This is a genomic window from Mucilaginibacter terrigena, from assembly GCF_004168255.1.
GTDB lineage: Bacteria > Bacteroidota > Bacteroidia > Sphingobacteriales > Sphingobacteriaceae > Mucilaginibacter > Mucilaginibacter terrigena.
In genome coordinates this window covers 514,223-629,565 of the sequence record NZ_SEWG01000003.1, presented here as the reverse complement: position 1 = coordinate 629,565, position 115,343 = coordinate 514,223, and the positions used below count along the sequence as shown (strand labels likewise).

The 115,343-nt window shown below is 43.7% G+C and carries 87 protein-coding genes, 1 tRNA gene and 1 pseudogene (2 of these 89 running past the window's edge); 17 read left to right on the top strand and 72 right to left on the bottom strand.

Features of this window, described 5'->3' with window-relative positions:
• Positions 1 to 3,394, top strand: the 3' portion of a protein-coding gene (locus tag EWM62_RS09990) for an Eco57I restriction-modification methylase domain-containing protein (RefSeq protein ID WP_129876499.1). 215 nt of this gene lie to the left of the window's left edge; 3,394 of the gene's 3,609 nt are visible here — the last part of the coding sequence; its start codon lies off the left edge, out of view; its stop codon occupies positions 3,392 to 3,394.
• Between the two features lie 61 nt (positions 3,395 to 3,455).
• Here EWM62_RS09990 and EWM62_RS09985 read toward each other — a convergent pair whose 3' ends face one another.
• The 23 genes from EWM62_RS09985 to EWM62_RS09880 form a co-directional block, all read right to left on the bottom strand.
• Positions 3,456 to 4,226: a hypothetical protein gene (locus EWM62_RS09985; RefSeq protein ID WP_129876498.1), complete on the bottom strand. Its 771-nt coding sequence runs from the start codon at positions 4,224 to 4,226 to the stop codon at positions 3,456 to 3,458.
• Between the two features lie 33 nt (positions 4,227 to 4,259).
• On the bottom strand, positions 4,260 to 5,084 hold the full coding sequence (locus EWM62_RS09980) for a DUF4138 domain-containing protein (RefSeq protein ID WP_129876497.1): 825 nt from the start codon (positions 5,082 to 5,084) through the stop codon (positions 4,260 to 4,262).
• Positions 5,085 to 5,095: 11 nt separating this feature from the next.
• On the bottom strand, positions 5,096 to 6,364 hold the full coding sequence (gene traM / locus EWM62_RS09975) for a conjugative transposon protein TraM (protein ID WP_129876496.1): 1,269 nt from the start codon (positions 6,362 to 6,364) through the stop codon (positions 5,096 to 5,098).
• A 2-nt stretch (positions 6,365 to 6,366) separates the two neighbouring features.
• Positions 6,367 to 6,696, bottom strand: coding sequence for a hypothetical protein (locus tag EWM62_RS09970; RefSeq protein WP_129876495.1), 330 nt, complete (start codon positions 6,694 to 6,696; stop codon positions 6,367 to 6,369).
• Positions 6,697 to 6,701: 5 nt separating this feature from the next.
• Positions 6,702 to 7,316: a conjugative transposon protein TraK gene (traK, locus tag EWM62_RS09965; RefSeq protein ID WP_129876494.1), complete on the bottom strand. Its 615-nt coding sequence runs from the start codon at positions 7,314 to 7,316 to the stop codon at positions 6,702 to 6,704.
• A 24-nt stretch (positions 7,317 to 7,340) separates the two neighbouring features.
• Positions 7,341 to 8,552, bottom strand: a complete 1,212-nt coding sequence (gene traJ / locus EWM62_RS09960; protein ID WP_129876493.1) for a conjugative transposon protein TraJ — start codon at positions 8,550 to 8,552, stop codon at positions 7,341 to 7,343.
• A gap of 10 nt (positions 8,553 to 8,562) precedes the next feature.
• Positions 8,563 to 9,210 carry a TerB family tellurite resistance protein gene (locus EWM62_RS09955; protein ID WP_129876492.1) on the bottom strand — a complete coding sequence of 216 codons (648 nt, stop codon included), beginning with the start codon at positions 9,208 to 9,210 and terminating at the stop codon, positions 8,563 to 8,565.
• Between the two features lie 9 nt (positions 9,211 to 9,219).
• Positions 9,220 to 9,912 (bottom strand): hypothetical protein, encoded by a 693-nt coding sequence (locus EWM62_RS09950; RefSeq protein WP_129876491.1) that lies wholly within the window; start codon positions 9,910 to 9,912, stop codon positions 9,220 to 9,222.
• Positions 9,899 to 10,582: a conjugal transfer protein TraI gene (locus EWM62_RS09945; RefSeq protein WP_129876490.1), complete on the bottom strand. Its 684-nt coding sequence runs from the start codon at positions 10,580 to 10,582 to the stop codon at positions 9,899 to 9,901. The genes EWM62_RS09950 and EWM62_RS09945 overlap by 14 nt, the downstream gene beginning before the upstream one ends.
• Positions 10,583 to 10,637: 55 nt before the next feature.
• Positions 10,638 to 11,009 (bottom strand): hypothetical protein, encoded by a 372-nt coding sequence (locus EWM62_RS09940; RefSeq protein WP_129876489.1) that lies wholly within the window; start codon positions 11,007 to 11,009, stop codon positions 10,638 to 10,640.
• Between the two features lie 16 nt (positions 11,010 to 11,025).
• On the bottom strand, positions 11,026 to 13,515 hold the full coding sequence (locus tag EWM62_RS09935; protein ID WP_129876488.1) for a TraG family conjugative transposon ATPase: 2,490 nt from the start codon (positions 13,513 to 13,515) through the stop codon (positions 11,026 to 11,028).
• A gap of 2 nt (positions 13,516 to 13,517) precedes the next feature.
• The gene (locus EWM62_RS09930) at positions 13,518 to 13,832 is read right to left on the bottom strand and encodes a DUF4133 domain-containing protein (RefSeq protein WP_129876487.1); all 315 of its coding nucleotides are present in this window, start codon (positions 13,830 to 13,832) and stop codon (positions 13,518 to 13,520) included.
• A 12-nt stretch (positions 13,833 to 13,844) separates the two neighbouring features.
• Positions 13,845 to 14,126, bottom strand: a complete 282-nt coding sequence (locus tag EWM62_RS09925) for a DUF4134 domain-containing protein (protein WP_129876554.1) — start codon at positions 14,124 to 14,126, stop codon at positions 13,845 to 13,847.
• Between the two features lie 89 nt (positions 14,127 to 14,215).
• Positions 14,216 to 14,746: a hypothetical protein gene (locus EWM62_RS09920; RefSeq protein ID WP_129876486.1), complete on the bottom strand. Its 531-nt coding sequence runs from the start codon at positions 14,744 to 14,746 to the stop codon at positions 14,216 to 14,218.
• A gap of 151 nt (positions 14,747 to 14,897) precedes the next feature.
• Positions 14,898 to 15,767 (bottom strand): RteC domain-containing protein, encoded by an 870-nt coding sequence (locus EWM62_RS09915; protein ID WP_129876485.1) that lies wholly within the window; start codon positions 15,765 to 15,767, stop codon positions 14,898 to 14,900.
• A 127-nt stretch (positions 15,768 to 15,894) separates the two neighbouring features.
• Positions 15,895 to 16,128: a helix-turn-helix domain-containing protein gene (locus EWM62_RS09910; RefSeq protein ID WP_129876484.1), complete on the bottom strand. Its 234-nt coding sequence runs from the start codon at positions 16,126 to 16,128 to the stop codon at positions 15,895 to 15,897.
• 96 nt (positions 16,129 to 16,224) lie between these two features.
• Positions 16,225 to 18,162 carry a conjugal transfer protein MobC gene (mobC, locus tag EWM62_RS09905; protein ID WP_129876483.1) on the bottom strand — a complete coding sequence of 646 codons (1,938 nt, stop codon included), beginning with the start codon at positions 18,160 to 18,162 and terminating at the stop codon, positions 16,225 to 16,227.
• A gap of 11 nt (positions 18,163 to 18,173) precedes the next feature.
• Positions 18,174 to 19,430: a relaxase/mobilization nuclease domain-containing protein gene (locus tag EWM62_RS09900; RefSeq protein ID WP_162499821.1), complete on the bottom strand. Its 1,257-nt coding sequence runs from the start codon at positions 19,428 to 19,430 to the stop codon at positions 18,174 to 18,176.
• The gene (locus EWM62_RS19320; RefSeq protein WP_162499820.1) at positions 19,385 to 19,810 is read right to left on the bottom strand and encodes a MobC family plasmid mobilization relaxosome protein; all 426 of its coding nucleotides are present in this window, start codon (positions 19,808 to 19,810) and stop codon (positions 19,385 to 19,387) included. The genes EWM62_RS09900 and EWM62_RS19320 overlap by 46 nt, the downstream gene beginning before the upstream one ends.
• 175 nt (positions 19,811 to 19,985) lie before the next feature.
• Positions 19,986 to 20,246 carry a hypothetical protein gene (locus EWM62_RS09895; protein ID WP_129876481.1) on the bottom strand — a complete coding sequence of 87 codons (261 nt, stop codon included), beginning with the start codon at positions 20,244 to 20,246 and terminating at the stop codon, positions 19,986 to 19,988.
• A 69-nt stretch (positions 20,247 to 20,315) separates the two neighbouring features.
• On the bottom strand, positions 20,316 to 20,921 hold the full coding sequence (locus EWM62_RS09890; protein ID WP_129876480.1) for a ParA family protein: 606 nt from the start codon (positions 20,919 to 20,921) through the stop codon (positions 20,316 to 20,318).
• A gap of 193 nt (positions 20,922 to 21,114) precedes the next feature.
• Positions 21,115 to 21,438, bottom strand: a complete 324-nt coding sequence (locus tag EWM62_RS09885; protein ID WP_129876479.1) for a hypothetical protein — start codon at positions 21,436 to 21,438, stop codon at positions 21,115 to 21,117.
• 15 nt (positions 21,439 to 21,453) lie between these two features.
• On the bottom strand, positions 21,454 to 21,771 hold the full coding sequence (locus EWM62_RS09880; RefSeq protein WP_129876478.1) for a helix-turn-helix domain-containing protein: 318 nt from the start codon (positions 21,769 to 21,771) through the stop codon (positions 21,454 to 21,456).
• A 172-nt stretch (positions 21,772 to 21,943) separates the two neighbouring features.
• Here EWM62_RS09880 and EWM62_RS09875 point away from each other — a divergent pair, with 172 nt between their 5' ends.
• Entirely contained in the window at positions 21,944 to 23,638 is a 1,695-nt protein-coding gene (locus EWM62_RS09875) for an AIPR family protein (RefSeq protein WP_129876477.1), read from the top strand.
• A 274-nt stretch (positions 23,639 to 23,912) separates the two neighbouring features.
• On the opposite strand, the pseudogene map reads toward EWM62_RS09875, so the two are convergent.
• The 9 genes and pseudogenes from map to EWM62_RS09830 form a co-directional block, all read right to left on the bottom strand.
• Positions 23,913 to 24,678: pseudogene (map, locus tag EWM62_RS09870) on the bottom strand (type I methionyl aminopeptidase).
• A 110-nt stretch (positions 24,679 to 24,788) separates the two neighbouring features.
• Positions 24,789 to 25,868, bottom strand: a complete 1,080-nt coding sequence (locus EWM62_RS09865; RefSeq protein WP_129876476.1) for a glycoside hydrolase family 43 protein — start codon at positions 25,866 to 25,868, stop codon at positions 24,789 to 24,791.
• Between the two features lie 6 nt (positions 25,869 to 25,874).
• Positions 25,875 to 27,014 (bottom strand): glycoside hydrolase family 43 protein, encoded by a 1,140-nt coding sequence (locus tag EWM62_RS09860; protein WP_238989322.1) that lies wholly within the window; start codon positions 27,012 to 27,014, stop codon positions 25,875 to 25,877.
• A 9-nt stretch (positions 27,015 to 27,023) separates the two neighbouring features.
• Complete coding sequence (gene nagB, locus EWM62_RS09855) at positions 27,024 to 28,946, bottom strand: glucosamine-6-phosphate deaminase (RefSeq protein WP_129876475.1); 1,923 nt, start codon at positions 28,944 to 28,946, stop codon at positions 27,024 to 27,026.
• Between the two features lie 5 nt (positions 28,947 to 28,951).
• Entirely contained in the window at positions 28,952 to 29,800 is an 849-nt protein-coding gene (locus tag EWM62_RS09850) for an N-acetylglucosamine kinase (protein WP_129876474.1), read from the bottom strand.
• A gap of 11 nt (positions 29,801 to 29,811) precedes the next feature.
• On the bottom strand, positions 29,812 to 31,104 hold the full coding sequence (locus tag EWM62_RS09845) for a sugar MFS transporter (protein ID WP_129876473.1): 1,293 nt from the start codon (positions 31,102 to 31,104) through the stop codon (positions 29,812 to 29,814).
• Between the two features lie 15 nt (positions 31,105 to 31,119).
• Positions 31,120 to 33,060: a hypothetical protein gene (locus tag EWM62_RS09840; RefSeq protein ID WP_129876472.1), complete on the bottom strand. Its 1,941-nt coding sequence runs from the start codon at positions 33,058 to 33,060 to the stop codon at positions 31,120 to 31,122.
• Positions 33,061 to 33,092: 32 nt separating this feature from the next.
• Positions 33,093 to 33,908 (bottom strand): N-acetylmuramic acid 6-phosphate etherase, encoded by an 816-nt coding sequence (locus EWM62_RS09835; protein WP_129876471.1) that lies wholly within the window; start codon positions 33,906 to 33,908, stop codon positions 33,093 to 33,095.
• Positions 33,909 to 33,932: 24 nt separating this feature from the next.
• Positions 33,933 to 36,191 (bottom strand): alpha-N-acetylglucosaminidase, encoded by a 2,259-nt coding sequence (locus EWM62_RS09830; protein WP_238989321.1) that lies wholly within the window; start codon positions 36,189 to 36,191, stop codon positions 33,933 to 33,935.
• 203 nt (positions 36,192 to 36,394) lie between these two features.
• Here EWM62_RS09830 and EWM62_RS09825 point away from each other — a divergent pair, with 203 nt between their 5' ends.
• Complete coding sequence (locus EWM62_RS09825) at positions 36,395 to 37,144, top strand: DeoR/GlpR family DNA-binding transcription regulator (protein ID WP_129876470.1); 750 nt, start codon at positions 36,395 to 36,397, stop codon at positions 37,142 to 37,144.
• A gap of 18 nt (positions 37,145 to 37,162) precedes the next feature.
• Here the strand turns inward: EWM62_RS09825 and EWM62_RS09820 are convergent, their stop codons facing one another.
• From EWM62_RS09820 to hisD, 8 genes are all read right to left on the bottom strand, one after another.
• Positions 37,163 to 39,451, bottom strand: coding sequence for a beta-N-acetylhexosaminidase (locus tag EWM62_RS09820; RefSeq protein ID WP_238989320.1), 2,289 nt, complete (start codon positions 39,449 to 39,451; stop codon positions 37,163 to 37,165).
• A 56-nt stretch (positions 39,452 to 39,507) separates the two neighbouring features.
• Complete coding sequence (locus tag EWM62_RS09815; protein WP_129876468.1) at positions 39,508 to 40,524, bottom strand: glycoside hydrolase family 43 protein; 1,017 nt, start codon at positions 40,522 to 40,524, stop codon at positions 39,508 to 39,510.
• 34 nt (positions 40,525 to 40,558) lie between these two features.
• Positions 40,559 to 42,841, bottom strand: coding sequence for an alpha-N-acetylglucosaminidase (locus EWM62_RS09810; RefSeq protein WP_238989319.1), 2,283 nt, complete (start codon positions 42,839 to 42,841; stop codon positions 40,559 to 40,561).
• Between the two features lie 95 nt (positions 42,842 to 42,936).
• Entirely contained in the window at positions 42,937 to 44,115 is a 1,179-nt protein-coding gene (locus EWM62_RS09805; protein ID WP_162499819.1) for a DUF1735 domain-containing protein, read from the bottom strand.
• Between the two features lie 20 nt (positions 44,116 to 44,135).
• A complete protein-coding gene (locus EWM62_RS09800; protein WP_129876466.1) occupies positions 44,136 to 45,932 on the bottom strand; it encodes a RagB/SusD family nutrient uptake outer membrane protein in 1,797 nt (598 codons plus the stop codon).
• Between the two features lie 30 nt (positions 45,933 to 45,962).
• Positions 45,963 to 49,100 carry a SusC/RagA family TonB-linked outer membrane protein gene (locus EWM62_RS09795; RefSeq protein ID WP_238989318.1) on the bottom strand — a complete coding sequence of 1,046 codons (3,138 nt, stop codon included), beginning with the start codon at positions 49,098 to 49,100 and terminating at the stop codon, positions 45,963 to 45,965.
• A gap of 291 nt (positions 49,101 to 49,391) precedes the next feature.
• Complete coding sequence (locus tag EWM62_RS09790) at positions 49,392 to 50,774, bottom strand: GntP family permease (protein ID WP_129876465.1); 1,383 nt, start codon at positions 50,772 to 50,774, stop codon at positions 49,392 to 49,394.
• 140 nt (positions 50,775 to 50,914) lie between these two features.
• Positions 50,915 to 52,201, bottom strand: coding sequence for a histidinol dehydrogenase (gene hisD / locus EWM62_RS09785; protein WP_129876464.1), 1,287 nt, complete (start codon positions 52,199 to 52,201; stop codon positions 50,915 to 50,917).
• 347 nt (positions 52,202 to 52,548) lie between these two features.
• On the opposite strand from hisD, the gene EWM62_RS09780 reads away from it, so the two are divergent.
• From EWM62_RS09780 to EWM62_RS09755, 6 genes are all read left to right on the top strand, one after another.
• A complete protein-coding gene (locus EWM62_RS09780) occupies positions 52,549 to 52,920 on the top strand; it encodes a ribosomal maturation YjgA family protein (protein WP_129876463.1) in 372 nt (123 codons plus the stop codon).
• The gene (locus EWM62_RS09775; protein ID WP_129876462.1) at positions 52,905 to 53,678 is read left to right on the top strand and encodes an oxygenase MpaB family protein; all 774 of its coding nucleotides are present in this window, start codon (positions 52,905 to 52,907) and stop codon (positions 53,676 to 53,678) included. Before EWM62_RS09780 ends, EWM62_RS09775 begins: the two co-directional genes overlap by 16 nt.
• Before the next feature lie 122 nt (positions 53,679 to 53,800).
• Entirely contained in the window at positions 53,801 to 57,103 is a 3,303-nt protein-coding gene (locus tag EWM62_RS09770) for a type 2 lanthipeptide synthetase LanM family protein (RefSeq protein ID WP_129876461.1), read from the top strand.
• Between the two features lie 32 nt (positions 57,104 to 57,135).
• A complete protein-coding gene (locus EWM62_RS09765) occupies positions 57,136 to 57,456 on the top strand; it encodes a Nif11 family protein (protein WP_129876460.1) in 321 nt (106 codons plus the stop codon).
• Positions 57,438 to 58,490 carry a hypothetical protein gene (locus EWM62_RS09760; RefSeq protein WP_129876459.1) on the top strand — a complete coding sequence of 351 codons (1,053 nt, stop codon included), beginning with the start codon at positions 57,438 to 57,440 and terminating at the stop codon, positions 58,488 to 58,490. The genes EWM62_RS09765 and EWM62_RS09760 overlap by 19 nt, the downstream gene beginning before the upstream one ends.
• Positions 58,481 to 59,833, top strand: a complete 1,353-nt coding sequence (locus EWM62_RS09755; RefSeq protein ID WP_129876458.1) for a hypothetical protein — start codon at positions 58,481 to 58,483, stop codon at positions 59,831 to 59,833. Before EWM62_RS09760 ends, EWM62_RS09755 begins: the two co-directional genes overlap by 10 nt.
• A 17-nt stretch (positions 59,834 to 59,850) precedes the next feature.
• Here EWM62_RS09755 and EWM62_RS09750 read toward each other — a convergent pair whose 3' ends face one another.
• Positions 59,851 to 62,562, bottom strand: a complete 2,712-nt coding sequence (locus EWM62_RS09750) for a glycoside hydrolase family 78 protein (protein ID WP_203235017.1) — start codon at positions 62,560 to 62,562, stop codon at positions 59,851 to 59,853.
• A gap of 25 nt (positions 62,563 to 62,587) precedes the next feature.
• Positions 62,588 to 64,336, bottom strand: coding sequence for a hypothetical protein (locus EWM62_RS09745; protein ID WP_203235016.1), 1,749 nt, complete (start codon positions 64,334 to 64,336; stop codon positions 62,588 to 62,590).
• A 322-nt stretch (positions 64,337 to 64,658) separates the two neighbouring features.
• Between EWM62_RS09745 and EWM62_RS09740 the strand changes: the two genes are divergently transcribed.
• Positions 64,659 to 66,188: a family 43 glycosylhydrolase gene (locus EWM62_RS09740; protein WP_129876457.1), complete on the top strand. Its 1,530-nt coding sequence runs from the start codon at positions 64,659 to 64,661 to the stop codon at positions 66,186 to 66,188.
• A gap of 20 nt (positions 66,189 to 66,208) precedes the next feature.
• Here EWM62_RS09740 and EWM62_RS09735 read toward each other — a convergent pair whose 3' ends face one another.
• The 15 genes from EWM62_RS09735 to EWM62_RS09665 form a co-directional block, all read right to left on the bottom strand.
• On the bottom strand, positions 66,209 to 67,567 hold the full coding sequence (locus EWM62_RS09735) for an FGGY-family carbohydrate kinase (RefSeq protein ID WP_129876456.1): 1,359 nt from the start codon (positions 67,565 to 67,567) through the stop codon (positions 66,209 to 66,211).
• 7 nt (positions 67,568 to 67,574) lie between these two features.
• A complete protein-coding gene (locus EWM62_RS09730) occupies positions 67,575 to 68,849 on the bottom strand; it encodes a TIM barrel protein (RefSeq protein WP_129876455.1) in 1,275 nt (424 codons plus the stop codon).
• A 68-nt stretch (positions 68,850 to 68,917) separates the two neighbouring features.
• A complete protein-coding gene (locus tag EWM62_RS09725; protein WP_129876454.1) occupies positions 68,918 to 71,038 on the bottom strand; it encodes a bifunctional aldolase/short-chain dehydrogenase in 2,121 nt (706 codons plus the stop codon).
• 24 nt (positions 71,039 to 71,062) lie between these two features.
• The gene (gene rhaT / locus EWM62_RS09720) at positions 71,063 to 72,142 is read right to left on the bottom strand and encodes an L-rhamnose/proton symporter RhaT (protein WP_129876453.1); all 1,080 of its coding nucleotides are present in this window, start codon (positions 72,140 to 72,142) and stop codon (positions 71,063 to 71,065) included.
• A gap of 97 nt (positions 72,143 to 72,239) precedes the next feature.
• Positions 72,240 to 73,265 (bottom strand): GntR family transcriptional regulator, encoded by a 1,026-nt coding sequence (locus tag EWM62_RS09715; RefSeq protein ID WP_129876452.1) that lies wholly within the window; start codon positions 73,263 to 73,265, stop codon positions 72,240 to 72,242.
• A 129-nt stretch (positions 73,266 to 73,394) separates the two neighbouring features.
• Positions 73,395 to 75,161: an alpha-L-rhamnosidase-related protein gene (locus tag EWM62_RS09710; RefSeq protein WP_238989317.1), complete on the bottom strand. Its 1,767-nt coding sequence runs from the start codon at positions 75,159 to 75,161 to the stop codon at positions 73,395 to 73,397.
• Between the two features lie 287 nt (positions 75,162 to 75,448).
• Positions 75,449 to 76,042: a hypothetical protein gene (locus EWM62_RS09705; RefSeq protein WP_129876451.1), complete on the bottom strand. Its 594-nt coding sequence runs from the start codon at positions 76,040 to 76,042 to the stop codon at positions 75,449 to 75,451.
• Positions 76,042 to 76,908 (bottom strand): hypothetical protein, encoded by an 867-nt coding sequence (locus tag EWM62_RS09700; protein WP_129876450.1) that lies wholly within the window; start codon positions 76,906 to 76,908, stop codon positions 76,042 to 76,044. Before EWM62_RS09700 ends, EWM62_RS09705 begins: the two co-directional genes overlap by 1 nt.
• A 217-nt stretch (positions 76,909 to 77,125) precedes the next feature.
• Positions 77,126 to 77,683, bottom strand: a complete 558-nt coding sequence (locus tag EWM62_RS09695; protein WP_129876449.1) for a hypothetical protein — start codon at positions 77,681 to 77,683, stop codon at positions 77,126 to 77,128.
• A gap of 260 nt (positions 77,684 to 77,943) precedes the next feature.
• Complete coding sequence (locus EWM62_RS09690) at positions 77,944 to 82,059, bottom strand: hybrid sensor histidine kinase/response regulator transcription factor (protein ID WP_162499818.1); 4,116 nt, start codon at positions 82,057 to 82,059, stop codon at positions 77,944 to 77,946.
• A gap of 242 nt (positions 82,060 to 82,301) precedes the next feature.
• Complete coding sequence (locus tag EWM62_RS09685) at positions 82,302 to 83,993, bottom strand: DUF5060 domain-containing protein (protein ID WP_129876447.1); 1,692 nt, start codon at positions 83,991 to 83,993, stop codon at positions 82,302 to 82,304.
• A gap of 17 nt (positions 83,994 to 84,010) precedes the next feature.
• Positions 84,011 to 85,069 carry a glycoside hydrolase family 26 protein gene (locus tag EWM62_RS09680; protein ID WP_129876446.1) on the bottom strand — a complete coding sequence of 353 codons (1,059 nt, stop codon included), beginning with the start codon at positions 85,067 to 85,069 and terminating at the stop codon, positions 84,011 to 84,013.
• Positions 85,070 to 85,184: 115 nt separating this feature from the next.
• Positions 85,185 to 86,108, bottom strand: coding sequence for a hypothetical protein (locus tag EWM62_RS09675; RefSeq protein ID WP_129876445.1), 924 nt, complete (start codon positions 86,106 to 86,108; stop codon positions 85,185 to 85,187).
• Positions 86,109 to 86,126: 18 nt separating this feature from the next.
• Positions 86,127 to 87,632, bottom strand: coding sequence for a RagB/SusD family nutrient uptake outer membrane protein (locus tag EWM62_RS09670; RefSeq protein ID WP_129876444.1), 1,506 nt, complete (start codon positions 87,630 to 87,632; stop codon positions 86,127 to 86,129).
• Between the two features lie 22 nt (positions 87,633 to 87,654).
• The gene (locus EWM62_RS09665) at positions 87,655 to 90,678 is read right to left on the bottom strand and encodes a SusC/RagA family TonB-linked outer membrane protein (RefSeq protein ID WP_129876443.1); all 3,024 of its coding nucleotides are present in this window, start codon (positions 90,676 to 90,678) and stop codon (positions 87,655 to 87,657) included.
• 276 nt (positions 90,679 to 90,954) lie between these two features.
• On the opposite strand from EWM62_RS09665, the gene EWM62_RS09660 reads away from it, so the two are divergent.
• Positions 90,955 to 91,491, top strand: a complete 537-nt coding sequence (locus tag EWM62_RS09660; protein WP_129876442.1) for an OmpA family protein — start codon at positions 90,955 to 90,957, stop codon at positions 91,489 to 91,491.
• Positions 91,492 to 91,559: 68 nt separating this feature from the next.
• Here the strand turns inward: EWM62_RS09660 and EWM62_RS09655 are convergent, their stop codons facing one another.
• Positions 91,560 to 92,870: a hypothetical protein gene (locus tag EWM62_RS09655; protein WP_129876441.1), complete on the bottom strand. Its 1,311-nt coding sequence runs from the start codon at positions 92,868 to 92,870 to the stop codon at positions 91,560 to 91,562.
• Between the two features lie 85 nt (positions 92,871 to 92,955).
• The gene (locus tag EWM62_RS09650; RefSeq protein ID WP_129876440.1) at positions 92,956 to 93,558 is read right to left on the bottom strand and encodes a trimeric intracellular cation channel family protein; all 603 of its coding nucleotides are present in this window, start codon (positions 93,556 to 93,558) and stop codon (positions 92,956 to 92,958) included.
• A 107-nt stretch (positions 93,559 to 93,665) separates the two neighbouring features.
• Here EWM62_RS09650 and EWM62_RS09645 point away from each other — a divergent pair, with 107 nt between their 5' ends.
• Positions 93,666 to 94,910: a cystathionine gamma-synthase family protein gene (locus EWM62_RS09645; protein ID WP_129876439.1), complete on the top strand. Its 1,245-nt coding sequence runs from the start codon at positions 93,666 to 93,668 to the stop codon at positions 94,908 to 94,910.
• Between the two features lie 27 nt (positions 94,911 to 94,937).
• Here the strand turns inward: EWM62_RS09645 and EWM62_RS09640 are convergent, their stop codons facing one another.
• The 11 genes from EWM62_RS09640 to kduI form a co-directional block, all read right to left on the bottom strand.
• Positions 94,938 to 95,117, bottom strand: a complete 180-nt coding sequence (locus EWM62_RS09640) for a hypothetical protein (protein WP_129876438.1) — start codon at positions 95,115 to 95,117, stop codon at positions 94,938 to 94,940.
• A 52-nt stretch (positions 95,118 to 95,169) separates the two neighbouring features.
• Entirely contained in the window at positions 95,170 to 98,991 is a 3,822-nt protein-coding gene (locus EWM62_RS09635) for a hybrid sensor histidine kinase/response regulator (protein WP_129876437.1), read from the bottom strand.
• Positions 98,992 to 99,204: 213 nt separating this feature from the next.
• Complete coding sequence (locus EWM62_RS09630) at positions 99,205 to 100,374, bottom strand: chondroitinase-B domain-containing protein (protein ID WP_162499817.1); 1,170 nt, start codon at positions 100,372 to 100,374, stop codon at positions 99,205 to 99,207.
• A 5-nt stretch (positions 100,375 to 100,379) separates the two neighbouring features.
• Positions 100,380 to 102,845, bottom strand: coding sequence for a glycoside hydrolase family 2 protein (locus tag EWM62_RS09625; RefSeq protein WP_203235015.1), 2,466 nt, complete (start codon positions 102,843 to 102,845; stop codon positions 100,380 to 100,382).
• A 137-nt stretch (positions 102,846 to 102,982) separates the two neighbouring features.
• A complete protein-coding gene (locus tag EWM62_RS09620) occupies positions 102,983 to 103,780 on the bottom strand; it encodes a DUF4350 domain-containing protein (protein ID WP_238989316.1) in 798 nt (265 codons plus the stop codon).
• Positions 103,781 to 103,924: 144 nt separating this feature from the next.
• Positions 103,925 to 104,962 carry a LacI family DNA-binding transcriptional regulator gene (locus tag EWM62_RS09615; protein WP_129876435.1) on the bottom strand — a complete coding sequence of 346 codons (1,038 nt, stop codon included), beginning with the start codon at positions 104,960 to 104,962 and terminating at the stop codon, positions 103,925 to 103,927.
• 87 nt (positions 104,963 to 105,049) lie between these two features.
• On the bottom strand, positions 105,050 to 106,342 hold the full coding sequence (locus EWM62_RS09610; protein WP_129876434.1) for an MFS transporter: 1,293 nt from the start codon (positions 106,340 to 106,342) through the stop codon (positions 105,050 to 105,052).
• A gap of 12 nt (positions 106,343 to 106,354) precedes the next feature.
• Complete coding sequence (locus tag EWM62_RS09605) at positions 106,355 to 107,002, bottom strand: bifunctional 4-hydroxy-2-oxoglutarate aldolase/2-dehydro-3-deoxy-phosphogluconate aldolase (RefSeq protein ID WP_129876433.1); 648 nt, start codon at positions 107,000 to 107,002, stop codon at positions 106,355 to 106,357.
• Positions 106,995 to 108,032 carry a sugar kinase gene (locus EWM62_RS09600; protein ID WP_129876432.1) on the bottom strand — a complete coding sequence of 346 codons (1,038 nt, stop codon included), beginning with the start codon at positions 108,030 to 108,032 and terminating at the stop codon, positions 106,995 to 106,997. The genes EWM62_RS09605 and EWM62_RS09600 overlap by 8 nt, the downstream gene beginning before the upstream one ends.
• Positions 108,032 to 108,847, bottom strand: a complete 816-nt coding sequence (locus tag EWM62_RS09595; RefSeq protein WP_129876431.1) for an SDR family oxidoreductase — start codon at positions 108,845 to 108,847, stop codon at positions 108,032 to 108,034. The genes EWM62_RS09600 and EWM62_RS09595 overlap by 1 nt, the downstream gene beginning before the upstream one ends.
• Before the next feature lie 12 nt (positions 108,848 to 108,859).
• Complete coding sequence (gene kduI / locus EWM62_RS09590; protein WP_129876430.1) at positions 108,860 to 109,696, bottom strand: 5-dehydro-4-deoxy-D-glucuronate isomerase; 837 nt, start codon at positions 109,694 to 109,696, stop codon at positions 108,860 to 108,862.
• A gap of 335 nt (positions 109,697 to 110,031) precedes the next feature.
• Here kduI and EWM62_RS09585 point away from each other — a divergent pair, with 335 nt between their 5' ends.
• The 5 genes from EWM62_RS09585 to EWM62_RS09565 are packed head-to-tail and all read left to right on the top strand — an operon-like array spanning position 110,032 to position 114,522.
• Positions 110,032 to 110,598: a YhcH/YjgK/YiaL family protein gene (locus tag EWM62_RS09585; RefSeq protein ID WP_162499816.1), complete on the top strand. Its 567-nt coding sequence runs from the start codon at positions 110,032 to 110,034 to the stop codon at positions 110,596 to 110,598.
• A gap of 20 nt (positions 110,599 to 110,618) precedes the next feature.
• Positions 110,619 to 111,845 (top strand): glycoside hydrolase family 88 protein, encoded by a 1,227-nt coding sequence (locus tag EWM62_RS09580; protein WP_129876428.1) that lies wholly within the window; start codon positions 110,619 to 110,621, stop codon positions 111,843 to 111,845.
• A 4-nt stretch (positions 111,846 to 111,849) separates the two neighbouring features.
• Positions 111,850 to 112,212, top strand: a complete 363-nt coding sequence (locus tag EWM62_RS09575; RefSeq protein WP_129876427.1) for a cupin domain-containing protein — start codon at positions 111,850 to 111,852, stop codon at positions 112,210 to 112,212.
• A gap of 23 nt (positions 112,213 to 112,235) precedes the next feature.
• The gene (uxuA, locus tag EWM62_RS09570) at positions 112,236 to 113,423 is read left to right on the top strand and encodes a mannonate dehydratase (RefSeq protein ID WP_129876426.1); all 1,188 of its coding nucleotides are present in this window, start codon (positions 112,236 to 112,238) and stop codon (positions 113,421 to 113,423) included.
• Between the two features lie 7 nt (positions 113,424 to 113,430).
• The gene (locus tag EWM62_RS09565; protein WP_129876425.1) at positions 113,431 to 114,522 is read left to right on the top strand and encodes an alginate lyase family protein; all 1,092 of its coding nucleotides are present in this window, start codon (positions 113,431 to 113,433) and stop codon (positions 114,520 to 114,522) included.
• A 59-nt stretch (positions 114,523 to 114,581) separates the two neighbouring features.
• On the opposite strand, the gene EWM62_RS09560 is transcribed toward EWM62_RS09565, so the two are convergent.
• Positions 114,582 to 114,652 (bottom strand) — tRNA-Gln (locus EWM62_RS09560).
• 153 nt (positions 114,653 to 114,805) lie between these two features.
• Positions 114,806 to 115,343, bottom strand: partial view of a carbohydrate binding family 9 domain-containing protein gene (locus EWM62_RS09555; RefSeq protein ID WP_129876424.1) — the end only. 1,634 nt of this gene lie beyond the right edge of the window; only the last 538 of its 2,172 coding nucleotides appear in the window; its start codon lies beyond the right edge, outside the window; its stop codon occupies positions 114,806 to 114,808.

The following is a 115,343-nucleotide window of genomic DNA, read 5'->3' as shown; positions in this document are numbered from 1 at the left end:
TACATTGGCCCAAGGCATTATTTTGGAACGCAATCGTGTTGGGTTGCGCAATTTGCTCCGTAAATACTGGAAGGACATTGATGCCGCTTTTATAACATACCATAATGCCGATAAAGGGAACTGGCGGTTTACATACGTTTCAGAATTGACTGGCTATGATGCTGATGGAGAATTTGTAAAAATAAAAACAGAGCCAAAAAGATACACCTATGTTTTAGGTGAAGGGGAAAGCACTCGCACTGCTGCAGAAAGTTTTACAACAGTTGCGAACAAAGGGAGCAAAGCTACTTTAGAGGATGTAAAAGCGGCTTTTTCTGTCGAAAAACTTTCAAAAGCTTTTTTTGACGAATACAAAAAACACTATGATATTTTTTGCGACTTTATGGTATCAAAACCAAACATTCGGCAATCCATATTTAAAGGTAATGATAAAGGCATTCGCGATTTTAGTAAAAAGCTTTTGGGCCGTATTGTATTTCTTTATTTCATTCAGAAAAAAGGTTGGTTAGGCGTTCCTTCAAAAAGCGAATGGGGTAAGGGTGATTTTGATTTCTTAACCAACCTGTTTAACAAAACTAAAAACCCAGATCTTTTTTACGCTGAATTATTATCTAAACTTTTTTTTGATACACTCAACGTCAAACGTAAAGACGACCTGGTCGAATTGGTAAGAGGTGAGCCCTGCCGAATTCCATACTTAAATGGTGGTTTGTTTGAAGAAGACGACAAAAATCATCGCAGTTTGATTTTTCCAGCTAATCTTTTTAAAAATCTTTTTGATTTTTTTAATCAATACAACTTTACCATTTACGAAGACGACCCAAACGACCACACGGTAGCCGTTGATCCCGAAATGTTGGGACACATTTTTGAAAACTTACTGGAAGACAACAAAGACAAAGGTGCATACTACACACCTAAAGAAATTGTGCATTATATGTGCCAGGAGAGTTTGATTGATTACCTTGCCACTTGGTTTGAAAACAATGGCTATGAAGTAGTTAACTATATTGGTTTTGACAGGCCTAACCAACCCAAGTTATTTTCTGCAAACGAAGGCAGGAAAGGGCAAATGATTTTAGAAACTGATACTAAGGGAGCAGCTAAACAGATTGATCGACTATTAATTGAAAAATTACTGAAAAAGAAATTGGATGATGAGGATAAAAAACTTGTTCTTAAACATTCTGCCGAATTTCATACCGCTTTAGATAATGTAAAAATTTGTGATCCGGCAATTGGTTCGGGTGCTTTCCCTATGGGTTTACTACACGAAATATTTACCGCTAAACAAACGCTGCACACTTTTGAACACGGAAACACCAAAACTTTTGATGCTTCGGCTGTAAAACTTAACATTATACAAAACAGCATTTACGGTGTGGACATTGAAAAAGGTGCGGTTGACATTGCCCGATTGCGTTTTTGGTTGAGTTTGATTGTGGACGAAGAACAACCGAAAGCATTACCAAATCTCGATTATAAAATTGTAGTGGGCAATAGCTTAGTAAGCAAGTTAGGCAATGATATTATTAATATTGACTGGACACTGAACGAGACTTCAAACGGTCTATTTGGTGCAGACCTAGCAAAACAAAAAGGAGACTTGCTTATAAAAATTAGCAAAGAGCAAAAAGACTTTTTTAGCCCTGATAGCGATAAGAAAAAATTAGCACCGAATATCCGCAAATTGAAAGTTGATTTGCTCATTAATCAACTTCAGTTAATGGTAAATACAACTAATCAAGAAACGGAACCAAAATCAACGAGCTATAAAGACAAAAACAAATATTTGAAGGCTACTCAATTATATTATTCCACTTTAGGATGGAAAGACAGTATTAAAGAGCTTTCTAAATTAAAGGAGAAGCCAGAGATTCCTTTGAATTACTTTGATTGGAAATTAGATTTTCCTGAAATAATGAATAAACAAATTATTGAAGAAACAGGATTTGACATTCTTATTATGAATCCACCATATATTGGGGAAAAAGGTAATAAGGAAAAATTTCACGATGTTAAAGAAACTAGTCTACTAGATTTTTATCAAAAAAAGATGGACTACTTTTATTTCTTCTTTCATCAGGCATTGAACATTACAAAAAGTAGTGGTTTTATCTCAGGCATAACTACCAATTATTATGTGACTGCCACGGGAGCTACTAAACTCAGAAATGATATATTTAATAGAGCTTCTGTTGCTAAACTTGTAAACTTTGGTGAATCTAAGGTTTTTCCTAGTGCACTTGGTCAACACAACTTGATAACATTTTTAACTAAACCAAAGAAAAATACGTCAACAAATGTTATTACGGTCAATAAAACAGGTTTGATTGATTCAACGAATTTCGATAGAATTTTCAGTGGTATTGATACAGAAACAAATTATCTAAATATTAATGAGGATAAACTATTTGACGGAGAAGAAAAATATATCAGAATAGTTACTTCTGGCAATGTTAAAGGGGACAAAGTAATCAACTCCATTTTAGATAAAATGAAATCAAAAGGAGTTGAATTAGGATCTATATGTGAAGTAAATCAGGGATTAAGGACGGGAGCTGATAAAGTATCACCAAAACATATCTCTGAATACGGTGTAAGCAAAAACTATGATGCTGGAGACGGTATATTTATTTTAACTGAAAAGGAAATAAAAAACCTAGAATTAAATAGTTTTGAAAAAGGCAGAGTTAAAAAACTTTATAAAAATTCCGATATCAAGAAATATTTTGTTGATTCTTCAACAGATTTAAGACTAATAGACATTTTTTGGCCAAATGATAGAGAATTGCAACTATCTAAAATACCAAATCTTCATAACCACTTAAAAAAATTCAAATCAATTTTAGAAGGAAGAAAAGAAAATGCAAATGGTTTAGATAAGGCAATTGCGAAAGGAAAATATTATTTTGGTTCAGTTAGAAGAAAACTTGATTTCAGCTTGCCAAAAATAGTCTCTCCTCAACGGTCGAAATTAAATACTTTTGGCTTTACAGATATAGAATGGTTTGCAAGTGCAGATGTCTATTATATTACTGATTCAACAGGTAATCAAAATCTGAAATATATTTTAGGTCTTTTAAACTCTAAATTATATTTTTTATGGTTAAGTCATAGAGGTAAAGTGAAAGGGTCAATGCTTGAATTATATCAAAAACCACTCACTGAAATACCTATTTATATTAGTGGGAAGGGTATTCAGAACAAAGTCGTGGATTTGGTTGATAAAATAATAGGGCTAAAACAAGAAAACAAGAACTCAATTTTATACGAAAAACAAATAGATAATATTGTGTATAAATTATATGATTTGTCTTATGACGAAGTAAAAGTAATAGACCCTGAATTTGGTTTGACAAAAAAAGAATATGAAGCGATAAAGTTGGTGTAATGTCAGGCCTAAATTATCCTGGTTGTATAAAACAAGAGCAGGCATTGGCCTGCTCTCTGTTTTATATTCTAACTTTAGCTTTACGCGACTGCTTTTTTGCAGGAGCATCCTCCTTTTGCTGCTCACGTTGTTTTAAGTTTCTAACCGGCTTTTGATCCGTATGTAACAACTCTTCTCGTTTGATCTTCTTCATCTGATGATCGTAAAGATCAACGGTTTTGAACTGCGGGTTTGCGGCGATGAAATATTTTTTGTCACCCTCTTCGCCACCAACTGTTACCTGTTGGGCATTTCCCTTTTTCAAGGAATACATCAATTCTTCTTTAGCTTTTGGGTCGTCCAGTTCCTTAATACCTTTTCCGGCAATCACTTTATCAAGATCAAATCCGTAATTCTCATGGTAATGTTTAATCTTTTTATTGCCGTTATCGGTAAGATTTTTATCATCCAGCGTTAACCATGCCTGGTATTTTTGCCCTTCAAGATTATAAAGCTGTTTGTTAACGGCGCGGCCCTCCATTAAGTTAAAGGCTTCTTTTGCAGTGATGCCACTCCCTTTATTTATATAAAAAGTTTGGTCTATGTTCTTTGCAGGGTCGTCCTTGTGTTTGATGGTTGCATCGTACTTGTTGAAAAAATACATTTCCTGGTTATCCCCGGCTTTGAAGTGTAGGGTATAATCAATTGTTTTCTGGTTAAACTCGTGCTGCATTACTAAATTAAATTCAGGCGATTTTGCAGCTATTTGTTTGTCCAGGTCAGCATTAAGCTTATCGCCAAACCCCAGGTTAAGCAAGCTCTTTTTTAGAAATTCAGAATTTTGAGTATTCATAACGTAATGATTAAATGATGAAAAAAATGTTAATTAAATTTTGGCAGCTAAAGTGTTGGCCGGTTGCTGCGTTGCCGGTATAATGATTTTCAAATCGTCCAGATCCTTTTGTTTGATTTGAAGATATAAGTGTCTATTACCGTTACGTTCATAGATCTCGATGTTCAATGCCTGGTCTTCTGTTAAGGAAAATCTGCGAAAGGCAAATACTTTAGCTAATTCCTTGTTTTTAAGGATTGCTACACGACTTTTGAAAGTTGAATAAACAGGGATGATTTCCTGCTCATGCGTAGCCATACGTGAAACGGTTTTTAAATCCCTGATATAAAATCGGATAAAGTCAACTTCATAGGGTAGCCCTGAATGGTTACTAATATCAACCCTAAAGAATATTCGGTTGTCAGCAATGGAAAGTTTACTTATCCACGTTTTGACACCACCTGTTTTTTTTCGGTCTATAACATCTTTGCGTTTGCCGGCAGCAAGTTCATTGCTAATTGAAACATAGTTTATTTGCGGCGATCTTATAACGGATATGCTTGAAACAGTTTGCCCGATTTCAATCCGTCGGCCAGCCCTACCATAAGAATATCTTACGGGGATACGGTATATTTGATTGGTTGCCTGATCCTGGGCTGTAATTTGGGAAGGTTTTAGCGTTGCTTTATCAGCTTGCAACGTTATTACTCCACTTCCCTTATTGGAAGCGTTAACACCTTCAGGAACTTTTCCAACTATATTTACGGAGGATGGAAAAATGAGGGCTGTAAATTTATCACGGCTTATATATGCCGTGTCCTGCGCAAAAGAGACTGTCCCTACTGCTGCGAAGAATAAAATGCTGATTAATTTTTTCATAATATTGAGTGTTAATTGTCACGGTCGTTACTATCCTTTAGAAGGACTTCATAACCGGCCTTTACCTTAACTTTGATCTGTTTTACCTTGCGATTAAAAAGCCCTTTGGCTGCCTCCACACCTGCACTTGCGGCTTGTGCACCAACGGATTGATCCATCGACATGATTTGCATCGACTGTACTGCGTCGCCCATACCGTTCTTTGCTGCATCCCTACCTATTGAACCAGGTACATATAATCCTTGCATTCCGTCCAGATCATACACTGTAAGCGCTACAGGAAGTATATTATTCAAATACCGAATACTGGAAATTTTAATATCAAGGCGTTCATTATTTAAGGCGCAGGTTCCATAAACAAAACTGCCTTTGGGAATCTGTTTACCATTGACATAGATACCGTCTAAGAGCCTTAATTTAATTACTGCCCCGCTAACCAGCGTTTGATCCTCATGAACTACGGCCTGAATAGTATTTCCGGCCATTTCTGTTTCATTAGAGCGACGGCGGCTTTTTGATTTATCACCCTCATAAGATGCATAACTGACCTGCATTTTGTCGCCAGTATTATAATCATCCTCGTCAACGGCTGACCTTACAGCATACACACGACCATGATTTTTCATCGATTGATTACGTGACCGGGTATTAGCACTACCGGGATTTTGCAGATCATTTATCTGTTGCAACATTTGAGTAAGCTGTTTCATTTCAGGATCTGTACCACCATTTCCATTCATGGATCTCATCATCATTTCAAGCCTTTTAACATCCGCATTAGATTGGGTTGCTGAAACTGCGCCGCCATAATTTGCGGGTTCCGGCTGATTGATCTGTTGGTTGATGGCGGCAAGTTTTGCCTGAATCTTAGCTTCGTTGACTTCCGCTGAAGTCGGACCGCCAGTAAGATTAGCTGTTGATTGCTGTGTGACAGCATCTGTATGACCATCTTTTGATGCATCAAGCCCCATAGATTGAATGAAACTATCACTGACACCGCTATTGGCTGAATTGGCGGAATCGGTTTTTACAGTCTGATAAATACCCATCTTGTCCTGGGCTTTTTGGTCATTGAACTGGGCTTGCGGAAGAGTGGTGTTTAAACCTTGTGCATATGAGGTAGCAAAAGCCGAGTTACTTTGCTTACCGCCACCTAAAGCCCAAAATGCCATGGTTAAAAAAGGAAGAATAAGCAAAGGCATTACTACTAAGAATTTGCGCTCCTTTAAAAATTCAGGAGTGTGTTGCGGCAATTGGCCGCCGGTTGATTTCGCATCCATGATTACTTTGTTTTAGTTAATGAATCTGTTAATTGAAGTACACTGATAGTAGGTTTAGGCAACTCTGATGGCATACCAATGTGTGCAGAGGTGTAATTTTGCGATAGCCTGGGTATCGGATAAAAAGAAGAGAAAGAGCCAGCTATTAGAAAAATGGAGGCTATCAATCCAATCGAAATCAGCAGTCGTTTTTTCCCTTGTGTTGAATAACGATTGAATTTTTGGTTTAGCCATTTTGAACAGCCAACTTGAACTTTAATGATAGCATTGGCTAATAAACCCGCAACTTTGTTGCTAAGGATGTGTGATGTATTATTCTGAGAAATATTCATAGCCTTTATTGTTGAATGGTGGTGTCGCGATTAGCCAATGTTTCCCAGTGAAGGATTAAAAATCCATGCGGGTTATTATCTGATCTGGCTACGTTCCGTAAGTAACCTTGGGTAACCAAACTTCTGTTTGCTGTGGAGGTGGACCGAATAAGTTTTTGCGTTGCAAAGCATTTGAAATGGTAGGGATATTGATCAATATCTAATTGAATGCTATCAACCGTTACCTGTTGACTGATATTACCGGAAATCAAATTGTTGTAATAACTTTTTTCTTTAAGGTCGTTGTATTGGTTTTTTGCACTTTCATCAGCCAGGTATAGTGCCTTACCAATATTTGCATCAATCACCTTTTCATCAGGGTCAAGCGTAAAGAAATAGTGATGAAACATTTTAATATGATCTTTAGCTTCAACAGGGATATTATCTTTCCGGTCTGCAGCAAATGCTTCCAACGCTTTTCCATTTGCCAGTATATAAACATGATTTGAGGCAAGGTTCGCGGCCTGATAGCTTTTATACAAAGCAAAGCAGGAAATAACCGTGCAGGCTGCTATCAGGAAGTAACTAAAAAGCTTGATATGCTTAAAAGCGGTGTCGATATTTTTTAGATGAGTGAACATAATTTTTGAATTAGTGGTTAATAATTAAGCTTGTTGAGGATCAATTTTTGATGCTCTTGAATTATTTGGATTACTGCCCTTATCCTGGAAATACGGTTTTGAAACTGCACCTTCGGAGATGCTTTGACTGGTGTTAGATCGCTGATTACCAAAGGTGTCGCCGGATATGCCGCCGGAAGTTGCACCTACAACAGATTGACTGGTACTGCTTACCATGCTGTTAACCTTTTGAAGTAGTCCATTACCGCCACCCGCATTAACAATGTAATTGGCTACACTTGGTACGGTGAAGTAGCCTATAATGCCAATGATCAAAAAGATGAGATAAGCAGTGTCGGTAGAACTGAAGAATGTATCACCGGCACTTTGAACTTGATTGATATCCAGTTTCAACATATTCTCCTGCACCTTGCCGATGATGGCACCGAAAATATTGGCAACTGGTAACCATAGAAATACATTGATATACTTAGCCAGCCATACGGTTAAGGTATGCTGGAAGCCATCGAAAACCGCTAAGCCAAAAACAATAGGCCCCAGGATAGCGAGTATGACCAGATAGAAAGTCCTGATGGTGTTTATACAAAGTGCGGCTGCTTCAAAAAGCACCTGTAACACTTCACTCATCCATTGCTTAACCGAATTTCGAAAATTGTAAGATGCCTTAGACATTGCAAATTTCATATCATTGCCTACACTGGCAAGTACCCCTTCACCGCTTCCATCTTTATCTTCGGGATGTGTATATTTATACCATTTTTCCCGGTCACCATCACCATCAGCACCGACATACATCTGCCAAGTGTCGGTCTTTTGAACTGCGGTTTCTTTTGCTTTCAAAAGTGCCGCGATTGCGGCATCAGAGTTTTGAACCATGCCGCCTGTTGCACTTACAGTTGGTGACATGATGCCATTAATAATTGCTATCACCGTAGGGAATAATAAAATAGCTATTCCTAATGCGAAAGGACGCATTAGCGGGTAAAAATCAATCGGTTCAGCACTGGCTATTTGCCGCCATACCCTGCTGCCGATGTACCACAATGCGCCAAACCCGGCTATTGCCCGACCAACTCCGATTAACTGACTACACATAGGCAGCATATCGTTATATACATCATTAAGGGTGCCTTGCAAGCCTTGAATATCATTAGCCAATCCTTGCGCTTTGGAAAAAAAAGGAAAAGCTATCCCCGTTACCGCAAAAATTGCGGTGTAAAAAATCTTCTTTTTCATAAAAATGAGATTATTTGTTTATGCCGTAGAGCTGCTTTAATGTTCGCGAATTACCAATATCCTTGCTCCGCTGAATATTTAACAATACACCTTGTCTGTTGAAATATCGTAGAAACTGAAGCTTATCACAACTGCTTAAATAGATCCGATTAATAGCTTTGATCCTTTCTTCATCAGACATTCGCAGTTTTCCTGCGGTAAGTACATTTGTTAATTCGTCGAGATTTTGAAGGCTTTGATTAACCAGTTGCGAGTAAACACTTCCCATATAGTTGAGTTCACTTGCGCTAAACGCACCGCTTTGTTTGAACCGATTATAAGCGTTCTTATATTCACTTATCAAACTGGCTTGTTGGGTGATAATTTCAGGTACCCTGCCATAATTCCTGACCGCAGGTGTAACTGAAAGAAGGCCGTTCAAGTAGATGCTATGTAGATTAAAATTACCTTTTGACAATTGGGAGATGCTGCTATAACCTTGCTGGTAGATTTGATAACCAGTTTTCATATCCCTTAAAATGCCTTTCAATTGTGTAAGTTTTTCAATATTCAATAACAGTTGCTGCATTTCCTGGGCTTGCGCATAACCATTTTTTGCTGTTATGGTGAATATTGAAATCACCAGGCATATTATGATGTTTGTGAGGTGCTTTTTCATAATGTTCGTTTATTGAATACCGTATATCTTTTTTTCCATTATTACGCTATTGGCCTCTTTGTCTCGCTGAACCGCATACACTTTAATCTGATTTGAAAATGATGAAGCAAAACGATAGTTACTTTGCATAGCGGTATGGATAATGCCAATACGTTTTAACCTATCCTCATCACTCATTTTTAGCTTATTATTTGTCACAACGTTCTGCAATTCTGTGATTTGTTGATCGCAGTCGCTAAAAAGCGCCGCTTTTACCTGGCCTATGTATTTTTTTTCATTAGTGGTCAGGTTGCTTGTCTTATCCAAGTTGCTCATACGCTTTAGAATATCCGATTGCCAACCAATGATGTCACTTACCTTTTTATTGTCTTTAACGACAGGATTCACAAACAGCATTTTATCATAATAGGTGTTATGCAGGCCATATTCAGAATTTAACCAGCCTGTAATTGATCCCAAACCGTTTCGGGCAATATTGTTACCTGCTTTGTAATAGGAGGCGTAGACTTGCAATGCGGCAATTTGCTGTAACAAATACTTTTTCTGAGTACTTTTCTGCTTAAACCATTCAGCAAAGGTTTGGGCATCAGCGTTTGTTCCTATGGCCGAGGCTGTTACTGTCATTATAGTAAATGCCAGCAACCTCTTACTTTTGCGGCTGATTTTATCTGCCTGTGATTTTATTTTTTTAATTGATTCCATAAAGCTTTTTGATGGACCGGCTATCATTTAAATCCTTGCTCCGTTGCAAACTCAATTGAATGCCTTGATTATTAAATTGGTGGAGATCGTTGTAATTTTCATCAAGATGATTGCTGGCAGTATTAATCAATTCCAAACGTTGTTCATCCGTCATTTGGGTTTTAGCGGGGCTTACAACCATCATGATCTCATCCAGATTTTTAACACTGGCGTCTAATATCCCTGTATAAACCTTTTGCATATAATCCAATTCCTGCGGATTGAAATGGCTATCCTGCCTAAACAAGTTCCATGCTCTTTTATACTCTCTAACTAAAGCGGCTTGTTTTAGGGTGATATCCTTTATTCGCTGATACTTAGTAATAACTGATTTGATCTTCCCCAATTCGGCATAGTAATCGCTATAAAGTGATCTTTGTTGTTCCGTCCATCCCGAAATCTCAGTTAGCTTAGTTTTGGACAACTGGTTTTCAATTACCTTTTGTGCATTCTGAAGCCATATCGTTTTGTTTTGCATACGCTGAACTTTTAGGTCAATGGCTTTTATGATTTTTGTAACAGTTAGCTTAATAACCTCCCCAATCACAAACTGCGCATTTGCAGGTTTTGCATTTGTCAAAAGCGCCGTTGTTACAGAAAGTATTATTAATGTTTGCTTAAATTTTTTCATAGGGCCTCCCGTTCTGGTCAAATGGCCAGTTAATTAATTCAAGAATTTACTGCTGTTATTTTACTTTTTGGTATTCAGTGTCACCGAGTTTCAGAACCTGCTTTTCCGGCAATACGGAGATTTGTTTACCTAATTCTGTTTCTTGCAACAATTGCTTTTCAGCGTCATATGAGGAAACCCACTTTTTTGACTTAAATTCCTTCGGAAATGTTTTACCATCCCTTATTTTATTAAAGCCTGTTCGTCTTTCAATGTTAAAGGTTTGAGAATTTGCTTCACTTGTTACAATTAATGTATCAGCTGTGAAACTATAGTCGTTTTTAAATTGGGTAACGTATGTACCTGTAATATCAGTTTTCTTCGTGGCAGTACTGCAACTATATAGCGAGATAATAGTTAAAGCGATTAAAATGGTTGATACTTTCATAATTTATGATTTTAAGTTATGCTGCTTGTTCTAATTCTTCCCTGACTATTGCGGCTATGCCTAATTGCATACTGCCATACTTTTTAGCATAGGCATGAACTTTGGCTTTTTCCGCAGATTCTGTAGTATAAGTCCAATATTCCTCACGGCTTACTTCAGTTCGATAAACTTTAGATAGTTGGCCGTTAAGGCTGATGAAGACTTCTTTGTATTTCAAACTTTGGTCATTATTCCGGTTCATACTCATTATTAGGGCAGTTTCCTTATCTGTAATCCCTAATAATTGCTGAATTTTTGGAAAGTCATTTTGATACTTACGCTGGTCAAGTAATATTTTACAATCACTATTATTGATAATAGCCTGCTTGACAACAGGAGAGCTGATTATATCTTCTATATCCTGGGTAACCACCAACGCTTCACCAAAATATTTACGGACTGTTTTAAATAAGTACTTAATATATTCTGCCATTCCTTCCCGAGCAATCGCCTTCCAGGCTTCTTCAATCAGGATCATTTTGCGGGTATCTTTATTTAGTTTGCGCATTTTGGATACGAAGGTCTCCATAATGATTAAAGTAACTACCGGAAATAGAATAGGATGATCTTTGATATTATCTAATTCAAAGACAATAAAGCGCTTTTGCAACAAGTCAAGATTTTCTTTTGCATTCAGCAGATAGGAATATTCACCGCCTTTGTAGTATGGTTTCAATACAAACAGCATGTTATCTATATCAAAACGTATATCTTTTACTTTTGATTGCTTCATGGTTTCATAAAATTCAACAGATAAAAATTCATAGAAGCTATCAAAGCATGGAAATATCTCGGGTTGAACTTTTAACTTCTCATAATAATGGTACAAAGCGTCCGAAATAGCGACGTATTCAGACCTCTGCACTCCCTCATCCTCCTTTTTCCACAAGGCAAGAATCATGGCTTTAATGCTTTCTCGCTTTTCTGTGTCCAGGTTATCGCCTTCAGGAACATAAAATGGATTAAAGCTGATCGGTTTGTCTTCCGTGTATGTAAAGTAATAACCTCCTACAAATTCACATAAGCCCTGGTAACTATGTCCTACATCTACAATAACTACATGGGAACCCTGTTCAAAATAACTGCGCAGCATGTGGTTTGTAAAGAAAGATTTACCACTACCTGACGGACCTAAGATAAATTTGTTCCTGTTGGTGGTAATACCCTTAGTCATAGGGTCATCACTGATATCAACGTGTACCGGCTTGCCTGATAATCGGTCGCCAAGGCGAATACCACAAGGGCTTATACTTGATTGATAGTTTGTTTCTAAATTCAAAAAGCAGGTAGCTTGTTCAACGAACGTATCAAAGGTGTCGTTCATTGGGAAACTGGCTTCATTACCGGGCAAACCGGCCCACCATATTTGCGCTGCTCCGTCAGTTTCCTGTTTGGGCTGCGCATCCATCTGGGCCAGGGATGAACTAACCTTGTTTTTGAGATCCTTTAAATTATCACGGTTGTCAGTCCATGCCAAAATATTGAAATGCGCTTTTACAGGCAACCGTTGTTGGCTGATCGCTTCATTTAAAAAATCATGTGTTGCATCACGGCCAATTGCATTTTCACGTGAATAAGCCGAAAGAGATTGAAGCCTTAATTTCTTTGCTTCCAATTTCTTGATTGTTTGCTGACTGTCCCCGATAAAAATGTATTGATTATACAAGTGATTACATTTAAGCAAAGTGCCAATAGGTGTCGCGAATCCAGTGCTAAATTTTGTCTTATCAGTGCTATATTTATCATAAGTGATACGTGGCCCGCACAGCGCCGGAAGGTCTTCAACATCGCTAAGGGTATAAATCTGGCAGTTACTGTCACCAATTCTTATCTCGTCAGCTATATGGATGTCTTTTACAACAGGGGCCTGATCCTTATTCAGTAGAAAACAATATTGCTCTAATATTCCTGGATTTTGAAGAGTGCCGGTTAATTCACCATCAGATAATCTTTTCAAAGAAATCAAACCACTATCCTCCAGTACACGAACAAATTGCCCCGCGCTATCTAAAAAGTCCCGGAATAATTCATCGCAAGTCGTTTGTATGGGTACAACTCTTTTTCGCATTAATAGGCTGGTCGCACTTGAGTACTGTTTAAATTTGTCCGGCTTTTTAGTTAAATAAATATGGCAGTGATGATGAAGGTAAGCCCGTTCATTAAAATAACGTTCACTGGAATGTGATAGGAAAGTTTTAACACTTGCACCGTTATCCTTGGCAAATACCGCTTCATACTGTTCATTAATAAACCAATCCTGCTTATGAAAAACAGTGTTTTTAGGGAGCAATCTTAAAGCCTTAATTAAAACTTCGTGAAATGCCATATATTCATCGTTAGATAAGGTGAATATTTCAGGCAGGTTTACCTTGAAGCCAATAGTTAAATCACCTTGCACGGAAACCATACATTGATTTTCTACCTTGTATACAGGAAAAACCTGCTCTGCTTTGCTATGTGATGCCATGTCTATTTCTTTAATTTTAAAAAGATTTTTCGAGTCGTAAACTTTAAATAATCAGGTAAGTACCTTTTGGCTGCTTTTTTCATTAAACCATGCTCGCCGTATTTATGGCTCATTTTAAAAACCTGGTAAAATAGAGCGCTGCCTAATATGGATATTAATAGAATGCAAATCATTACAGGCACTCCCACGATATACATAACAGCAAAACCAATTAGTAACAAAACCAATCCTCCGGCCAGGTAGCCGATATACTGTGCTTTTAATCCCTTAAATTCAATCGGCTTATTAATTCCTTTGTTGATTTGATATAAGGCCATGATTGCTGTCGCTTAAACTCCAAAAAATGATTTTAATACAGTTGAGACTACAACTAAAAAAATACAGCTGCCGAACCAGCTTGATGCGACTTTTCCTGTATCGTGGTCGCCATCGTTCCACTTTTTGTAAACTTTTATGGCACCAACAAGACCGACAATAGCACCGATCGCGTACATTAAGCTTGTACCGGTTGAAAAATAACTTTTTACCTGACTTGTGGCTGCGGATATACCGGAATTTCCATCCTGTGCATACAGGCTTACGGAAATTAAGATCAACGCAATGATGGCCATAAGGCGCCTGAAAAGGCTAACCGCCCTCGAACGGCAGTTCGTTTTTTGAGATTTCATATTATTTGTATTTGAATTAAATGGATAATTGCCTAAGCCCAGGTGTTTTGAAAATCTGATAAGGCAACAGTGAATTTTAATTTTTCTTTAGAATTTTCAACCACGCGGCTTAGCGCAGCCGGGAGATCTATTTGCTCCTCAAACCTTTTATAAGAGTTGACCAAAATCCCAACCAGTGTTATAAACTCCTGCTTATTATCAACGTCTTTAAATGCTTGAATCAGGTTACCAACTTCCGATACTAATTCTGATTCAGGATCATTCTGACTGTCGGAAGTTTGATTCGAATCAGTAATGGCATCGTTTGGATCATCTGGCAAAACATCAGTAAACGGCAGGCTCTGTGTTTCGCCAATAGATACGCCATTATCCGGTTTGGCCTGACCTATAATAGAAATTGCTGAGGGGCGAATTGCCGAAAAAATATCAGCGTTTCGTGTCTTGTGGTTAAATAAAACACTTATCTCTTTTTGGTAATACCTGAGAACAACGTACAGGTAGTATGAAACAGTGATGATAACAACGGCTGCGAGATAGTGCTGCCAGGAAATAGAAGACAACATATTGCTTTGCTTTAAGCCTCACCGCACCATGCAGTGATTGTGAAAGCAAAGGTTGGGGTAGTAAAAAATATTTTTTCACCACTTATACCTAAGTTAGGTATTTTTTATTTCCATTTGACTTATAAATAACTGAAAATTAATAGGTTAAAATTTAACCAAATTTTAACTTTTGTTGAGATGTGGCTTCTTCATCGAGCTTTTCTTCAATTCTTTTCAGCATGGCAAGTTTAAGTTTGTCCAAAAATGCTGTTCGTTCCTTTTTACGCTTGACTATATCAAGGTATTTGTGATAGTAGGAACCAAGATTAACATGAAATACAGTCTGAAAAAAGCCGACAACTGATTTGATCTCAGTATTTCCGTTATTAAAAACGCCCAATGCAACTAAAGCATAAATAAGTTCAACAAGATCTGTCTTGTTGAAAGTCCATGTAAGCGGTAATTCAAGCCCCATTTCCGGCGGTGTGTCGTCATGTTCCATTGCCTTTTGAAGTTCAAGGTTCAGGAAGTCCTGATATTTTTCGTTAGCAATAATCTTGGACAACTTGTAATCGTGACTTGTAGAATACTGTTCATCTTCTTCAAATTCCTCCAGATCAACATGCACATCAAATCCTCCGCGAGTAAAATAGAATTCGTCCATTTGTGTAGACCCTGAGCGGTAATATTGATAAAAGGTTTGATTGTGGTCAAAAAATCGTTTTATGTCCGCTAATTCGAAATTGATAAAATCCTTTATTATTCCTTCTCCGCCTGGGGGCGCTTGCATAATAAACTTGTAAACGTTTATAAAGTAAATGTATTTGCTATAAAATTGAGGTTTAAGAACCTTGAAAAAATAGATTTCCTCCTCCTGGCTCTCGAATGAATAGCTTGATATGTAATTCTTTAATTTATCCATCGCTTTTTTACATAGCTGAATAGAAGTTTTGTACTGATCTGCTAAAGATTCCCCATTTATAGAAACTTCGTTTAATTGGTTTTCTAAGGCGTTATAGAAACGCTCTGTATAAGTTCTCATGATAAGGTTAGATAGGTTTAGATTTACAAAATATTTATAGCGTAAGTCTTAAAAAAATCATCATGTACAGCAAATCTTAACTACGCTACTGTAATTAATGAAAATCAGACAATATGTTTAGTTTCAATTAGGTTTTTGCAGGCAATTCTGTATTCAGCATATCCACAAGGCTTGTATTTAAACCTTCGGCTATTTCCTGTAGGTAAATATATGAGGGGTTAATATTACCTGTTTCCAGACGTTGAATTGATTGCTGGTCTTTTCCGATGGAATGAGCAAGTTGCACCTGCGTAATCCCTTTATCCTTACGAACAATGCGGATCTTTTCGCCAAGGTCTTTTAATAATACTTCCTTATTCATCGGAAGTATAAAAGAAAAGTAAAGCAATTGAAATTAGTACAACGGATGCGTTGTATTATTCTTACAAATAAATATAAAGCAAAAATATTTCTTTATTCAACATAGTTTACTTAATACGCTATCAACCAATAATTTAATATCGCTCTTAATTTGATGGTATGACATCAAAATCTCCGCCTGGTCAACCGAACGGACGTTTGGTATAGGATGATAACCGGTTTCTTCTTGCCTGATTCCCTCGTGATCGTTTTGTATCAAGTTGTGAAAAGTCTTTAAATCGATCTTATTGTCAGGATTATCAGCAACCATACCTACAAATTCACCCGAGGATAATCCTGATATTTTTGATACGGGTATCGCAAAATCAAGTTGAGTTGATTTGCTAATCGAAGTGTCTTGACTATTTATTGAAACACTTTCCTTTTGTTGATTGATCTTACCAAACCGTTCTGATAGTTGCTTAGCGGTATCTCCTGTTACCTGGCCGAAAATAATGTTGCCGACAATATTTAAAATTACTTCTGCCTGTTCCCGGCCATAGTCTTTTTTAAGCTGGCTGTAATCTTGTACAGCTAAAGTAACTGCAACTTTATTAGATCTGGCAGTCGCAATAAGGTTATCAATACCATTAAAATAAATGGTGGGAAATTCGTCAAAAATCATACTGCATTTCTGTTGATTTTTCCTGTTAACAAGTTTATTTATCCGGTTAATATAAAGCGATAAAACCGCACCATAAACCTGAGATTTCTGGGGATTATTGGCGAGGCATACTATTTTTGGTTCATCTGGGTTATTAATGTCAAGTGAAAAATCGTTTCCACTTAGTACATAATACAATTGTGGAGATGACAACCGCGCCAAACTAATTTTGGCACTTGCAATTTGTCCTTCTAATTGTTCGTAAGCTTCATTTTGCCAGGCAGAAACAAAAGGATTGATCAAAACTTCTATTTCGGGTTCCTGTAGCAATACTTCAAAAAGGTCTTTGTACTCTACCTGCGCTAATTCTATAACATGGGGCAACGTGCAATAACGCCCGTTTTCATATTTCTTTAAAAACCACATGAGCGCTGTGATAAAGTTGATTGGCGATTCAACAAAGAAATCACCCTGTTTTTTAATCCACTCGCGGTTTAGGCCCAGCATGATGGTACGACTTGAATCCATTGCATCAGTAATATCCATCATGGTGTGCGGCTCTAAAGGATTAGCCCTATGGATAATATTTTCAAGATTGATGATGTATTGAGTTGGCTTTACTTTGTATAAATGTCCGTACTTCAGTAGAGAATTATAGACGATCTTGGTCAGATCATCATATTTGAAATCATAGACCAGCATGGTAAAGCCTTTTTGAATATGCTGAGTGATAATGTGACGGATTACGAAATAGGATTTTCCCGAACCCGGACTGCCACCAATTAACGTACCTCTGAACGGGTTAATGATATTGATCCAGCTTTTGCGGCTTTTCCCTTTGAGATTATAAATTGCCGGTAAATTGATGGAGTATTCATTTTCCAAAAGCCGCTCTTCCTGTGGGAAAGATTCATTTTCTTTATTAAAAATATCCTTACCTAAGTTAAGTTTGAGCATTCTGAAAAGCAGGCTTAACCCAGAAAGTAATAGCATATAACCAATGACAGTTAAACCAATATATAAAACCGCTATCGTTGTTGCAGGAAAATGTATCGTAAGAAACAGCGTACTGATAAAGTACAATAACACGCCAGTAAAACAATAAATGAATATCCTGCTTGCCTTTATGGATTCATCCTTTTTCCCTTTACTTCCCACGAGTGAAATCATTAAAAGAATGAGTGCCGCCAATTTCGCATACAGCACTTTGGTGAATACTATCATCTTTGATAGTGGCAATAAAATATGGTTTACAAAAGGCTTGGTCAAACCTAAAATCTGAAAAGCCGGATAACAGCTTAAATAAAAATGTACTATCAAAATAGCAATACTTAAAAGCCTGGTAAAGTCAATTATCTTTCTTAGGGCTTGTTCGTTTTCACCTGTTTGCATATTGGTATATTTTAAAGTGAGTGGCCTTTTCTTTTCTTCTTACGTTTATTTTGTTGCAGTCTGCCGATAGCGGCCATATCCTGTTGTTCTTCTTTGAATAATATGTTTAGTAATGAATTACCGTTGTTACCAGTCGCGTTTGAGGCTGAAATATTGTCAGTGAATTGTTGTGGCTGGTTATCGATATTGTCTTTTTTGAATAGTGGTTGACCTTGATTTATTTCATCATTTTTAAACCAATTAATCAATGATGCAGCACTGTAGGGCTTACCTAAATCGCTACCGTTAAACACCGCTTTCGACCCGTGGTCTACAAAAGTAATCCCGTATAAACGACCTTCTTCGTTCTGCCTAAAAATAACTTGAATGCCGTCTTCTTTTAATTGCTTTTGAAACGCAGTCTTAGAAATCGGGCTCGATAATGCCTTGTCAATTTTCGATTTAACCTGTTCTTTCAAAGGTTTGCGTAACACCTCATTCAATCGAAATCGGTCTTCGAGTGCCTTCAAAGTTGGCTTTCCGTAAATGCTGCTGGCCTTAATCGGCACCCCAAGTTTGTTTCCTTTTGCATCAAGTGCCCAATAAACCAACCCGTTTTTTTCGTACATTCTTGAATCCTTAGACCCACGATCAGCGGAGATATTGTATTGATTTAGTACTGCATTCAGTTCAGGTATACTTGTAAACTTGTACGCTTTTACTACCTCATTCACAACGTTTGTAATTGATCTTTTAATTTCAGACTTTCCATAATTAACCTGTTGCAATGGCTTGTTAATTACGGTTTGCTGTTTACCCTGATCTTCTGCCTTAACTAAGTTGTAGGTTAATTCAACCTGTTTTCTCGCGGTTTCTGAAGCCCTGTTTGCGAGTAAATGAAAGCTAATACGCTTGCCGTCCGGCTCAATATTAGTAGTCACAATATGCAGGTGTGGGTGTCCGGCATCATGATGCTGGTAAACCAAATAGGGTTGTTTACCAAAACCTAAACCATCCATGTAGTCATCGGCGATTTGCTGTAGTGCATCCTTCTCCAGGTTTTCATTCACTGCAAAATTCAAGGAAACATGCAGCGTATTTACTTGGGTGCGCTCATTGCGATTCGTTAAGTCTGTCAACCGTTGCAGCTTATCATTGAACATTAAATTGGCCGGATCTTTCAGGTAGCCTTGGGCGGAAATAAGCTCCGCTTTACCCAGCTTTACTTTATGTTCATTGTAATTTATTGCCCCGCTGATGCTTCTCCCGGTTTTAATTTTTGCGACCATAATTCTGAAAAACTTTGCATACGTTCCTTGATCTGCCCGATTGCCGGATCGACCTTGCTGCCAATAATGGAAAGCAGATTTAACCATAAGCGGTTATCCGCATTTCCGTGTGCGCTGTTAATTTGGCGAACCGCCTGATTAAGATTATTACCTATAGCATTCAGCTCTTTCCGGAGTAATGCCAGTTCTTCAAGCATTTCATCCATTGACTTATCCCGGTAATTTACCGTGATTGGTTTTTCAAGTAAGACACACCTGATATACTCGCTCAATTTTAAAAATCTTGTTTTTTTAAAGCGGGTATCAATTACCTTAAATTCGTTTGGCTTAAACCGCGTAGTTACTTTGCGCTCCCTGTTTTCTTCTTCATTATTTTCCATTCCTGTAATCTTTAAAAATCCGACCCTGAAGGATTTTTCCCATGCCCCCGACTGACCTCGGAAGGTAGGGCAAGATCCGTTTGTCCGACAAACGTTTATCTTGCTGATTGCTGTTAAGAGGCAATCTCCTCCTGTAAGATATCTTCAATTTGCCTGTATTCCTTCAAAATCACTATCATGTGGACTGCTTCAATTTGGCATCCAAAAAGAATTTTAAAGCATCAATACTGATATCCTTTAATGAAGTATCATGCTCCACTCCGTAGGATTTCATGCGCTTTAAAAGTGACTTTGGAATCCATACATTTAGCTGCGCTTCATTCTCTTTTGGTGCTATAGTTTGCCTGATAGGATGTACTTCCTGTATCGGCATTTTAGGCGCGTTCTTTTTAAGCTTGTCTGCTAACCCACCCAATTTATTTTTATAATCTGTCATTGTAAACCTTTCTTAAGTAATTCATGGCATAAGTGATTTTAGCGAATACATAAATATGTATTTATGTAATTATGCACTGATGCGGTTAACAATCTCTTCCGCTAAGGATGTGATTTCCTCTTTTGCTTTTACATCGCTTCCTTGCAGCACGCCGGCAGTAATTGAAGATCGTGCAATACTCACCCGGTCATGTACCATCGTTTTTAAAACGGGGGTTTCCATACTCTCCAAAAGGCCGCTTACTTCTTTGGTAATACCAGATCGTGGCTTTATCATGTTCATTACTATACCGGCCTGTATGCTCGCTTTCTTTGCTTGCGCGTCTTTAACTAATGCGATGGTTGAACGGATAGCCATTACATCAAAAAAGCCCGCTTTGGTAGGTATCAATATAAAGTCCGAAAGGCTAAATAGTTCCGGTAGCTTATTTGACAAATAAGGCGGGGTATCTACGATAATCAGGTCGTAGTCTAAATTTTTGATCTCTTGTAATCGGTCGTTGCCTACTACCGCCAGCCCAGGCAAGTCCTCCTTGATTTGAAGCAAGCTGCCTTGTAAATCCGTATCAACCAAAGCAACGTTAAGTTGATCCTGAAAACATACTGCTAAATTCATAGCCAGTGTACTTTTTCCAACGCCCCCTTTTTGGTGGGCTACTGTGATGATCTTTCCCATGTTATGTAATTCTAAATTGTTATAAATACATAATGCTGTAATTGCATAATGCTGTAAATCTTTAAATACATAGTTCTTTAATTATAGAGGTCTATAAATACATAATGCTGTAACCCTGTATTTCAACAATTACAGGCTTCTTTACCTACATAATTCTATAAATACATATTGCTGTAAATACAGAAATCTATAATTATGTATCAGGGAAGGCTATGCGTTTTGCTTCCTGCCTTTCGAATAATTTGGTTTGTTGGATGGTATTGAAAATCCAATCTTTTGCTAAAACCTTCCAGTTTTTTTGCGGCTTGCCAGAAACGGTTTTCCACTCCATACTTTCATGATGACGAAAAAAATTTTGGGCATCTAGTATGGTCATGCTTTGCTGATAGAAATAAATTGCAACATGGCCTATATTAGGTGGTATTTGGTAACCCATTCCCTGAATGGTAGAATCCGCCAAATTGTCATTATAATCTGCGATCAATTTTTGTTGCTGAATAACCCGCCGTTTAGCCATGCGCTTTTCTATCTTTTAAAATTTAACTACTGTAGCTGTTTCCATCAGTCCCTCTATCTTGTCAGCATCGTAATAAGTAACCTTGCCTAATTTGGTAAATGGTATCTTTCCATTGTCGCGCAAAGCCTGTAGTTTGCCGTGGGATATATTAAGCATCTTTCGAACCTCCATGGCTTTTAGCCATTTTTTGGTTTTTCCGCTTACCTGGTCTTTGAGTATAGATTTTATGTCTGACAGTAAAAGGTCCTTAAATTCTAACAGGTCACCAACTGTGATTAGTTGGTCACGAAATACCTTTCCATGCTTATCGAAATGTGAAATAGCCTTTTCCATAATCAATATTTTATCCGACAAAATTGAAAAAGAAGATTTTAAGTTTTTCACCACTCGTACATAACTTAGGTGTTTTTTTTGCGTGCCTTTTGTTTTTCACATATCGTTTTTGCGCCCGCCAATATTGTAAGACTTTAATATTTATCACTATATTGATCCACTATTAAATTTTATGATTGATATAAATTATCCAAACCTCCTTCAACATATTGAATATTTCTTAGTGCCTGGAAAACGTTCGGAAAGTGCCTCTTTTCTTATGTGGTATCTTGAAAATTATTATAGGCTGGATAAGCAAGAAGCAATTGATTGTGTTTGCGATCAAAATGGAGATAAGGGGATTGATGGTATTTATGTCAATGAAGCTTATGGGACTATTGATATTTTTCAATCCAAAATATCGCAAAGCGCCAATAGAACTATTGGCGATGTAGCGTTAAAAGAGTTCTATGGTTCGTTATCCCAACTACGAACGAAGGACTCAATTGAAAATTTAATAAATACTGGTGGTGATGCGCAAGTGGTTGGTTTGATTAAACGATTAAACTTACTTCAAAAAGTAGAAGCATATAAATTACGAGGAATTTTCTTGTCCAATATAGATATTGATAAAAATGGTGAAGCATTTTTGACAGAATGCCAAGAAATAGAATTTGAAGGCCGTTCATCGTTGGAAAGTACTTTTATATCTTCGAGTAGGAAGATTCCTGACGGCACGTCTATGGATTTTGATATTCAAGAAATAGATATCTCAAAATACTATGCAGATGCGAACACGATTACTTATATAATTCCTCTAAAATCTACAGAATTAGTACAAATGCCAGGCATTTCAGATCAATCTATCTTTGATTATAATGTTAGGGGACCTTTAGGGAATACTAATGTAAATAAAGGAATCGTATCAAGTATTCGAAATCCAGCCCTTCATAAAAAATTCCCATTATTTCATAATGGTATTACAATAGTTTCAAATAAAGTAACTACTTCAGATACAAAATTAAAGATTGAAACCTTTTTTGTTGTAAATGGATGTCAAAGCCTTACAGCCTTATTTAACAATAGGCAATATCTCTCCGATGATCTTAGAATTCTGACTAAAATAATTCAGGTTCCTGTGGACTCAGAACTGTCTGCTCAAATTACCGAATATTCTAATAGTCAAAATGGCGTTAAAGCCCGAGATTTTAAATCGTATAATCCTATTCAGATTAGGTTACAAAACGAATTTAGTCATAATTATGGAAACGAATATTACTACGAAATAAAAAGAGGGGAGCTAACCCCCAGTAGCATAAAAGTAATATCAAATGAAGAAGCTGGTATTTTACTTATGTCCTTTGACTTAAAGGAACCATGGGGAACACACAGAAAGTATCAAGTGTTTGAAGATTTGTATGTTGATATTTTCGCTCGTCCAGAAGTAAATTCTGACCGGATACTTATGTTAAAATTGATTGACGATTCTATTATTGGAAAAATTGGAAACATTAATAATCAATTAATTGCAAAGTATAGTTTAACAAGATTTGCTATAGTATACTTTATAAGAATTATACTGGAAAATGATGAAGTTGGTAAAGATGCTATCCTTCACCCTCAAACTTACGTTAGAGAGAAATTAGAGCGTACTGATTTTATCGCATGCATAAATAGAATAATTGATGACATTGTAGTTGATTTAAACATGGAAGTTGATGAGTTATCCGAAGATTTTGATTATAAGTCTCGCCTAAGAGATGAAAATTGGGTAAATAATTTAAGCAAGAATATTGTTGGCGCTTATCTAAAATTGGTTAAGTCAGGACGTTTGGGCTCGTTTAGTAAAGAATGGAGCGAGAAAACATTAAATCGCAACAACATTTGAGTATAAATTGTATATTTGTAAATATTAATATTAGTTCTTTAAACTACATCAAATAAGTACAAGTAAGTACAAAGTAATCGGTAACCTTTTAGGTCACCTATTGCTTTTAGGTCGATGTAACTCATTAATATTCAGAGGCATTAAGCCTTCAAAATATAATCCCAGCGGGATCACCTCCGGGGACAAGTCAGATAAAAATGACTTGTCCCTTTTTTATTCTTCAATACTCATTTTCTGTAGAAATTGAACCTGCAATATAAATGCGTTCAGCGTATTAATCCCAAATACCGTTTTGGGCTGTAAATACCACTGGCTGGCCGCTGGTCACCATAATGGTGTGCTCGTGCTGGGCGACAAAACCACCTTTATTGCCGCGTAGGGTCCAGCCATCGGCTTGTGTATCAGCAATTGTTGACCGTGTTGAAATAAATGTTTCTATCGCTACCACAGAATTTTTCTTAAAACGAGTTGTGTTATACCTGTCGCAGTAGTTAGCTATTTCATGGGGTTCTTCGTGCAAACTGCGCCCAATCCCATGCCCGGTAAGGTTTTTTATTACTGTGTAGCCGGCTTTTTTAGCTTCAGTTTCTATCAACCTGCCTATCTCCGATATCCTGACACCACCTTTAATGTTGCTGATCGCTTTTTCTTAGTATCTCTTTGGATGCGTCTACCAACCTGCCATGGCCGTTTATATCTTCGCCCAATACAAACGAGCCACCATTATCAGCCCAATAGCCATTTAACTCCGCCGATACATCAATATTTACCAGGTCACCCTCTTTTAGGATTTTATTCGCTGACGGCATACCGTGCGCCGCTTCTTCATTAACACTAATACAAGTGTATCCGGGAAAGCCATACGTTAACATAGGCGCAGAACGTGCGCCCCTCTGTGCCAGCAATTCGCCGCTATACTCATCAAGTTGCTTTGTTGAAATGCCGGGTTTGGCAAATTCACGCATCTTTTTAAGTGTAAATGCAACAGCATTGCTTGCCTGCTGCATTCCATTTCTTTCACTTTCGGTAGATATGGACATTTTTCAGATATTATATACGGCAATATTAGCAATTATAATCAACACACGTTTTCTTCGAAAACTTGTTCTTAATTGTTAATGCTTTGATAATATCAAATAGGTATAAATCTCTATTTTTCTCCCGAGGGCAGCTTTATTTTTTTTCCCGGCGGCACCGGTACGCCAAAATCGGGATTGCCGTTTGGCTGCCACGAAAATGGCTGCACCCTTATCTCCCTATCCCAGCCCGGTTCAGTCGATTTTTTGGTATGATAGACGATCCACCATTCGCGATTATCGGGCGATGTAGTAAAGCTGGCATGGCCTACTCCATAAACCTGGTCAGTACCCTGAAAAACCGGTCCGGTCTTAATCCAATTTTTGGCGTCGAGCGGCGTTTTTGTAGAATCTTTAAGTTGCAGCTGCCCTAAGCGGTACTCTGGCGTCCACGATTCCCTTGTAGAGTAAATGATAAACGTATGGCTGTTGTGTTTTAAAAACTCGGGGCCTTCATTAATATCCAACGGCCCGCCTGTTTCCCATTCTTGCTCGGGGCGCGAAATGCACATGCGTTCCGAACTTATGGTCCATGGGTTTTTCATTTCGGCCATATACAATTGCTGCTTGGTATCGTCGGTTACTTTATTATTTTTCCATCCCGACCAAACCGCATACAGGCGTTTGTTAATAGTGGTAACCGTAAGGTCAATCGCCCAAATGGTGTGCGACGGACTTTGCAGGTCGGCACCGGTGTTTAACATCCCTTTATCCACGTATTGCCCCTGCGGGTCATCAGTAACCGACTCCAGCACGCCACTTCGCTGGTGAATGTAAGGGGGGCCTTTAACACCCGCGGTATAATAGATGTACCATTTATTGCCTATGCGGTGCAACTCGGGTGCCCAAACGCAATTGGCATTCCATGCTTTTTTGGGTGCTGTCCAAACCACTATGGGCTTGCCCGTTTCCGATAGCTTTTTTGAACTACTAACGGTAATAACCGGGCGGTGATTTACTATAGCCGAAAGGCACAGGTAATAATTGCCCTTATCTTTAATCAACCAGGGGTCAGCACCGTTAATTAGGGTGTTTGAAAATGTCCGCATGGTATCAATAGCCGGCTTTTCTGTTTTTGAAGCATGGATAAATCCGCCTTTAAACAAGATAAAAAACACGGCTAAAAAGGTAACTGCTGCTATTTTTAATTTCATAATTGGTTAATGTACTAATGGATATGGCTGATTGGTTGTTGTAGGTCCTGCTAACTGCAAAACGCCCTGATTATTTATCGTCATCCTGTCAATAAACACCACGCGTTCATCGCCAGATGCTTTTGTACGGCCATGATATACGCAATACATGCTTTGCCCGTCGGCACTGTAAATTATACTGTTATGCCCGGTGCCGGTTACCTCCCCGCCCTTTGGTGTATTTTTTTGCAGGACAGGGTTGTTAGTTGCTTTTTGATACGGGCCAAGCGGGCTTTTTGAAGTGGCATACCCTACTGCATAATTTTCGCCGCCATAAAAATTGGCCGAGTACATGATGTAGTATATGCCATTATGCTTAAAAGTTGTAGAGCCTTCCGTCCACCGGCGGTTTACCTCGCCGCTAAGTACCGACCGGCTCTCCCATTCAGATTGACTGTCGCTTAGTTTTACCGGCGGGCGCAATACTACAACCGGGTTGCCTATCACACCACTAAAATCAGGTTTGATCTCAACACCATACACCCAGCTTTCCTCAATCTCTTTATACATCCCCTTTTTTATTACCAAATCGGCAATTTCGCTTTTTACGGGATGCTTATAGCAACAGCGGGAATAGTATAAATAGATCTTACCATTGGTATTAAAGAACACGTTGGCATCGATAATCGGGTAGCCGGGGTCAAAAAGCGGCTTATCACCCAAATCCTTAAAGGGCCCCTTAGGCGAGCCGGAAACAGCGACACCAATTTTAAAATTCTCGGCATCATTCCGTGTATTTTGCCGCCATTGCGCGCTATAAAACATGTAGTATTTGCCTTTGTAACTATAAGCCTCGGGCGCCCAAAATGCACTGATCCCCCAGCTATCCCTAGTGTTGCCCCAGTATACCTGCCCTTCGTTCTTCCAGTTAACCAAGTCGGCCGATGAATACGTGACAAATCCATCTTTTGCACCACCCGTGCCATACATGTAATAACTCTTGCTTACCGTATCATACAACACAAACGGGTCGCCAAGGGCAACTTTCAGGGGGTTTTTATACACTTTAGCCGCAGGCAAAGCAACTTTACTCTTACTGTTGTTTGAGCAGCCCCAAAACATTACAAGAGCATACAGCATAAACAGCCTGAATGTTAATTTCGCCATAAAATTTAATTAAAATGTAAATTTCACAAAAGCTTCTATAGCTTCATACTCGGCAAGGCCCAATTTATTGTATGCCCTTGCTGTTTCCCTGGTCCTGTCTTCGGCCCTCACCCAAAATTCACGAGAGTCGTCGCCCGGGAAAACCGGCTTGTCCTTTTGCGATTGATGTTTAAATATAGCATTCCGTTTTCGTTCAACCTCGGCCGGCGAAAGCGGCACGGCCATTTCTATTTCGTGGATCTCAAACTCGTGCCAGGCACCGCGATACAACCAGATCCAGCAATCGTTTATCCAGGCTTCGTTCTCGTTTCTTAACTGCTTTAACGCGTTATACAGAATATCAAAGCAAACCTTGTGGGTACCGTGCGGGTCGGCAAAATCGCCGGCGGCAAAAATTTGGTGCGGCTTTATTTTTTTAAGCAGCGCTTTTGTTTGTTCAATATCCCGGTCATAATTTACCGACGGCTGCGTTTTGGTGGTTTCATAAAACGGAAGGTCCATAAAATGGATATGGTCATTATGAAGGCCAACAAACCGTGCACCGGCAATAGCCTCACCTTTGCGTATTAATCCCTTTATTGTTTTTATAACATCTATATCGGCCTGGTTGGGCTGTTTGGCATTCAGGAAGCCAACAATATCATGATATAACAACTCCAGCTGACCTGAACCAAGCTGTTGATAGTTGCTAAAGTCCATCAAAAACTCAACAAAGCGCATGGCATCATGGTCCCACACCGCGGTGTTGCCGGATGTTTGGTAGGCCACATGCACATCGTGACCCTGGTCGGCCAGGCGGATGAAAGTACCGCCCATTGATATAACATCATCATCGGGGTGCGGCGAAAATATTAACGACCGTTTTATCGCAGGTTCGGCACGTTCGGGCCGCTGGCTATCATCTACACCGGGCTTACCGCCGGGCCACCCGGTTATGGTATGCTGGATCTTGTTAAATATATTAATGTTGATATCATAAACAGGCCCCCTGCCGGTAGCCAACTGGGCCATGCCATTGTTATTATAATCTTCTTCGGTAAGTTTTAGTATGGGCTTGTTAACTTTATTGGATAGCCATATTACCGCTTTCTTAATTTGTTGGTCGTCCCATAAACAATCCTTAACTAGCCAGGGGGTATCAAACCGGGTTAGTTTGGATGCTGCATCTGTATCAATAATAAACTGCACCTTATCTGACAGTTGTAAATAAGTGGCAGGCACGTTTGCCGAGATCCCCTCTTCAACTGCTTTTTTAATGATGGATGCTTTCTTCTGCCCCCAGGCCATCAAAATAATTTCTTTGGCTTTAAAAACCGTGCCTATACCCATGGTTATGGCCTTTACCGGCACGTTCTCTTTTCCGCCGAAATCAGGCGAAGCATCGCTGCGTGTAAGGTCGGCCAGTGTTACCAACCGTGTGCCCGAGTTTGGGGCCGAACCCGGCTCGTTAAAGCCGATATGCCCTGTGCGGCCGATACCCAGGAGTTGTATATCCAGTCCGCCATATTCACTTACTTTCTTCTCGTAGGCAAGGCAATACGCCGGGATGTCATCTTCATTAAGTGTACCATCGGGGATATGGATATTGTTGTGGTCGATATCAACATGATCAAAAAGGTGCTGGTTCATGTAGGCCACATAACTTTGCGCAGCATCGGGTAGCATGGGGTAGTATTCGTCCAGGTTAAAGGTGATAACCTGTTTAAAGCTTAATCCGTCCTGTTGATATAACCTTACCAGTTCGCTGTAAACTGCCATTGGCGTTGCCCCTGTTGCAAGGCCAAGCACCGTATTGCGGCCCTCTAAGTTGTTATCTGATATTACTTTGGCTATACGGTGCGCTACTTGTATGGATGCAGCTAACTGGCCTGGATAAATAGCTACGGGTAATTTTTCGAACCTGGTTTCTTCTAATAAATTTAAGATGGCCATTTGTATTACTGATATTGATAAAAAAGATCGAGGTGGAAATTTACAAGGTCATTAATGGGCGACCGTACGATAAGGCCAAGCTGCATGCCATAGCCGGCTGCCACAGAGGCAAGGATCCATTTGTAGTAATACGCTATCGACCCTACACAGTTAAATTTATACTGCTTATAATCGGGATACTTGCTCACCAGGTTGCTGAACAGGTTGTTAAATGAATCGCTAACCAATCCGTGGGCATAGGGATGCTTGATATTATCATACAAAAACCTGCTGTATGCCGCGCAAAACCGGTTAGCCATGGGTTTGCTGTAAATATTATCTATCAGTTCATCGGCAGTTATATGATATGTTCTTTCGAAAATCTGCCTGATATCACCGGGCATCGCGCCGCGTATATAATCGCTTATGATCCTTTTTCCCATAGCCCCGCCGCTGCCTTCATCGCCAAGGATAAAACCCAGCGAATCGATGTTATGCGTAATATTTTTCCCATCGTAAATACAGGTATTTGTGCCCGTCCCGAGTATGGCGGCAAAGCCAGGCTTATTGCCCAGGAGCGCCCTTGCGGCGGCCAGCATATCATCTTCTATATGGCAACGGGCATTGGTAAAAATACTAAGCAGGGCATCTTGTATGATATGGATCTTATCGGCAGCACAGCCTGCGCCATAAAAATAAATCTCGGTTATTTTTTTTGATACCCGGGGCGGCAATGCTTTTTTTAATGACCGGGCAATGTAAGCGCTATCTACAAAATAAGGGTTATATCCTTCCGTTTCGAAGAAAAAACTTTGATGTGCATCAGCAATACACCAGCTCGATTTTGTGGATCCGCCGTCGGCTATTAATATCATCTTTTGATTATTTAAGATCGTTTTGTTGCAACGCGGATCTTATGCCCCCATGTTGCGTACAGCCATGATGCGGCATAACATGGTATAACTATTAAGTAGGCAAGCTTTGCATTATAATTATCAGCAAGGTAGCCGTATGCCAGCGGGATAACCGCGCCGCCGGCTATTGCCATTACCAGTAACGACGACCCGGTTTTTGTGAAACGGCCCAGGCCATCAATAGCCAATGGCCATATCGACGGCCAGATAAGCGAGTTAGACACCCCCAGCATAGCTATAAAAAACACCGATGTATAACCATGGGTGTACAGCGCAATACTGATAAACACAAGCCCAAGTACAGAGGAGATTTTCAGCGCTTTTTCTTGGGTTATATATTTAGGGATACAAATAATACCTACAATATAACCGGCCAGCATCCCCACTAATGTAAGCGACGTAAAAAATTTTGCGTTTGATAGCGCGATGCCCTGTAATGCGGCATAGTTGATAATTGTGTTGCCCGCAATTACCTCAACCCCTACGTATAAAAACAGGGTAATTACACCAAGCAGCAAATGCGGAAATTGCATGATGCTGGTTTTGTTAACGTTGGCGCTGGCTACGTTTTCATCCTCCTCCTCTGTGTCAATTTCGGGCAGGGACGATTTGTAAACCAATATGGCCAATACAATTAAAACCAGTACTATAATTATATAAGGTTTAATTACAAGGTGCACCAGGTTGTTTAGTTCGGCCGTTTTTTGAGCCGGATTAAGGCCCCCTATTTTTTTTTTCAGCGAATCAGCATCATTTAAAATTACCGAACCTAATATGATAGGGGCTATAGCACCGGCTACGCCATTACAAATGCCCATAATACTGATACGGCGGGCTGCACTTTCGCGCGGGCCCAAAACGGTAAGATATGGGTTAGATGCGGTTTGCAAAATAGCCATACCGGTACCCTGTACAAACAAACCCACCAGAAAGGTGCTGTATGTTCTGCTAAGGGCAGCAGGTATAAACAACAACGACCCTACGGCCATAGTGAATAACCCTATGGACATGCCGTTTTTAAACCCGCTGCGCTTTAAGATCCAGCCGGAGGGTACCGACATTACAAAGTAGGATATGTAAAACGCGAACGCTACCAGGTAGGCCTGGAAATTATTCAGTTCGCAGGCTATTTGCAGGTACGGGATGAGTACCGAACTTAACCAGGTTATAAAACCGAAAATAAAAAACAGGGCGCCAATTATTACAAGCGGCTTTGTATTGTTCTTGTTTACCTGCACTTTTTCGGGACTTAACGCACTTAACATTTTGTAAACTTTAAATTATCGGTTTTTAATTTTTATTATCCCGGCCATCACGGTATCAAAAATATCCACGGGGAAAAGCGACGGCTGCGCGTTCCAGAAGAAGGAATCATAGCCTTCGTACGTTTGTGCATTAATATGCCTGCCGATAGGTAAATAACTTGGCACATCGTTACAATAGCCTGCAACACTTACGTACTTATCGGGCCATACCGCACGTATAGCGGGGCCATACTCGGTAACTACCTCGCGCGATAGGCCAACAAGCTTCCAATTGCCAATGGTTATGGTTTGCACATATACCGGCATTATTTGGGGAACGCTGTTATGCTGGTAATAGCCAAGCATTAAGTTTGCCCAGCGTACATCCTTTTCGGCATACACGTTACCCGGTTCTTTTACAGCTTGCGTTCTAAGTTCAGTAACTTTTTCCTTGCTCCAGGGATGTGTAGGTATATTCAGGGTATCCATAGTATAGCTGATGTCACCCTTTATCTGGGGCATATCGCCATTGAGTACTTTCAGCACATCGTTACCCAGGTCGGTACCTGTTTTTTGGTGACTGTCATCCCGCGGGTTTATATCACCTGCACAGCCCTGTACAAAAAGCGCTGTTTTCGAGCCGGTTTTTTCTTCCAGCATATTTCTGGATACGCCGGGGTAGTTGGCGCTTACGGTAACCCCTTCGGCACCATCGTTTTTAAATACCGGGTGGCAACCTGTAAGAAATAGTAAATTACTTACCTGGTGCCGGTTGTTTTCAAACTTTAATACATCCAGTGTGCCGTCATAAGGTGTTTCACCATCAGCCGAGCTGCGGTTATGCCCTATATTGGTACTGCCCCTGCCAAAATAGATAGTTGAAGCCTCCATGTGATCTAAAGCGCCTTCTATGGCCTTAACTATTCCGCGCTTTAAGATATTATTAAAATAGATGCTATCGGGAACCTGCCCGTGGTCGCCAAAAGTGGGGAACCATTGTGTAACCGGTGCAAAATGTGTATGCGAGCCATTGATAATAATTGCCGACTGCGGGATCATTCGTTTTTTATAGATGATGTCTTTTATATCCTTACCTAAGGAGTAATCGAACCCAGTAAGATCTAACGTAACTATAATAACCGTTTTATTTTTGCTTTTGATAGCCAGCGCCCTTGCCGAAAGAGTATTATCCGTACTATGGTTAGCCATAAAAAGCTGTTCCTTATCATTAAGGGCGTACAGCCTTTTATTAAAAACCAGCAACTGCTTTATTTTAATATCGTAAGTAGTTGCGTTATACGTACCTATTTTTAACCATCCCTTACCACTGCCGGGTTTAACTGAGTAAAGTGTATCATTTGCATCTACACCATAAATTTTGCTGCCATCATTTACCAGGCTCACAATGTTATTGGCTTTACCAATTGTTTTCCACTTGATACCGGCCCTGCCTATATTTCCCTGTAATAACTCGTTAGCAATGTTAGCAGCGTATAACTTTCCGTTTAAAACGGTGAGGGTATTGGCATTATCTGCTATCCCTATTTTTTTCCAGCCGGTTTTTTTGGTGAGATCTAACGCAACTACATTGTTATTTTGAAGTGCGTATAGTTTGGTATTGGTCCCCGTAATTGCTGTTATTCCCTTTGCCGTACCGGCTTTTTTCCATTTAGCGGTTTGCTGTGTGCCATTGGCAACAAGCAGTTCATGCGCGGCGTTAACGGCGTATAGTTTTTTACCAGCGGCGGCAACCAGGTTTATTTCGTTAAGATCCTGCTTCAGCTTCCACTCAATGCTAAACCTGCCATCCCTTGGTGCACCGTAGCCTGCCAGCGGCACCGAAAAAACGGTTGAATCCGGGTCGATGCTAACTTTTGCAGCGCCTACAAGGAACGTTTCCTGTGCCTTAACGGCAGGCATCCCCAAAAACACTAAAAGCAAAAAAAGATATATAGTAGTAAAGTAATTTTGTTTCATTACAGGGCTTTAAAAATGCCTAATACTAACGTTTATTTTATCGACAACAGGTTGTTTAACGAGTTTTTTACACTGCCCGCGGCCATTAAAAGCTTTTTAGCTTCATCATAATCCGTCATACCCGATTTTTCCATCAGCATCTTAACACTCCTGTCGATAATTTTATTGTTTATCAGTTTAACGTTTACCATGCTGTTATCTTCTACCCGCCCTAACTGGATCATGGTAGTGGTACTGATCATGTCGCAAAGCATCTTTTGGGCGGTACCACATTTCATACGCGTACTGCCGGTAATAAATTCGGGGCCTGTAACTACTTCAACCGGCAGATCGGCATGCTTGGCAATTACCGAACCGGGGTTGCTAACTATACAGCCGGTAGTGATGCCATTTTCACGGCAGCCTTTTAAAGCGCCAAGCACAAACGGTGTAGAACCGCTTGCCGATATGCCAATAACGATATCCTTATTGCTGATAGATGCTTCCTGTAATTTGACCCAGCCTTCAGCGGCATCATCTTCTTTTTCCTCAAGTGCTTCAATTAAATGTTCGGCCCCTCCTGCAAGTATCACATTCACAAGTCCCTTTTCAACACCATAGGTAGTAGGCAGTTCTATCGCATCCAATACAGACAATCTGCCGCCGCTACCTGCACCCAGGTAAAACATCCGCCCCCCTGTTTTAAGTTTCGCCACTATCGAAGTTATTAACGCGTTTACTTGTGGCAAAGCTTTTTCAATAGCCAGGGCCACCGTTTTGTCTTCCTTGTTGATGCTTGCTGTTATCTCATCTATTCTTAATGTCTCCAGGTGCCTGTACTTTGATGGCTGTTCGGTTATACGTATCATTTTGTTGTGGTATATATTAATATTTTATTTCTGAGATATCAGCTTAGGGTTATTCTTGTACTGCTTAGCAATTAATGCCGCATACTTTTTGTGCATAGCTATTGAAAGCGCTACAGGGTCGCCTTGTGGTTTGTCAGCATATTCTTCGTTGCTGTTTACCCATTGCCACTCCCATGCTTTAACTTTTGTATTAAAGGCATGCTGATTGAATTTTTTGCCGGTATTAAGTGATGAATTGGCATCGTTTATAAAAAATTCCCAGCGCTTTTTATAAAAGCCTTTGAACAGGCCCGCCCATTGCTTGGTGCCGTAATCGTGCAATACTGCATCTTTACCACCCCACAGTGTTATAAGGTCCCGGGCATTCATTTCATACAATTTCTTTTCCTGCGGGGTTGTTCCCCAGGCTTTGGCATCGTTGAGCCATTTGCCCAGCAGAAAATCTTTGCGCGTTGCCATCAGGGCATCCATATCATCTATCAATTGCATAAACGCCGCGGTATGTTTTTTAAACGCGGCCTTATCATGCCTTTTAAAATCAGCGGCAAACTGCTGCTGTAATACGGTTGCGTAATTGGCCATTACCTGCCTGCCTATCGATACCAGGTCGTATTGATAGCAATCGTTGTTCTTTAAGGTCGCGGCGGGGGTTATCAGCTCATTCCAGGCATTTATCAATTTTGCCGGGTTATAATCTATCTCGGTTGAAGCCCAATCTGTACTTTTATTAAACGTTGGTCGACCGCTTATTATGGATTCGTAGCTCCCTTCCTGGCTGTAAACTGTTTTATGTAGTATCTGCCATGCCTTTTCGGTGTGCACGTCTTTTTTGCCATAACGGCTGTACGCATAGTTGTTAAGCCATTGGGGCACGTTAACGGGTTGATCGTTCCACGCATGGTGCAGCATCAGTGAATACATTACCGGGTTTTGCTCGATACCTTCCGGGGTTAAGCCAATGCCCGATAATTTACCCCGGTTATTATCATGGACCATCTCTGCGGGTTCTTTGGCTATGTAATCCATATTGCCAAACATTACATTTTTGCCCCCGAAATTGTGCAGCATGCACCAGATCCATTTTTTGCCATAAAAGGCATCTGTTTTGGTCCATATCGGTTGCTGGTCGGCAAACAGGTCAAGTATGATCAGTTTATCGTCGGGTACATCGTTCAGGTAATTTTTAACACGTTCGGGTTTCCAAAAATCTCTCTTATCCCAAAACGTCCATCCCTGTAATATCCAAGTGGCTTTAGGGTCAACCTTGGCCATGGCTTTATATACAGCGGTACCAATGTTACGCACGTATGCGCTGTCTTCGTGCGGCAAAAACATTTCGTTAAATGTATCCGCGCCGTAGAGGTGGTCGGTGTTGCCAAAGGCTTTGTCCTGCTCCTTCATATACCTGTCACCAATTTCCTGGAACAGCGGGTCGTTTGGATCCAGAACATACGCATCAGCAAAACGGCCTTCCCAGCTTACTTTATCAACCTTGGCATTCGGGAACTTTTCTTTAAAGGTTGGGGGCACATGCCCGCTAAAAGCCGCCAATATTGGTTTCATGCCCAGTTCGCGTTCACGGGCTAATATTTTCTTTTCCAGTTCTTCATGGCTTTTCATCCAGCTTTGAGGCAATGGCCCGTTCAGTCCGTCGATATTCCCGGCCCAAAACCACATAAAGTAAGCCGGCCCAGTAAAAAACGCATCCATATCCTTATCGCCGAAGCCCATGCTGCGGTAAACCCTGTCCCATAATGCTTCCTGCCCCGTAAAAGACAGCGGCATGTTAACGCCGTTCATGGCCATAAAATCAATTTCCCATTGCCAGCGGTCCCAGTCCCACCAGGTGGCGGTGTAGGTGAACGTACAAACATTAAAATAGTAGCGATACTCGTGCGGGGTTACCTTATGTACCTTTTGCGGAACCGTGGGGAAAGGCGAAGGAATAGCCAAATTGGTACCGTTCCAACTGATATCACAATGCGCAAGGTTTTTTAGCCAGTAATTAAGCGCGCTTGCTACGGATATACCGTTGTTACCCCTTAATATAATTTTATCCCCTTTGCTCTCAAGTTCAAAAACATCCTTGTCGTTTTCTTTGGCGGCGTATTCTACTACAAAATGATCGGCATAGGCCGGTAAAACACGTTTAATTAAATTATAGCTGGCCTCTTTATTCAGATCATCTGAACCGGATTGACTGGCTGCCTGCACTGTTTTACTGCCCAGGAACAGCAGCATTCCCAAAACGCATTTTAAAAAAGTATTAATGGTATATTTCATAAAGGGTTACTAATAATTGATTCCAGGTTTAGCACTTGCGCTTAAAAAAGCTTTAATTTGATTTAGGTACAAAATACGTTTTGCGTTTTATTGCGTTTTATAATGTAAATATATACGCAAAAATGTTCAATTGCAAGTTTTTCTAAAAATTTTATTCATTTACGTACTTTTGCTATTATCATTTAACTTAAAACCTTAGATCAATGCTAAAAGAAGAACGCATCAAAATCATCATGCGGGAGATCAATTTACATAATAAAGTTCTCTCTACCGACCTGGCTACTATATTAAATGTGTCTGATGATACCGTTAGGCGTGATTTGAAAGAGCTGGTTGATAGTGGTGAAATACTAAAAGTACATGGCGGGGCAATCAGTAAATCATTCGTCCCCCCTTTCTTTAGCACCGATAATGTTTATGCGCAGGAACACAAAAAAGCCATTGCCGCAAAAACCCTCAAGCTATTGAAAAATGAAATGGTGGTTATTACCGAGGGCGGTACCACCATTATTGAATTCGCAAAGATGATCCCCGAGAATCTGCACATGACATTTTTCACCATCAGCCCTCAGGTTGCCATCACATTATCAGAACATAGTAACATCGATGTGATCACCATTGGCGGTAAACTGAACAAAAACGCAAACCTGCATATAGGCGCCAGCGTGATAAATGAGTTGGCCGATCTGAAAGTGGATATGTGCCTGCTTGGCGCCAACGCGTTTTCGGTGAACGATGGGCTTACTGACATTGATTGGGAGGTTGTGCAGGTGAAAAAAGCGCTTATCCGATGTGCTAAAAAGGTTGCAGTATTAAGCATTTCGGAAAAGCTAAATACCAGCCAACGCATTAAAATATGCGATTTTAACCAGGTTAATTACCTTATTACAGAACTGTCGCCCGAAAACCCTTCGTTAGCTGCATACAGGAAAGATGATCTTAAACTGATATAATGGCTAAGGATTTGCACATTATTTACCGGTAAATACGAGGTCTTTCAGACTTTCATAAGCCCCGTTTGTACCCGCCATCCTTACCCTGTTCCCTGCGTCGGACGGGATATATTTTATCTGGATCTTGTGCATTCCTTTTTTAAGGTTGTAAGAAACCGTTTTTTCCTGGTATTGATAGCTTTGCAGATCAAAAGGATTGTAGATATTGCTGTTTCTAACTCCCTGCTCATCATCAATCCTTACGCTGCAACCAACCGATGGCATAGCAAAAGTGTAAACGCCATCACTCGTAATGTTAATATAGCCTTTATAGATCAGCGCGTGATCCGTTTCGCTGTCAAATTTTTGCAGGTCAGGTTCTGTTGCGATACCTTTTTGCGTTACTTTGTTTGAATCGGCATAATCTACTGAGGCAAGCTTACCCGAAATGTAAAAATATTTGATACCCGGCTTCAGCGAAGATATGTTTATCTGAGCGGGTTCTGACGCTGCTTTATTAACCAAGGTTGTTGTGGTAACTATGCTCCTTTTCCCCGAGGGTGCTATCACCATTGTTTTAAGCTGCCGCATTTCTCCTTCGGGGACAACAATATGCAGCGGTTTAGCATAAATATGGTCGGTTTCCCGTACATCCTGGCCATCGGTGTTATAATAGATCTGCGCATTTTCAACAGGCGCTTTTAAGGTCAGTGTAAAATCGGCACCCCATAGCGTAGTATCTTTTTGCCCAATAGGGGTTGGCACTCTGTAAACCGTACCGGCTTTATCAAGCAACAGCAGGTGTTGGGGTAACCTGTTCTCAGCAAAATCCTCGTAATCTTTACGGTCCACCGGTGTCCAGCTAATTTCGACCAGGGCAAATAAACGTGGGTAAAGCATATACTCCACCTTGGCAGGCGTTTCCATATGCTCTGTCCACAAGGGGGCTTCTACTCCTATTATATGTTTTTGTTCAGCGGGTGTAAGCGCAGCCGGGGTCGGGTTAAATGCATACACGCGCGGTAAAGGATTGTAGCCTACACCGATAGCAATAGGTTCCAGTTCGCGCGGGCCCTGTATAAAATCAAAGTACAGGTGCGATTCGGAAGCCATCACCACATCATGCCCCTGCTTTGCCGCGCTTATCCCTCCTTTTATCCCTCTCCAGCTCATTACGGTTGCTTTTGGGGCCAGCCCTCCCTCCAGGATCTCGTCCCAGCCAATAATATCCCGGCCTTTTGAGTTTACAAATTTTTCTATCCTGCGGATAAAATAACTCTGCAACTCGTGCTCATCTTTTAAATGGTTATCCTTTATACGCTTCTGGCAATATTTGCATTTCTCCCACTTGTACTTAGGGCTTTCGTCGCCGCCAATATGGATGTATTTACCGGGGAAAAGTCCCATCACCTCGGTAAGTACATCTTCCAGAAAATCAAAGGTGTAATCCTTACCCGCGCAATACACATCATCATATATTCCCCAATTTTCGGCTACCTTAAACGGGCCGGGGTTGTCGCCGCAGGCAAGCTCCGGGTAGGCGGCAAGCGCGGCTAAAGAGTGACCGGGCAATTCAATTTCGGGGATGATGGTAACGTGCCGCTCAGTTGCATATTTCACAATATCGCGCACCTGGGCCTGGGTATAAAACCCGCCATAGGGTGTGCCATCCAAACCCGACATATCATTATTATAATTGCTTACCGGGCTTTGCGCCCTGTAAGCCCCTACAGAAGTAAGCCTGGGATATTTTTTTATCTCGATGCGCCAGCCGTGGTCTTCGGTGAGGTGCCAGTGATAGGTATTCATTTTATACTTCGCCATCATGTCAATCTGTTTTTTGATAAAATCGACGGGGAAAATATGATAGCCAACATCCTGCATTATACCGCGATAAGCATAGCGGGGTTCATCGTTAATTACAGCGCACGGAATACCTTGCTGACTGGTATCAATTATCTGCATGAGGGATTGCAGACCATAAAACAGCCCGGCACCCTTACCAGAAATGGTAATTACCGATGCAGTTACGGTCAGCGTATAACCTTCAGGGTTTTTACCGGCATACCCGGCAGATGAAAAACTAATTACATTAACTCCTGCTTTGCGAGATCCATTCACGACAGGAATATCCAGTTTATAACTTTGCAGCAAAAAATGATGCAATAGCTGTGCTTCGGTATGGCCTTCATTATCATCGTAAATAATTGCGGCTGTTTTGTTAAGATCAAAAACGCCTTTATTAATTACTACCGATGCCGGGGCCGGTATAATACCAAGGTTTTTATTAGCCACCTGCTGCGCATACAACGAAAGGGAAGTTAACATCAATAAAAAAACAAGACACTTTATCTTCATAAGTTTTTCACAAAAATACGCAGGCATTACTTATCTGTATAGGTAAGCTGCTTAAACGTTGCCGGGTCAATTTCAAATTTATCGGCCCCGGCGCCATTGGCTGTAAATTTACCACTTACTATGGCTGTTTTACGAGGGATAACCACTGTAGCCGAATTATGAACATGCAATACATAATTAAAATTGCCATTCGCATCTGTAAAAAGATCGCCGTGGCCCGGGCCATTATATTTGAGGTTAGCTTTGCTGATAATAGGATTACCGGTGTACTTCACCCAGGGGCCAAGTGGGCTGCTGCTTACCGCGTATCCAACCGCATAATCAACGCTCCTAAAATCGTTTGCCGAATAAAACAGGTAATAGAGCCCGTTACGCTTGATAACCGTTGGCCCCTCGGTAACAGATGCACCTGCGGTTTTTTCCCAGGGCTGGCTATTGGTAACAGCAGTTATACATTCGGTTAATGTGTTAGCTTTTATACCTGTATAGTCTTCATTTAATTCGGCTACGTATATGCGGTTGCCATTTTGCAGCCTTACGTGGTATAAATATGCTTTGCCGTCGGTATCAAAAAACACAAAAGGATCTATTTGCTTTGCGGTTGCCGGCAGCGCCTGTTTAACTGTTTGAACAAATGGCCCTACCGGGCTATCGCTTTGCGCAATGGCTATATTTTCGTTGGCTGTATAAGCCATATAAAATTTATTATTAGCATAAAAAACCTGCGGCGCCCAAAAACCGGCAGTACCATAACTATCACCGTTTATTAATGCATAACCATTTTTTGTCCCAGGTGGTATGGTCCAATTTTTCATGTCTTTTGAGGTATAAACCAAAAAACCTATATCGGCATTTACATCATTAGTGCCATATAAGTAATAAGTACCGCCATGATAAAAAACGGTTGGGTCGGCCTGGTACATTTGCTTTTTTACAACAGCAACAGTATCCTGCCCTTTTACCTTTGGGGGCGTTGCGCTTTTTTTTGCGCAGGAACCTACGAGAAAAATGACCAGCAGGCCAAAAAGATATTGCTTTAACATATAGTTATATTTTTAAAAACACGGGTACTTCTCCTTAGTTAACTTTATTTTTCCTGATTTTTTTAAGTGACTTTGATGTGCTTTTAGCGCGTGCGGCGTAGGCTGTTTTTATCATCATACCATATTTTACATACATCTCTCCGGCGGTTTTTACAGAATCGCCTACGGCTGTACTTGAGTAGTCTTCATGGCTATTCACCCAGCTCCACTCCCAGTTTTTTATATTTTCTTCAAATTGCTTTTGGTCTATTTTTTTATGCAGGGAGGTTTGTTTATCCACGTAGCTGAAAAACTGTATCCAGCGGTGTTTATAATAGCCTTTTAACATCCCGGCCCATTGCTTGTACGCATAATCGTGGATGCCGCAATCCTTATCGCCCCAAAGCGATACCAGGTCGCGGGCATTTTTTTCAAATAGTTGCTTTTCGTCCTGGTCGTCGCCATAGCTTTTGGCATCATTTAACCACTTACCTAATAAAAAGTCTTTCCGGGTGGCCAATAGCTTGTCCATATCATCTATCAGCGTTAAAAACAGTGCGGTTTGCTTTTTATAAGATGCCATATCACCCCGCCTGTACGATGCCGCGAACTGCTGCTGAACATGGTTGGCATAATTTGCCATTACTTGCCGGCTTATATCTACCAGGTCGTACTGAAAGCCATCATTGTTTTTAAGCTGGCTGCTTGCTGCCAGTAATTTCTCCCAGGCGGGCAGTAAGTTTGCGGGTTTGTAGTGTAGTTCTGTATGCGTCCATTTCGCCTCCTTTTCAAATGTTGGTCTACCTGTAATAATAGACGCGGTTCCCCACCAGGGCTGGCCGCTGTAAACCGTATTTTTTAATACTGACCAGGCGCTTTCGGCATCAGCATTATTTTGCCCATACCGGCGATGTGCATATTCCTTTACCCAGTTATCGAGGTCAATGGGTTTATCTTCCCAGATGTTATCGAGCATTAATGCATAAATGGCCGGGTTTTGGTCAATAGCCTCCATCGTTAGCCCGATCCCCTGCATTCTCCCTGATCCTGGATCGTGGAGGGCAAGGTTAGGGTCATTAGCTATGTGAGCCATATCGCCATACAGGCTATTGGTCCCGCCAAAATTATGCAGCATACACCAGATCCATTGTTTACCGTAAAAAGCCTCGTTCTCTTTCCATTGAGGGATAATTTCGCCCCATAGATCTAACACGATGAGTTTATCGGCAGGCACGGAATTTAACAGGCCTTTCATTTGGGTGGGTTTCCAAAAATCGGGGCTATAACTAAACATCCAGCCCTGCATTACCCAGGTAGCGGCCGTATCGTTTGATGCCATTGACTGGTAGATCTTTTTCCCTACCTGGTCTAAAAATGTAGAATCGTTAGAGGGCGGCATCATTTCATTAAAAGTATCGGCCGAGTAAAAATGGTTTGTACCATAAATACGGTTCTGCTCTTCCATAAACTTTTTCCCGATTACCGTGAACGTGGGATCGTTGGGATCAAGCATACTCGAAAAAGCTACACTCGGAAAATCATCGCCCCAGGTTGTTTTAAACAATTTGGCATTGGGGTAATGATCTTTAAAACTACGGGGCACGTGGCCCGTAAATGCAGGCAAAATAGGGGTCATACCCAGTTCCCTTTCGCGCGCCAGAATCTGTTTTTGCAGCGCTTCGTGCTTTTTCATAAAGCTTTGGGATAGCGGGCCACCCCAGCCATCAAGGTTGCCCATCCAAAACCAGTTAAAATAGGCCGGGCCGGTAAAAAACCCTTCGAGTTCTCTATCGGTGAAGCCCAGCCCTTTATATACATTGTACCATACCGAGTTTTGACCTGTTAGCGCCAGCGGCATATTTATACCGTTCATGGCCATCCAGTCTATAGCGCGTTGCCAGCGGTCCCAGTCCCACCAGGACGCTGTATAATTAAATGTGCAGTAGTTGAAGTTGTACCGGTATTTATAGGGAGTTGCTTTCCGTATTATGTTGGGAACAAGGGGCAATACATCCGGGATATCGTGCACTTCGGCGGTGTTCCATCCTATATCGTAATGCGCGTAGTTTTTTAAATAGTAGTTGAGCGCACTGGCTACCGAAGTTTCGTTATTACCCCGTAGTACGATCTTTTGACCGGCGCTTTCCAATTCGAACACATCCTTTGCACCGTCTTTTGGGATAAATGCAACCTCAAAACGCGCTGCATGTTTTGGAGTGATACGATTGATGAGGGCGTAGCAAGCATTTTTATTAAGTGTATCAGCAGCAAAAGCTGTTACTAAAGCACATGACAACATAAGGCTTAAAAAGCCGGCTTTAATTTTAAATCTCCACATAATAAAAATGATTAAGGTTGCACTTTAAGTGCTGATTGGTAAAAGAGGATAAGAACCACGGCCCTTATCCTCTTTTATGTAATATTAATTGCGGGTTATTTTAACGCCCAGAAACCTTTGGGGTCAAACTCATATCGCCATACATCGCCATTGGCATCAAGGCCCAACAGGGCATCACCAAAAGGAATCACCCTGGTGTACATATCCCAGCCGCTTCCTACCTTACGTGTACCAGAAACTTCACCGTTTTCGGTTACCTGGCTTTCCCACAACTCGCCGTTAGCTTTAACGCCTAACAGCGTGTTTTTATACGGAATGATCTGTGTGTACTCGCCCCAATTGCCATCTACACCAAACACACCACCGCAAAAACATCCGGCGAAAGGCCATCTTGTAAGCGCTTTAGATTCGCGGTTACGGTTATAAATATTGTTTTTATAGCCTATGATCAGGTCATTATTATCCCAGCCCGAACCAACCTGGTTACCGCCCTGGAACTGCCCCGTCTGGCTCCACAAGTATTGCCACATATTACCGGCATCGTTCCTTATTACCCACCTGTCGTCAAACGGGATAAATATCTGCACATCGCCCCAGCCAATGCCTATGGTAGATGGCGTGTCAAAGGTACCATCGGCCTTTACCGGAAAGCGGTACATATTATTATCGGCCTGCCTTGCAATTAATGCAAGATTGGCACCCGAACCATAAGGAAAGGCTTTAATAGAACCGTTATCAAGCTTTAAAACATGCTGGCGGGGCACATCGCCAGGCGCATAACTTGGCGTCACTAAAAAATAAGTGGTTTTTAGCTGGCTGTTAAGGCGCAGGTTAGCGCTGTTTGTGGTGATGGATACCGGCAACAGGTACGATTCAAATACGTTAAGCACGTCCTTAGTTTTAACCTTAACTTTAAGTGACCCTGTGCTAAGGCCTCCGGATGGAATTACCCCTTGCTTATCCAGTTCGTAACTCCCCTCGGGCATAATTTTATAGGTTGTACCGTTGGCCATGTTAAAAGTATCAACCAGTGCCGCCGATACATCAAAATTTACCGTGATATCGCCATTAGGTTTGCCCGGGCCGCCATACGAGGCGCTGAACAAAATTGCCTGCGCGGTATCGCTCATTAATAAACCTTTGGTAACCGTGGCGTTGTGGGCCTGGGGCATGTACAGATCTTTATACTGATCGCCACCCGGGTATTTATATTCCTGCTTGCAAGCACCTAACATTAGTGTTATTGATGCTATTGCTGTTAAAATTCTTTTCATAATATTATGTTGGTTTAACATTACCATCCTTTGTTTTGAACTAAATTGGGGTTCTTACTTAATTCGCCCTGCGGAATTGGGAACCAGTAATGTTTAGGCGCTACAAACACCCTTTTTTCAATTACTGTCCTTTTATAAAAAGCATCATCAGTAAAAGAAGTCCCGGCGGCTACATCCATACCATGAATTTCTTTATTATCGGTAACCTCGGCAATTTTCCACCGCCTGGCATCAAAAAAGCGGTGTGTTTCAAACGCAAGTTCGATGCGCCTTTCGTGCCTGATCTTCTCGCGCATCTGGTCTTTTGATAAACCGGGGGTTAGCGGCGGCAAGCCCGAGCGGTCGCGTATCAGGTTCACGTATTTATATACATCACCAATCGGCCCCTGGTCTTCGTTCAAAGCTTCGGCGTAGTTTAGGTATTGCTCGCCTAACCTAAAAAATGTCCATGATTTGGTTACAAATTTTCCTTCGGTGATAACCACGGTCGAGTCAGAGAACTTCTTCATCAGGTACCCGCAAATGGCATGGTCGCGCCCACCGTTGCGCCTGCTATCGCGCCCCGAGTCGTAAAACTCTATCCTTCTGCCCGCCCACTCCGAACCATTGTATTTGATGCTCGCGTAAAAACGCGGTTCGCGGTTTACATACATGTTTCGTGTTCCTGCTTCAAAATATCCCTTGGGGTCGGCAGCGGCCGAGTAGCCACTTTCAACATATCCTGATGCCGGGTTAACGATAGGCGAACCGTCTGCATTATACCCGGTTATAGGGGTGGTTCCGTTTTTCATCTCGTAAGCATCAACCATTTCCTGCGTTGGCGAGTAACCAGACCAACCGCCCATCCCGTTAGGGAAAGTACACCTGTCCATATCTTCCATAGCACCAACCCAGTTCCTGGCAAATAGTATCTCCTTATTCCAGCGCTGTATAAATAAGCCCTGGTAGTTTTTAACAGGGTCGTTATCGGGCGACCGGTATAAGCCATGCCCCGCCCCTTCAGCCTGGTCAATACAGGCTTTTGCAGCTTTCCATGCTTTTTCCCAAAGTGTTGGGTCGGGCTGGGTTGGGAATAATGACACACCATCTTTATCCACAACACTTGAAAAGGCAGGGTCGCCGTTCCATAATGGACTGGCAGCATACAAAAGAATACGCGCTTTTAGCGCAAGCGCTGCAGATTTAGTTACTTTTCCGTAATTCCTGTCCTCGGTAATGGCGGCATCTAAAAAAGGCACCGCTTTATCACATTCATTTACTACAAAGTCAATACACTCCTTTAGGGGGGCGCGTTTAAATTTCGAGAAGTCGGCTTCGGCCGGTATTACTTCTGTTATCAACGGTACGGGGCCGTGCGTACGAATGATGGAGAAATAAAAGAACGCCCTCAGGAAGGTAGCTTCTGCTGTCCACTTTTTCTTCTCATTATCGTCAATCGGCACTTTATCAACGTTTGCCAAAAATATATTGGCTTTGCGGATACCGTCATAGTTGGAGTTCCAGATGTTTGTCGGCACCCCCTCGTCTGATGCGTTCCAGGCACCCGAGTTCATCAGGTTTGTATATTTTTCGGGCCACGGTACTTTCATCTCGTCGGTTGATGAAACAAACGGGTTGCGGCCCCATGGGTCAACAAAGTTTATCTCTTCGGGTAAAAAATAATATACGTTTGATAGCCATGCCTCGGCATACTGGCGTTTGGAGAATACGTCTTCTACCGTAAGATCCTCGTTCGGTGTTTTGTTAAGAAAGTCTTTCTTACAGGCATTACTTAGTAACGCCAGGAAGAATACACCAACCAAAATTTTCCTTTTCATCTTTTTATATCTTAAAATTTCTTTATTCAATTAAAATGTGATCTGTAAGCCAAAATTCAACCCTAAACTTATAGGGTAGCCTGGCGCGGTACCACTGTTGGCTTCGGGGTCAACAATTTTCACGTTATCCCAGGTGTAAAGGTTTGTACCGTTTACAAAAGCCCTTATCGTATTTAGCTTTATCCGCTGCACCAGTTTTTTTGGAAATGTGTATCCAATTTCGGCATTACGCAACCTTAGGTAACTGGCATCGCGCAGCCATAAGGTCGAGTTTAAAAAGTTGTTAGGGCTATTGGCAACACCCACTGCAGGATATTTGCCGTTAGGGTTACCTGGTGTCCACCGGTTGTTGTAGTATTCTTTTAACACCGCGCCAACACCCTGCCCGTCGGTAAATGGCCATATGCTTTGGCCGTCTAATATCATGCTTGTACGTGCTGCACCTGTGAAGTATACGCTAACATCAAACCCTTTATAAGCTACAGTTCCGCCAAAGCCGTACATAATTTCGGGCAGCCTGGAGTAACCTATCGAGGTTACATCATTAGCGTCTATTTTCCCATCGCCATTAATGTCCTGGTATTTAATATCGCCTGGCCTTACATTTACCTGGAAGGTTTGCACCGGGCTGTTATCAATTTCTTCCTGGTTTTGGAATATGCCCAGCGCTACAAGCCCGCGCTGCTGATCGAGCGGCTGATTTTTTAACGAAAGGTTTGAGTACTGCGGAAATGGCTCATCATTTTCAATAACTTTGTTATGCGAGTAAGTAAAATTGCTTCTGATAGAGTAGAAAAGGCCATTTGAAGCGGTCTTTTTAACCTCAAGCAATGCATCAATTCCTCTGTTTTCAACTATTCCTATGTTGCCGTATGGTTTTGATGCGGGCAAAATCCCTGTGTACTGGGGGATAGTTTGCCTTACCAGTAATATATCACTTCGCCTTTCGGTGAAGAAATCTGCCTGCAGGGTTATCAGGTCTCTGAATAACGACAAGTCTACTCCAATATTGGTTTTTAAAGAGCGTTCCCATGTTACGTCGGCGTTTCCAGAGCGGTCTTCGGCAATACCATTACCCGGGGTAGCTATGGGGTTTAAACCAAAAGCCGCGGAAGGTGCTGTTGTAAGCACACGTGTAAGAAACAAAAACCGGTCGCCTATCTGGTCATTACCAACCAGGCCATATGAGCCGCGGAATTTTAACTGATTGATAAAATCAATGTGCCAAAATTTCTCGTTAGAGATGATCCAGCCTGCAGAAATAGAGGGGAAGAAACCAAATTGCTTACCTTTAGGAAAGTTTTCGGAACCGTTATATCCAAAGTTAAATTCGGCTAAATACCTGTTATCATAGTTATATGTTGTACGACCGGCTATACCCAAACGCCTGAAAGGCAAAGAAGCAACAGGGTCGCCCGCTGTAAGGTCAACATAGTCACGGGTATTGCCAAGTATTAAACCTGATAAGTTGTGTTTTCCTATAACCTTATTATAATTGACAGATATCTCGGTGTATAAGGCACGCTGGGCACTGCTGGCCAAATTATAACCCAGGGGTTGCTCTTCCCTAAATATCGCATATTTATCTTCGCCGGTTACATCATCCTTACCTAAATATTGCTTTGATGCATAAATTTTCCCCCTGGTTGTTATATTAGTTGTATACCTGTCATACCCAAACCGGCCGTTTAGCGACAAGCCTTTTGTAACCAACGAACTAAGGTCCCACTTAACATTTAAGTTAGTTTGCAGTGTGCTGTAATCCTGCGACTGGTACCCTGTTTGTGTAGCTTGCCCATAAGGGTTTGTGCCGATATAAACGCCCACACCACCGGGGCTGCCATCGGGGTTGGTTACCGGGTATGCAATTGGCGCGGTTAACCGCAGGGCATCAAATATACTGCCCGAAGAAGAGCCCGGATAATTACGGTACTGTACGTTGCCGCCAACACCCAATTCAAGTGTTAATGATTTTGACAGGTCGATATCAACATTCGACCGGAAGTTGTACCTTTTTAAATCAGCATTGGTGTTAAACGCCTGCAGGTTATCCACTTTGTAAATACCGTCCTGCGTTACATAACCAACATTTACAAAGTATCGTACATTGCTGGTACCGCCCGTTACGTTTAAGTTATTAATTTTTTGTTTGGATGTTTTTTTCAGGATAACATCTTCCCAATTAACATTCGGATAAAAATATGGGTCGGACTTAGTCCTGAATTTTTCAAGTTGTTCGTCAGTCCATCTTGGAGTACCGCCTGTATTTAAAAGCCCCTCATTCTCTAAAGATGCGTATTCGTACCCGTCGATATATTGAGGGATGCGCTGGAATGTTTGGGTGGCAAATTCTGTACGGAAATTGATCTTTGGTTTTCCAAGTTCACCACGTTTGGTAGTAATTAATATAACGCCATTTGCACCGCGGGCACCAAAAACAGCCGTCGCGGAAGCGTCTTTTAATACCGTAAAGCTTTCTATCTCCTGTGAATTATAAAAGTCGAATGTAGGGCGTTCAACACCATCCACCAGTATTAACGGTGTGCGCCCACTGCCTGCAAATGTGGCAATACCGCGGATATAGATCTGCGACCCATCGTTCCCCGGTTCACCGCTGGATTGCCTGCTTAATACACCCGGTAGCTTGCCGCTTATGGCATTACTTAATGATGCGCTGGGGTATCTTTCGATCTCTTTTACCGAGATAGACGATTGTGACCCCGTTACCGATATTTTTTTCTGCGTACCATAGCCAACCACTACTACCTCGTTCAGCTTGTTTTCTGCATCGGGCAAAAGCTGTACGTTTAAAACCTTGGTTGAGCCGATCAAAATTTCCTGCGGTTTATACCCTAAAAACGATACGACCACAATTTCGGTCTCATCTTTTATCTCGATAATGAACTTACCATCAATATCTGCCGATACAGCCCTGTTTGTTCCCTTAACACGTACTGTAGCGCCGGGTAACGCTTCGCCCTTTTCATCTACCACCCTACCGTTTAAAACCCACGATGGTATATCATCAGGCTTATTTATTAAAAAACCCTGCCCGTTTTTAAATTCGTTAGGCGATTTGGCACCCCGGGGCGAAAGGGGCGACGCCCATGCCTGGCCCGCGATTAGTAAAAGCGATAAGGCAACCATGCGATGTAAAAGTTTATTCATTTGATTAATAATAAAATGTCTAAAAAAAGTTTAAAAATATTGGCCTTGTATCACACAACTATAAGTTGCTCAACAGTATAAGTAAAATGGTAAAAAAAATTAAATGCGGTTTAATGCGTTTTGTTCAGTAAATATAAACGCAAATAAAATCATTTCCAAATATTTGTTTATAATTTGTAATATTTATTTTTACAGCTAAATAATAGTTAATTTAAATAACGGTAAAAAAAAACTTGCGTATAGTCAAGAAAATAAAAACAGCAATTTAACGCAAAATTAAGAGGCAGTTATTTATACAATGCCAAACAGCGTATATAATAGGATCACTAAAAATACAGCTGCGGTTTTAAAGGCTGTCATTACAAATATATCCGCGTATGATTGTTTGTGCGTTAGCCCGGTTACGGCCAAGAGCGTTATAACAGCGCCATTATGGGGCAGGGTATCCATCCCCCCGCTTGCCATTGCCGCTACGCGGTGCAATACCTCGGGGTTAATACCATAATGCGCGGCTTGTTCCAAATATTTTTGCCCCATTGCGGCAAGGGCGATGCTCATACCGCCCGATGCAGAGCCCGTTATACCCGCAAGGGTGGTGGTGGCTACCGCCTCGTTCACCAGCGGGTTTTTAAATGCGGCAGACATAGCATGGTTTATTATTTTAAACCCTGGCAGGATAGCGATGATCCCCCCGAAGCCGTACTCGGATGCGGTATTTAGAGTAGCTAATAAAGCGCCGGCTATTGAGTGATTGATGCCCGAATTAAAATTCGCCTTTATGGTTTTAAACGCGAATAGCAATACCGTTAAAATGCCAATAACCAGCGCCCCCTCAACCGCCCATACAGCTGATAGCTTTGAAATATCAATAGCAGGATAATCGCCTGGTAAATTGAAAAATTTACCGTAAGTTTTAGGTATTAAAACCGTAAAAACCTTGTTGAAAACTCCCACAAGCAACAATGGCGCAAACGCTATAAATATATTCGGCAGTTTTTGCTCTATAAAATTATCAGGTTCGTTTACATGGCCGGTACCGTAGCCCTCGCCCTTTTTAAACGCACGCCTTCGCCGCCACTCTAAATATATCATCCCGCATATCAGTATAAATGTGCCTCCTATCAAACCCAGGGCCGGGGCAGCCCAGGTAGTAGTATTAAAAAACGTGGTTGGTATTATATTTTGAATTTGGGGCGAACCGGGGAAGGCATCCATAGTAAAAGTAAAAGCGCCTAGGGCTATTGTGCCGGGGATAAGCCTTTTGGGGATATCTGCCGCTTTAAAAAGTTCGGCAGCGAATGGATATAATGCAAAAGCAACCACAAATAGTGATACGCCGCCATAAGTAAGTATAGCACCAACCAGCACTATCGAAAATATTGCTTTGTTTTTACCAAAAGCTTTAACTACGAACCGGGTTATTGCTTTGGCAAAGCCCGACATGGCAATTACCTTTCCAAATATGGCGCCTAATAAAAACACCGGGAAGTAGAGTTTAATAAATCCTACCATTTTTTCCATGAAAACCGCCGAGAATAATGGCAATACAAATTGCGGGTTTGTAAGCAAAACCGCAAGCAGCGCTATTAAAGGCGCAAATAATATAACACTGAAACCCTTGTAGGCTACGTACATCAATAAAAATAACGCTGCCAGAATTATTAAAATGCTCATGTAATTTGTGTTTGTATATTTACCACTTTATGGCCAGCGGAAAAAATTGAGGAGGATGTCATTGTTTGCGTTTTTTGTTAAAAGCAAAGAGGCCGCGTTACCAGCCCCTTTTACACACCAACTAAATATATAAACCAAGTCTATTGTACTTCCTGCCGGCTATAACGCCTTACCCTTAACGATGCTTGTTCCTTATGCCCCATAAAGCCTTCTATTTCGCATAACCTTTCTGCATACTCACCAATTATCACACTCGCTTCGGGGGTGCACCTTTGGTAAGTGCAATTCTTTAAAAATTTACCAACCCATAGCCCGCCGGTGTATTTTGCTGCTTTGTTTGTGGGTAGTGTATGGTTGGTGCCAATTACCTTGTCGCCATAGGCAACATTGGTTTCAGGCCCCAGGAATAGCGCGCCGTAGTTTGTCATTTTGTTTAAAAACACGTCTGGGTTGCGGGTTAATACTTCCACATGCTCGTAAGCCAGCCTGTCGGCTTCGGCTATAGCTTCTTCTTCGGTATCAACCAAAATTATCGAACCGTTTTCGCGCCATGCCACTTCAGCTATATCTGCTGTAGGCAGGGTTTTTAGCTGCCTTTCAATTTCAGCCAAAGTTTCATACGCCAGTGTTTCTGATGTAGTAATTAAAGCGCCTGGCGAGGTTGGACCGTGTTCAGCCTGGCCTAAAAGGTCGCAGGCAACCATTTCAGCGTCCGCGGTTTCGTCTGCAATTACCAGTATCTCGGTAGGCCCTGCAAACAGATCGATACCTACACGCCCAAACAATTGCCTTTTGGCTTCGGCAACGTAAGCGTTACCAGGGCCAACAAGCATATCTACAGGGTTAATTGTTTCGGTACCTATGGCCATTGCAGCTAAAGCCTGCACGCCGCCTAATAAATAGATCTCATCGGCGCCGGCAAGGTACATTGCTGCAATGGTTGCCGATGGCACTTCGCCGTTAATTGGCGGCGTGCATGCGATAACCCTTTTTACCCCTGCTACTTTTGCAGTAAGTATACTCATGTGCGACGACGCCACCATTGGATACCTGCCGCCCGGGATATAACAACCTACACTATTCACGGGTATATTTTTATGGCCTAAAAAAACACCGGGGATTGTTTCTACCTCGATATCTAAGATCGATTCGCGTTGCTTTTGCGCAAAAAATTTGATTTGGCGCTGTGCAAACTTTATATCATCAATTGTTTGTTGAGGTACCGATGCAACAATATCCTGTATCTGGTCTGCCGATAACCTGAACGCATCCGGGCTCCAGTTATCTAACCTTGCCGAGTATTCCTTTACCTTAGCATCGCCACCGTCTTCAATGTCTTTCAGCATGGTGCTCACCACCTGCTTAACCTTTAAATCAGCTTCCAATATTTCCGACTCGCTTTTCCCTTTTTTTAAAAATTTTATCATTTTATATCGTTTTACTAAATGTTACCTAACAGATACACCAATCCATTGGAAGGTTACCATGCTGGTTGCGTTATTACCAAAGAAAGATTTACGTTTTTTTGCGTTTATTGAAACAAATATAAACGCAAAATAAATCAAATGGAAATTTATTTTTATTTTTAATTTACTGAAGCTGAAAACGATCTGATAAATGGGCCAGGCTACCAAAAGGCTATAAACACACCCGTACATAATTTACCAGCCTACCTATATATTAAATACTAAATAATTTGCTTTAGTAAAATTTAAACATTTACTTTGCAATGCAAAGTACTTTTAATTAACACAGACTGTATCCATTAATATATATGCTTAAATTAAACAAGGTGTATTTTACCCTATCGGTAATATTACTAACGGTTGAGCTGCTGATAGGCATTTACGCGCACGATGCTTTTATACGCCCGTACGGCGGTGATTTTTTGGTTGTTATCCTACTCTACTGCGGCATCAGGAGTTTTATTAAATGCGATGCAAATTACACAGCTACTGCTGTATTGCTATTTGCTTACATGATTGAGTTTAGCCAATGGCTGCACCTGATAGATAGGGTTGGCCTGCGTAACTCAGCTATAACCCGACTGATATTGGGCACGAATTTCGCATGGAGTGATATGCTTATGTACACTTTAGGCATTTTACTCGTTTGGTTAACAGAAAGGCTATGGAGATCGCTGTAAAACATTTTGTAGATGAAGGTTCGATTGTAAAAAAGATATGGGGTACGGCTGATACTGTGCTATTTATTTTTGCCGGCGCAGCTGCAGAGTTTGCCCTTAACAAGGCAGTAGACTGGTTATATTTTACAGGAAAGTTGCCCGCCGATCCGCTGGGAAGGTTATTCTCTACAGTTACGTACTCCCGCAGGATTCTATTTTCTACTGATAACGATGCGTATGCCGCTATCGACCAGATCAACGCTATCCATAATCATGTGGAGAATGCCCGCGGCGCCAAAATACCCGATTGGGCTTATTTAGATGTGTTGGATATGCTTATAGATTATACCATCCGGTCGTACGAGTTACTTGAAAGGAAGCTAACTGATACCGAAAAAACCGAGGTATTTCAAATATTTTACAAGGTAGGCACCCGGATGAATTTAAAAGGCCTGCCCGCCACTTACCAGGATTGGGTAATACAGCGTGGGCAACGTTTAAAACAAAATTTGCAATATGGCAACCTCACAAATGATCTGTATCAACAATACCGTAAACACTTAGGCAGCCCCCGGTATTGGTTGTTAAAAAAGGTACAGGCGCTGCTGGTGCCGCCAACAGTAAAACAAAAGCTCGGCCTTACCGGCGGCAGGCTGCTTAAACCGCTGCTTTTTATATATAAACTATCAGGCAGGATAAAACTGAAGCATATTTTAAGAGATGCCTTATTGCCGGCTGCCTACAAAGAACAAATACGAGGACTTGATACCAAATATTAGTTTGCCAAATATTACTTACTGCTTATAAACAGCTAAAAAGCACCTTATATTAGGTGAAAAAAACCTTTTTATGGCAACATAATATATTATTATATTTATTGGAACCTAATTAAACCCAATAAATGGACCCGAAAACCGCCGTTTTATCCGAAGGAAACATCGACCTTCTCGATTTATCCGTGCGGGCCCAATTTTTATCAGAGCGGATAAATCAACCCGGGGTACCTAACCAGATAACCCCTGCAGATGAGATAGAAATTATCGAAGATCGCTTAACAAGGTGGATACAAACATCGGCACAAGACAAACCTGATCTTTTTTTAAAGCGGCTTAATTGGGACAATCTGGATCAGGAAACGGCCCGTGAATTGGTAACTGACAGCAACTTCTACCCTAATACCAATGTAAACGACTGGACCAATCTGCTTGAAGATTGCCTTGAAAAGGTGATATCCTTTTCGCCCGAAACCCTGGATGCGGCAACACGAGAGGGCTTGCACACCGAGATTGCATTTTGGGAACTATGCTACCCCTTCGCCCGGCACGCCCGCAACCTGCTTGATGATACATTAGATGACATCGATAATATAAGCCCTGCTATTTTAGACCAGTTCCAGTCCGGTTTGCTCAACCAATTAGCAGAGGATCTGGGCTCCTGCCTGTATAACGAATTTAAAGATTTCCGCCCGGCTGCCATCAATAAGCTGAACATGCTGATGCAGGAATCGGTTTTTACCGCACAAAAAGATGCCCACTATCAAGCGTTTATAAACCGCGAAAAAGCAAACGGACTTTCCGCTTTCTTTATTAAGTATGCTGCATTGGGCAGGGTAGTTGCACAACGCATAACCTACTGGCTGCAAACAACTACCGAATTTATAACCCGGTTGCAGCAGGACCTGCCCGCCATTAAAGCTAAATTTGGGCCGGTTTATCATACCGTGATCAAAGTGATCCCCAATTTATCAGATTATCACAATAACGGAAGGACGGTAACAGCTGTTTATTTTGATTCGGGTGAAAAGTTGGTGTACAAACCCAAGAACGGCGGTGTTGAAGCGGCTTATTACAGTTTTTTAGCCTGGTGTAATAAACGGATGCAAAAGGAAGGCAGTGCTTTCCATGTGTCAGAAATACTTGATCTTAACACACATTGCTGGGTAGGATACATCGACCATAAAACCTGTACCAGGCCGGATCAGATCGCCCGGTTTTACGAGCGCTCGGGTATGCTGCTTGCCGCTATATATTTACTGGGCGGTGTAGATTGCCATTACGAAAACATCATAGCCAACAGCGAATATCCGGTATTGGTTGATACCGAAACACTTTTACACCCTTATGTAAACAAGGCCATATTCGGGCAGGCAGATACAAGTACTTCCCGCGATATGGAAGACCTTTTTTGGGATTCGGTGTTAAGAACGGGAATGCTTCCCCGCTGGGAGTTTGGCAAAGACCCTAAAACATCAGTTGATGTAAGCGGCTTTGGCAGCGAAGACCAGGGCCAGGAACGCACCAGGCGTTTGGAATGGACCGGCATCAACACCGACTCGATGTCGCGAAAGTATAAAGAATTTGAACGACCACAAAAGCAAAACATGCCCCTGCTAAACGGCGAGGCTGTTTCCTTTCAGCCTTATACCGATAATATCATAGCCGGGTTTGAACGCTTTTATAATTTTATTTATGACCTGCCGGCATTTGAAAAAGAAAGCATTTCGGCAAGTTTCAAAGATCAAACGGTGCGTTATGTATACCGGTCTACTAATATTTATTCGAGTATATTACGTACAGCATTACAGCCCGAAGCACTGCAAAACGGCATCAGTTTCAGCATGGAGATAGATGCGCTTGCAGTAGCCTACATCTCTGAAAAAGAGCTTCCAAAAAGCTGGCCCATATTTAAGGAAGAGCAAAACGATCTGCTGCACCTGGACATTCCGTATTTCTCGTGTTCGACAAGCAGCACAAGCCTTCAACTCAAATCAGGAGAATTTATCCCTGGCTTTTTCAGATCGGCAAGCTGCGATGACCTGGCCGGGCGAATAACAGCCATGAACCCCGCAAAGCTGGCCCAGCAATTAACTATTATTCGCGGGGCGTTCCACGCAAGATTTTCGCAGAATTACGAACGGCTGGAGGCTTTAAGATCGGGAGAAAAAGCTACCTTAAAAGCCCCCTTTGTATCAAAATTAACACCGGAAGACCTATTGGCAGAAGCCATTAAAATTGGCGACGCGATCGAACAAACGGCCATTATTGGCGCTCAAAACAGTTTAAACTGGATAGGACTTGCACACTTCCCCGAGGCCGACCGATACCAGTTGCAACCGCTCGACGATAGCATATATAGCGGGCGTTGCGGCATAGCATTATATCTGGCTACGCTGTATAAAGCAAGTGGCATAGACAAATACAAGACATTAGCGCTAAACAGCATATCAAACCTGCGCACTCAAATTCAAGTTCCTGAGGAAAATGATCGCGAAGAATTTGCTCGCCTGTTAAGGATTGGCGCGGCATCAGGCATAGGTTCTTTTATCTATGCCTTTATACGTATAGCCGACCTTTTAGATGAACCCGGATTACTGGATGATGCTTACACCGCATCAACTTTTATCACCAAAAATATAATTGACGAAGATCGATCTTTAGATATCATCAGCGGGAGTTCGGGCGCGATATTAGGCTTATTAGCCTTATATAAAGCTACCCAAAATGCCGAAGTTTTGGAACGTGCTGTATGGTGCGGAAAGCATCTGGTTAAAAACCTCGCTACCTACAACGGGCACCAGGCCTGGCTAACATTTGAAGATACCCCGCTTTGTGGTTTCGCGCATGGGGCCGCGGGTATCACTTATGCACTGATACGGTTATATGAGGTAAACGGCAATCAAAGTTTTGTGGACGCTGCCAAAAAGGGGATAGCATTTGAAGATGCCATGTATTCGGCAGCGCATAAAAACTGGCCCGATCTGCGCTCGTTCTCGTTTAAAGAGGGTAGCTACGGTTTTACTACCACCTGGTGCCATGGCGCTCCCGGCATCGGCCTGGCGAGGCTTGCAACGCTTGATACTCATGCATCAACCGAAACAGTTGAGCATATTAATGCCGCCATAGATTGTACACTGGCATTCGGCACAGATCACCCCGATTATTTATGCTGCGGAAATTTTGGCCGTATAGACCTGTTGCTTGAAGCATCGCGAAAATTAAACAAGCCGGAACTAACCGCTCATATAGCAGAGATCACCACCCATATTGTAACCCAGGCCGCCCGGGAAGGAAGCTACCAACTGTTTTGCAATACACCGGGCACGGCGTTTAAACCTGGCCTGTTTTTGGGCATGGCGGGTATCGGGTATCAATTACTGCGGCTGCATTCACCTAACATTCCGTCAGTGTTACTGTGGGAATCATAAACTTTAATATTAACCTAAAACAAATACAAATCATGTCAAACAAAATCGAGGACTTCAGAAAACAATTATTAACAGACACTAACCTGCAACAAGAGGCATTATCTGCTGCAGAAAACGGCGACTTTGCTGCAAACATTGCAGCTCTTGGTCAAAAACATGGCTTTTCATTTTCGGCTGATGACGTAAACTCCGAAATGGAAAAATTACAAGGCGGCGATTCACCAGCGGATTCTAATTTGCAGGCGGGCGCTATGACGGCAAAAGCAGGCTGCGGCAGCTCATCAACTTTGCCTAACCCATCGTACACGTTAGATTGCGGGGCCAGTACACAAAGATGCCTTTGTACACTGTAACACCCGATCAGGATTCGGACGCGGTAAACGGTGTTAAAACCGTTGCCCCGTACCTGCCTTCATCGTTGGTGCCGGCTTCGGCATTGGCGAATATCTATGCATTGGTAGAGAAGTTACCTTTTCTGCCTTTTGCCGGGTTTGAGTGCAGGTTAGAAGCCGGTAACGATCAGGTAGATTATTTTGCCAATATCCCAAGGTTTGAGGGGAGTATTCCGCCGGAATTCTTCCCTCAGGCCAATTGGCCAATGCTGGAGGGCATTTACCGCCTGTGGTTAAATAACCAATCGCGTATTGGGCGGGATATTAACGAACTGGGGCTGGAGATTGACCTTGCCAACGCTATGGATAAATTGCCCGCACCGGGTATATTCATGGCCGTTCGCAACACGGTGAGCGATCCGTGCCCGGTATTGTACGATGCATTGGACCTGTTATTCGATGCCGATTTGTCGGCAGAACTGAAGCAGAACATCCAAAGATGCGTAAAAGCGTTGCCAAAGGGCGGTATTGTTTCGCATTTGGGTGCTATGCTATCGCGCAAAAGCCGTGGTATAAGGCTCAATATTGCAGGGTTAGGTTTCGACGATGTACAAAGCTATTTAGCTGCCATTGGGTGGAATGAAACCTCTGCAGAACTGGATCACGTTCTCAAAAACTACCGGCATTATACAGATCACTTTGTGCTATGTATCGACCTTTTAGGGCAGGCAATTGGCCCGCGGATAGGTTTTGAGTGTTATGTACATACTGCACCTGCCGATGGCCCTAAATGGGAACAGTTAATGCAGCAGTTGTTGAGGGATGATATATGTTCCGGGCAAAAGAAAGCAGCCTTATTAAGCTGGCCGGGGATAGCTGAATACAGTACACATGCCGATACCTGGCCAATAAATCAACGGAGCATCAGCGCACTATTAGGGAGCTATGGGCTGGATGTTTGTAACCGTACCCTTAATCACATTAAACTATCTATCATCCCCGGTTTGGGGATGCAGGCAAAGGGATATTTTTTATACCAATACCGATGGATCTGACCAACATAACGATCAACGAGAGGATTGAATGGAAAGGCGACTTTTTTAAAGCCGACCTATCTGTTGTTATGGCGCGTTTACAAAGGTTTAGGCCTATAGTGCGCCCGTTCAGCCATACGGTTACCTTGTTTTATAAGAAACCGGATGCTGATGATTACACGCATTATACCCTCAGGATCCGCACTTATGCCAACTTACAGGACATGGATGCAGTTTCTGTTTTACATTTTTTAAACCAGGGAATAACAGGAAAGATACAGTTCAAAAAAAACCACGGCGAAAAAACGGAGTTAGGCAATATCTCGGTTGCTGCCTGCCCCGGCGAAACACTGAACCACGCATTACACCAGATAACCATCGCAGGTGAAACGCTGGTATTAGAATCATTCCGCATCTCAAAACGCATGCACTGGTCTATCGAGCCTACACGCACGCTTGAAAACCGCGAACTGAAAAGAATAACCCTCGACCTGGAGCGGTATTTATACCTGGTTACCGCGGATAGGCAACTGCTGTTTTTGGGCGAAATGGGCCCGCGGCTGGAAATTAAGGCCCCTGCAAACGCGGCTGTTGAACTGGTACTTGGCATTATCAACCGCGATGGGTTAATGAAAGAAATGAATTACCGATCGCTTGAGTTATTGCTGCAGCACAAGTTAGCCAACACTATCCCACAGCAAACCAGCAAGGCCTTCCCCGAAATAGAAGCGAAATTTGATATAGCACCTAACGCTTCTATAAACGCTGATGATATTATGCAATGGTTAAGCGCCGAATTGCCCGTTGTATTTTTGCTGCCATCGCCATCAAAAGTGGTGAGGATGCGGCGCTATCATATTTGCCGCGACCCGAAAGACGAAACCATCGATTGCACACTTGTGGAAACCGCCGCGCAACGTTATTCGCCCAAAATAAAAAGTAACGCGTATTTAACCGGCCAGGTATTGGTACGTAAAACAGAAGCCTCGCGCACTACCGATAAAAATGGCACTACAGGTACGCTGCCATCCGTGCTTGAACAATATGGCTGGGACCTGCTCAACTCCTTTGAAAAATTACAAACCAAGATCCCGTTCCAGTTGAGCGATGGCTTTGCCTACCTGCTCAGCATAGATAATTGTATTGATTGCAGGGGCAACCAACTACAACAGCTGGAAATAGAGTATATCGGCAGTTCGTTAACCGTACCTGCTTCTGCAGCAGTTATTTTTGACGATATCCAGCGAGTGATCGCCTCGCTCCTAAGCTACCCTCTGTTCCGGGGGAAGATCGCGCATAGCCAAATATCAAAGCATAAATACTTCGCGCAGTTCAGGCCAATGCCTGCGGCTCTTTTAGCCTGATTCCGGCGTTAATTACATCACCTGATCTCGAAACGATAACTCCCCGCACTTAGCTTGTGCTGTGTGTTGGCAACTTGTTTTCCGTTTAAAAACACCTTCGCCTTACTATCAACCGGCAACTTAACGGTAGCCGAAGAATTAGCAGGAATCACCACATTATAGGTCACCTTACCCCCATCCCGTAACCACGACGATTTTATCAATCCGAACGGCCCTTCGTGGCTGGCATTGAAATAGCTAAGGCCCGTAACAAAGTTTGGCTGCAACAGCACGTTTTTAAAGCCGGGCTGCGTTTCATCTGGCTTAATACCGCCTAGGCCCTTAAAAAGCCAGCCCCCTATTTCGCCAAACATCATGTGGTTTAATGATATATCCCGCGCCGCGTTAATATCCCAATTTTCGTATAAGGTTGTAGCTCCGTTCACTATCCACCAACCCCAGGATGGGTAGGTATCCTGCGCGGCCAGCTTGTAGGCGGTTTCCGCTTGCCCGTTATCGCTCAGGGCGTTTAAAATAGCTTTAGCGCCAAGCACGCCTACATCCAGGTGCATGCCATCCTGTGCCACACGTTTGGCAAGATTTTGCGCTACCTTAAGCCTGTATTCTTCGGGCACTACCTTCCATTGCAGGGCCATGCTCAGCTCGGTTTGTACACCCGAGCCATAAATACAGGTAGCGGGGTTAAAGTATTTATCGTTGATAGCTTTTTTAATTTTAGCGGCCAGTGCGCTGTAACGGGCAAGATCTGCCTGGTTACCCAATATTTTGGCAGCCTTAGCCAATATGGTAGCATCAACATAATAATATACCGATGAAGTGTACTCTAACGATGATGATGATTTTACAGGCACCCAATCGCCCCGGCCAAAGGTTGTAAGGCCGTTGGGGCTTATCCCGGTAACATAATTTACATATGCCTTTATGTTATTGTAATTATCGGCCAGCGGTTTGCTATCGCCGTAAAACATATACAGGTTCCAGGGGATAATGGCGATGGTGCTTGTCCAGTCGGTACCGTTGGCGGTTCCGTAGCCCCAGCCGCCGGTAGGGATAATATCGGGCAACACACCGTTAGGCTGCTGCTCGTCGCGGTGGTCGGCCATCCATTTTTCGTAAACGGTTATGCCGTCAAAATTGAACAAACCGGTTTCCACCGCGAAATGGCCGTCGCCTGTCCAGCCGTTCTTTTCGCGCTGCGGGCAATCTGTAGGGTAGCCAAAAAGGTTGGAGAGGTAAGAATTGTTGGTAGCCTTCCACAGCTTATCAATCAACGGGTTTGATGAACTGATATTACCTACCGCGGCCACATCGCTATGCATAAAATACCCGGTTACGTCTTCCTTTTGCAGCCGGATGGGGTTGCTGCTCAGCACCTCTACATACTGGAAGCCTTTGTAGTTAAACTTCGGCATAAAATCCACCTCGCCTTTACCGTTCAGTATCACAATATCGGTTTGATATGGGTCGGTATCGTCTTTAGGCCGGTAATAAACATCAATATTCGACAGGTCTACATGCCCCTTAACGGCCTTATCGCCGGGTTTTGTAGCCGTTACCTGATAAAGCCTTTCACCATGGATGATCTTCACTACTGTGCCGCTGTCGCCGCGTAACTTTACCCTTGTTACACCCGATATATTCCTGCCCAAGTCGATCACATAATCCTTATCAGTGAATTTTACTATCGATTTGGCAGCTATCTCCTCCACGTTTCGTATCGGGGCCATCAGCTGGCTAACTATCTGACGGGAAGGCGCTGCCCTAAGCATTGTCTCGTTCCACTTTTTATCATCAAAATTGGCTGTGTTCCAGCCCGGTATTTCCAGCCTGCTATCGTAATGCTCGCCGGTATAAATGCTGTTAAAAACAATGGGGCCCGGGTGTGTTTTCCAGCTATCGTCGGTATAAATGGTATTGGTTGTACCGTCGTCATAGGTTATGCGCAGGTCCAGGCAAAAGGTTGGCCGCTGCCGCCATGGCGCGCGGTCAAAATTCCATACCGCCAGCGATTGATGGTTATACCAGCCGTTGCCTAATATCACCCCGATGGCGTTTTTGCCGCTTTGCAGTTGGGCGGTAACATCATAACTAACATACAGGTTGCGCCTGTCGAACCGGGTGTACATGGGGTCTAAACGGTGGTTGCCAACTTTACTGCCATTAATGTATAACTCGTATAACCCACCCACAGCAATATACGCCCGCGCCGACCTGATCTTTTTAGCTGCAACAAAAGTTTTCCTGAAGTATGGCGCTGGCAAGGTATTGATGCTGCCCTCGTCGCTTATCCAGTTGCCCTTCCAGTTGTTCATGCCCATCATGCCTGTTTCAAAAAAACTGGTACGGCTATCGGTCAATAACTTACCGTTCTTATCCCAGGTACGTACTTTCCAGTAGTACCGGGTAAAAGATTCCAGCACTTTGCCTTTATAAATAATGCTGCTAACCGACGATCTGATCTTTCCCGAATCCCAGCTGTATGCTTTGGTAAATAATAAGCTGCTCGAATCTTTAGCGACAAAAACCTGGTAGGCCGATTGCACAGCCCCCTGCCGGGTATCGTTTAGCTGCCAGGATAACCTCGGATGCGCAGCATCAACACCAATGGGCGACGACAGGTGTTCGCATTTGAGGGCTATTGCGCCGGACTGGCCGTAAGCGGTCGCGATTGTTACCATATTTAAAATGATAAACAAAATGCCGGTCTCAATTTTAAGCAGTTTTTTCATTTGGATAATAAGGAAGTACTACAGGTTATGTGGTTTTTATATCGGCAAGGTTTAGCGCAATTACGTTCAATTGCGGCTTTAACCGTAATACAGCCCCGTTAGCCGGTTCAGAAAACGTACCTTTTACAGCATTCAGCTTGTAATTCATGCCATCAAAGCTGCACCTGATATTTTTTGGGTTTATTTTATTGAAGGGCAATTTAGCGCCGGGGGCAGTATCAAGATCCAGGTACCAGTTACACGGTTTATTACTCACCAGCTTAATGTTCGCCATTTTTTCATCCAGATCCATTTCTAACGATCCGTTTATGGTGCTTAACGGCCAGGATATGTGCACAGCGGTCGTCCCTATATTGGTAAATTTGGGGTCGCCGCCCTTTAACAAAACCTCTTTGCCGTCAATCAATGCCTTAACGCGCATCCCTGCAAACCGGCCGGGTTTGCTCCAAATATAGCCATCTACCACCGGCAGGGTAAAAAAATCGCATTCGTTTGAGGTGGCTACATCTTTGGTATATTTATCCGGCTTGCTTTCGTCAAACAAATGAATATCGCGAATACGGAGGCTGCCATTTTCCCAAAGCATGTTTATACGGTAAAAGCGGCTGTTAAACCAAAGGGTTTTCAGGTCGCTCCCGGCTATATCCTTGGTTACCGCAAAGGTTGTGGCGGGCGTTACCCTATAATTTTTTTTGAACCATAAGCCCGATTGCTCAAGCGTTTCTACCTTCAGCTTACCCTCGGCCCGCAACTTGGCTATCAGCGGCATTTGTATCTCAAACCCTTTGGCCATCGCATCCCAGGTGAATGAGTTTTCCTGCCCGGCCTGGGCATAATTAAACCCTAACGGTTCATCTTCTGTAAATGATCTGAAAAACCAATCCACCCACTGCTCACTCCCGCCTGCTTTAGGGTAAACAGGTTCAAGCGTTATTACGCCCTGCCTGTCCGAGCTTATGCCGGTATCATATTGCCGGATGGGGTCGCTGCCCAGCATCCTGAAAATTGGCACAGGAATTTGATTTTGGGCGTTTTGAGCAGGCACGTACGAATTTATTTTACTTGGATAATATGCCTGGTTCCAATAGCCGCCCCAAAGGGTATAGCCATCGGTACCGTACTGGTCCTTGCAATTTGCCGAAGCTACGATATGGTACTTTTGATACATGTAATTTAGGCTATGCGCATCTATAAACCACGATGCAACCGACTTTGGATAGTAACCAAAGATCTTTTTAAAATCGGCCATATAAACATCTACCAGCTTTTCTCTTTCGGCGGGGGTGTAACCTGTTGCAAAGCCAATGTTTGCATGCCAGTCCCAAGGGTAACGGCCGCGCCATTTCAGCCCGGCCTTTTCAACCAGCGGCTGGGGTATTTCCCACCATCCCCCAATCTCAAACGAATCCTTTGGCAGGCCTGATAAAAGCTTTTGGTACCGGGCATCCATCAGGGCATCGTATTGTAACAGGAAGGTGCCGGGCAGCTTGTATTTTTTCATTATCGCTACCTGTTTCACCACGGTTTGATACAATACATCCTGGGTAATGGCGGCATCCCTCGGTTCCAGCAGCCTGATGAAGTTTACAATATTTACGATTTTAGGATGCGGTTTAGCGGGGATTTTATCTGGACCATTGCTAAAGCTAAAGGAGCAAATCAGCGATACAAGCGCTGTACAAAACACAAAGCCCATAACTCTTTTAAGGGGCATATAGTAGTTATTGCCTTTAAAAACAGGCTTTTTAGTATTTTTTGAAGAAACAGATCTCATTTATTTTTTGGTTATAAAGGGTCTGGAATATTGGCGATAGCAAATTAAAGATAAACGGGCAGACAACTGTGCCTATCTGTTTACCTTACCTATTGATACCATGCCATCTGCAATATTAAAGCCCTGTGGCGCCCGCTCCGGGTAGGCCATAGTAGTGCTTTACAAAATAACGTATTCGATATTTAAATATCGTGTTATTAGCCGATATGTTTAAAATAGCTTTCTTAAATGCAAATGCGATGGAGGTGTTATGTCTAAAAAACACAGCTTTTAAAAATTGCTTTTATTAGGTTTGTCATTTGTTTTAAACCTGTGCACTGTTATGATGAAGAATTTATTTGTAAAACTTACCCCCTTGCTGTTAACAACCTTTTTATTAATGGTAGTCGGCAACACATACTCGCAAATAAAAAACTTTACTAAAACGGGGGCGCAGTCTACCCGCTTTAGCACAGTTGGTAATGCCATTGACGCGCACGATGGTGAGATAGCTTATTTTAACGGCACCTATTACCTGTATGGTACCAGTTACGATTGCGGCTTTGAATGGGGTAACAAGGGCGCGCCGTTTTGCGGTTTTAAAACCTATTCATCAAAGGATATGGTGAACTGGACAGACCGCGGCTTTTTGTTTGATGCCAAAACACCCGTATGGCAAACCCGGTGCGATGGTAAAACCTACGGTTGTTTCCGTCCGCATGTTATTTATAACCAAAAAACCAGGCTGTATGTGCTGTGGATAAACGTTTACGACAACCGCGTGGGCTATCGTGTATTTACAAGCAAAACCCCGGTTGGCCCCTTTAACGAGGTTGCCGAACCACATCTTGCCGTGAACGCCGACATGCCTGTGGCAGGCTTAAACAATGGCGATCACGATACTTTTATTGATGATGATGGCACGGCTTATTTAGCCTTTACCGACTGGCGTACAAAAGGAACTATCGTAATAGAAAAGCTGAGTGACGATTACTTAACCGGTACCGGAGAATATGTTAAAGGGATAACAGAAGGCGAAACCGAAGCGCCCGGCTTATTTAAGCGCAAGGGTATTTACTACGTAGTATATTCCGACCCGAATTGCGGGTATTGCTCCGGCACGGGCACTTCCTATCGTACTGCCCCTTCGCCGCTTGGCCCTTGGTCAAAAGGCATTAAAATAAGCGATAACTCGTGCGGTGGGCAGCCCTCGTTTGTATCAACCATTAAGATAAATGCCGAAACGGTTTACCTGTATGGCAGCGACCTGTGGAACAATGCCGCCAAGAACGAGGCCCTTGCCAATTTTTACTGGGCGCCGCTAACCTTTACTGCCGATGGCGCCATAAATCCGCTGCAATGCATGCAGGATTACAAAATGCCAAAAGCCGGTACAGTCGCAAGGCCAAAACATCTTGATAATTCATCGGGCGCAGAAAACTTTATAACCAAATGCGATATTGGCGGGCAGGTGCAAAGGTCGCAATCTTTTACGGCCACGCGTTCGGGCACGTTGAGCAAGGTGAGCATCACCACATTTAAAAACAACTATCCGAATGCAGGCCTTGTTATTGAGCTGTACCGAGCTAATGCTACGCACCAGCCTATTGGTAAGGCGTTATCTTCTAAGACTATTGCTGTAGGTTCTCTTGGCTGGTCGGCCAAAAATCTGGTAGTTAAACCCGGCATAAAAGTTATTAAAGGCAAACGCTACGCCATAGTACTTAAGTCTACCACCACAATGGGCTGCTATGGCTTTGCCTTTAACGATCTGTATCCTGATGGCGGTGCGGCCATAAGCAGCGATGGCGGGAAAAGCTTTAAGGCCGAACCAAACCGCGCGCTTAAATTCCAAACCTTTATTACCCCGTAACGGTACGCTAACGGATAAGCTTATATGGTGGTGCTTTGATTTGAGGAGTAGTACTTTAACTGGATAATATCGTTTGGTATCGGTTTCCTGTTCCATTCTTTGTGGATAACAAGCGCCGCGCCAACTGCTGTAGCCTGCGCCATTGATGCCGAAAACACTTCGATATCGGGGAACGCAATTGCCAGCAGATGCATATAAATACTGTTCTTGCTAAAACCGCCATCAACAAAAATCCTTTTTACCGATGTGCCATTCAGCACCAATTGTGTAGATTGGATCTGCTGATTAATTAAGTCTATAATAAGCTGATGATACGCTTCTGTATCATTGCGGAAACCATCTAATTTTCTCTCCTCAAAACTGGCCGCTCCCGGCTGGCTGTTCTTTAAGCCTTTTATAACATCAGCATCAAAAGCCATGTTGCGATACTTAATACCGTTGGTATTAAAATGCGCGGCAATACGTTTGGTTTGCTGCTCATGCTCGTACCCCGAAAATAACCTCGATGCCTTTACGGGTTTCCCCTGGTATTGCATATAACAAAGGCAATCGCTCTTCAACTCATCGATGGTTAACGGCAAATGATTAAAAGGGTTTAAGCTGATGCACCAGGTGCCGGTAGAGATCAGTATAAAAGGCTCGTGAAAGTTAACCAGGTAAGGTATTAGCGCGGCCGAGCTATCGTGCAATCCTATGCCAACCTTGTAATTATTGCCCGGGAACAGTGCCGGCCTCACTTTACCCGATGCCACTATTGGCGGCAGCTTCATAGCTATACCCTCGCGCTGGATCCACTCGTGGTAGCGGTTGGCGGTAAAATCCCACATGTGGGTGTGGCAGCCAACGCTGGTGAGGTCAGAAACAGGTTCGCCTGTTAACAAAAAGCTTAGGTATTGCGGCAGATGTAAAACATGCGCTATGCGGGCAAATACCTCAGGTTGTTCATACTTAAGCCTGTAAAGCTGCAGGCCCGAATTAAGACTGCCCAAAACCGGCGATGCCGTACAAAGGCTCACCGCGTCCTTGCCCCCATACTCGTTGTAAAATTGCCGGCTAAGCTCCTCCGGGTATTCTTTCAGGTAATTGTAAAGCGGGGTTAAGGGTTTGCCATCGGCACCTACATAAACAAAGCTGGCGCCATAAGCCGAAAAATTGACAGACTTTATCTTATACTCCTTCATCCGGAACACCTCACTCAGCGAATCGAATACCGACAGGCGCAGGCTCTCTATGTTCTCGCATGGAAATCCGTCCTCGTCAACCGTCTGGGTAAACCGCGCCGATTTTTCAAAAACTATCTGGTAGTTTTCGTCAAATAAAAACAGTTTTTTGTTGGTTTTGCCAACATCAAATATGGCTACAACTGGTATGGCGCTCATGCTTAAACTATAAACCGGTTGCAACGGTATTTAACCCGCGTTCTTTGATCAGGTTTTCCCTCACGTTAAGTTGCCTGAAGGTACCAACCGGGTCTAAAGCCCCGCCTGTTCTTAAGCTTGCTTCGGCTACCAATGGCCTTACATCGGTACGGTAAGCCTGCTGTAATATTTCCTGCGCAAGCCCCACGTCGTTATTTTGCTGGGCTGCTTTTAGTGCTTTTTTATCAACCAACAAAGCCTGCGCGTAAGCTATTTTTATGGCCTGTACCGATTGCAGCAGGTCCTCAATCGGGTCTTTTATGTTGTGTGATGCATCAATCATCCAGCCTATATCTGTAGCGTGGTTCATGTTGCGGGCGTCCATCCCTTCAACCAGTTCGTTAAATATCAGGAACAGCTGGTAGGGGTTAACGCTGCCCACGGTAAGGTCGTCGTCGCCGTATTTAGAGTCGTTAAAATGGAAGCCGGCCAGCTTCCCTTCCATCAGCAGGATAGAAACGATCTGCTCGATATTGGTGCCTTGTAAATGATGCCCAAGATCAACCAGCGTGCTGGCTTTAGGGCCTAATTTACTTGCAAGCAGATAGGATTGCCCCCAATCGGCAATGGTGGTCGAGTAAAAATTCGGCTCGTAAGGTTTGTACTCCACCCAAACTTTCCAGTCATCAGGCAGGGCGCTGTATATCGATTGTAAACTCTCTAAAGTATTTTGAAAGGCTTCCCTGAAATTTAGCTGCCCCGGGAAGTTAGACCCATCAGACAACCAAACCGAAAGCGCTTTAGAGCCAAGGTCTTTACCGTATTTGATAACTTCGATATTATGCGCAACCGCCTGTTCCCTCACCGCCTTATCAACATGGTGCAGCGAACCAAATTTATAGCTGTGCTTTTGCCCTGCCTGGTCCTGGAAGGTGTTGGAGTTAACAGCATCAAAATGCAAACCCAGCTGTGTAGCCAATGACTTTATAGCGGGCGCATTATCCGGGATATCCCAGGGAATGTGCAGCGATATGGAATTACTTGAGCGGTTTAGCGCATGGATTAGGCCTACGTCTTCCAGCTTTTCTTCCAGTGTGCGTGGTTCGCCGCCGCCGCTAAACCTGCCGAAACGCGTGCCGCCTGTGCCCAGTGCCCAGCTTGGTATGGCCACATTAAAGGTGCTAAGTTTCTGCAATACCGTTTCCAGGTCGTTCACATCTTCGGCAGCAATGGCTAACTTATTCTGGTGTTTTTTTAGCTGCTGTTGGTTTGCGTCAGCTATCAGGTTTTTATTTATCTGCATAATGTTCTTCTCTCGTCATAAAAGGTAAAAAACGGCCGGAGTTCAACCCGACCGCACACTTAATCAACTTATCTCACAAACGCGGTTGCCACGCCTCCGTCAACGTTTAAAACGTTCCCGGTTGATTTGCTCAATAATCCACCGGCAAAGGCAAAGCACGCGTTAGCGATATCTATGGGTAAAATAACCTCGTTCAGTAACGTCCGTTTGGCATAATAAGCCGGTAGTTCATCTACCGTAACGCCATAGGCTTTGGCCCGCCCTTCGGCCCAGCCGCCAGCCCAAATATTGCTGTCGCTTATCACGGCATCCGGGTTTACCACGTTTACACGGATCTTATCCGCGCCAAGTTCGGCTGCATTTAAACGGCTTAGGTGCAGTTGGGCTGCTTTGGCGCTGCCATAACCGGCATTATTTGGCCCGCTCACCAGGGCATTTTTACTTACAATGTTGATGATGTCGCCGCCATTATCCTGTTTTTTCATGATAGCGACAGCGGCCTGCGTAACAAAAAACTGTCCCTTTACCAGCACATCGTATAACAAATCCCAATCTTTTTCCTCGTGGTCGCCAATGGTTTTGGAGATGGATATGCCCGCATTGTTTACAATCAGGTCAACCCCTCCAAAGGCAAGCACTGCTTCGGCAAAGGCCTGGTCTATTTGGTCCTGGTTGGTAACATCAAGTATTGCCGTGGCAACACTATCTTTACCGTACTGGCTTTTAAATTCGTCGCCGGCAGCTGCAAGGCGTTCGGCATTCATATCATTCAGTACCACAACAGCGCCTTCTTCAATAAATTTTTTGGCTATGGCTTTACCAATGCCCCCGGCACTGCCTGTTACCAGCGCTACGCGCCCCGATAAGGCTTTAGGCTTTGGCATGCGCTGCAGCTTGGCTTCTTCCAGCAACCAATATTCAATATCAAACGCTTCCTGTCGTGGCAGCGAAGTGTATTCGGATATCGCTTCCGCCCCCTTCATCACATTAATGGCATTAAGGTAAAACTCGGCCGCCACACGGGCAGTTTGTTTATCCTTAGCAAAAGTGAACATCCCTACCCCAGGGTAAAGGATAACTACTGGGTTGGCATCGCGTATGGCGGGGCTGTTTGCGTGTTTACAGGTGTTATAATAATCGCCGTACATTTTGCGGTACTCCTCAAATGCAGGCGTTAATTTTTCTTTTATTGAAGCGGTATCGCCCAAGTCGTCACCGGCGCCAAGCGTTAAAACCAGCGGACTGATCTTGGTACGTAAAAAGTGATCGGGGCAGCTGGTACCCATTGGTGCCAATCTTTCCAGGTCGTTCGAGTTGATGTATTCCAGCACACGGGCATCATCAGTAAAATGGCCTATCATTTTGGTTTGCGATGAGCAAAAACCACGCAGTATAGGCGCTAAAGCAACCGCCTGCTTTTTGCGGTTTTCTTCTGTTGCGCTTTCAATTTTCTGTCCGCTGAATACCGGGCCCTTTTTGCCATAGTTCTGTTCAAGATATTCTGCACACTGCTCAATTACCTCAAGTGTATTGATGTAGCTTTCGTAAGCGGTATCGCCCCAGGTAAATAAGCCATGCGAACCTAACATAATACCACGGATGCCGGGGTTTTCGTCAAGGCATTGTTTAAGCTGTAAACCAAGATCGAAACCGGGGCGCTGCCAGCCAACCCAGCCAATAGTGCCGCCAAATAATTCTTGGGTTATTTTTTCGCCGTCTTTTGCTGCCGCGATAGCAATAGCCGCGTCGGGGTGTAAATGATCGATATGCTTAAAGGGCAAAAACCCGTGCAGGGGCGTATCTATAGATGGCGCTTTTGATGCCAGGTCGAAAATACTGTGGTTAAACAACTCCACCATTTCATCCTCGTGTTCTATACCGCGGTATACGTTTGTAAGGCTGCGTAAACGATCGACGTATAGCGCTGCCAGGCCGCTCTTTTTTAACGTTCCTATATCGCCGCCCGAGCCCTTTATCCACATTACCTCTACTTCCTGCCCGGTTAGCGGGTCTTTAGCTTTTGTTTTGCAGGATGTATTGCCGCCGCCGTAATTGGTTAGGCGAAGATCGGCACCTAAAAGATTGGACCGGTAAATAAGCAGGGCGACCTCATCGCCTGCCAAAGCAGCTGCTTTTTCATCGTCCCAAAGATAACTTACGTGCTTAAATTGTTTTGTACTGATAGACATGCTTATGTATTATACTTATTGATATTATTTAATGGAGTTGCCATATCCGACAACCAAAACTGATATGATAATGGTTATTATGCCGGCTATTACGGTGTAAACCGCCTTTTTACTAACACCTTTCCACTCTTTAAGGAACAGGCCCCAGGTATTGGCTATCAGGATAATGAACGCCATATGCAGGATCCACGAGCTGGCACCGTTGCCCATCTTACTTTCGCCCATACCGTAAAAAAAGAATTGCAGGAACCATGTTGTACCCGCAAGGGCGCAAAACAGGTAGTTTTTTAATAGTGGTTTTTTCGCGTTAGTGTAATCGCCAAAGGTTTTATTGCGGGCGTTCAGTATCATGCACCAAACAAAATTGGTGGTAAGCCCGCCCCAAAGTATTACTATGTAGGTTACATTGTTCTGGAACAGGAAATTCCCTTGCCCGGCATGGGTAGCCTGCCAGGCGGCGTTGGCGGTTTCGGCCATGGTTTTACCGGCCTCAATCCCGAAATTAAAACAGGCGCTGAGTACCCCTGAAATAATTGCCACGAATATACCTAACCCAAAGCGATAGTCTTTATTTTCTTCTTCGGCCTGGCGGTTTTTGGCCAGGTCGCGCTCCTTTAGGGTGCCCGCTTTGCCGCAGATGATGATGCCGATAACACATATCACTATGCCTAACAGCACCATCTGGCCCCAATGGCTGTGCAGCAGCATACTAAAGGTATCTTTACCATCCTGCGGGTAAAAATTATAATATACCGATGGAATAATAGAACCAAATACAGCGCAAAGCCCCAATATAATGGTACTGCCTAATGATACCCCTAAATAACGTACCCCTAAGCCGTAGGTTAAACCGCCAATGCCCCATAGCAATCCAAAAAAGTAGGTGAGCAGTAATATATTACCATTGGTAGCTTTGATAATGTCGATAAAACCGGGGATTGTAAGCCAGGCTGCAACCGGCGGGACGATAAGCCATGAAAACAGGCCACCCACGATCCAGAAGCTTTCCCAGGCCCAGCCTTTTACTTTTTTATACGGAATATAAAAACTGCCGGAGGCAAAACCACCTATAAAGTGGAACAAAATTCCAAAAAATATCTGCATAACTATAAGGGTACTTGGTTTATAACAAAAACAATTATATAGTTTTAGGTTGAATAAACTGTTACTCTCTGTATGCTTTTATACAGCACAGTTAAAATTATATCGAATCCCTGATAATGCTGTTAAAAGGCACTTTAATACGGGCGCGACTATTATTTAACACCAACTGTGCGGCATGCTTACCCATAAATTCAAAATCGGTTGATATGGTTGTGATGCCGTTAAGGATAAATTTCTTTAAAGGTGTTTCGTTATAGGAGATTATTCCCACATCCTCGTTCAGCTTTAAATTTTGATGCAGCAGCAGGTTAATCAGCGCAATAAGGTCGTCTTCGGTTAGGGTAATGTAAAGGCTGTCTTTTAGTATTTTTTCTTTAGACAGATCGGACACGATGTCGTAATCGCAGTTGTATTGCTTACAAAAATTGAGGAAACCGATCAGGATGTCCGTAGGGAAATAGCTGTTTTTCGGGAAAACGATGGTGCAGGAATTGTAGCGTTTTATTTTGGTTATCAGCTGCGCAAGGGCGTTAAAAATATCGTTCTCAAAATCTTCGTAAACCGCTCCAAAATCGCCGTCGACCCCTTCTACCAATTTACCCAGTAATATCAGCTTATCTTTCGGGATCTGGTTTATCACCTCCCAGGCGTTGTCGCGTTTATCAATAAAATGCGGGATGATCACCACCTTATCGTATTTGTCCTGTTTCTCTGACAGGATCTTTTTAAAAAAATTAAAACTGCTGTTGTAGATGTAAAAATCGATAGAGGCCTTATCGCCCAATTCTTCGGCAAAGGCATCGTATATGGTTTTTTTGTGGCTGCTTAGCTTATTAAAAAGCAGCAGCACCTTCACCGGCCTGTCCAGGTTTACGTTGGCAATAAAATAACCTTTGCCGGGCACAGAGTTTACCACCCCGCTTTTCTTTAAAGTGCTATAAGCCTTTGTAACAATGTTCCGCGATATATCCAGCGCTATGCTCAGATCGTTGATAGAAGGCAGGGTATCATTTTCGCTGATGAGCTTTTCATCGATACCCTGTAAAATAGAATTGCATAGCTGCCGGTAATAGGGCGTCAGCGAATACTCGTCTATAGTTAATATTTTAAGAAAGTTCTTCATTGATTAACTAAAGTTGGTAACATCCAACCTAACCCGGCCGCAAAAATACATCTATAAAACATGGGGCGTAAAATTATACATTACAACCCTAATTATCAACTTAAGTTACTGCTAAATCGATTAATTAACCTACCGGATAATTTTTACCTGCTTTGGGCCGCTCACTATGGTTTTTATTTTGCCGCCGGCCAGCCTGGTATGTTTTATTTTAACCATGCCATACGGCGTAGGGAACGTGCCTTCGGCAAAACTCAGATCGCCAAGGTGGGGCGTAATTTTTATAACCCTGCATCCCGGCGCCATTACCTTTACCCCAAGCACAAACTCGGTTAACCAGGGCGTTGGGCCCGATGCCCAGCCATGCGCCAGGCTGTTGCGGTAACCCTTGTAGCTATAATCGCCGTATTTGGCGTGCAGGTCGGTTTTACCGGCGGGCACCAGTTCATCAATACGGGCTGCGTTAGGAATCCAGTCTACATTAAAATCCTCCCAAAAGGTGGTGGCGCCTAACTGTAACATTTGCCCCCAGTAATTGCGGATAGCGTTTATACCGCCCTCGTAATCGCCGGCCTTTGCCTTGGCCAGCAGCATGTAGTAGCCAAAAAAGGTAGAGTAGTTATGCACCCCGTTTGCCGAAATAACCTGGTTGGCCTGCCGCGCGGGCACCAGGCCCGATAAGGCCAGCAAAGCGGCGGCTTGTTTTGATTGGCCCGCATCCGGCACGTTCTTTTTTAAACGGGCAATGGCATCGGTGCAGCGTTTGGCCGTAGCGGCATCGTTCAGTGCCTTGCTAAGGTCGGCCCCGGCGTCAAGCGTCATCACCAGCATGGCTTGCAGGCCTGCGTGTATAGCCTTGGGGTCCTTGCTGGATGGCCAGTCTAAAAAGCGCCAGCCATCGTTAAATTGTTCGCTGTTGGCGGCGTCGATATTTTTGATGTAATGATCAAGCAGTTTGGCAAGGTAGGTTTTTTGCTGCCGCAGATATTTGATATCGCCGGTGTGCATATACCAGTCGCGCTGGATAAGCACCCACCACATCGAGTACGATACGATGCCGTTCATATATCCCGGCAGGGGGGTAATATCGCGGGCAAGGTCAAGGCTTTTGGGTACCACATCGTTATAGCCAAAAACGGCGGCAATGGTCGATGTTTCGGGATGCATATCCCCTATCCACACCAGCCTGTCGCGTTTGATGCCATCCCACAGGTGGTCCTGTATGTTCAGGTGCACGGTGTACGCGCCCGTCATCCAGATCTTATTGAGCAAAGTATCGCTGCTGTGGAACGAACCCAGGTACGGTATATCCCGGTAAACCATAATGGCGCTCAGTTCTTTTAATTTCAGTTCGGTGTTATCGTCCAGCAGATCAATCCGCACAAAACGGAACCCGGTGTTACCCGCCTCCAACTTGCCCAGCCAGGGCAAATGCAGCACGTAATCGCGCATGGCATGGTCGTTAGTGGCATTTTTTAGGGTATCAATATCAGACATGGCCTCCGCCGCCGACTCGCCGAAGCGCAGCCTTACCTTTACCGGCTTGCCGCCCTTATACATACCCGTTACCAACTGCAGGCCGCCATGCATTTCCTTCCCAAAATCGAGCAGGATGGCCGCGTGCGAGGTATCTTTATTGGTGAGGGTACACAAGGTTTTATCGGCGATCTCTGCCTGCCCGTTACCCTTTTTAAGCAGGCCGGCGGCATTTACCACGTTACCTTTTTGCCACATTAACCTTACCGGGGTTATTAGCCTGCGGGTGGTAGCCTCGGTGCGTACCTGCTGGTTTTTGTTAAACACCGGCAACTGCGCAAAGGCACCCGGCGCAAACATGGCCATGGCCACAAAAACAACAAGCGCTTTTACCGGATACCTGCTTTTTATTGTAGGATGCATAGTATAGTAATTTAGTTTACAGCAACGGCAACGCGGATACATATAAGCACGCGACCCGACCCTGTATAACTATAAAGATAAAATTGGTTTACAACTAAGAGCAATAATAATTTTTACAGGCGGGTAAACTGTTACCTGCTGTGTGCGGGTGTGTTTTAGAAAAGCAATGGCAGAAGTACTATTTTACTGTAGCCCCGCTTTCCCTCCAAGCCGCTGATAGAAGCGGGCTTAGTTGGGGGGATTTAGGGACAAGTGGGGACAAATGCGGTAGTGTCGTTGGGCTTTAACTACATTTCATTATTCAGCACTTTGCGTTTCACTTCCTCTGTATTAAAAGGCATTCCGTTATATACTCTAAGCCAATAATTTATTACTCGCTTATGATTTTTAATCTCATCATAAAGTTTTTTTCCTTGTAATTTTTCATTGAAATCTATGGTATTAAATATTGTATCTATTCTTTCTTTAGTTTTATCAGAAAGAAACTCAAATGGATAAAGATAATTAATATTAATTTTTTTAATATTAGTAGAATCTAGTATTCCATTAACCATAGGCCTAGCTTTTTCTAAATTATTTAAGTAATTGGCCACAAATATTTGCGGACAAACTATAGCAATACAATTTACTAGTCTTTTGTTCAATTCAATGCTTCTGTCTGATTCATACAAATCGTTTTCGGAAAGCACCTTACATTTTTGAATGTAAAAGATGAAATTATTGAAATCGGTTTTTGCTAAGCTCACCTGATAAAAAGCTTGGAATTGAGCAATTTCATTTAATATAAAAAATTGCTTTTCCTTATTTGTCTCTTTCTTTAAGATTCTTAGATAAGTTTGTAAAAAAATGTATCGTTGATCATTTGACCAGGCCGGATTCATTAAAATATCAGAATAAAAAAAAATCCTTTATTACTAATATCAAAATTATCCATCATTTGCTTCTGGATGTCAGCAATTACTTTTTCATCACCAGTGCTGAAAAATAAAACAAAATCACATACGCCAAGTAAATTAGGCACGGATAACCGTTTATACTGAACTAGGCTATCGACTATTCTTTTAGCTATTTTGGGATTATTGGCAATTTCGTTAATCAAATACTTTACACTCGGGTTATTTGCCCAAGCGGACTTTTTAATCGATAAAAGATTGTATTCCGCTTCTTTAAATGTAATGGCCTCATTAGTGGAATCTAATTTTTTTTGAGCATCAAACAAACCTGTGTGAAGTTTTGCTGCGTTGGCCAAAAGCATCTTATTAACATCTTTGCTTCTAATAATTTTTAAATTCAGTTGTTGATTGACATTGTTTAGTTGCCCTATTTGCGACCAAAGACTCGACTTTTTGTTTTCCAGATCTTTCCGTGTTGCAGAAAGCGTGTCATTTATTCTTGTAAGTTGCATGGACTGCAAGATTTTAGAATTTGTGTTTAAAATTGTTTCGATTTCGTTTCTTTCTTTGTCGATTTCTATCTTTGTGCTTTGAGATTTTAATACATTAGTGTTCGTGCCAATGACATAAGTAACTATGGCTAATAGTAGTGCGGCTAGGATTTGAATAGCCGGCAGCAAAGCACTTTTTAACCAATGGGTTTCTTGTTTTAACTTTTTTGTCGTTAAAATTTCATTAGTTAACTTTTGCTTTTCTGACTCATTTATCCAATGAGTTTCAATTCCAAGCTTTTTACCTATAAGAATTTCATTTTGTAATTGCTGATTCTCAAGCGCTTCCTTTTTTGTTGTCATGAAAATAAAGTTTAATAAAAATTAAGTTTAATAACTTAAATACACTCCGGTTGATCGAAGTTTCCAACTTAACCCAAAACACGTTAAGCCTTTTTCTACAAAAAAAAACAGATCCTTAAAATGCTTTCGATCTGATTGAAATATTTTCACATCTATTAACGATGCTAAAGACCCCAACAATAAAAACAATGAGCCTGGTTTTCATTTTTATTAGCTTTTAATATGTAAAGAGTATCCAGATTCCACCAGGGAATACTAACCATTTAAGTGGTATCGGGAGGTATGGTGTACATAGTTTTACACGCCCTGAGGACTCTAAATATTTCAACCAGAAAAAAGTTAAAATAGCAATCAAAATTACTTCCCATTTTTCGATAGCCTTATTATTATCTGATGAATTAAAGATAAGTGCCACTGCAAGTAATGACACAGCTGCAAAAAGTGTCGCTACGTATTCACCAATAAAGGTTAGTTCAGAAGCTTCTTGAAAAAAGGTTGGCTTTTCTAAAACTTCGGCAGGTTCAATAGAATTTATATCGTTTTTAGCAGATTTTGATTCAAAAAGCTTTGCGCCAAATTTTTCCCCATGTTTTTTTACTTTTTGCTTTGCTATTGTAATAATATTTAATAAAAATATGATTCCTATAGACACCACCCAAATCATTAAACTGTTAGCAAAAGTCTTTTCCAATTTAAAGACATCAAGGGTCACATAGCCCAAAATCAGCGTGAGCAAGGTACCCAATATAATTGGGAGCTTTAATAGATTATACATTGCAATAAGGTAAGTCAATACTAATATAATACTTTTTAATATTATAATAATATTAAAAACAGTTAATTTTTTCGCGCCAACTGGTCAAAGTTTTCAACTTTAGTAAAGGATGCTATAGTAACCGAGGGCCTTGCAGATACGCAAACCGTAAACAATATTCTCGCCGAACTGGAAGCATTCACCAATGACCCTCAAACTATCATCAGCCTCCCGCGGATCTTTAGGGTATGGGGTGTGAAAGAGTAGGCAGAACTATAGATTTATTTCAAACTCGGCAGCCTGTTTTTTGCCCTGTACTCGTTTGGCGAGCAGTTAAAGATCTTTTTAAATTCCCTGAAAAAGTAGGTTTTGTTATTGAACCCCGTGCGGTAAAAGATCTCGGATACGGTTAGGTCAGAGCCGGTGAGCAGTGCCGATGCCTTTTGGATCCTGATGTTGCGGATCAGTTCGGTCGGGGTCATATCCGACAGGGTTTTTATTTTGCGGTACAGTTGGATCTTGCTCAGGTTTAAGGCATTCTCCAGGAATGCGCCGTCGAGTTCTTCATCAATATTTTCCTCAATAACCCGGGTTACTTTTTCGATGAACTTTTTGTCACTATCACATACATCCCTGCTATCCAGATGGGCTGCCACATTGCCCGAGTTGAATAACTGGTGCAGCTTATCGCGGTATTCCAGCAGTTTTTGCACCCTCACCAATAAATGTTCGGTTTGAAATGGTTTGGGGATGTAGGCATCGGCACCGCAACTGTAGCCCTCTGTCATATGCTCGGTGGTGGTACGGGCAGATAGCAGCACAAAAGGGATGTGGCAGGTTTCGGATGTGTTTTTGATCAGATCGCAAAGCTGCAGGCCGTTCATATCCGGCATCATCACATCGCTGATGATCAGGTCGGGCATGGCGCGGTGGATAACTTCAAGCGCCTGCTTACCAGTTGAAGCCTCGTAAATAATATAACTATCTCCTAAAATATCTTTCAGCAGGTAGCGTATCAGCTGCTCATCATCTACGATCAGGATGGCCTTCTTCTCCTCCTGTTCAAAGCTTTTCACCAGCGATTTTTTATTATTATCAGCCACGGTGCTTGGGTCGATGGTTTTTGGCCCGGTAGTTAACGAATTGAATATGTACGATGCATTATCCGTTTTATCACTATCGGTTATCTGCTCATGTTTGGCCGGGATATAATTAAGCGGCAGCAATGCTTTAAAAGCTATCCAGTTATTTTCGCAGCTTACGGTAATTTCGCCGCCTAATAGCTGCACTATCTGGCGGGTAAAGGCCAGCCCAATGCCCGAGCTGATCTTGTTTTGCTGGCTGCCATCTACCACAAAAAACTTATCAAACAACTGCCCCACTTCGCCTTCGGTGAGGTTGCAGCCCGAGTTGGCCACCACAATTTTTAACCGGTTGGTGTTTTTGCAGGCATCTACCGAAAATATGATGTACTGCTTAGCTACACAATGTTTAAATGCGTTTGATAGCAGGTTAAAAATGATCTTTTCCAGCTTATCCTTATCCATCCACATACTGATGCCTGGTTCGATATGGATAGAGAAATCAAGTTCCTTCTGATCCACCAGTACATTGAATAAACCTGCGCGGTTGCTTAACAGGTCCGACACGTTAAAATGGCTGTAATGATTTTTCAGCTGCCCCGATTCCGCCTTCCTGAATTCCAAAAGCTGGTGCACCAGGTAATGCAGCCTTGATGCCTCCTGGCTTACTATGGACAGGAACTGCTTGCCCTGCTTTGGCTCTTCTACGCGTTTTGTTTTAAACAGGTAACGCTCCAGCGAACCCAGGATGAGGGTTAACGGGGTTTGCAACTCGTGCGCTATATTGGTGAAAAAGTTTATCTGCTCCTGGTGCAGGTTCTCGTCCTTTTCGCGCAGCATGTGTTCCATTTTCAACTCATGCTCCATCAGGAATTTGTTTCTGCGGTAGCGTACCAGCAGGAAACCCGCCCCGAATAAAACCACCGCGTAACCCAAAAACGCCAAAGGCGACAACCACCAGTATTGCTTAACGGTTACGGTAAAGGCGGTAACACCCGGCGTCCACGCCCCCTCCCCGTTCGACCATTTTATCTTCAGCGTATAATCCCCCGGCGGCAGGTTGTTGTAAATGATCTTTTCGTGCTTACCTATAAAGTGCCAGCCCTTATCCGAGCCTTCTAAAAAATAGGCGTACTGGCATTTTTGCGAATTTATATAGGTAATAGGCTGCAGGTTCAGCTCAAAATAGTTATCCTGCGGCTTTAACACATAATGCTGGTTAATAACCGAGCCGTTACGGGTTAGCACCTTTAGCCCGCGCTCGGGCGCGTTCTTTCCGGCAAACTGCATGTCCGAGATCAGCAAATGCGGCTGCTCGTTACTTACGTGGATATTTTGCGGGAAGAAGTAGTTGAAACCGTAAATACCGCCAAAAAACAGCATGCCTGCTTTATCCTTCCAAACAGCATTATCGCTAAACTCGTCGCTCTGTAAGCCGTCCGATTCTTTATAATGCACGATCTTAAGGTTTGTCGGGTTGATCTTGGCCAGGCCCTTATTGGTGCTTATCCAAATGTTGTTGGCGTTATCCTCGCTTATGGCATGGATGGTATTGTTGGGCAGGCCATTATCTATATGCAGTTTTTTAAACACGGGTTTTGCATTTTTTACCGCTTCGGCCTCGTTTACCCAGTTTAGCCCAAAGCTGGTGCCCACCCATAAACGCCTGCTGTTATCTACATAAATCGACAGCACATCGTTGTTTGACAGGCTGCCCTCGTAGCTACTGGCCTTCATGGTGCGAAACTTTTGCGTTGTTTTATTGAAAACGCTTAAGCCGCCATACCGGCAGCCTATCCATAAATTATCGCTGCTGCCCTGTGCAAGGGTATATATTACATCGTTGCCCGGCCCTTTGGCATCGCCTGTGTACTGATATTTGGTAAGGTATTTTATCCTGATTTTACCGTTATCCCGTTCCAGTTTTAGGTGCACCAGGCCGCTCTCGTTCAAGCCTAGCCAAACCGAGCCATCCTTATCCGACAAGATACAATGCACCGAACCAAAAGCCGGGTAAGCGCCGCTGTTGCTGATATCCTCCCATTTGGTAAAAGATTTGGTTTTCAGGTCGTAAAGGGTAACGCCCGCGGCATCCGAGCCGATGTAGGCAAGTCCATCGTTTCCTTTTTCGATGGTGTAAACACAGTTATCCAGCAGATCGACGTTGGTGTGAAACGATTTAATGGCCGAGAACGCCACATTTTTGCTGCCCCAGTTTTTTATGGTGATGATACCGTTGCCTTTGGTACCTATCCATAGTTCGTTATTGATCTCGGCAAATGCCCTAACGGGGATATGGAACGATTGCCCGTTTGGCTGCTTTTGCACAATACCAAAGTAGTTCTCCTTTTTGGCCACCTTTAAAACGCCGTTACCATCCGTGCCAAACCATAGCAGGTTGGTGGCATCGTTCATAAGCGAGGTTACCCTTACGTTCTGCAAAACCGGGATCTGCGCGGCTATGGTGCTTACGGGTTTAAACTGCTCGTCGTATTCGCCAATACCTTTTGATGCCCATGCAAAAACGTAGTGCTGCTTAAAAAAACTCATAGAGCGTACCTCATGCGGCAGCTTAAGCAGGCTTTGCTTTGCGTATTGTTTGGTAATACCAACCAGCACACCACCTTTAGTGGTATAAAAAACCTGGTGGTTGGCCATAAAAACATTATCAACATCCTGCACCGAGGTAAACTGCTTAACCGACTCGAACCCCGCAGGCGTTTTCCGGAATGCTTCCAATATGCCATTATCCTTCAGCAGCCAAAGGGTGCCCTGCTCGTCAAACAATATCCGCAGCAGCATAAAGTTGCTCAGGCCTTTTATGTTTACTTTATTAAAACTATCGGTTTGGGTATTATATATGGATAGCTCGGAGCTGTTTTTTCGGGCCGCGTAAACCTGTCCCTTGTTATCAACGGCTACGGTGTACCCGTTTGAGTTTACCTTTTTTGGGTTATAAAAGTAGTTGGTAAAATCGCCTGTATTTTTATTGAATTTAGACAGGCCCTCAACCGTGCCTATCCAAATATTGCGTTTGGTATCGCCGGTTATCTGGTAAATAACGTTGCTGGCAATGGCGTTTTTGTTATTCGCTTTCTCGTAATTAAATACGTGGATGTTGTTTCCGTCATAAAAATTCAAGCCGTCCCAGCTGCCGAACCAAATGATATTGTCGGAGTCCTGGTAGATGGTGTTGATGCAGCTGTTTGACAATCCGGAGCTATTATCTATCTGCTGGTAACTGTATTGCGCACGGCAATCATCAAACCAAAATAATAAGCCAATACAGGTAACAAAGGCGTATAAATATCTCATATACAAAAGCATAAGCAGATATAAACACAGCCCGCTTTTTACAGCAGTAATTTTGATATTAAAAAACTTAAGATGTGTTTATAACCGGTAAAACAAACTTAAAAATTAAGACAGCATAAGAGTAATACTATTTTAACATTTAATAATGTTTAACTAATCATAAAGTGCCACCAGTTAATCTGAAACAATATTTTTACACAATTTTAATGTGTACTAATCACACACTATAAGAAGTTAAGCAATTAATCAGGCGATATAATGAGCACCACCTCCTGCCCGGCGTTTAGTTTAATGTCCGTAATATTTAGCTGACCATTAACCAATTTAAATTGAGCGGTTTGTGTTATTTTTAAGGTAGATGGATAAAATATCTTTATTACCGGCTTAGCTCTATTGGCGTATGCAATTGAAACTTCCTGCGTAAGGTCCTCACCGGTAGTGTTAAGCAGGTAAACAAAGTACTGTTTACCGCATTGCACAGCCTGTGCATGCAGCCTGCCGGCAGCAACATCCACCGGTACAAATTTACCATTACCGGCTATCAGCATCATATCGCTAACCTGCCTTACCCCTTTAAAGTAAGGTGCCATTTTCTGGTCGTCGAACAATTCCCACCACCAGCTCATAGGGAGTATTGGCGTGGGGCTAAACATACCATACCATAAGCCCCGCTTAAAATCAAAATTAGCTTCTTTGGCATACTTGGGGTCATCATCTTCCCACCTAAAACCAAACTCGCCCACAACGTAAGGCTTGCGGTAATTTTCGATATAGTCCGGGTAAATGGCCGGGATCTTTTCGGTGTGCTTGTAGATGTGTTTCTGGTTAAAATCAAGGTAGGCCAGCGAGTTCATTCCTGCTATATCACGGTGCGATACGCTGGTGGTCACCAGGTGATTATATGGGTCCATGCCTTTCAAATACCGGCCCATATCATCGTGCCATTGGGTTATTAAATGATGCGGGATCAGGATGCTGTCTTCTTTGGTAAAGGCCGCGTTATCCACCTCGTTAAAAAATTCGATGGCCGCGATATTGGTGCTGTATCCCCAACGGGCAATTACGTAGCGCAACTTGTTTTTATATTTTTGCTTCGCAGATGTCAGGCTAAAAAATTCTGTAGGCGTTTTAGCAGGGCCGCCGTTTACCTGGTTGTAAGGACTATCCTTCCAGCCGCCCTCTTCCATCAGGTGGCCATGCCAGTCGAGCGTGAGCATAAAGTACAAGCCAAGGGAATCGGTCATGCTCACCAATTCGTCCATGCGCTTAATGGCGCCGGGGTTAAAGTATTCATTGGTGCTGTTGTATCGCTTAGTAGCATGCACCTTTTTCCATTCCAGCGGCAGGTTCCAGTAGCACATCCAGGTGCGGAAAAAATTAGCGCCGTTTTGCGACAGCGTTGGCAGCAGGTGGTCGTAGGTAAACTTTGCCTTTTCGAACGAGCGCGATTCCCAGCCCACATTCTCGCCTATCCCGCGGAAAAGCTGTCCGTTATCAAATTTAAACGTCCACAGGTTGTTCTTATGCAAAAAGCCGGGCTTGCCCGATGGCAGCACATTGAATTTTCCCTTTGCGCTTTCGGTGATTTTACCTTTGGTATTCAGCACAAAATAATAGCTGTATACCCCGGTCTCCTGGGCTGAAAACCTTGCTTTCCAGGCAGATGAATTGCTATCGCCCTTATCAAAATAACAGGGCAATACAAGCGGCTTGCCCGATGGACTGGTAAGCACCATATCCAGGCTGATCTCGCGCTGATCGTATGGGTTTGTGAAGGGAACGGATAGTTTTATATCCCACTCCGCTTTTTCATATTCGCCTATTTTTTTGTTTGTCAGGCTATAGCTGATACCGCCGGTTTGCGCGCAGGCAATGCCCGCGCGCAACAGCGATACTACAACCAGTACACCAATTACTCTGTAGAAGTTTTTCATTTATGTATAAAGATAGTTTACCAACCCGGCATTTTATCAAGGTTTACCACATTTGGCGATGTGTATAAAGCCTTTACCTGCGCATCGGTATTGGCCGAGAAGGTAAGCTCGGACCAGCTCATAAAAAATGTCCATTTAGGCTGCGCCGATAACTGCGCGGCGGTGGGCAATTTATCACACTCGCCTATAGCAATGGGCTTCCCTTTTGCCGCGGCTACCATAATATTGTATTTGGCTGCGGTGTAGCCACTGCCGTCGTAAAAATCAAGGGCAGCTATATCCCAATAATCCGCGCCGGGGTTGTAGGAGTTCATGTCGCTTTCAAGTGTGCCAAAATCCTGCATATCCCAAACCCATACCAGGTTGGTAAGGCCTTTGGTATTGGTCATGTAATTGTGCAGTTGCTGGTAAAGTTTGCGGGTACCGTTAGGGCCGGGCCTTCCGCCCCACCAAAACGCGCCCTGGTTCATTTCGTGATAAGGGCGCCATAGCACCTCTACATTTTTATCTTTTAACTGCTGCAGGTAAACGCACACCTCGTCAACCAGGTTTTTCCATTGGGTGTTAATGGCGGTACCATCGGTTAACAGGTCGGCCCATTGCGCATCGGTTAGCTTGCTTTTAACACCGCTGGCGTCAAAGCCGCAGGGCTCGGCCAATGCCGGGTTACACGAGTGCCACATAATGTTGACGATAGCTCCCTTTTTAAACTGGGCCTCGGCTTCGTTTATCATTACCTGGCGGTTGTTAATGTTATCTTCCTGGAACAGGAAATCGCCGCTCCATAGCGCCGGATACTTACCGGTTACATTATAGGCCTTATCCGTCCAAACCTTTGGGGTAGTGTTTGGCTCGCGGTTATGGATACCCGACAGCGTTTTAGTGCCTGTTATACTATATAAATACTTAAGCGATTTAAACGGCGTATTTGGTACAACGGGCGGGTCTACCACTACAGCAGGCGGGTCGTTTTTTACGGGGGTAATATTGTTTCCGCCATCCTTACCGCACCTTATTATCGAAAATAAGACAACAACAGCAACCAGGCACACCAACGGAAAATATCTTTTTTTCATAAGGTCTGTTATTAATAGTATCAACACTTTAATCTTTTTCAGAAACACAGTTTTATAATTTATTATCGTGCAAAAAATGCCACGGCGGCGCAGGGGCACGCCGCCGTGCGGGCATTTATTGCTTTTTTACATCTATCCAGTACACGCGCGGGTGTTTTACAAACTTGTCGTAATCCGAGTAAATGTTATTCCAGTCGTCGGTACCGTTCAGGGTAAACATAAACGAGTTATCGGTTACCGTTCTGGATTTGCCGTTACCCAGATCGGTGGTAGTACCCGGAGATACAAAGGTGGCGGTTGTGGTTGTGCCGTCGGCAGATTTAAAAATCACCTTATTAGCGTTATAATCGTGTATCCAGGTACCCTCGCCTTTTGGTATGGTACGATAGAAATTATTTACATCCGTTGGCGGGTTTAAAATGTATTTAAAGTCGGCGTATTTACCATCCGCGCCGGCGTTATTAGTAACCGTACCTGTAGTATTACCATCGGCGGTTACGCCTGTATAAACAAAAGTGAGGGTGTTGTCCTGTTCGGCTTCGGGGCCGCCCACCGCGGGCCATGCCCATGGCTTATCGGTCATTTTAACAACGCCGCCTCCGCCATACTCGGGGCCGGTACCGCCGTAAACCACCAGGCTTTGCACGTTAAACGTGCCCAGCAACGGCTCGGTAAACGGCACAAGCTCTACCGTCCAGTCGCGTTTTTCGCCGGTTTCGGCGGTTACGGTGTAAGTTGCCTGGTTATCGTGTGCGGCAAAGTCTATCGGGCTACCCGATTCAGGCGCGACCGATGATTTATAAGATGTTTGGATATTGGCCTTAACGTTCTCGAATGTTGTACCGTTCTGCATTAAAACGCGCACGGTAACTTTTGAGTTCGCGCGGTCGACCACGGCCGGACCAACCTGTACCAAGCCTTCGCCAAGTGTTACGGCCTCTATGGCGCGCTCGTGGCTCTGGATGCCTTCTGATGGGTCCTTTTTACAAGCCCCCAGTAAAATAATGGCTATGATGAATATATAATTTATACGTTTCATAATGATTGTAGCTTTTAGTTATTTATTAAGGTTAGGGTTCCTGTCTACCTCAGATTGCGGGATGGGGAAGAAATACGGGTCGCCGGTTACGGTTTTGCCATATTTATCCACCAGTATCTTCTCGATGTTATGCGTACGGCGCAGGTCAAACAAACGCTGGCCTTCAAAGCAAAGCTCCCACGAACGTTCCTGCAAAACAGCATCCCTGAACTGCTCAACGCTTAAAGCAGGGGGCAGATCGCCAAGGCCGGCACGGTTCCTTATCGCTTTTACGGCGGCATAACCTTCGGCAGTTGGCCCGCATGCTTCGGCATAAACCAGCAGCACATCCGAATAGCGCAGGATAGGCGTATTGCAGCTGGTTTGGTCGCCGGCCTTCCAGCCGCTATCATTAAACTTATTGCTGAACGGCCTTGTGTAGGCATCAGTAATGCTTAGGTTTTGCGTTGGCCCTGTGCCCGAGTTACCGCTGCCAACATCATAAATGGTTGATATAATGAGTTCGTTCTTCCTTTTATCGTTGTTATCAAAGCTGTTGTAGAGCGCGGATTCGGTCAGGAACTCGTTAAACCCGCCGGGAACAAAAACACCGTTTGGCAGCTTAAAATTAAGGTTGGGCATAAACATTTTTGGCAACTTTGAATACAAACCTTCGTTGGTACCTGTGCGGTCGGCAGATGCATCCCAAAGGTGCTCGGGGCCATCCTTTTTATTTACATCATAGATATCAACCAGGTTTGGCGACAAGCCGTACACGGTTTGGTTATTTACCACCATGCCCGCATACTCTTTTGCCTTGGCATACATCTCATCGGCATTGGTCACAAAATCGTACCCCGGCGAACCACTGTCTTTGCCCGATGCCAGTGTTAAATACACTTTTGAAAGCAGGCCCCATGCCCCTACCTGGTTAACACGGCCCAGGCGGCGTACCTGGTCCATCATACCCGCGGCTGTGGTCAGGTCAGATATCACCTGGTCGTAAATATCCTTCATGGATGATTTTGGCAAGTTGGTTTTACTTGGGTCGTCCACCGGCTCCAGGTGCATAGGCACGGCGCCAAATAATCTTACAAGGTTAAAGTAATGAAGTGCGCGCAGCGTGTAAGCCTCACCTACTACCTCGTTACGGGCAGCCTCGCTCATCGCTGTTATTTTAGGCACATAGGCAATTACCAGGTTGGCGCGGTTGGCACCAACATAAGGCAACTGAAAGCCCGGCCTAAGTGTGGCATTAACCGGCGTTGCGGCCAATTTATCAAGCAGAACGTTATCGGCGCTTTTACCCGCGGCAATCTCGATATCCTCGGTAGGCGCTTCGGTAAGGGTGATAAAATTACGCGAGTAGTAGTCCAGATCGGGCAGTATGGAATAGGCGTAGATCAATGCCGAATTTGCGTCTGCCTCGGTCTTATAAAAGTTGCCTGTGGATAAGAAACCGTAGGGCTTTTCTTCCAGTTGCTTACGGCAGGCAGTAAATGATGTTGCCGCCAGTATCAACGCTATATATTTTAATTTTTTCATGTTTAATTCAATTTTTATGGAATTAGAAACTTACGTTAAGGCCAAGGGAATATGCCCGCGGCTTGCGGTAATTGCCTCCAAATTGTCCGTTCTCGCCAACTTCAGGGTCGTAGCTTGGGTTAAACTTGGTAAAGGTGTACAGGTTGTTGCCCGAGAAGTATATCCTTAGGTTTGATATCCCCTTTACAAAATTCGGTTTAAAGTTGTAGCCCAGGTTTACGTTCTGGATACGCAGGAACGACCCATCCTGTACGTACCAGTTCGACGCGTAGTTTACACGGGTAGAGTTTACGCTCGGGTAGGTATTGCTTGGGTTATCAGGGGTCCAGCGTTGTAATTGCGCGCTTGGGGTAAATTTCGAAAAATTGAAGATATCGTTACCCTGCACACCATAGATCTGCGCCGATAGGTCGAACCTGTCGTATTTTAAGGATGTATTAAAGCTGTAGGTGAACTTAGGGTTGGGGTTACCAATAATGTATTTACCGTTTTGCCCTACCGGCAGCGGGCCGCCCGCGATATATTTAAGATCGCCGGCTTTTTGGGTGGTGCCATCAACCGGTGATGTACCGCCATCCTGCTGGTTAATGCCATCAAAAAGGTATCCTACAAAAACATTGGCAGGCTGCCCGTTTATGTAATAGTTTAACGGTGCGCGAATAGCTTCGATATCGCCCTGCGCGGCTTCGATGCTGTTACCACCACCAATGTTTAACACCTTGTTGCGGTTAATGCTGATGTTACCGCCAACATTCCAGCTTAGCTTGCCCTGCAATACCTGCGCGTTAACACCCAATTCGAAACCTTTATTATCTATTGTACCGTCGTTTATCTGGATAACGCTGTAGCCCGATGATAATGCTATCTGGTTTAGGCGAAGCAGATCAGTAGTGTGTTTGTAGTAATAGTCTGCCGAGATGGTAAAGCGCTGGTTAAACAGGCCTATATCTACACCAATATCTAACTGGCGGGTGGTTTCCCATTTAAGGCTTTTATTGCCCAGCCCGTTAAACACTTTGCCGTTTACGTTCGATCCATCGTTAAAGAACGGCGGGCCGTAACCTGTCTGGAAACCTCCGTCGGTAAAGTATTTGTAGCTGCCCAATAATGATAGCGACTGATAAGGCGAGATCCCCTGGTTACCCACCAAACCATAGCTGCCGCGCAGCTTTAATTCGGATATTTGCGGAATGGCTTTCATAAAAGCTTCTTCGTTTACCTTCCAGGCCACGGCACCGGTAGGGAAAAAAGCATATTTATTGTTCTCACCAAATTTCGACGATCCATCGGTACGCGCGGTGAACGTGAACAGGTAACGGTTAAACAACGAGTAATTGAAACGGCCGTAGTACGATTCAAGCACTGTGCGGGTAAGGTTATTACCTACCACGTAGGTAGTTGCGCCGGCAAGGTTCTCGTTCGCCAAAATATCGTTCACAAAACCCTGGCCCTGTATCAACGAGGTGCGCACGGTGGTGTTCTCGTAACTGGTACCTGCCACAAAGTTGATGTGGTGGTCTTTCCCAAAATCGCGGTCGTAGGTTAAAAAGTTTTCTACAATAAGGTGGTTGGCGCTGTAATTACTCAGCTGCCCAAATCCCTGAAACTGGTAACCGGTTCCGGTAGCGTCGCGCGGCTGGTAATTATCGCTGATGGAGTTACCGTAAGCATTGCTGATACGGCTGCGTAAATTAAGGCCTTTGATGATATCCCAGCTTACAAAAGCCGATGAAAGCAAGTCGATGGTTTTGCTTTGGTTGGTAACCTCGTTGGCAATTTGCAGCGGGTTGCCGTAATCGTTACTGCCGATGTGGAAGTAAGTACCGTCGTCATTTAAAGCAGGAAATATAATAGAACGATCTACCGACAGGCCCTGCCCGTAGTTTTTGGTCCAGGTGCTTATTACGTTGATACCCGCAGTAACATTCTGCTTCAACTTTTGCTCCAGGTTAACACGGCCGATGTATTTTTCGTAACCGTTTTTGATAGCCAACCCCTGCTCGTTATAGTAATTGCCGGATATAGAGTAGATGGTTTTATCGTTACCACCATCAGCCGACAGGGTGTAGCTTTGCGATATAGGGTTGCGGTAAACCAGCTTGGCCCAATCTGTATTATACGGCCATTTAGGTTTTGTAGGGTCGATGCCACGCAGCTCGGCTACCGACGGGTAATACGTACCACCGATGGTTTGCCCCACATACTGTGGCGCCTCGCCACCGTTTATGCGCGCGTCGTTGCTTAAAATGGCAACATCGGCAGGGTCGTGGAACAGGTCGAGCTTATTGCCTAATGTTGATAAGGTGGTAAGCGTACTTAACGAGATCCGCGCCTGCCCGCTTTTACCTTTACGAGTGGTGATCAGGATAACGCCGTTGGCCCCTCTTGAGCCATAAATAGCGGCTGATGATGCATCCTTCAGCACCTCTACCGATTCGATATCATCAGGGTTTACCTGTTTAATGTCCCCGGCATCACCTAAGGGGATCCCATCGATAACAACAAGCGCGTTGGCATCACTGCGCGAACCGTAGCCCCTCACCCGGATAGTTGCCCCCGCGCCGGGCTGGCCCGATGGTGCAATAACCTGCACACCGGCAATTTTACCCTGCAACAGCTGGTCTACATTACCTGATGGCACACGGTTTAGTTCGCTGCCCTTTATGGAGCCTACGGAACCGGTCACGTCGCGCTTTTTAGTTGTACCGTAGCCTACCACTACCACGTCGTTAAGATCGCGGGTGGCGTTTTGCAGGGTAACATCTAATTTTGCTGATGTGCCCACCGGCAGCTCGCGGGTTTGCATACCCACAAACGAGAATACCAGGGTTGCATCCGGCCCCGGTACGGCTATGGCATATTTACCGTTAACATCTGATACCGCCCTTGTGGCCGTACCCTTTACCGCTATGGTAACACCGGGCAAGGTTAACCCTTCCTGGTCTGCTACCGTACCTGTAACCTGCCTTTGCTGGGCTAACACGCTTGCGGCGTTAAAGCAAAGTAAGATCACACAAACAAATGTTGTGTAAAAAATTGTCCTCATAAATTTATAGTTGGTTTATGGGAACAATATTACTTTGGCGGCAAAACAAGTAATTACACTATACTTACTTAGTAGTACACAAACGCGTTAAATACCCTGCAGTGCACTAAAACACCTGCTTATTGGCTGTACAAAAACACTTTTTTGCTTTTAAGGTTAAATAAATAACTACAGCATTATAATGCTTTTTTAACGGACCTGCTTGTGGTGTAAATTTCTATATTTACAATATCGGGCAACCGTTACCGTTTTTTTTATTTACCAAATCATCTAAACATGAAGTTTTTAAAAACATTTTACCTACCATTTGTAATTATATTATCCATTGCAGTATTGCCATCCTGCTCAAAAAAGGTGATGAAACCATCGCCGCCGTTCATAGCCCCGGCAAGCAATACGCCAACTACACCGCCACCACCGCCACCGGCACCTCCAAAACAAACCCCGCCGCCACCGCCACCGGCAGCTCCGGAGAAACCCGACTATAACTTTAAAAACATACAATTTGAATTTAACTCGGGCATATTAAAAACAGATGCCTATCCGGCTTTAGATAAAGCTGCTGCCGAGATGAAGAAAGATCCGTCAGTAAAATTTGTACTCAACGGCAATTCATCTGCCGAGGGTACCGACGAGCATAACATGTCGCTTAGTGTTGAGCGAGCGAACGCTGTAAAAACCTACCTGGTTAATACCGGTGTTAACGGCGCCAACCTTGAAGTGAAAGGCTACGGCGAATCGAAACCCATAACCTCAAACGCGACCGAAGAAGGCCGTGTGCTAAACCGCCGTGTTGAAATAAAACTGCAATAGTAGTATTAGCTTATAAGGGGGCTAAGCGTTTTTACGCTTAGCCCCCTTTTATAGCTTGTTGATACTGATCACTTCTTCACCAAATCTGCCGGGTTTACGGGGTTGCTTAGCAGATGGCCAAACAGTTCCCAGCGTTTTTCGGGGGCTTTAGCGGTGCCGCCGTTACGTTCGATGTAATTTTTAACCAAGTCCTGCCCATAGTTGTAGTTGATAACATAACTGCGGTATTTTTTGATGAAGCTGATGGATTTATCGGCAGTTTCATCATTCATCAGGCAATATTTCCTCAGATAGCTGCGGGCCTTGCTTTCGCTCATGGTATCGTTTATCAGCCCACGGGCGGCCTCGTTACGGGCATAGTTTAGCCGGCCTTTTATGGCAAGCGCTTTAAAATACATGTCGATCCCCGCGGTATCTAAACCCGCCAGTGGCAACAATACGCTTTTGGCAAACTTTACCTTATCATCCCCCGGGAAAGCAACCTCGATACCATAATTGGCGCTGCCCTCAGCAATAAGCGATTGCGGACTAAACAGCGGATAAAGCGAGATCTCGACCCATCCCCTGTCGTGATACAGGTTTTTCTCCAGCAGCATGTTATATACATGATGGCCGGGGTAACTCTCGTGGCTGCCTACATCAATGGCGCGGTCGATAAATATTTTGGTGTCGGTGTTGATCTGTACGGTGCTTTGGTATTTACCTTTATACCAGTTATAACCGCTCCAGGGCTTATCGGTAACATACTCTAACGCAAAGTTTTCGCCGGCGGGCAGCTGATAGTGGGCAAGGGTGCGTTTACGGGCTTCGGCAATAGCAGCTTTCATCACCGCATCCAGCTTATCTTTGGGGATCACAAATTTGTTGGCCAGTTTCTGAAACCTGTCGTTCACGTTACCTTTACCGGGCAGTAAACTGTCCAGCTTATCTATATCAGCTTTAAAAACTTCTTCGGCATAGGCCGGGGCGGCAACCCCAAACAATTCCCTCGATTCTTCATCGAATGAGCGGTAATCGCCTGAATAGATCCTAACACGGCGCCCAAAAGCTATCAGTTGGTTGTACATCCAGTGGGCACGGATCTTATTGGAATCAACTTTCGAGGCATCAGCTATCAGCTTTACATCGTTCATTAAACTGTTTATATTGGCCAGCAGGCTATCCCTGGGGAAGGTTTTATCAGTAATTTCTTTTGGTTTCAGCGAGTCGGGGCCGTAGTAGGCATCCACAAAATCGCTGTCGTACTGGCCAATGCTAAGGCCAAGGGTTACATACTCTTGCGCAAGTTTGTTCAGTTTTTTACCCTCAACCGTATCAGAAGCCTTTTGCTTGCACGACAGCATAAACAGCACGGGTATAATAAGCAGTATTTTTTTCATGGGGGCAGGTGTAATGTGCTGCGAAGTTAAGGAATCCTTTTTAAAAGGGCAGCGGGATTACCAACAGCGATACATAATAAACACCTTAAACCCTGGGCAAACGCCAGTTATAGCGCACCGCCAAAATACGAAAGGCGCTTATCACCACCACAGATGCGCCTTCGGCTATTTGCGGCTCAACCACGGCGCGCAAAAGGATGTAACAGATGCCGCCTGCAATACATGGTACGGCATACAGTTCCTTATGAAAAAGCACGGGGATATGGTTCAGCAGCATATCGCGCAGCACACCGCCAAAGCAGCCGGTAATTGTACCCAGGGCAATGCAAATGCCCGGGTTAAAATTGGCAGCCATGCCCTTTTGGATACCGATGATGGTAAACAGGCCAAGGCCAAGCGCATCAAACACCAACAGGGTAACTTTAAGGTTTTTAACACTGCTTTTAAAAGCGATGGTAACTATGGTGGTACCTAAAATTATTAAAGGTGTATTTACATCGCGCAGCCACGAAACGGGGGTGTTACCAATAAGCACATCGCGCAGGGTACCGCCGCCAATAGCCGTTACAAACCCGAGTATGAGCACGCCAAAAACATCCAGCCGTTTCTGCATGGCCGAAAAAGCGCCCGATACCGTGAAGGCCATAATGCCCAGTATCTCGATAACAGATGAAAAGCTTAAGTGCATATAGTTTGTAATACAAACCTAAGTTTTTACAGCGATATAACCATTCGCTTTGCTTTTTCAGGCTCATATAGCTATAATTGCGGATTATTTATTCTTTCTCATCTATCATGACCAAACAAAAAGGATTCACAACCACCTTATTGCACGCCGACCGTTTACGCAAACCCGAATTTGGCGCTTTGCACCAGCCTATACATACGGCAGTAACATGGGGCTTTGATGATGTACAGGGGCTTGTGGATGTTTTTCAGAATAAAACAAAAGGTTATGCCTACTCCAGGCAGGGTAACCCTACTACCGCGGCTTTAGAAAGCAAGGTTACCATGATGGAGAACGGCCTTGCCACCATAAGTTTTGCTACCGGCATGGCCGCTATTATGGCAACCGTGTTTGCATTGGTTAAAAAAGGCAGCCACATTATTGCCAGCTCGTACCTGTTTGGTAACACCCGCAGCGTGCTGCAAACCTTTACCGAAATTGGCTTAGAGATCTCTTTTGTAGATGCCACATCTGTTGAAAATATAAAGGCCGCATACCAGCCCAACACCTGTATGGTAATGGTAGAAACCATTGCCAACCCTGCAACGCAAATTGCTGATATGGAAAACATAGGCGATTTTTGCCAGGAAAAAGGATTGATCTATGTGGTTGATAATACCATGACCTCGCCCTACCTGTTTAAACCTGTAACGGTTAAGGCATCGCTGGTGATAAACGCATTGACTAAATATATTGGCGGCCATGGCAACGCGCTGGGCGGCAGCGTAACCGATACCGGTTTATATAACTGGGACAAATACCCCGGCATTGCCCCGGTACTGCGCCAGCAAATAAAACCCGAACTGCTTGGCATAACCCAAATACGTAAACGCGGCCTGCGCGACGGAGGCGGCACCCTGGCGCCCGAAGCGGCGCACACCATATCGGTAGGTGCCGAAACGCTTGCACTTAGATTAGAACGCGCCTGCGGTAACGCCGGGGCTTTAGCCGAATATTTGAATGCACACCCACTGGTGAGCAAAGTTTATTACCCGGGGCTTAAAGACCACCCGCAGCACGGGCTATCTAAAAAATTATTCCGCTACCATGGCGGGCTGATGAGTTTTGCCTTAAAAGACGGCGTTGATGTATTCGCGTTTTTGAACCGCCTGCAGGTAGTGATAAAAAGCAGCAACCTGGGCGATACCCGCACACTGGCTATCCCGGTAGCACAAACCATATTTTTTGAGCTTGGTGCCGAACGCCGTGCCGAAATGGGAATCCCCGAGGGGATGATACGCCTATCGGTTGGTATAGAAGACCGCGAAGACCTGATGGAAGATTTTGAGCAGGCTTTTAACGGCGCATTGTAATTATCCTGTTAACTATATTTCGGTTATTTAATTACGGCAAACTGTTACCATTGCTTTAACCGGCTCGTTAGCCGCGCGCGCAGGTTGGTTACCACATTTACCAAGCAGGGTATAAATAATAATAAATATAACAATGGTTGACAGGCAGCCTCCGCCTAATTTCTTCGCGCCCCAGGCGGCAATTATCCCTCTGAAAAAATTGTTCATTTTAGTGTGTTTATATCGCTAACACAAATTGGGCTGGAATAGTTTTAAATGTTCAATTAATTGAAGATGCCCGCTTTAATACATCTGAGTGCGCTTTTTCAAGATGGACCAACAACTCGGCAAAGCCTATGGGTTTCGACATGAAGTAGTTCATGCCCGCTTCCAGGCATTTTAGCTTATCTTCGGGCATTGCGCTGGCCGTCATGGCAATAATAACCGGCTGGTGAGTGTTTTGCCGCCTTATCATTTGGGTCGCCTCCAAGCCGTCCAGCTCGGGCATTTGCACATCCATTAAAACCAGGTCGAATTTTTCTATCTGGGTTATGTCCAAAGCTTCGCGGCCGTTATTTACCATAAAAGGCTCGTAACCAAACTTCTTCAGGATCTGTTTTATAACTTTTTGGTTAATGATATTATCCTCGGCAACCAAAATCCTGAGCGGAAACTTTACGGCGAAATTAGCAGATATGGCTTCAGAGCCTTTGCTTTGCGGGGTGGTTACGGGTAGTTGCCCGTCTACTTGCATTACCTTGCACAGCATGCTAAAAGTTACATTGGTGCCCTTATCCAAAGCACTGTCAATATTCATCGTTCCGCCTAAAAGCTCAACCAACCTTTCGCAGATGACCAGGCCTAAACCGGTACCGCCGTACTTGCGGGTGGTAGACGAATCGCCCTGCGAAAAAGGCCTGAACAGCCTCGAAAGCTTATCCGGCGAAATGCCAACACCCGTATCCTTAACTTCAAATGATAGTTTAGCATCTCCCTTATCCAAATAAAGCAGCTTAGATGTAACAGATACCGTACCTGTTTTTGTAAACTTTAAGGCGTTGCCAATAAGATTTATTAAAATTTGCTTTAGCCGCAGCCGGTCGCTTATTATTTTTTCGGGGATGTTTTTATCGATATCATAAGTAAGCCTGATATTACTTTTAGCCGCCTGGCCGTTAAACATCCTCAGCACTTCATCAATACATTGCCGCGGGTCAAATTCGTGGATATCAAGCACCATTTCGCCAGATTCGATCTTAGAAAAATCCAGTATATCGTTTATCACGTTAACCAGGCTTTCGCCGCTTATACGGATAGTATCGGCGTATTCGCGCTGTTCGGGGTCAAGTTTGGTTTCGCATAGCAACGATGCCATACCCATTACGCCGTTCATGGGGGTGCGTATCTCGTGGCTCATGGTAGCCAGGAAAATACTTTTTGCACGGTTTGCCCTTTCGGCCTCCATCCTGGCTTTCAGTTCCTGTTCGCGCTGGTCCCTTAACTCTTCTGATTGCGCCTGCAACTCCTCGTTTATAGCAGTTAATTCTTCCGACTGGTCCTGCAGCTCGCTGGCCTGCTTTTCAATTTCCGCGGTACGCTGTTTAACTAATTTTTCCAGTTTAGCTTGCTTAGAACGTATATCACTAAGGCGAAACCTGTAATAACCATACAAAATAACGGCAACTACAACCACGCTCAAAACCTTAAACCACCAGGTCATCCAAAATGGAGCTACAATTGTAATGTGTAGCTGGGTAGGCCTGGCATTCCACACACCATCATTATTGGCTGCCTTTACCTCGAAAATGTACTCACCGGGATCTAAATTGGTGTAAGTTGCCCTGCGTTGTGTACCTACATCATTCCAATCTTTTTCAAAACCCCGCAGCCGGTAAGCGTACTGGTTTAAGGCAGGCAGCGTATAATTCAGGGCCGTGTACTCGATAGTAAATACCGATTGCCTGTAGTTAAGCCTGATTTCCTTTGTTTGTGTGATAACCTGCTTCAGCGGTGAATTGTCACCCACAGTTACCGTTTTGTTAAATAGCTGAAACCCGCTTATTAATATCTGCGGCGCTTTGTTGTTAACAGGCAAATTCAATGGATCGATAATATTGAAGCCGTTAAGACCCCCAAACAACAACTTGCCGCTTTGCGTTACTAAACCGGCCCCTTTTGAAAACTCGGGCCCCTGTAAGCCGTTAAGGTTTGTAAAATGCCTGAAACTGCTTGTGCCCGGTTTAAAGCGTACCAGCCCATTTGTGGTACTTACCCATAAATAACCATGCTTATCCTCGGTAATAACATTGATTATGGAATATACAAACCCGTTTGGGAAATGGTAAGCCGAAAACCTTTTTTGCTTTTTATTATACAGGTTTAAGCCACCGCCTATTGTGCCCACCCAAAGGTTGCCTTTGCTATCCTCAAAAATATCGGCAATGGTGTTATGGGTTAACCCGGCGTTATACACTTTAAACTGTTTAAAATTGTGTTTAACCGGGTTATATAAGTTTAAGCCATCGTATGTGCCTACCCATATGTTGTTTTGCTTATCCCTGTAAATAATGCGTACATCATCGTTACTTAAACAGTTTACCGTATCGCGTATATCATACCGGTAACGCGTTGTTATAAGCGAGTTATGGATAATATTTATACCGCCTTCATCAAGCCCAACCCATATATCATTATCCTTATCCTGCATTAACGAAAAAACCGTATTGCCACTCAAGTCCTTTGCGGTATTGCCTTTTGAATAATGCGCTATCCTTTTGGTTTTGTTTTCGATAACATCCAGCCCGCTGCCGTAAGTACCCGCCCATATTTTATTATTCTTATCCTTTAAAAGCGAAAGTACCTTACTGCCGGTTATGCCGGCTTTATCGTGTGTTAACGTCAGCGCAGATTTATCCAGGTAATTTAACCCGCCGCCGTCTGTGCCTATCCATATATCATTACCCACTTCGGCAAACGATAAAATATGATTATTGGTTAAACCATCGGGCGTATCCTTTTGGTTAGAAAACTGGATAAACGAAGGGATGTTATTATCATATTTTATTACACCCGATTCAAATGTGCCAACCCTTAATACGTTGCCGCTATCTAATACATAGTTAATAGAATTTACCTTGTTGTAAAACTTATTATACCCGTGGCTAAACGTTTGCGAAGTCTCGTCAAAAAGTTCTAAACCTTCTTCGGTACCTACCCAAAGCTTACCGCTTGCTGAAACCGCAAGGCAAAAAACAGAGTTGTTGGTAATGGTATTTTTATTGTTTGCCTGGTGACTGTGATGCGAAAACGACTCATCCTTCCGGTTAAAAAGATCAAGGCCGCTATCGGCAGTGGCTATCCATACGTCGCCGTTATTTTTTATGAGCAGGCTGCGGATATGGTTACTTGCTATGCTTTTGGTATCTGCAGCACTATGCGCGAATACTTTTTTTGCCCCGGTTTTATAATTAAACTGAACCAATCCGCCGTCGGTACCCAGCCAAAGGTTGCCGTTTTTATCTCCTGTTACCGAGTAAATATGATGCTCGGGGATATAGTCTTTATCCTTCTCATAAAAGAACCTTTTAAACTGGTGGGTTACAGTGTCGAGCAGGTTTAATCCCGAATAAGTACCCACCCAAATGTTATTTTTTCTATCGCGATATATGCTTGTTACATCGTCATTTGATATAGTAGTTGCATCATTTTTATTGGGCAAAAAATTTGTAAACGAATCGGTATTGCGGTTATATAAACTTAAGCCCCCGCCGCCGGTGCCAACCCATAAATTGCCTGCAGCATCTTCGGCAAGGGTGTTGATATTATTTATTTTTAACGAATTTTTATCGTTTGCGCTGTGGCGGTAAATTTTAAAGCTGTACCCATCATAACGGTTCAGGCCATCATCTGTAGCAAACCACATATAGCCAACCCTGTCTTTAAAAATAAATTTAACGTTGCTGTGCGAAAGGCCGTCGCTTATGGTTATAGTTGTTTTATATGCATTTTGGTATTGCCCGCAAACTTTTATAGAAATAGCAGACAATGCATTTATCATTATGAAGATAAACACAGGTATTTGCCTAAAAGATCGTCTGCTCATTAAAACTATATTTATTTATAATGCCTTAACCACATTAGCAACACTAATTAGCAAGCATATTATAAATTTAGGGTGGATTTTGGTTCCCCATTTTTACGTAAGTTAAATATAAAAGTTGTATTTTTCCTTAAATGAAAATATTGTAATTAGTTAATACAATCCCCTTATTGGCTGTTAATGTGACAATTAAATAAACCTGATATTCGCCAACCCCTATTGCAGCACCGGGGTTTTGGTATCGGTAATGTTATTACCCTCTAACAGGTTATTAAATGGCGCGATATCCTGTATGGTACGCGATGGGTAGCGTTTGGTATCAAACTTACCGGTCCAGTCGGCGTTTTTGCTGCCGCCTACTAAAATACCCGTATCGCAACGCGAGATGCGGTTATTTTTGATAATACAATCACTTGCGGCAATATAAAAGCCGGTATCAATTTTACCTTTAGCCATACCGTACATCAGCCTGATGGCTATAGGCAGGCCCTTAAATGTGTTATTGGTAATGGTATGGATTGTGCCGTTAACGCGTATGCCGCCCGTGCCGCCTGCAAAGTTGTTGCTGTCTACCAGGCATTCGTGGCCGCCGCGCATCACCAGTTCGCCGTGGCAATCTTCAAAATAATTATTGATGTACCGGTTGGCCGATGCCTTGTTGCTGATCACTTCGGGCTCGCCGTTGCAGCGTATAAAACGGTTATCGCGCACGGTTGCGTACGAATAGCGGTTGCCAAGCAATATGGGGTCCTGCCCTATTTGCACACATTCGCCGCCGTTATTGCCTTTCCAGGTTACGCTGTCCTTATCCATAAAGGTGTTATGGTCAATTAATGTATATAGCGATACATCATTGGCGCTAACCCGCACTTGTACTTCCTGGTTATTAAAATTGCCTGCGAAGCTGCAATGGTCAACCCGGTTATGCCCGCCCGGGCCGGCTACCACTACGATGGGCATAAACTGCGCATTCACTGTATTTTTTGTGAAAATGCAATCGGTTATGCGGCAATATTTAGCGGCCTTTATTTCAATTAATACCACATCGGTGCCCTTCTCCTTAAACAACTGGCAGCCTTCAAATTTCAACCCTTTTACCTGCACATAGCTGCCTGCTATTTGAAATACCGCCTGGTGCACTTCGCCCGAAAACACAACCCTGCCTGTATTTTCCGCCCTGATGATAATGGGCTTTGCTGCACTACCGTTGCTGTTAATGGCCGTACTCCAGTTATTGTAGCTACCGTTGGCAATTACTATTTCATCGCCGGGTAAAACACCCGCTGCGGCTTTGTTAAACTCGCCGGGGGTTTTTACTTTATATATTTTGCCAAAGCTTAACTGGAAAGCGCACAGGCAGCCAATGGTTAATAATAAGTTTTTCATCATTGTTATAGTTTTAAAAAGCTAACGGGTAGCCCCGGCGACACCACCCCGGCTACCGAACGCCCCCCATTCAGTTTTATACTGATAATAGCCCGGCCATTATAAGCCTGCACCTTGCGCGAGCCTTTGGATGTGCCCAGATCATCAAGCAAGGTACCATTACCTGTTAGCGAGAAGTTTATCCAGTTGGCGGCATCAATGCAGGGCACACCATCTTTATCATAAAGGGTTGCCTGTATGGTGGCTATGCCATTTTGCTCTGCTATTTTTGTTAATTCCACCCGGGCAGGTTTGCCCCATTTATCGGTTTGGTAAACCTGGCTAATGGTATCGGTAACGGTTTCCTTCCCTTTGTAAGCCACCACTTTGATGTGGTTTAGTCCCTTGTTATAAATTACCATCCAGCGTAAACCGGCAGCGGGAAAGTTTTGCGGGTCGCGGGTTTTTATGCCCCGGCTTTTGCCGTTTACAAACAGCTCGGCCTTATCGGCATTTGAATATACCTTAACCATTTTCTCTTCCCCGGCTTCTCCCCACCTTACGGGCCAGCTGTGCCCGTAAATATGTGCCATCAATGCATCAGCCCAGTACGATTGCACCACGTAAAACGATTCTTTTTTGCTGAGGTCGCGCTCTACCACACCTTTTTGGTTTACATAAGGCACAGGGTTTTCCGGGCGGATGGGGGTCGAAAAATCTTTAAATGTCCAAAACGCCGAGCCTGTTAGCCAGGGCATGGCTTCCTGCTCTTTCAGGTGCCAGTCAAACAGGTTGCAGATGTAGGTTTCGCTCCAGTCGCTATCATCTGCCAGGTGCTTCACGCCACCGAAAAGCGAAGAATCGATCTTGCCGGTTATCCCTTTACCATTGATAACTTTGGCCAGCGCCCTGTCGGGGTTTTCCGAGTGCCGGTTGGCATGGCTGTCGCCGCCCCACTCCGCATGGATAAAATGCGGGGTTTTCTTAAACTCCTCCTCGGTAAACTTTTTGTATTCGGGATAAAAGCCCTTATACCAGCCCGCCCATATGGATGGCGAATACACATCGGGGATATCCTTACAAAAATCGCAGCGGCGGATGGTGGTTTTGCGCGATGTGTCAAGCTGGTGGGCAAGGTTATTTTGCGCCGTCATAAAATCGCGGATCTTCTGCTTATCAAATTCGGGGAAATCGCCGGGCCAGTCGTTCTCGTTACCAAGCCCCCAAAGTATAATAGCAGGGTGGTTATAATGCTGCTGTATCATATTGGTAAGCATGCTTTTGGCCTGCGCCTGATAAGCATCGCCCCCTAAACCACCGCGGCACCAGGGCTCTTCTTCCCAAACCAAAATGCCCAGGCTATCGCATAAATTTAACACCAATGCCGATTGCTGGTAATGCCCCAGGCGGATAAAGTTTGCGCCCATATCCTTTATCAGCAGCATCTCTGCGCGGATCATACTGTCGGTCATGGCGGCGGCAACGCCTGCATGGTCTTCGTGCCGGTGCGTTCCCCTCAGCAGCAGGCGTTGGCCATTTAAATAGAACGGGCCATTATTGGCAAATAAAAAACTGCGGAAGCCCACCTTTTCGGTATGCTTAAAGGTTTCATCATCTGCCTTACCGGTTATTTCAATGGTGTACAGGTAAGGGTCTGTGGTCGACCATAACCGGGGCTTTACGATATTGATCTTGCCGGGCGTATAAGTATTTGCCGTCAAGTTAGCAGTGCTGTAGTTTTCCTTCGTGAGTATCTTCCCAACCGCATCTTTTACAACTATTTCGCCGCTTATATCTTTTACGCCGGTTGGGTTATAAAAAGTAAGCACAGGGCTTAACTCCCCTTTTGAAAGGTCCCCGCTTACAGCGGCATTGGCATACAACTTATCAAAGCTGATAACGGGCTGGTAAACCAGGTTAACGTTGCGGTACAGGCCGCCGTAAATATTAAAATCTGACAATTGCGATGGGATGGATTCCAGGTCGCGGGTGTTATCGCAGCGAATTTCCAGCGGGATATTTCCTTTAAACTGCTTATCAAAAACGGTTGTTTTTTTGAATGCAGCAACCTCGTCGGTAATATCTACTGTCCATTCGTCGTAACCACCGTTGTGCGAGCCTATCAGTTTATTGTACAGGTACACATTTGTTTTTTGCCCTGCGCCTTCAAAATGCAGCAGGGCGCGGCCGTTTTTGTAAGGAATATTTACCGGTATTTGCGTACGGTACCAGCCGGGGCCCTGGTAATAATTTACATCGGGGTCAACCGCGTCGCGGCTGTTAAAGCAATGCGGCAGCGATACTTTGGCCCATACAGGGTAAGCTTCAGGTTTATCTTTAGGCACCGGCCTCACTGCTTCCCAAACGCCGCCCAGGTCCTGCTTTAAAAATTCCCAGTTATGAGTTAAACGGGTACTTTGCTGCGCATTGCTTAGCTGCGAAAAGCCGGTAAATAAAGCCAAAAGTATAGTAAACCTCTTTATAGATCGCATCTGGTGTCAATAAAATGATGAAATGATTTTAAGAGCGGCTTTAGACCAAATTCCGGCCCCGGTTTAGGCGGGACCGGCTAAATGGCACTTACTCACTATATTAATTAACCATGTTTCGTATTAGATGTAGAAGTCCTTTATTTTTTACGGGGCGGTTTACACCATGATAGCGCGTAATCTGCAAGGTCTGTAGCAGCCTTATCATTATCAAAACCGGCGGGTAGCCTGCCGTTAACATATTCGTTGTACAGCCATGGGTCTCCTATGGCAATTACGGCACCTTCACCATATTGGGCAATTGCGGCTATAGCTGTGCCGCTGGCGGCTTTTAAAAGCGGCTTTGCCTGCCCCGATAGACCAATGCTACATGCATCTTTAATAAAAGCCTTTTTTGATGTTTTAAAAACCGGGTTGTTATTTATCCATACCGCGCCGTCATCAAAATGGGCATCATCAATTACGTGGCTTTGCATATCGTTATTAAAGTGCATGCCAAACTTAGCAGCAAGCAGGTTAAAATGGTTCAGTTCCACATTGGCGCTATCGTTAGCCATCATAATGAGCACGCCGCCAGCCTTAACCCATTGCGCAATATTATCCGCATCGGCTTGCTGTATGTAATTGGGGTTTGGGTTTTCCTCTTTGCTATCAGGGTCTACAATAATATAAACCGATGTACCCTTCAAATTTGCAGATGTGGGCGCTGTTTCCAAACTGTTTAAAGTAGCGCCTTTAGATTTGAATATCCCGCCCCAAACAGAAAAACCCGAATTGGCGGTATCCTCCCATAAGTAGTGGAACCGTTCTGCCTGGCCGCTTTTGGTTTTATGTGTTTCGTGGTTAAAATAGTAGTCGAGGGTAACGGTTTGCGCCATTACCTTCCCGGCAACAATCGAATACACGAAAAGTACAATAAACAACAGCCTGCGTTTCATGCTTTACAAAAATGATCTGGTAAATGGCAGCGTTTATAATTGGTTATGAAATTACTGCACAACCAAAAATACCCCGATTAGCTTACCGTTGGCATGTTTAATGGATATTTATTTACGATATCGTTTTCGCTGCGCGACTGGTAATTATGATGTTTTAAGCGCTGTAGAGTCGCGGGTAACCAGTTGTGTGGGCAGTACTACGGTTTCAAAATCGTAAACCGGCCGTTTAGCTAAAATAAGGTCTAAAAGCATTTGGGTAGCTTTTTGCCCCATTTCAAAACCCGGCTGGTAAACCGAGCTTAACGAAGGGTTCAGCGCGTCGGCAAGCAGGGTATTGGTATAACCTATCAGGGCAATTTCCTGCGGGATGTTTATCTTAAGCTTATTTAGCAACAGTAATGTTGTGGTGGTGATCCTGTCTGATGTGGTAAAAATAGCGTCGGGTTTTTCTTTCAGCGAAAGCAGGTCGTTCAGCGCGTTCTCAATCTCGCCTATATCCCGGCCGCCGTGCGGGCAATATTTTATGTATTCATCGCCCATAACAATACCGGCCTCTTCAAGCGCTTTTTGGTACCCCGCAAAACGCTCTTTGGTAATAGAAATATTGGGCGGACTGGTGATATGCGCTATGCGTTTATAACCAGAATCGAGCAGATGACGGGTAGCATCGTACCCTCCCTTAAAATTATCGGCAATTACTTTGTGGGTTTCTATCTCATCGGTTATCCTGTCAAAAAACACTATGGGCAAGCCCTGGCGGTGCAGTTTTTTCAGGTATTCGATGTCTTTGGTTTCGGTAGATAGCGAGATCAGCAAGCCATCGATAGAACGATGAGTAAGGTGGTCAACGTTCTTTACTTCCAGCTCAAAAGATTCGTGGGTTTGCGTGATGATCACGTTGAACCCGGCCTTGTAGGCTACCGATTCGATGCCGTTTATCACCTGCGAAAAAAACTGGTTATCGATAGTAGATACTACAATACCTATTGATTTGCTGTGCCCTTGTTTTAGGCTTTGGGCTATGGGGTTGGGCCTGTAATTGTGCTCTTCGGCGTACTCAATTACAAGCTTTTTTGTGCTTTCGCTAATCTCATAGCTATCCCTAAGCGCCTTAGAAACGGTAGATACCGACAGGTTAAGCGCCGTAGCTATATCCTTTATTGTAATACTGTTAAAATTCATATTAGGTTAACGTTAAGCAAACACCACCATACTGTGCTTAACATTTCACCAATATAATAAATCTTACTTGTTTATGGAAATATAGTGCTACAGTTTTACAACCTTCATTTTTGGGGTTAACAGGTGCATAATAAGCCAGGCAACCAAATAAGCGCAGGCGCATATCGAAAAAATGATATTATAACCCGCCGTAATATTACCCGCCTCCTTGTATGTTTCCAGCACCCAGCCGATAAGAAAAGGGAACGCTATACCGCCCACAGAACCCGCCATGCCGCCTATACCTACTACAGAGCTTACCGCCCGCTTAGGGAAAACATCAGACGCGGCAGTAAAAATATTGGCGCTCCAGGCCTGGTGCGCGGCAGCGGCCAAGCTTATTAAACCAACCGCCTGCCATATATTGGTAGCATAACGCGCCGCGAATATGGGCACCACGCAAAGCGCGAAAATAAACATGGCCGTTTTGCGCGCCCTGAATATAGGCATCCCGCTTTTGATCAACCGCGATGATAAATAACCGCCGCCAATACTGCCTATGGTTGTTGCGGTATATATTAATACAAGGGGAAGGGTTGGCTTGCTAAGGTCGAGCTTGAAGGTGCTTGCAAAGTACGATGGCAGCCAGAACAGGAAGAAATACCAGATAGGATCGGTAAGGAACTTGCCAACAACAAACACCCAGGTTTGACGGATGCCGAACAGCCGCGCCCATTTTACCTTTTCCCCGGGCCCGTCGGTAGCAGCTGGCTCGTCAATATCGCTGTGGATGTGCTCAAACTCTGCCCCATTTATTTTTTTATGTTTTGAAGGGATCTCATAAAAGATCCACCAAAAGATGAGCCATAGAAAACCAATAGCGCCGGTAATAATAAAGGCCATTTGCCAGCCGTAAATGCCCAATATCCACGGTACCATAACCGGGGCAACCACCGCGCCAATATTAGCGCCCGAATTGAAGATACCGGTTGCAAGGGCGCGTTCCTTTTTGGGGAACCACTCGGCCACCACTTTTATCGCCGCCGGGAAATTACCCGATTCGCCCAGGCCAAGGGTTGTCCTTGCCAGGCCAAAACCAAAGGTAGATTTTACAATACCATGCAGCATAGCGCCAACGCTCCAAATGATGAGCGATACCGTATACCCCAGCTTAGTGCCCAGTTTATCTATTAATCCCCCAAAGCAAAGCAAACCTAATGCATAGGCCGTCTGGAAAATTATTACCATATGGCTATAATCCTCCTCAGACCATTGAAAATCTTTTTGCAGCGTGGGTTTCAGGAAGCCGATAACCTGCCTGTCGAGATAATTAATTGTGGTGGCAAAAAACAAAAGGGCTACTACTACCCACCGGTAGTTGGTTTTTCTGGTATCGCTCATAATTGGTTCCGGTTATCGTGCCGCCTGTACAAATTGCAAGGCCCGCAAGGTTTCTGTATATAATTGATCGTATGCTTTGTTCTGCAGGATGCTTTTTGTGATCAGCTTGCTGCCCATTCCAACAGCCGATACACCCGCGTTAAACCATCCTGTAATATTTTCCTGGCTCATTTCAACGCCGCCCGTAGGCATCATCTGCAAACCCGGGAACAGTTCTTTAACCGCGGATACAAACGCCGGCCCCAATACATTGGCCGGGAATAATTTCACCAATTTGGCGCCCAGTTCTTGTGCCTCGTAAATTTCGGTAGGCGTCATACAGCCGGGGACCCACAGCAGGTTATTTTTGGCGGCAATCCCCGCAACCTTTTGGTTAACCAGGGGCGAGATCAAAAAATCAGCGCCCGCGTCAACAAATTGTTCAGCCTCCTCTGCCGATTTGATGGTACCGATGCCTAAAAGCAAGCCGGGCAATTGCGCTTTTTTTAACGCTTTAAAATTATCAAGCGCCGCCGGCCCCCGGTTGGTATATTCAATAGCACGGATACCCGCTTTATAAAGCGTTTGGGTAATAGCCAGGCTTACATCGCCGCTTTCGTTATAATATAATGGCAGCAGCCCCTGCCCGGTAATACTATCCTGTATCTCGCTTTTAGTCATTGTTTTTAATGGCGTTTGTTATTTGCCCAACCGTGCTTTTGGTTGCATCACCCTCAATAAACAGTTTTGTGAACGCCGCTGCTGTGGCAAAATCCAGCGTTGCCTGGGGTGCCATTTTCTGGTGATACCCATAGATCAGGCCGGCCATAAAGCAATCGCCGCTGCCTACCTTATCAACTACCTTTTCGGCAATATACCCGGCCGACTTGTATAGCTGTCCGCCCTGGTATAAAGCGGTGTAATATTTGATGCCCCCTTCATGGTCGAACCGGAAGGTGTTGGCAACCGCCTTGCATACAGGGTAGCTTTCCATCAGTTTTTTTGAGCTGCTCAGCGCTTCGGCAAGGTAATTTTCTTTTGTATCGATATCGGTTATCCGCGGGTTTACCGGCACACCCAATAAGCTTTGGGCTGCCCAAACATTGCCCATTATCAGGTTGCAATATTTTACCAGCCGGGGCATTATTGCCTGCGGCGATTGGCCATACTGCCATAATTTGGCCCGGTAGTTAAGGTCGATGGATATGGTAATGTTCCGTTTGGATGCGGCTATCAGCACCTCTTCGCATAAATCAGCTGTTTGCTGGGTCAACGCCGGGCAAATAGCGCTGAAATGAAACCAGCCCACACCTGTTAAAACTTCGTCCCAGTTGATAACGCCCGGTTTTAGTCCGGCAAATGCCGAGCCTGCGCGGTCATATATTACCGCGACGTGTTTCATATCGGCACCGCTCGTTAAATAAAACAGCCCCAGCCGCCCGGTGCCTTTATGGATTGCAGAAGTATCGATACCTCTTTCACCCACGTATTCAAGTATCTGCTCCGACAGGCCATTATCCGGCACCGCGGTAAAATATTTTGTTTTGCTGCCCCACAGGGCCAGCGCGGACGCAACATTTAATTCGGCGCCGCCAACATGCACCGGGAAGCTGTTATTTTTTAGCCAGCTGCCATTAGCATCGGGGCAGATCCTGAGCAGGAGTTCCCCAAAGGTTAAAACAGTACCGTTATTAAGCGCGCCAATTTCCATTAAACTCCTCCAAATATCGAGAAACCACCATCAACACATATCATAGATCCGGTTACAAATGCCGATGCATCGCTCAGCAGCCAAACCAAAGCGCCTATCAGTTCGTCGGGGTCGCCAAAACGCTTGAACGGGGTTTGCCTGATAACGCGTTCGCCCCTTTCTGTGTAGCCGCCCTGGGGCAATGTGAGCAGGCCCCGGTTTTGTTCGGTAAGGAAGAAGCCGGGGGCGAGGGCGTTCATCCGTATCGCGTCGCCATAACGGTTGGCCAGTTCAACGGCAAACCATTGGTTATAGCAATCGACAGCTGCCTTACCCATATTGTATCCCAATACTTTGGTAATGGCGCGTTTTGAGTTCATGGACGAGATATTGACAATGCTCCCTTTACCTGTTTTGGCAATAGCTTCGCCAAACACCTGTGTGGGCAGCAGGGTACCCCAAACATTTACCTCCATTACCTTTTTCATGCCATCCATATTCATGGTGAAGATATCTTCATCAGGTTGCAGTACGCCTTCGGGCATATTGCCGCCCGCGCCGTTAACCAACCCGTCAACCCGCCCAAAACGGTCGAGCAATTGCTTGTTAGCGGCCTTTAGTTCATCTATTTTTAATACATCGGCAATAAGCGCAATAGCCTGTCCGCCGTTTTTGTTGATGGCATCGGCCCGCTCTTCGGCAACCTGCCTGTTGCGGCCCAATATCCCTACCGCGCCGCCGGCTGCAACGATCCCGTCTATAAACGATTTGCCTAATATGCCTGTACCGCCGGTTACTACGATTACCTTCCCTTTTAACGAAAAATTATTTTCCACTGCTCTTGGTATTTACTTAATATTATCAATACTGATGGCATCCATATCGGTATAATCAAGGTTTTCGCCTGCCATGCCCCATATAAAACTATAATTACCTGTGCCCGCCCCTGCATGCATGCTCCACGGCGGTGATACAACAGCGCCGTAGTTATCAATTAATATGTGCCGGGTTTCGGTGGCCTCGCCCATCAGGTGAAACACCCTTTGCCCAGCGGGGATGTCGAAGTAAAAATAAGCTTCCATGCGGCGGTCGTGTACGTGTGGGGGCATGGTGTTCCATACGCTGCCTTCATGCAATATAGTTAATCCCATAACCAACTGGCAGCTTTTTATGCCGCCCGCGCCGTTGTGTATGTATTTATTTATAGTGCGTTTGTTTGCGGTAGCGTCGCTCCCTGTATTTACCTTCTCGGCCTGCTCAATTGGCAAAAGCGCTGTCGGATAATTCTGGTGCGCCGGCGACGACAGTAAATAAAACACAGGTGCATTCGCACTATCGGCAGCGGTAAAGCTTACCTGTTTTACACCTTTGCCTATGTACAGGCAATCCATTTTCTTTAGTTTAAAAACAGTGCCATCGGCGTTAACCTCGCCATCGCCGGCAACGTTTATAATGCCTATCTCGCGGCGTTCTAAAAAATAATCGGCTTTAAGGTTTGGATAATTTTCGAGGGTTAAAGTTTTGGTTACCGGGTGGGCAACACCTATTATCATACGGTCGTAGTGGGTATAAGTACAGTTTATTTCGTCTGCCTTTACCAGGTCGTCCATCAAAAATCGGTCGCGTATCTGTTCGGTTTGGTAGCTCTTAAAATCACCAGGATGAATACTATGTATTACTTTCAAAACAAGAATTATTAGGGTTAATTTTATAATTGTTTGGCAAGTCTACAATTATGATGTTTTAATTTGAAATAAACGTGTTGTTATTTCTACGCAAACGTTATCGAAAACTTCCGATTACTAATTTAATATAAAAACAAACAGCCCCAACTATAACGTTTGCGTAGAATTTATACCTTCTACGCACTAAAGTTTAAAGTATTTCCTTGTAATATTGACCTGTAGTAGCGCAAGTTCTGCCCCGTAACAAGCGTTATTATCATGCAAACCAATTTCATCGAATCATGAAAATTAAACCTTTGTTCCGGCTTATCATAGCTGCTATCAGTTTTATCACAATGGAAAATATAGCAATTGCACAAATTCAACCCGGTAATGCAGACCAAAAAACTGCCGAAAAATGGCTGCAAAGCAACACCTGGAAAGGCGGCTTAAAATTAGATCTGCACAAAAATGTTAACGCGGTTGAATTTTATAAACAATACCATGCCAATAAGGCGGTTTGGGATAAGGTGTTCAAATTTTTAAGCGAACAAAACCTGGATACCCTAAGCACAGGCAAGCATCCCATTGATGGTGATAACGCCTATGCCAGCGTCACTGAAGCGCCATCGAAAGAGTTGGATAAGGCCGGGTGGGAATCGCACCGTAAATATATCGACCTGCAATATGTGATAAAAGGTAAAGAGCGCATCGATTTTATCGATATCAATAAAGCTACGGTAACCAAACCCTACAGTGATACTAATGATGCGGCAAATTACTCAGCCGAAGGCACTCAATACACCGCCGAACCGGGCATTTTCTTCCTGTTTTTCCCGCAGGATGTGCACCGCCCCAATATTAAGGTGGATGGGTACGATGTTGTAAAAAAATTAGTGATCAAAATTAAAGTGGCTAACTAAAAACAGCGTTATACATACCTATGAACATTAAAAATTTAATCCCCTTGATACTATTAAGCACGGTTACCGTTAGCGCATCGGCACAGAACAATAATGCCAAGGCCTGGAAATTCGCGGCGTATCAAACCAAACTTTTATTAGCCGAAACTGCCAAAACCAAAGCGGCTGTTACTAAACCCAACCTGCTATCGCCCCGGACGCTGAACACCAAAGGCGACCTGGTGATGGTATCGCCTAAAGATTGGTGCAGCGGCTTCTTTGCCGGTAACCTGTGGTTTTTATATGAGTACACCGGTGAAAAATTCTGGAAGGAACGATCAGAGCCATTTACCGCCACAATGGAGCTTGAAAAAACAAACGGCGGTACGCATGACCTGGGTTTTATGGTATATAATAGCGTGGGCAATGCTTACCGCTTAACGCACGAGCAAAAATACAAGGATGATATCATCCAGGCGGCTAAAACTTTAATAACCCGCTTTAACCCAACCGTGGGCTGCATCAAATCATGGGATCATCAAAAACAGTGGAAATTCCCGGTAATAATTGATAACATGATGAACCTTGAGCTGCTGTTTGAAGCCACCAAGCTAAGCGGTGATTCCAGCTATTATAAAGTGGCGGTAACGCATGCCAATACCACGCTTAAAAATCATTTCAGGGCAGATAACAGCTCGTACCACGTAATAAACTACGACCCGGAAACCGGGCAGGTTTTGGACAAAAAAACAGCGCAGGGCTTTGCAGATAGCTCGGCCTGGGCGCGCGGGCAGGCCTGGGGCCTTTACGGCTACACCATGTGCTACCGCGAAACCGGCAACAAAGTTTACCTGGAGCAGGCCGAAAAAATTGCCCAATACATTTTTAGTAACCCCCAAATGCCTGCCGACCTGGTGCCCTACTGGGATTACGATGCCGCTAAACTGGGCAACCAGCCGCGCGATGCCTCGGCAGCGTCTATAGCGGCATCTGCTTTGTATGAGTTGAGCACTTATAGTAAAAATGCCAAAACTTATAAAAAAACTGCCGATAAGATCCTGAACAGCCTTGGTAAAAGTTACCAGGCACAGCCCGATAGCGCAAAAGGCTTTTTATTGCTGCACAGCACCGGCCACAAACCGGCTAACAGCGAAATAGATGTACCTATTATTTATGCCGATTATTATTACCTGGAAGCCCTGCTGCGCCAAAAACGTTTGGCCGATAAAAAGCCGGTTATCAACGCGGCGGGTACGCTAAAAAATTAGGGATATGATACAAAGCAACTTATTTCAGCATGGGGATAGCACCGAATGGCAAACCGTTGGCGAAGGCGTACAGCGGCAGGTTTTTGGCTATGACGATAAGCTGATGATGGTGAAGGTAAAATTTACTAAAGGGGCTTGCGGTACCTTGCACAGCCATGCGCACTCGCAGGTGAGCTATGTAGAAAGCGGTGTTTTTGAAATGACACTGGGCGAAACGGTTAAGATCATCCGTAAGGGCGATGGTTACTATGTGCCTCCCTTTACCATACATGGATGCGTGTGTTTGGAAGACGGCATGCTGGTGGATGGTTTTAGCCCCGCCCGGTGGGATTTTTTACCTGCAGATACCGAACAATATACTTTGTAAATTAGCCCTTCAAAATTATTTAAATGAGCTTAGAACAAACATGGCGCTGGTACGGCCCAAACGACCCGGTAAGCTTAGCCGATGTCCGGCAAGCCGGGGCTACCGGTATTGTTACCGCCCTGCACCATATCCCCAACGGCGATGTCTGGCCGGTGGATGAGATCCTGAAAAGGAAAAAGATAATTGAGGATGCAGGCTTAAAATGGTCGGTTATAGAAAGCGTGCCGGTGCACGAGGATATTAAAAAGCGAAGCGGCAATTACAAACGATATATCGAAAACTACCGCCAGAGTCTGCTCAACGTTGGCCAATGTGGGATAAGTATTGTTTGCTATAACTTTATGCCCGTGCTGGACTGGACACGTACCGACCTTGATTACCCCATGCCCGATGGCTCTACCGCGCTAAGATTTGATACCACCGCTTTCGCCGCTTTCGATATGTATATTTTGAACAGGCCGGGTGCAGAAAAAGACCACCCAGAAGCTGTTAAAATAAAGGCAAAAATATATTATGATAGCCTGCCCCAAGCTGCTAAAGATCAATTGGTAAAAAATATCATAGCCGGTTTACCGGGATCAGAAGAAGGTTATACCACCGGAAGGTTTTTAGAAATGCTTGCCTCGTACGGTGACATCAACGCCCAAACCCTAAAAGCCAACCTAACATATTTCTTGCAACAGGTTATCCCCGCGGCAGAGCAGGCCGGGGTATTGATGTGCATCCACCCCGACGACCCGCCCTACCCTATACTTGGCCTGCCGCGGGTAGTAAGCAACGAAACGGATATAATGGATATTTACCGTGCGGTAGATAGCCCCAATAACGGCCTTACTTTTTGCACCGGTTCCTTCGGGGTGATAGCAGGAAACGATCTGCCCGGCATGGTAAAGCGCCTGGGCCACCGCATCCATTTTATCCACCTGCGCAGCACCAAGCGCGATGAAGAAGGAAACTTCTACGAGGCCGACCACCTTGCGGGCGATGTGGATATGTACGCGGTGATGAAAGCCTTATTGCAGGAACAGCAAAAAAGGGTTAGCAGCAGCCGTAAAGATACCGCTATGCCCTTTCGCCCCGACCATGGGCACAAGATGCTGGACGACCTGCATAAAAAAACCAACCCCGGTTACTCAGCTATCGGTCGCCTGCGTGGTTTGGCTGAATTGCGCGGTTTGGAACTGGGCATCAAAAGATCATTAGAAATATAATACATCCATGAAAAAATTCTTTTGTTTTTTGGCGTTTATAGCTGCAACTATCTCTGTTAAAGCGCAGATCGCAAGCCTTGATAAAAAGGAAGTGGCGCTGATGCGCAAAGCCATTAGTAAGGACACGAAATATCAAAAAGTATTTGAAGGCTACCAAAGAACGGCCGACCAATCTTTGAATGAAACACCAAACCCGATAGAAACTATCCTATCGCAGGGGCTGCTTGCCGGCGACCCAAGAAAGACCGCCAGCCTTAAAGCGGTAGAGGATGCAGGTAAAGTTTACGCGCTGACATTAGCCTACAAGATGTCGGAAAAAACGAAATACCTGGCTAAGGCAACAGAGTTTTTTATTGTTTGGGCAAAGGTTAATAAAGCTACCGACGACCCTATCAACCAAACCAAGCTGGAAGATATGGTTACCGCCTATGACCTTGTAAGAGATGATATTAAGCCGGATGACCGGGACCTGATCGACGGCTGGTTGCGCAGCATTGCAGATGCGCTGGTGAACAGTAAATACGCCAAAGGCAACCGGGGCACAGCTATCAACAACTGGAACTCGCACCGGATAAAAATGATCACGCTGATCGCTTACACCCTGCACGATAGCAAATATGATAGCACCATCGTTACCGAACTTGAAAAGCAACTGAATGTAAACTTGAACCCCGATGGTACCACGCATGACCTGGTTGAACGCGATGCCTTCCATTATCAAACTTATGATATTGAGCCGCTGATATCGGCTTGCATAGCCATTTACCGGGCAACCGGCAAAAATTATTTCACCTGGAAAACCGCCAACGGCGCTACCATCAAAAACTGCGTTGATTACATGACGCCCTTTATGACCGGCGAAAAAACACACCCCGAATTTGTAAAAAGCACTGTACCCTTTGATAAAAAACGCGCGGAAAATGGTGAGAAAGGCTATGCACCGGGCACCCTGTTCGAGCCAAAGAACGGCATTTATACATTTTCGTTAGCCGCTTATTTTGATAAAGGGTACAATAAGGTCATCCGCCGGGCCATGCACAATGATGATTACCTGAACTGGCGCATGGCGCTTAATGAATTTACCACCACCAAGCGGTAACCCATTGATAATTAAATACTAAAGGGCAAATGATACGTATATCATTTGCCCTTTTTTAGTTTTCCTGAATGGATTCGAACCACTACTAACAGAGTCAGAGTCTGGTGTGCTACCGTTACACTACAGGAAAATATCGGTATTACTTATGGTGCAAAAGTAAAAAATTGACGGGTTTTTACAACTTAATGCTGCAAGAATTGACAAACAGGTAGATTTTGATTTTCGTAATCATGTTTAATTACCTAAATGCGCTTTTCATCTGCACATCTGCACATCCGCACATCTATATATTCCACCAGTAGGTCCACTTAATGGTTAGCTGCCTGTTCTTAACCGTAAATGGCGAAGGGATGGAGTTATCGCCATAAACAATGAACAGGTCGGACGCGGGTTTGTAGCGCCATTGCAGGCGGCTGTTTATGTTCATATTTTTAGCCTGCTCGTTGTACTGCACGTAGGTGGTAAAATACAGCGTATTGGTAAAGGTAACATCCGCCCGCGGGCCTATCAGCCAGAATTTATTACGCCCATAAGGTGCAGGCAGTTTCAGATCGTTATACGAGGCGTTTAAGACCAGGTTAACATAAGGCTGAAAGCGATAACCCAGCTGCCCTATAAGGGTAGTTTTTGTACCGTTATCGTAATATCCGCCGCGCGCAACCTCAAAAAGATAGGTAAAAACACTTTGCGGTTTTGATGCGTATTGTATATCAATGGTGTTCCAATGGTTTTTAAAGCCGGTAGCAAGGCTATCCTTACCGGTATTGGTGGGGTCAAATGGGCGCAGCAGCATAACATAATCATCCAAACCCGATATGGTT

Coding starts and splice junctions, on each gene's coding strand:
- EWM62_RS09955 (WP_129876492.1), bottom strand. CDS start 9,210: ATGAAAAAGCACCTCACAAACATCATAATATGCCTGGTGATTTCAATA.
- EWM62_RS09925 (WP_129876554.1), bottom strand. CDS start 14,126: ATGGCCATCATTGCGTTGATCTTAATTTCCGTAAGCCTGTATGCACAG.
- EWM62_RS09625 (WP_203235015.1), bottom strand. CDS start 102,845: ATGCGATCTATAAAGAGGTTTACTATACTTTTGGCTTTATTTACCGGC.
- EWM62_RS09605 (WP_129876433.1), bottom strand. CDS start 107,002: ATGACTAAAAGCGAGATACAGGATAGTATTACCGGGCAGGGGCTGCTG.
- EWM62_RS09740 (WP_129876457.1), top strand. CDS start 64,659: ATGATGAAGAATTTATTTGTAAAACTTACCCCCTTGCTGTTAACAACC.
- EWM62_RS09985 (WP_129876498.1), bottom strand. CDS start 4,226: ATGAATACTCAAAATTCTGAATTTCTAAAAAAGAGCTTGCTTAACCTG.
- EWM62_RS09825 (WP_129876470.1), top strand. CDS start 36,395: ATGCTAAAAGAAGAACGCATCAAAATCATCATGCGGGAGATCAATTTA.
- EWM62_RS09660 (WP_129876442.1), top strand. CDS start 90,955: ATGAAGTTTTTAAAAACATTTTACCTACCATTTGTAATTATATTATCC.
- EWM62_RS09645 (WP_129876439.1), top strand. CDS start 93,666: ATGACCAAACAAAAAGGATTCACAACCACCTTATTGCACGCCGACCGT.
- EWM62_RS09800 (WP_129876466.1), bottom strand. CDS start 45,932: ATGAAAAGGAAAATTTTGGTTGGTGTATTCTTCCTGGCGTTACTAAGT.
- EWM62_RS09770 (WP_129876461.1), top strand. CDS start 53,801: ATGGACCCGAAAACCGCCGTTTTATCCGAAGGAAACATCGACCTTCTC.
- EWM62_RS09750 (WP_203235017.1), bottom strand. CDS start 62,562: ATGAAAAAACTGCTTAAAATTGAGACCGGCATTTTGTTTATCATTTTA.
- EWM62_RS09650 (WP_129876440.1), bottom strand. CDS start 93,558: ATGCACTTAAGCTTTTCATCTGTTATCGAGATACTGGGCATTATGGCC.
- EWM62_RS09980 (WP_129876497.1), bottom strand. CDS start 5,084: ATGAAAAAATTAATCAGCATTTTATTCTTCGCAGCAGTAGGGACAGTC.
- EWM62_RS09970 (WP_129876495.1), bottom strand. CDS start 6,696: ATGAATATTTCTCAGAATAATACATCACACATCCTTAGCAACAAAGTT.
- EWM62_RS09795 (WP_238989318.1), bottom strand. CDS start 49,100: ATGAATAAACTTTTACATCGCATGGTTGCCTTATCGCTTTTACTAATC.
- EWM62_RS09765 (WP_129876460.1), top strand. CDS start 57,136: ATGTCAAACAAAATCGAGGACTTCAGAAAACAATTATTAACAGACACT.
- EWM62_RS09710 (WP_238989317.1), bottom strand. CDS start 75,161: ATGCATCCTACAATAAAAAGCAGGTATCCGGTAAAAGCGCTTGTTGTT.
- EWM62_RS09875 (WP_129876477.1), top strand. CDS start 21,944: ATGATTGATATAAATTATCCAAACCTCCTTCAACATATTGAATATTTC.
- EWM62_RS09865 (WP_129876476.1), bottom strand. CDS start 25,868: ATGAAATTAAAAATAGCAGCAGTTACCTTTTTAGCCGTGTTTTTTATC.
- EWM62_RS09885 (WP_129876479.1), bottom strand. CDS start 21,438: ATGGCTAAACGGCGGGTTATTCAGCAACAAAAATTGATCGCAGATTAT.
- EWM62_RS09730 (WP_129876455.1), bottom strand. CDS start 68,849: ATGCAGATAAATAAAAACCTGATAGCTGACGCAAACCAACAGCAGCTA.
- EWM62_RS19320 (WP_162499820.1), bottom strand. CDS start 19,810: ATGGAAAATAATGAAGAAGAAAACAGGGAGCGCAAAGTAACTACGCGG.
- EWM62_RS09615 (WP_129876435.1), bottom strand. CDS start 104,962: ATGAATTTTAACAGTATTACAATAAAGGATATAGCTACGGCGCTTAAC.
- EWM62_RS09670 (WP_129876444.1), bottom strand. CDS start 87,632: ATGAAAAAATTAAAATATATAGCGTTGATACTGGCGGCAACATCATTT.
- rhaT (WP_129876453.1), bottom strand. CDS start 72,142: ATGCAGATATTTTTTGGAATTTTGTTCCACTTTATAGGTGGTTTTGCC.
- EWM62_RS09850 (WP_129876474.1), bottom strand. CDS start 29,800: ATGATATTAATAGCCGACGGCGGATCCACAAAATCGAGCTGGTGTATT.
- EWM62_RS09895 (WP_129876481.1), bottom strand. CDS start 20,246: ATGACAGATTATAAAAATAAATTGGGTGGGTTAGCAGACAAGCTTAAA.
- EWM62_RS09775 (WP_129876462.1), top strand. CDS start 52,905: ATGGAGATCGCTGTAAAACATTTTGTAGATGAAGGTTCGATTGTAAAA.
- EWM62_RS09860 (WP_238989322.1), bottom strand. CDS start 27,014: ATGGCGAAATTAACATTCAGGCTGTTTATGCTGTATGCTCTTGTAATG.
- EWM62_RS09920 (WP_129876486.1), bottom strand. CDS start 14,746: ATGTTGTCTTCTATTTCCTGGCAGCACTATCTCGCAGCCGTTGTTATC.
- EWM62_RS09695 (WP_129876449.1), bottom strand. CDS start 77,683: ATGTATAATCTATTAAAGCTCCCAATTATATTGGGTACCTTGCTCACG.
- traJ (WP_129876493.1), bottom strand. CDS start 8,552: ATGAAAAAGAAGATTTTTTACACCGCAATTTTTGCGGTAACGGGGATA.
- EWM62_RS09745 (WP_203235016.1), bottom strand. CDS start 64,336: ATGAGATCTGTTTCTTCAAAAAATACTAAAAAGCCTGTTTTTAAAGGC.
- EWM62_RS09675 (WP_129876445.1), bottom strand. CDS start 86,108: ATGAAACGTATAAATTATATATTCATCATAGCCATTATTTTACTGGGG.
- EWM62_RS09815 (WP_129876468.1), bottom strand. CDS start 40,524: ATGTTAAAGCAATATCTTTTTGGCCTGCTGGTCATTTTTCTCGTAGGT.
- EWM62_RS09640 (WP_129876438.1), bottom strand. CDS start 95,117: ATGAACAATTTTTTCAGAGGGATAATTGCCGCCTGGGGCGCGAAGAAA.
- EWM62_RS09790 (WP_129876465.1), bottom strand. CDS start 50,774: ATGAGCATTTTAATAATTCTGGCAGCGTTATTTTTATTGATGTACGTA.
- EWM62_RS09665 (WP_129876443.1), bottom strand. CDS start 90,678: ATGAGGACAATTTTTTACACAACATTTGTTTGTGTGATCTTACTTTGC.
- EWM62_RS09820 (WP_238989320.1), bottom strand. CDS start 39,451: ATGTTAACTTCCCTTTCGTTGTATGCGCAGCAGGTGGCTAATAAAAAC.
- EWM62_RS09950 (WP_129876491.1), bottom strand. CDS start 9,912: ATGGAATCAATTAAAAAAATAAAATCACAGGCAGATAAAATCAGCCGC.
- EWM62_RS09935 (WP_129876488.1), bottom strand. CDS start 13,515: ATGGCATCACATAGCAAAGCAGAGCAGGTTTTTCCTGTATACAAGGTA.
- hisD (WP_129876464.1), bottom strand. CDS start 52,201: ATGATAAAATTTTTAAAAAAAGGGAAAAGCGAGTCGGAAATATTGGAA.
- EWM62_RS09575 (WP_129876427.1), top strand. CDS start 111,850: ATGATACAAAGCAACTTATTTCAGCATGGGGATAGCACCGAATGGCAA.
- EWM62_RS09805 (WP_162499819.1), bottom strand. CDS start 44,115: ATGAAAAGAATTTTAACAGCAATAGCATCAATAACACTAATGTTAGGT.
- EWM62_RS09940 (WP_129876489.1), bottom strand. CDS start 11,009: ATGAAAGTATCAACCATTTTAATCGCTTTAACTATTATCTCGCTATAT.
- EWM62_RS09630 (WP_162499817.1), bottom strand. CDS start 100,374: ATGAAAAACTTATTATTAACCATTGGCTGCCTGTGCGCTTTCCAGTTA.
- EWM62_RS09880 (WP_129876478.1), bottom strand. CDS start 21,771: ATGGAAAAGGCTATTTCACATTTCGATAAGCATGGAAAGGTATTTCGT.
- EWM62_RS09890 (WP_129876480.1), bottom strand. CDS start 20,921: ATGGGAAAGATCATCACAGTAGCCCACCAAAAAGGGGGCGTTGGAAAA.
- EWM62_RS09915 (WP_129876485.1), bottom strand. CDS start 15,767: ATGAGAACTTATACAGAGCGTTTCTATAACGCCTTAGAAAACCAATTA.
- EWM62_RS09930 (WP_129876487.1), bottom strand. CDS start 13,832: ATGGCCTTATATCAAATCAACAAAGGAATTAATAAGCCGATTGAATTT.
- EWM62_RS09900 (WP_162499821.1), bottom strand. CDS start 19,430: ATGGTCGCAAAAATTAAAACCGGGAGAAGCATCAGCGGGGCAATAAAT.
- EWM62_RS09810 (WP_238989319.1), bottom strand. CDS start 42,841: ATGTGGAGATTTAAAATTAAAGCCGGCTTTTTAAGCCTTATGTTGTCA.
- EWM62_RS09830 (WP_238989321.1), bottom strand. CDS start 36,191: ATGAAATATACCATTAATACTTTTTTAAAATGCGTTTTGGGAATGCTG.
- EWM62_RS09945 (WP_129876490.1), bottom strand. CDS start 10,582: ATGAAAAAATTTAAGCAAACATTAATAATACTTTCTGTAACAACGGCG.
- traM (WP_129876496.1), bottom strand. CDS start 6,364: ATGGATGCGAAATCAACCGGCGGCCAATTGCCGCAACACACTCCTGAA.
- EWM62_RS09755 (WP_129876458.1), top strand. CDS start 58,481: ATGGATCTGACCAACATAACGATCAACGAGAGGATTGAATGGAAAGGC.
- EWM62_RS09655 (WP_129876441.1), bottom strand. CDS start 92,870: ATGAAAAAAATACTGCTTATTATACCCGTGCTGTTTATGCTGTCGTGC.
- EWM62_RS09690 (WP_162499818.1), bottom strand. CDS start 82,059: ATGAGATATTTATACGCCTTTGTTACCTGTATTGGCTTATTATTTTGG.
- EWM62_RS09680 (WP_129876446.1), bottom strand. CDS start 85,069: ATGAAAAAAAGATATTTTCCGTTGGTGTGCCTGGTTGCTGTTGTTGTC.
- EWM62_RS09565 (WP_129876425.1), top strand. CDS start 113,431: ATGAAAAAATTCTTTTGTTTTTTGGCGTTTATAGCTGCAACTATCTCT.
- mobC (WP_129876483.1), bottom strand. CDS start 18,162: ATGCAAACAGGTGAAAACGAACAAGCCCTAAGAAAGATAATTGACTTT.
- EWM62_RS09715 (WP_129876452.1), bottom strand. CDS start 73,265: ATGAAGAACTTTCTTAAAATATTAACTATAGACGAGTATTCGCTGACG.
- EWM62_RS09780 (WP_129876463.1), top strand. CDS start 52,549: ATGCTTAAATTAAACAAGGTGTATTTTACCCTATCGGTAATATTACTA.
- EWM62_RS09580 (WP_129876428.1), top strand. CDS start 110,619: ATGAACATTAAAAATTTAATCCCCTTGATACTATTAAGCACGGTTACC.
- EWM62_RS09700 (WP_129876450.1), bottom strand. CDS start 76,908: ATGACAACAAAAAAGGAAGCGCTTGAGAATCAGCAATTACAAAATGAA.
- nagB (WP_129876475.1), bottom strand. CDS start 28,946: ATGGCCATCTTAAATTTATTAGAAGAAACCAGGTTCGAAAAATTACCC.
- traK (WP_129876494.1), bottom strand. CDS start 7,316: ATGTTCACTCATCTAAAAAATATCGACACCGCTTTTAAGCATATCAAG.
- EWM62_RS09705 (WP_129876451.1), bottom strand. CDS start 76,042: ATGAATCCGGCCTGGTCAAATGATCAACGATACATTTTTTTACAAACT.
- uxuA (WP_129876426.1), top strand. CDS start 112,236: ATGAGCTTAGAACAAACATGGCGCTGGTACGGCCCAAACGACCCGGTA.
- EWM62_RS09725 (WP_129876454.1), bottom strand. CDS start 71,038: ATGTCTATCAGTACAAAACAATTTAAGCACGTAAGTTATCTTTGGGAC.
- EWM62_RS09910 (WP_129876484.1), bottom strand. CDS start 16,128: ATGAATAAGGAAGTATTATTAAAAGACCTTGGCGAAAAGATCCGCATT.
- EWM62_RS09620 (WP_238989316.1), bottom strand. CDS start 103,780: ATGAAACGCAGGCTGTTGTTTATTGTACTTTTCGTGTATTCGATTGTT.
- EWM62_RS09635 (WP_129876437.1), bottom strand. CDS start 98,991: ATGAGCAGACGATCTTTTAGGCAAATACCTGTGTTTATCTTCATAATG.
- EWM62_RS09840 (WP_129876472.1), bottom strand. CDS start 33,060: ATGAAACAAAATTACTTTACTACTATATATCTTTTTTTGCTTTTAGTG.
- EWM62_RS09845 (WP_129876473.1), bottom strand. CDS start 31,104: ATGTTAAGTGCGTTAAGTCCCGAAAAAGTGCAGGTAAACAAGAACAAT.
- EWM62_RS09610 (WP_129876434.1), bottom strand. CDS start 106,342: ATGAGCGATACCAGAAAAACCAACTACCGGTGGGTAGTAGTAGCCCTT.
- EWM62_RS09735 (WP_129876456.1), bottom strand. CDS start 67,567: ATGAGCGCCATACCAGTTGTAGCCATATTTGATGTTGGCAAAACCAAC.
- EWM62_RS09600 (WP_129876432.1), bottom strand. CDS start 108,032: ATGGAAATTGGCGCGCTTAATAACGGTACTGTTTTAACCTTTGGGGAA.
- EWM62_RS09760 (WP_129876459.1), top strand. CDS start 57,438: ATGCCTTTGTACACTGTAACACCCGATCAGGATTCGGACGCGGTAAAC.
- EWM62_RS09835 (WP_129876471.1), bottom strand. CDS start 33,908: ATGATACGTATAACCGAACAGCCATCAAAGTACAGGCACCTGGAGACA.
- EWM62_RS09685 (WP_129876447.1), bottom strand. CDS start 83,993: ATGAAAAACTTCTACAGAGTAATTGGTGTACTGGTTGTAGTATCGCTG.
- EWM62_RS09585 (WP_162499816.1), top strand. CDS start 110,032: ATGGAAAATATAGCAATTGCACAAATTCAACCCGGTAATGCAGACCAA.